Genomic DNA, 111,552 nt, shown 5'->3' on the forward strand with positions numbered 1-111,552 from the left:
GCCCTCCCGCGCACCTGCGGGGGGTGTGGCCCAGGCGGGGGGGGGGGGGGGTGGGGGGGGCCCCCCCCCACCCCCCCCCCCCCGCCGGGTTTTGGGGGGGGGGGGGGGGGGGGGCGCCCCCCCCGGGGCGCTGCCCCGGACCCCGGTCCTCAAACGCCGGACGGGCTTGCTTTTAGGAGGCACGCATGGACTTCCGTACCGAGGCGCGCACCTGGCTGGAGAGCCACCTCGCCCACACCCCCGCCCCCGACCCACGCGTCTGGGAACGCGAGCTCGGACGCGCCGGGTGGATCGGGATCGGCTGGCCCGGCAAGGACGGCGAGCGTTACGGCAACCGCCGGGCCACCCTCGCCGAGCAGGTCGTCTGGGCCGAGGAGTACGCCCGCTCCACAGCCCCCGCCCGGATGGGCCACATCGGGGAGAACCTCCTCGCCCCGACCCTGATCACGTACGGCACCGAGGAGCAGAAGCACCGCCACCTGCCGCCCGTCGCCCGGGGCGAGACCCTGTGGTGCCAGGGGTACAGCGAACCGGGCGCGGGCTCCGACCTCGCCGGGGTGCGGACCGCCGCCGTACCGGACGGGGCCGGCGGATACGCCGTGACCGGGCAGAAGATCTGGACCTCGCTCGCCCTGGACGCCGACTGGTGCTTCGTCCTCGCCCGCACCGACCCCGGATCCACCCGCCACCACGGCCTGTCCTTCCTCCTCGTGGAGATGGACCAGCCGGGCAGGATCGAGGTGCGGCCGATCCGCCAGCTGACCGGGACCAGCGAGTTCAACGAGGTCTTCTTCGACGGGGCGCGGGCCACCGGGACCGTCGGCGGCGAGGGCAACGGCTGGCAGGTCGCCATGGGCCTCCTCGCCCTGGAGCGCGGGGTGTCCACCCTCGCCCAGCAGATCGGGTTCGCCGAGGAGCTGGACAAGGTGGTCGCCGCCGCCGTGGCGAGCGGGGCCGCCGATGACCCGGTCATCAGGGCCCGGCTCGTCACGCAGTGGGCGGAGCTGGACACCATGCGCCGGCACGCCCTGCGCACCCTCGGCTCCACCGGCGACCCGGGCGCGCCCAGCGTGGCGAAGCTGCTGTGGGGCGGCTGGCACCAGCGGCTCGGCGAACTGGCCGTGCAGGTCGCGGGCGAGGCGGGGGCCGTCGGCCCGGGGCCCTGGTCGGCGGAGCATCCCTACCGGCTGGACGACGCGCAGCACCTGTTCCTCTTCAGCCGGGCCGACACCCTCTACGGCGGCTCCGACGAGATCCAGCGGAACATCATCGCCGAGCGGGTGCTCGGCCTACCGAGGGAGCCGAGATGAGAGGCGTCGTCTTCGACGGCACACGGACCGAGGTCGTGGACGACCTGGAGATACGCGAACCGGGCCCCGGGGAGGTGCTGGTGGCGGTCGCCGCCGCCGGACTCTGCCACAGCGATCTGTCGGTGACCGACGGCACGATCCCCTTCCCCGTGCCCGTCGTGCTCGGCCACGAGGGCGCGGGCGTGGTGGAAGCGGTCGGGCCGGGCGTCGGCCACGTACGGCCCGGTGATCATGTCGCGCTGTCGACCCTCGCCAACTGCGGGGCCTGCGCCCAGTGCGACCGGGGGAGGCCGACCATGTGCCGGAAGGCCATCGGGCGTCCGGGGCGGCCGTTCTCGCGGGGCGGGAAGCCGCTGTTCCAGTTCGCCTCCAACTCCGCTTTCGCGGAACGTACGGTGGTGCGCGCCGTCCAGGCCGTCAAGATCCCGGCCGACCTGCCCCTCACCTCGGCCGCCCTGATCGGCTGCGGGGTCCTGACCGGCGTCGGGGCCGTCCTGAACCGGGCGAAGGTCGACCGGGGCGACACCGTCGTGGTCATCGGCACCGGCGGCATCGGCCTCAACGTGCTCCAGGGGGCCCGGCTGGCCGGTGCGCTCACCGTCGTCGCCGTCGACAGCAACCCGGCGAAGGAGGCGGCGGCCCGGCAGTTCGGCGCCACGCACTTCCTGACGAGCACCGGGGCAGTACGCGACATCCTCCCCGACGGGGCCGACCACGCCTTCGAGTGCGTCGGCCGCACCGAGCTCATCCGCCAGGCGATCGACCTGCTGGACCGGCACGGGCAGGCGGTGTTGCTGGGCGTACCGGCGGCGAGCGCCGAGGCGTCGTTCCTGGTCTCCTCGATGTACCTGGACAAGTCGATCCTCGGTTGCCGTTACGGCTCCTCGCGGCCGCAGCGCGACATCGCCCTGTACGCGGACCTCTACCGGGAGGGCCGGCTGCTGCTGGACGAGCTGGTGACGAAGACGTACCCGGTGGAGGACTTCGCCAAGGCGGCAGACGACGCGCACCACGGGCGGGTGGCCCGGGGGGTCCTGGTCTTCTGAACCGGCCGCGGTAGCGGGAGCGGGGCGCGGGGGCGGGCCTTCAGGAAGCGGTGTTCGCCGAGGACCGGAACGTACGCCGGTAGGCCGTCGGCGGCACGCCCAGCGCCGCCTGGAGGTGCTGGCGCAGCGAGGTCGCCGTGCCGAAGCCCGCGTCCCGGGCCACCCGGTCGATCGACAGGTCCGTCGACTCCAGCAGCTGCCGGGCCCGTTCCACCCGCTGCTGGGTGAGCCACTGGCCGGGGCTGATCCCGACCTCCTCGCGGAAGCGGCGCGTGAACGTCCGTACGCTCATCGCCTCCTGCTCCGCCATGTCCCGCAGCAGGATCGGCCGCTCCAGCCGGGTCAGCGCCCAGGCGCGGGCGGCGGTCGTGGACGCGAACTGCGGCTCGGGGACGGGGCGGTGGATGTACTGCGCCTGCCCGCCGTCCCGGTACGGGGGTACGACCGTGCGGCGGGCGATCTCGTTCGCGACGGCCGTCCCGTGGTCGCGCCGCACCAGGTGCAGACAGAGGTCGATCCCGGCGGCGACCCCGGCGGAGGTGAGGACGTCGCCGTCGTCGATGAACAGGACGTCCGGGTCGACGCGGACCCGTGGGAAGGTCCGCTGGAAGTGGTCGGCGGACGACCAGTGCGTGGTGGCGGGGCGGCCGTCGAGATATCCGGCCGCCGCCAGGACGTAACTGCCGGTGCAGATGGAGGCCATCCGGGTACCGGGCCGGACCAGGGCGAGCGCGGCGGCCAGCTCCTCGGTGAGCCGGCCCTCCTCGAAGACGGGGCCCAGCTCGTAGGAGGCGGGGACGACCACCGTGTCGGCGGTGGCGAGCACCTCCGGGCCGTGCTCCACGAGGACGGAGAAGTCCGCGTCGGTCCGGACCGGGCCCGGCGGGCGGACCGAGCAGGTCACCACGTCGTACAGCTTCCTGCCGCTGCCGCTGCCGCTGCCGCCCGTGTCCGTGCCGAGGGCCCGGCCGAAGATCCGCTGCGGAATGCCCAGTTCGAAGGGGAGCAGCCCGTCGAGGGCCAGGACGACGACGCGGTGCGGCACGGCGGCCTCCTCGTTTCGGAGAGCAGAGGAAAATCCTATAGCTGGTATGGACCACGAGTTTGGTGCGGGTGGGCGATGTGAGGGAGAAGCCGACAGGGCGCGTGTTTCTTCCCGACGCCGGGTCGGACGCGTTCTGGCTGGTGACGTGGTCCACGACGGTCCAGACGCAGGTCCCCGCCGGAGGCCCTGAACCGGCCGCGTGCCTACGATGTGGCGGGCTCGCTCCTGATGGCCGCGGCGGGCCGCGCCCTGGCCGGGCCCGGCGGCCGAGCCGGTCGGGGCGTCGGAACCGCTGATGGCGGCGGCCGTGATCCACGTGGGGGTGGTGGCAGTGTTTGTTGGTGGTCCGGCCGATCCGGCAGCCCGAGAGGACCGGGCTCGGACGAGGGCCCCGGCCCGACCCGCGGAGCCCGCCGGCGACTCCACGGTGCGCCCGCTCGCGGTCCGCACGTCCAGGGTTCGCGCGGTCGCGGCGGTGGCGGCCGTCGTCACCGTCGCCGCGGGCCTGGCCGTACGCGCGGGGGCGGACGGCGTCTTCGCCAAGTACGCGGGGAGCGCGCTCTACACGGTGCTGCTCTGCGCCCTCGTCGCCTTCTGCGCACCCCGCGCGCGGCCGGTCGTGGTGGCCTCCACAGCCCTGGCGGTGAGCTGGGCGGTGGAGTTCGCGCAGCTCACCGGCGTACCGGCGGAGCTGTCGGCGCACAGCACGGCCGCCCGGCTGGTGCTCGGCTCGACCTTCAACGCACCGGACCTGCTCTGGTACGCGGTGGGCGCGGCGGCGGCCTGGGCCGCCCACGCGGGGGTCGCTCGGCTCCGCCGCTGACCCACCCGGCCCGCGTGTTGTCGCGGCTCCGCTCGCGGCTCACTTCTTCGCGCCGGCCCGCTCCTCGCTCGCCCGCATCTCCAGTACCTCCAAGACATGGGCGCTGGTGCGCCGCCGGGAGGTGCCGCTGACGATGAGCGCCGCGCCCGCCACGGCCGTGGGGACGGACAGGGCCAGGATGCCGACGAGTTCGGGCCACCCGCGCTCCCCGGCGCACAAGGAAGGGCTGGTGTGCGAACCCCCGTATTCCATCGGGGATTCGCACTCCAGGCTGCGGGTGGGAGAGGACGACGGGACGGTGTACGGGGCCAGCAGCAGGTAGCCGAGCCAGAGCAGCAGCCCGGCCGCCACGGCGGACAGACCCACTCCCCAGGCCACGCGAGCCCCCGCTCGGCGGTCGAACTCCTGGCGGACGGCCCAGTGCATGGCGCTCCTCGTGGTGTGCTCGTACCCGCCGGGCGGCTTCTCTCGCCGGGCGGCTTCCCGCGTACAGGACGCGATCGTACGCAGCGCCTGCGCGGCCCGGCCGGGACGGTGGCGGCCTCCGTGGTCCGCATGGCGGGACCGGGCGTCAGCGTGGCCCGATTCCTGCGAACCGTGTCCTCCGGGCCACTCGTGGCGAAAGGCACAGGCCAAGAAGCTGGTCCACGTGACCGAGACCATCGAAAACGCCGCCCGGGACGACGACCGGCGGCCGCCATGCGAGCCCCGCTCCCGTCCCCGCCCCCGCGTCCACCGGGCGTGGATCGTCGCCGCCGTGACCTTCGTGACGATCATCGGCGGTGCGGCGTTCAACTCCCTGCCCGGACTGCTCATCGACCCGCTCCACACCGAGTTCGGCTGGTCCCGGGGCGAGATCGGGCTCGCGGTGTCCATCAACATGGCGCTGTACGGGCTGACCGCGCCGTTCGCCGCCGCGCTCATGGACCGCTTCGGCATCCGGCGGGTCGTGGCGGTCGCGCTCACCATGGTGGCGGCCGGGGCGGTCGCCAGTGTCTGGATGACCGCCTCCTGGCAGCTGATGATCTACTGGGGGCTGCTGGTCGGCCTCGGTACCGGGTCGATGGCGATGGCGTTCGCCGCGACCGTCACCAACCGCTGGTTCGTGGCCCGTCGGGGCCTGGTCACCGGCGTACTCACCGCGGCGGGGGCCTCCGGGCAGCTCGTGTTCCTCCCGCTCTGCGCGTGGATCATCGACGAACACGGCTGGCGGCCCGCCTCGGTCACCGTCGCGCTGGCATCCCTCGTCGTCGTCCCGTTCGTCTGCCTGCTGATGCGCGACCACCCGGCCGATGTGGGGCTCGCCCCGTACGGCGGTACGTACGTGGCGAAGCCCGCGCCGGCCCGGGGTGCCGCGCGCCGGACGGTGCGGGTGCTGTTCGACGCGGCCCGCACCGGACCGTTCTGGCTGCTCGCGGGCACCTTCGCGATCTGCGGGGCCACCACCAACGGCCTGGTCCGCACCCACTTCGTCCCCTCCGCCCACGACCACGGCATGCCGATCACGGCGGCGGCCTCGCTGCTCGCGGTGATCGGGGTCTTCGACGTCATCGGCACGGTCTTCTCCGGCTGGCTCACCGACCGCTTCGACGCCCGCAGACTGCTTGCCGTCTACTACGCGCTGCGCGGGATCTCGCTGCTGTTCCTGCCGATGCTGATGGCGCCCGAGGTGCAGCCGCCGATGATCTTCTTCATCGTGTTCTACGGTCTTGACTGGGTCGCCACCGTGCCGCCGACGCTGGCGCTCTGCCGCGAGCAGTACGGCGAGGACAGCGCGATCGTCTTCGGCTGGGTGCTGGCCTCGCACCAGGTGGGCGCGGCCGTGGTGGCGTTCCTCGGCGGGGTCGCGCGGGATGTCTTCGGCAGCTACGACGTGGTCTGGTACGCGTCGGGGGCGCTGTGCGCGATGGCGGCGCTGATGTCGCTGGTGATCCGCCGGGCCCGGACCGCCAAGACCGTATCTAGCGGCTGAACCGGCCGAACGCCCCCCGGTGGAAGAGGAGGGGCTCGCCCTCGTCCGTCGCCCCCAGCGCCTCCACCCGGCCGACCACGATGAGATGGTCGCCGCCGGTGTGCACGGCGTGGATACGGCAGTCGATCCAGGCGGGCACGGAGTCCAGCAGTGGCGACCCGGTCGCCGGGGCGTCCTCGTAGGCCACCCCCGCGAACTTGTCGGCCCCGCTCACCGCGAACCCCCGGCACAGCGCGCCCTGTCCGGCCCCCAGGATGTTCACGCAGAACGCCCCGGCGCGGGCGACGCGCGGCCAGGTCGTCGACGTACGGGCGACCATGAAGGACACCAGCGGCGGGTCCAGCGAGAGCGAGGCGAAGGACTGGCAGGCGAAGCCCGCCGGCCCGTCCGCGTCGCGGGCGGTGATCACGGTGACGCCGCTGGCGAAGTGCCCCAGCACGCGCCGGAATTCGTCCGGCGCGACGGGCCGCCGCTCGTCGTCCCGGACGGCTCGGAGGCCCGGCCGGGGCAGTGTCTCGGACGGCGTTCCGGCCGGTGCGCCCGGTGCGGCTGTCGTGGCTGCGCCGACGGACCTGAGGTACCGGACGGCGGTGGCGGCCATGCCTGCGTGTCCCATCACGCCGTCCATTAGAACTGACGGTACGTCAGATGTGAACCCGTGTGAACCCGCGTGAACTTCTGTGAACGCGCGTGAAACCGTCTTGATCCGTATCAACCCGTCTGAACCCGGGCGGACATGGGTGACAGGCCCGGCCGGTTCACGCCCCGGTGTGCCGGGCGTCGCGGCGGCCTCCCCGTTGCGCTGGCCGGAGCCGGCCTTCCACCGCTTCGAGCCGCCGGTGGTGGGTCGATCGCTGTGGGTGTGGGGCGCGGCCCGCTCCTCAGTGCCCCCGGTACTCCGGCGTCCGGCGCTCGACGAAGGACGCCACGCCCTCGTCGGCGTCGCGGGTGGCCATGTTGATCTCCTGGGCGGCGGCCTCGGCGGTGAACGCGGTGGCCCGGTCGCCGTCCAGGGAGGCGTTCACCAACTGCTTGGTCAGGGCGAGGGCCCGGGTGGGGCCCGCCGCCAGCCGGGCGGCCCACTCCTTGGCCAGGGCCTCCAACTCCCCCGCCGGCACCGTGCGGTTGACCAGGCCCAGTCGCTCGGCGTCCGCCGCGGTGAGGGCGTCCCCGAAGAACATCAGCTCCTTGGCGCGCTGCGGGCCCACCAGCCGGGGCAGCAGATACGCGCCGCCGCCGTCCGGGACGAGCCCCCGGCGTACGAAGACCTCGATGAACCTCGCCGTGTCGGCCGCCAGGACCAGATCGCAGGCGAACGCCAGATGCGCGCCGATCCCGGCCGCCGTCCCGTTGACGGCGGCGATCACCGGCTTCTCGCAGTCCAGTACGGCGGCGACGAGCCGCTGCGCGCCGAGCCGGATCGTCCGGGCGACGTCCCCGGGGGCCCGTTCGCGGGTGGGGGCCGGGGCGCCGCGCAGGTCGGCGCCCGCGCAGAAGCCGCGGCCGGTGGCGGTGAGCACGACGGCCCGTACGGCGGGGTCGGCGGAGGCCTCGGCCAGCAGGGCGATGATCCGCTCCCGCTGGTCCCAGGTGACGGCGTTCATGACCTCCGGGCGGTTGAGGGTGATCCAGGAGACACCGCCGTCGAGAGCGTGGAGGACGGTCGGGCCCGCCTCCGCCTCCCCGCTCACCGGCACACCGCCAGCGCGTCCAGGGCCACCGCGCCCTGCCCCCGGCCCAGTACCACCAGCGGGTTGATGTCCAGCTCGGTCAGGTCGTCGCCCAGCTCCAGGGCCATGCGCTGCACCCGCAGCACCACTTCGACGAGCGCGTCCACATCGACGGGGGGCCCGCCGCGCACCCCCTCCAGCAGGGCCCGGCCGCGCAGCTCGCCGAGCATGTCCCGGGCCTGCCGCTCGCCGAACGGCGGCACCCGGACCGCCGCGTCGTGCAGCACCTCCACCAGGACCCCGCCGAGCCCCACCGTGACGGTCGGGCCGAAGAGGGCGTCGTGGGTGACCCCGACCATCATTTCGACGCCCCGGTCGATCATCTGGCAGACCAGGATGCCGTCCAGGTCCACCGACTCGTACCGGGCGATGTCGGTCAGCTCGCGGTAGGCGTCGCGGACCTGGCTGGCCGAGGTGAGGCCGACCTTCACCAGACCCAGCTCCGTCTTGTGGGCGAGCCGGGGGCCGGACGCCTTCATCACCACCGGGTAGCCGACCGGACCCGCCGCCCGGACCGCCGCCGCCGCGCTGGTCACCAACTGCTCGCGCGGCACCCGGATCCCGTACGCGCGCAGGAGCTGCTTCGCCGCGTGCTCGCTGAGCTGCTGTCCCGGCCGCAGCAGGCTCCGGGCCTTGCGGAACGAGGGCGACGGGGTGCGCGGGGCGTCCTCGAAGGGGGAGCGGTAGCGGTCGGTGAAGCGGTGGTGGTCCAGGTAGGCCTTCACCGCGGTGACGCAGTTGCGAGCCGTACGGAAGGTGGCGAGACGGGAGGAGCCCAGCAGGGTGGTGCGGTAGGCGTTCTCGGTGCCGACGGGGGAGCCCCAGATGACGCAGACCAGCTTGTCGGTGGCCTCCGCCGCGTCCGCCAGGTCCTGGGCGAGCCGGTCGCTCATCGGGGGGAAGGGGCCGGTGATCGGGCAGATCAGCACGCCTACGGACGGGTCCGCGAGGATCGCGTCGATGATCTTCCGGCCGCGCCAGTCGCCGACCGGATGGCCGCCGTTGTCGATGGGGTTGGCGACGTTCAGGTAGCCGGGTATCCAGGTGTGCAGTTCGTCCTGCCTGGCGGAGGAGAGGGTGGGCAGCGAGAGCCCCGCCGTCGTCGCCAGATCCGCGAAGTGCGCGCCGGTGCCGCCGGAGATCGAGTACACCGCGACCCCCTCGGCCTGCGGCGGCCGGGCGCGGGCCAGCAGGGCGGCGGTGTCCTGGAGCTCGTCCAGGCCGTTCACCCGGATCACCCCGAACTGCCGCATCGCCGCGTCCACCACCTGGTCCGCCCCGGTCAGCTTGCCGGTGTGCGAGGCGGCGGTCCTGGCCCCGGCCTCGGTGCGGCCCACCTTCACGGCGACGACGGGGACCTTGGCGCGGGCCGCCCGGTCGGCGGCGAGCAGGAAGGAACGGCCGTCCTTGAGCCCCTCGACGTAACAGGCGATGGCCCCGACCTCCGGGAGCTGCGCGAAGTACGCGAGGAAGTCGGCGGTCTCCAGATCGGCCTCGTTGCCCGTGGGGGCCCAGTGCGAGAGGCGGATGCCCAGCTCCTGGAGGGCGTGGAGCGGGCGGCCCTGGTGCCCGGACTGGGTGATCAGGGCGATGGCGGGGCCCTCCAGGTCCTCCCGGAACCTCTCGAAGGCGTTCAGGTTGGTGTTCGGACCCAGCAGTCGCAGTCCCGAGCGCTCCACCGCTGCCGCCAGCCGGGCCTGGGCAGCCGCGCCCGCCTCCCCGGTCTCGGCGAACCCGGAGGCGAAGGCGACGGCGAAGGGCACCTTGGCCTCGCCCAGCTCCTCGATCACCGGCAGCGGGTCCGCGACCAGCAGGACCGCGAGGTCGACCGGCTCGGGAACCTCGGCGACCGAGGGGAAGCAGTCCCGGCCGAACACGGTCCGCCGGGTCGGATGCACCGGGTGCAGCCGGGCCCCGACCCGTTCGGCCCAGGCGATGAGCTGCCGGGTGATGCCGGTGTTGGGGCGGCCCTCGGTGTCCGATGCGCCGACGACGGCCACCGATCGGGGCCGGAAGAAGCGGTCCAGGTCGGGCACGGTCAGGTGCAGCGGTCGCCCGCTGACGTCGAGGCCGCCCGGGGCCGAGGCCGTCGGCAGGCTGACGACGGCGGCGTGCGGCTCCTCGCCGCAGGCCACCACCCGGGCGCGGAAGCCGGTGGTGAGGGTGCCGTGAGTCGATCCAAGCATCGTTCCGCCCACTCCTGCTCGATGGCCCGCCGGTGAACGGGCGGGGCCGGCCGGTTAGCTGACCCCTTGTCAGGTTACTGAACTGACGCTGCGTCAGGAATGGGTGTGCAGGCAAAGGCTCGGGTGAGCGCCGGGCGACCGCGCGGCGGAGCCTCCCGTGGTCACGGAGAGGCATTTCGTGGCGTAGGGTGGTGTTTACCGACGCGGGGTGGAGCAGCTCGGTAGCTCGCTGGGCTCATAACCCAGAGGTCGCAGGTTCAAATCCTGTCCCCGCTACTGAAGAACACGGCCGAGGCCCGGATCCCTGTGGATCCGGGCCTCGGCCGTGTTCCGTCGCGGCACGTCGGCGAGCCGCCGGCGCCGTACGCCCGGACATTCCTTCCGGACGCTGAGTCATGGCGGGGGCGGCCCCACCGGGCGAGGCTGGCGCCATGACCCAGACAGACACGACCTCCCCGCAGGAACCCGTACTCGTGATCGGCGGCACCGGCAAGACCGGCCGCCGGGTAGTGGCCCGGCTCCGTGAGCTGGGCGTGGAGACCCGGGCGGCCTCGCGGTCCGGCGACACCTCGTTCGACTGGGCGGACCCCAGCACCTGGGCGGCCGCCCTGGACGGGGCCACCGCCGTCTACATCACCCCGCTCGACGCCTCGCCCTCCCCGACGCCCGCCTTCGTCGGACAGGCCGTCGCGAGCGGAGTACGGCGGCTGGTGCTGCTCTCGGCCCGAGGCACGGACGAGCCCGGCTATTTCGGCCCCGGTTACGAGGGCGGCGGCCCGCACGGCGAGGGGGAGCGAGCCGTACGCGCCTCCGGGGTGACCTGGACGATCCTGCGGCCCGGCTGGTTCGCCCAGAATTTCAGCGAGGGCGTCTTTCTCGACGGCGTACGCGGTGGCGAACTGGCGCTGCCCACCGGGGACGGGAGGGCCGCGTTCGTCGACGCCGACGACATCGCGGCGGTGGCCGTCGCCGCGCTCACCGAGGACGGCCACGCAGGCCAGGAGTACGGACTCTCGGGTCCGCGCGCTCTCGGCATCGACGACGTCCTGGACGAAATCGCGAAGGAGACCGGGAAACGCGCCGCGTTCGTCCCCGTCGACCCGTCCGCGTACCGCGCCGGGCTCGTCGCGCAGGGCCTCTCGGACGAGGAGGCCGGTCTCTGGACGGACGCGCTGAAGCCGATCACCACGAGCCGGGAGGCGCCCGTCCTGGACGGCGTACGCCGGGCGCTCGGCCGGGAGCCGCGCGACTTCGCCGAGTTCGTCCGGGACGCGGCGGCACGGGGTGTCTGGGGCTGAGCCACCGGCCCCGGCACCGGCCCCGGCACCGGCCCCGGCACCGGCCCCGGCACCGGGGCCGGACGTCGGGGCCGGACGTCGGAACCGGGCCTGGGTCCGGGGCCGGAAGCGAGCCCCGGGCTCCGGGAGAGGCAGCCGCCCCGCGCCCCGGGGGCGGCTCACCCCCTCGCGGGGCCCGTGGGGCGGCTCACCCGGCCGGGGCGGCCGTCTCCACCGGGCCGGCGGTCGCGGCCGCGCGCCGGAACGCGGTCGGGCTCTCGCCGCGCAGCCGCTTGAACGCCGCGCTGAAACCGAACGCGTCCGCGTAGCCGACCCGCCGGGCCACGGCCGCCACCGTCAGCTCCGGGCGGGTCAGCAGGTCGGCCGCGAGCGTCATCCGCCATGCGGTCAGATAGGCCACCGGGCCCTCCCCGACCAGCTCGGTGAACCGCTTCGCCAGGGTCGTCCGGGAGACCCCCACCCGGACCGCCAGCTCCGCCGTCGTCCAGGGATGCGCCGGGTCCGCGTGCATCGCCCGCAGGGCCGGCCCCGCCACCTGGTCGCCGAGCGCCCCGTACCACCCCGGCGGATCCGCCTCCGGCCGGTCGAACCAGTCGCGCAGCGTGCACACCAGCAACCAGTCCAGCAGCCGGTCGAGCACGATCTGTTCGCCCGGCCGCCCGCCGCTGATCTGCCCCTCCAGATAGTCACGCAGTGGCGCGCAGTCCTGCCCCCCGGGCACCACGAGGGCGGGCGGGAGCGCCCGCAGGAGCCGCTGGGGCACCTGCGCCCGTACGTCGTAGGCGGCGGCCAGCAGCACGGTGGGGTCACCGGATCCGGGCCCGGGTGCGGCTTCCGGCGCGAGGGAGGCGCCCGGGACCACGCCCCTGCCCACCTCGCGCACGCCACCGGCCCGGCCCGCCCCCGTACCGTTCGCCGGGGCGTCGGTGAAGACGAACGGGGCCGGGCCGCGGACGATCGCCGCCCCGCCGGCCTCCAGCCGCAGCGGCTCGCCGCCCTCCGGCACGACCCACCCCCCGCCCCGCATCGGCAGACACAGGGTCAGATACGCCCGGTCGGTGAACCGCAGCGACCACGGCGCGCGCAGCACCGATCGGCCGAACACCGCGCCACTGCCCCGCACGCCCCGCAACAGCTCGTCGAACACGTCCATGACGCAACTGTAGGCAGAGCCGCCCGCGCTCCGGACGCTCACCTATGCACGGCGGACGGACGCCCATGGGCCCGGCGGGGCCGACGCGATGGACTGGGCCCATGACGACGAAGAGCACGCACCGCGTTCCGTCCGCGATCCTGGTCCTCGGGGCCACCGGCAAGACCGGCCGCCGGGTCGTGGCCCGGCTGCGCACGACCGGAACCACCACGGTCCGCCCCGCCTCCCGCTCCGGTGAGGTCCGGTTCGACTGGACCCTTCCCGACACCTGGGAGCCCGCCCTCGCCGGGGCCGAGGCGCTCTACCTGGTCGCCCCCGACGACCCCTCCCCCGTCAAGGAGTTCGTGACCCGCGCCGAGGCCTCCGGGGTGCGCCGCTTCGTGGTCCTGTCCGGCCGCGGCATCGAGCACGCGGGAGAAGGCTTCGGCCGGGGCATGGCGGCGGCGGAGGACGCGGCCCGGGAGTCCGGGGCCGAGTGGACCCTCCTGCGCCCCAACAACTTCTTCCAGAACTTCGACGAGGACCTGTGGCGGGCCCCGCTCCGCGAGGGGCGCCTCGGCCTGCCGGTCGGGGACGTCCCCGAGCCCTTCGTCGACGCCGACGACGTGGCGGCGGTCGCGGTGGCCGTCCTCACCGAGGCCGGTCACGCGGGCCGCACGTACGAACTGTCCGGCCCGCGCGCCCTCACCTTCGCCGGGGCCGCGGAGACCATCGCCCGCGTGACCGGCCGCCCCGTCCGGTACGAGGAGCTGACCCCTCAGGCCTACCGCGCCGAACTCCTCGCCCAGGGATGGCCGGAGGCCGCCGCCGACTCCCTCGGCGCGATGTTCGCCCTGCACCGCGCGGGCCACGCGGCCGAGGTGACCGACGGCGTCCGCCAGGTGCTCGGCCGCGAGGCGGCGGACCTGGAACCGTGGGCGCGGCGCATCGCGGCCACGGGGGTCTGGGCGTAGGGCCTCCCGTTGGGACCATGCCGGGCCGGGCCCTCGTTGGGACCATGCCGGGCCGGGCCTCCCGTTGGGGCCATGCCGGGCTGGGCCTCTAGGCGAACTGCCCCACCTGGTAGTCGCCGGCCGGCTGCTGGAGGATGACGCTCAACCGGTTGAAGGTGTTGATCAGAGCGATCAGGGACACCAGGGCGAGGAGCTGTTCCTCGTCGTAGTGCTTGGCGGCGTTCGCCCAGACGCCGTCCGGGACCCCGCCCGCCGCGTCCGCGATGCGGGTGCCCTGCTCCGTCAGCTCCAGCGCGGCGCGTTCGGCGTCGGAGAAGACGGTGGCCTCCCGCCAGGCGGCGATCAGGTTGAGCCGCAGCGAGGTCTCCCCGGCCGCGGCGGCCTCCTTGGTGTGCATGTCCAGGCAGCCGCCGCAGCCGTTGATCTGGCTCGCGCGGATCCTCACCAGCTCCTGCGTCACCGCGGGCAGCGTCGTGTCGTTGACGACCTTGCCCGCCGAGATCAGGTGCTTGACGAGCTTGCCCGTGACCGGGCTGGCGAAGGCGTTGAGTCGGGCGTTCATGGTGTGCTCCCTCTGCTGTCGTCCGTGGCTACACACACAGGACGGAACAGGCCTCCGAGGATGTGACATCCGAAGGAGGAGTGGCGGGTGTCGCCCGAGGAGCGGCGGGCGTTCCCCGAGGAGCGGCGGGCGCGCGGGGGCTCCGGGGCGCGGGGGCTCCGGGGCGCGCGGGGGCTTCGGGGACCTCAGCGCGACGCCCGCGCCACTCTCTTGGCGACCTTCTCGGCGTCCAGGGCCAGTTCGCGGAGCATCCCGCTGATCGGCTTGGTGAATCCGGTGAAGTAGAGCCCCGGGGCTCCCTTCGGCGAGCGGCCGCCGTGGGTGACCGGCTGGCCGTGCCCGTCCAGGACGTCCAGGTGGCCGAGCAGCGGCTCCAGGGCGGGGTCGTAGCCGGTGGCCGTGATGACGGCGTCCGGGGTGAGGCGGGTGCCGTCGGCCAGGATCACGGTGTCCTTGTCGAAGGAGGCGACCGTCGCCACCGGGGTGACCCGGCCGGCCTTCACCGCGGCGATCAGGCCGACGTCCTGGACCGGGGTCGCGCCCTCCTTCATGCGGGAGTACAGGCCCGTCGTGGGGCGGGGGAGGCCCCGGTCGGAGAGGTCGGGGGAGGCGACGCGGCTCAGCAGGCCGCTCGCCCGGTCGACGAGCCACACCGGCAGGCGGCGTATCAGGATGCCCGTGGCCTGCGCGGGCACGCCCGCCGTCGAGCGGCGCACGATGTGCGGGGCGGTGCGCACCGCGATCCGCACCCGCGAGGCCCCGCCCTCCGCCAGGTCCGTCGCGATCTCCGCGCCCGTGTTGCCGATGCCGACGACCAGGACGTCCCGGCCCGCGTACGGGGCCGGGTTGCGGTAACCCGCCGCGTGCAGCAGCTCGCCCGTGAACGTCTCGCTCCCCGGCCACCGGGGGATGCGCGGGGTGTGGTTGGAGCCGGTGGCGACGACGACCGCGCGGCCCCGCAGGACCCGCCCGCCCGTCGCGGTGAGCTGCCAGTCGCCGGAGCCGTCGGGGGCCGGGTCGATCCGTGTCGCCTCGACGCCGGTCACCACTTCCAGCTCGTGGTGCTCGGTGTACTTCTCCAGGTACCGCACCATGTCGTCCCGGCCCACCCAACGCCCGAACCTGCGCGGCATCTTCAGCCCCGGCAGCGCCGACCAGCGGCGGGTGGTGTGCAGGCGCAGCCGGTCGTAGTGGCCGCGCCAGGACGCGCCGACCCGGTCCGACTTCTCCAGGACCACCGCCCGTACGCCCCGGGCGCGCAGCGCGGCGGCGGCGGCGAGGCCTCCGGGGCCGCCGCCGATGACGTAGACGGGACGGTCGTCCGTACGGTCGGTGAAGGCGATGGCGTCGTGGCCGGCTGTGATGGACGGGCTGTTGGGCATGGTTCGGAGCGTAATCGCCCACTCTGTTGATGGGTCTCGGTCAAGAGGGGAAACGATTGCGAATTGATCACGGGCGTCGTTATGCGGTGGCCGGGTGGCCGGGTGGCCGGGTGGCCGGGTGGCCGGGTGGCCGGGTGTTCCGGGTGTTCGGCCGTCGACCCCGCGGCCGCAGCCACGGGAGCGCTCGGCGGCGGCTTGTGCGGCGTGGCTGCCGGTGTGCGGCCGACGGCGCCGAGGTGCGTGCGCGCCCCTTGCGCCGGGCCCCGGGTATCCGATGAACTGACGTACCGTCAGAAACATTTCCCTGGAGGCCCGATGCAGACGATCTGGCTCAGCGGCGCGGAGTGGTTCGCCGTCCTGCGCATAGGCCTCGGCCTGTGGTGGCTGGAGAGCTGGCGGCACAAGGACAAGAAGGGCTGGTTCGAGCGCGGTACGGGCATGGCCTGGGCGGCGGACGTCGCGGGCAGGCACCGTTGGGGCGTCGTGCGCACGGGCTTCCGGCGGATCGTCGCGCCGCACCCGAAGCTGATGGCGTACGTCGTCGTCTACGCCGAACTGGCCCTCGGGCTGGGCCTGGTGGCCGGATTCCTGACTCCGGTCGCCCTGATCGCCGGGCTCCTCCTCAACCTCCTCTATCTGGTCCTGATGATCCACGACTGGGCGGAGCAGGGGCAGAACGCGATGATGGCGCTGATCTCGCTCGTGGCCCTGTTCGCGATGGCCTGGCAGACGTGGTCGCTGGACGCGGTCCTCGGGCTGTTCCTGTGAGCCCGGGGACGACTCCGGGGCGCGCGGCGGCCCCGCGCTTCGACCTTCCGGAGCCGGACGCCTTCACCCGCCCGTACTGGGACGCGGCGGCGGAAGGGCAGTTGCTCCTGCGGCGCTGCGGCGGGTGCGGCCGGGCGCATCACTACCCGCGCGAGTTCTGCCCGTACTGCTGGAGCGAGGACGTCGGGTGGGAGCGCGCGAGCGGGGACGCGATCCTCTACACCTGGTCCGTCGTCCACCGCAACGACCTGCCGCCCTTCGGCTCCCGCGTCCCGTACGTCGCCGCCGTCGTCGACCTCGCGGAGGGGCCCCGGATGATGACGGAGATCGTGGAGTGCGCGCCCGCCGCCCTCCGCGTCGGGATGGGGCTGACGGTCACGTTCCGGGGCGCGGAGGAGGGCGGCGGGGAGGCCGTGGCGGTCTTCCGGCCCTGCGGCTGACGGGCTCCGCGACGCCCGGGGCGGGGCTGGGAAGAGCCCGGGGTCCGGACTCCGTCCGGGATACGTCCTGTCCGCGTTCGCCGCCTGTGGGAGGGTGGCGCCGGGGCCATGATCGGCGGGTACGAGGGGGCGGCGTGCGACGCTCGGGGGATGTCACGGGCTGGGCGTTCCTGGCGGAAGTGGACGGAGTCCGGCACGCCGGGCTGGCGGTGGGGCAGGCAGGGCTCAGCCCGTTCACCGGGGCCGGTGCCGGCGGAAGCCTGTTCACCCGGGCGTACGCGCGGGGGCTGGCCGCGCTCGCCTCGCTGGGCGGACTGCCGTTCGCGGACCCCGTCGACGCGCGGTGGTGCGTCCACCGGGACGCGGCGGGCATCGTCGCCGTCTTCGGACCCGGCGGCCTGGAGCTGGCGTACGACCTCGATCTGGACCTGCCGCCCGGCTGGCTGGAGACGGCTGCCGGTGCCGGATCGCTCGTCCTGGTGGTGTCCCACGTGCTGCCGGCCGCGGGCGACATGGCCGGCGTGCTGACCGAAGAGACACAGCGGGGGATGGTCTGCGCCGGCCGGGTGCGGTTCGGTCCGCCCGGCCACGCGGCGGCCGGTCCGCCCACGGTCACCTACGTCCTCGACCCGGTGTCCGTCCTGCTGGAGCTGGTGCTTCATGTGGGGGACCGGGTGCTGTCGCTCGACACGGCCAAGCTGCGGGCCCGTGAGCTGGAGCGGGCGCGGCGCGGACTGGAGCTGGAGGAAGCGCACGGGCTGACCGCCGAAGCGATGCTGGACGCGCTGACCGGCGAGGCGGCCCGGAGTCAGGGAGCGTCCGCCGATGTCCTCCACCTCTACTGGCGGTTGGCGGCCGAGGTCGCCGATGAGTGCGGGGCGGAGTCCACCTGGCGGGAGGCGGCGCTGCGTACGGTCGAGAGTGCGGCGCCGGTTCTCGCGCAGCGGTGCGACCGCTCGGTGTTCGAGGAGGCCGACGCGGTGGCGGGCCGCCTGATCGCGGAGCTGGAGGGTTCCCCGGGCCTGGCCGCGGCCCTCCTGGCCGCAGCCAGGCTGCGGCTGGCGGTACTGGGGCCGGAGGACCGGGGCGGCGACGTGTACGCCGGTGAGGAGCGGACCGTACGGGCCGCCCAGCTCGCCGCGGACCTGTACCGCTCTGAGCCGTACCGACCTGAGCCGTACCGACCTGAGCCGTACCGACCTGAGCCGTACCGGCCGCGGTCCGGCGGGCGGCGGCCGCTGCGGTTCGACTCGCGGCTGCGTGTGGAGGCACGTCAACTGCTGCTACGGGCGGCCGAGTCGGACGACCGGGAGAGCGGGCCTGGCAGTGCACTGCGCCCGATGATCCTGGCCGCGCTGGCCCAGGTGCTCGCGGAGGACGGAGGCGTGGACCAGGAGACCGCGCGGGCCGCGTTCGCCGCGCTGTACGAGACGTCCGGGGCGTCCGGGGCCGCTCCGCCGGATCTGCTGCTCTTCCTGCTCCGGTCGGTGGCGGGTACGCCCGGTACGCCCGAGGCACCTGGTACGCCCGGTGCACCCGCTACGCCCAACGCACCCGGCGCGCTCGTCGATGCCGTACGCGAGAACGTGTTCGGCTCGGACGTACCCGCCTTCCTCGCCGCGTACGGCGGTGCGGTCGCCGCCCGTACCGTCGACCAGGGCGTCAACCTCGCCCGGGAACGCGCCGACCGGCCGTTGCTCCGTGCGGCACTGGACTGGGCCGACAGGTCCTCCTCCGTCCGGGGCCCGGCGCACCGCCGGCAGCTGACGGAGGCCCGGCTGCACGCACTGCCCGACGACCCCACCGACTGCCCCGGCCCCGGCCCGCTCCCGGAGTCCTTTCCGGCGGCCTGGTCCCCGGCGCAGCGCTCGGCCGCCCTGCTGCACACCGCCGCCCACGCCCGCGACCGGCAGCAGCCCGCGCTGGGTGTCGCCCTCCTGCGGCAGGCGGGCCCGAGCGGCGGCGCGGGGGTGCGACTGCTGACGGCGGACCTGTACCGGCTGGCCGTGGAGCGGGGCGAGCCGGTGGCCGGCGGGGTTCCGTTCCCGTGGGGTCACTCCACGTACGCCGCTCTCTCCTACGCCTCGCTGAACCAGCAGGACCTGGCCCTGGCGTGCCTGCTGCCCGTCCTCCACGACCTGCCGCGACTCCGCGGCGACGACCTCAAGAAGGCCGTGTACGCGATCATCGTGGACATCCCGAACTTCGACACCAGCGGCGCTCCCGCACTCGGCGAGGTGCTGCGCGACCTCGTCCACGCCGCCGTATGGCAACTCACCGTCGAGACCGAGTCGATGCCGGTGGCGTTGATGCTCGGCCTCCACCAGGCCGGCAAGGGGCCGGAAGCGGGCGCGTGGCGCCGGATCGACGGCCCGGTCACCAGGCCCGCGCACATCGAGAACTACGTCGCGAAACTCCGCGCCCTGCAGAGCCCCACGGCCGTCGGCGGCGCTACGGCGAACCTGCTCAACGTGCTGGACGCGGACCACCGCCCCGGCGACGAGAACAACGAGGACAACGAAGACGACGAGGGCAACGAAGACGACGAGGGCAACGAAGACGGCGAGGGCGGCGCAGGCGGAGAAGTCGGCCTAGGCGGTGAGGGCGGCGAAGGCCGTGACGATCGGGAGGAGTTCGCCCGTCACCTGCGGCGGCGCATCTCCTCGTTCATCGACGACGAACTGCGCAGCCGATCGGCGGCGTTCGTGGACGACGAGCACCTGTGGGCGCGGACCGGGGATCTGCTCGACGACCGCACCGTGCTGCTCACCTGGTTCCTGCCCACCGCGACGAACGGCGCGGCCGTCCTGCTCGCCGTCACCCGCGAGGGCAGCGCGATGGTCGTGCAGCTCGGCGAGGCGGCCGAAAGCGGACCACGGGACGCCGAAGCGTACGCCGACCGGCACTCCGTCCCCGACCGGCACTCCGTCCCCGACCGGCACTCCGTCCCCGACCGGCACCCCGTCGCCGACCGGCATCCCGTCGCCGACCTGGTGGAGGCGGTCCGGACGGAGGTCGAACGCGACCCGCTCGTCGGCGACGTGACGCCGGAGGGGCGCCGGTTGCTCACCGGGTACGAACTTCCGCTCGCCACCGCCGACCAGTGGGCCGCGTGGCGCGCCCAGGGCAAGAACCGCCTCCTGCTCTGGCCGCACGGCGCACTGCACTACCTGCCGGTCGCACTCTGCTCCGGCGACGGCCGCGTGATCGCCGACGACTGGACCGTCATCAGCATCGCGGGCCTCGAAGCCCTCGTTCCCGCGGACGTCCCCGTACGCCCCCGCCGTACCGCGGTGCTCGCCTCGGCCGCCGGTGGTGTCCCCTACGGTCTGCCCGCCGAACCCGCGCTGGAGGAGCACGCCCGTGCGGTCGCCGCCGCGGTCGGGGCGACCGCGCTGACGGGCCCGGCCGCCACCCGCGCCGGGCTGCTGGCCGAACTCGCCACGGCGGACGTGGTCCATCTCGCCGTCCACGGCACCATGGACCAGGACGCGCCCTGGTTGCACTGCCTCTACTTCACGCCGGACGATGACGACGACGGCCGGGTCCTCGCCCACGACTTCCTCGAACTCGACCTGAGCGGCGTCCGCCTGGTCACGCTCGCCGCGTGCGAGTCGGCGCTGGGCCGCTTCGACCGGGCGGACAACGTCCGAGGCGTCCCGGCGGCGCTGATCACCGCCGGTGCGCAGGCCGTCGTGGGCTGCCTGTGGGCCGTCCGCCCCGAACCGGCCACGTTCTTCTTCCACCATCTGCACCTGCGGGCCGGACTCGCCGACGACCCTGAACAGGCCTTCCGCGCAGCACAGCTGGCCACCCGGGCCCGGTATCCCCCATACCGTGACTGGGGAGCGTTCACGTATCTACTGGGCCGGAGCAAGGGAGCCGACGCATGACCGAGGTACACCTGCACGAGGTCGCCCTCGTGCCGGAGCGCACGCTCGGCTCTCCGGGCGACGACGCACCGCTGCGCGGCCGGCTCACCTTCGGCTGGGACCTGCTGCCCGCCGACCACGCGAGCGCCTCCGCCGACTGGCTCACCCACGTCCGGACCACGCCCGGCCGGGAGTACCGCCACCTGCTGCTGGTGTGCTCCTTCCGCCCCGAGACCCCGCAGGCGCCGGGCGCGTTCCGGCACGCCTCCCTGGCGGTCGCGCTCACCACCTCCGACCCCGCCCGGCGGCCCGTCGCCCGCCTCATCGACCCGGGCGTACGCACCCGCCCGGCGGCGGCCGGTCCCGGCACCGGACTCAGCTTCACGGTCACCACCGGCATCGTGGACGTGGGCGTCGAGCGGCAGCCGGACGCGGGTCGCCGCCCCGGCCGGGAGGAGTGGATCGTGCGCGGTCACGGGGCGTCCCAGCCGGACCCGCAGTGGGAGTTCCGCCGTCTGCGCCGCCTGCCGCTGGTCGGCGATCATCCGGTGGCCGCCCTGGTGGAGCTTGTTCCCGGCCTGGTGAACAGCACGGATGTGCTGGTCGCCGCCGAACTGGAGCACCGCAGCTGGGGCATCCGCCGCTACCGCGCGCGCCTGGGCCCCGCGAGCCAGGACATCACGCTCAGCCCGTGAGCCATCCTGGCCTGTGAACCAACTCCGCCTGTGAGCCAACTCCGCCCGTGGACCATCCCGGTCTGTGAACCATTTCCACCCGCCCGCCGTCACCTGCCCCGCGCTCGCCTGCGCGCGCTCACCCGCCCTCCTCCTCCGCCGCCGGGGCCAGTTGCGCCAGCACCAGCCCGTGCAGCAGCTCCGGATCCACGAACTCGTCCTCCTCCGGCGCCCCGCACCGCCAGCTCAGCGGGTACGTGTTGCCGTCCGGGGCGGGGATGCCCACCCACTGGTCACGCGAGGCCGGCCCGAAGCACCTCGCGCCCGGCGGCCAGTCGTACCCGTCGCTCGCGCCCGGCGGGATCAGGAAGTACGTCCACCGTGCCCCCGCCATCTCCCGTACCACCGGACCCGGTTCGCCCTCCGTCAGGGTCGCGAGGTGCTGGAGCACGGCCTCGCCCCGTACGCCCCGTAGCCGGATGGCGTCGAAGTGGATACCGGTGAGGTGGAGTTGGTGTCCGGCGGCGGGTACCCATTCGGGGTGTTTCTTGCTCGTCATGGCTACGAGCATTCCGCCGACTGCTTAGCGTGACCAGCAGGACACGGTTCACATCGATGTGATGTGAGGAGGGTGGTGATGGCTGTGGCGAAGAGTGGTGACCCGACGCACGGACGTCGGCTCGTGGGAGAGCTGATCCGTATCCACCGGGTACGGGCCGGGCTCACGCAGAAGGCGGCGGCGGATCAGCTGCTGATCTCGGAGTCCCTGATGGGCGCGGTCGAGAGGGCGGAGCGTATTCCCTCGCGCGAAGTGCTGGTGGACGCGGAGAGGGTGTTCCGGGCGGACGGGGCACTGGAGGCGTGCTGCGAGCTGGTGGACGAGGAGAAGTACCCGCCGAAGATCCTGGACTGGGTACGGCTGGAACGTCTGGCGCGCGTCATCAGTGCGTACGAGACGATGGTGATCCCGGGATTGCTCCAGACGGAAGGATATGCGCGGGCACTGTACGAGGCGCGAGTTCCGGCGTACACGGAGCAGGAGATCGTGCGGCACGTCGAAGCCCGGATGGAGCGAGGCGCGGTGCTGATCCGGAAGACGCCGCCACGCGTGGGGTACGTCATCGAGGAAGCGATCCTGGAACGCCCCCTCGGCGGCGATGGGGTGCTCAAGGAGCAGCTTCGACACCTGCTGGAGTGCATGCGCACGATGAATCACCTGACTCTGCAAGTGATGCCGACCCGCCGCCACACCCATGCCGGTCTGAACGGGCCGATGAAGCTGATGGCCACCGAGGAAGGCCGTCACCTCGTGTATCAGGAAGGGCAAGGGGGCGCTACGTTGATCTCCAAGCCCGAACGGGTCAGCGACCTATTCGACCTTTTCGGCACCCTGCGCGCGCAGGCGCTCAACCCCTGGGAGTCTGCCGAGTTCATCGAGAAGAAGGTGGCAGAACTGTGAAGACAGGGCCCGAACTGTTCTGGTTCAAGTCCAGTTACAGCAACAACGAGGGCGGCGAGTGCATCGAAGTCGCCTACGACTGGCACAAGTCCAGCTACAGCAACAACGAGGGCGAAGCCTGCGTAGAGGTCGCCACCTGCCCCCACACCGTCCACGTCCGCGACTCCAAGGTCACCGACGGGCCCGCCTTCGCCGTCGCCCCGGCCGCCTGGACCGCGTTCCTGGACCACGCGGTCACAAGGGGCTGATCACAGCCCCGGCGCACCCCACACCGGGAACCACCGGGAGAGGTCCTTCTCGACCCGGAGGTCGTCCCCGAGGGCGCCCCGCACCTGGAGCTCCAGCTGGTTGTCCCGCTTCTCGGCACCGCCGGGCAGCGGGGCGAACGGGTAGAACGTGCCGCGCTTGTACAGGTACACGAGCGCCAGCGCCCGCCCCCCGGCGCCCTCCGCGTCCCGGAAGCCGATCAGCGAGCACAGCAGGTGCGGGCCGAAGCCGCCGTCCTGGAGCAGCGTGTTGACCGCGTGGAGGTCGTTGACCAGGGCGGCGGAGTCGTCGGCCGGGTGGCGGGCGAGCAGCCAGGTGTAGCCGTACGCGTCCCGGCTGAACTCCACCGGGATGCCGCCGCGCTCCGTATCCGCGTCCAGCAGTTCGCGTACGTCCTCCTGGAGGCGGGCGAAGCCGCCGCCCTCGACGCCCGCGAAGCAGACCGAGCCCAGGCCGGTCGGGGTGAATCCGGCGGCGGCCTGAAGCGTGAGGGCGGCGGAGGGGACGGCGAAGAGCTGGTCGAGGTCGGGGCGGACCGGTTTGCTCCGGCCGAGGATCGCGTCGAGCAGGCCCACGGGCGTAACTCCTTAGAACGTTGAAACGCTCAGCGGGACAGGTCGGTGGAGATGCGGGACAGCTGGTCCAGGCGCTGTTCCAGCGTCGGGTGGGAGGAGAACAGCCGGCCCAGGCTCTCCTTCGAGGAGAACGCCGGCATGAAGTAGAAGGCGTTGTACGGCTCCGCCTTCCGCAGGTCCTCGGTCGGGATGCGGGCCATCTGCCCGCTGACCTTCGTCAGGGCGGAGGCGAGCGCGGAGGGCCGGCCGGTGAGCAGGGCGGCGGCGCGGTCGGCGGACAGCTCGCGGTAGCGGGAGAGCAGCCGGGTCAGCAGGAAGCTGATCGCGTACACGACGGCGCTGATCAGCGGGATCAGCAGGAGCAGGATGCCCGCCGGGTCGTTGCCCGGCCGGCTGCGGGCGAAGCCGCCCCACAGGGCGATACGGGTGATGATGCCCGCCAGTACACCGAGGAACGAGGCGATCGTCATGACGGCGACGTCCCGGTGCGCGACGTGCGACATCTCGTGGGCGAGGACGCCCTCCAGCTCCTGCGGCTCCAGTCGGCGCAGCAGACCCGTCGTCGCGCAGACCAGGGCCGTCTTCTCGCTGCGGCCGGTGGCGAACGCGTTCGGTACGTCGCTCTCGGCGATGGCCACCCTGGGCTTGGGCATGTCGGCCAGCGCGCAGATGCGGTCGATGGTGCCGTGCAGCTCGGGGGCCTGCTCGGGGGTGACCTCGCGGGCGCCCATGCCGTACGCGGCGATGCGGTCGCTGAACCAGAACTGGGCGATGAACAGACCGCCCGTGATGATCAGGATGATCGGCCAGGAGCCCCGCAGGGCCGCGAGGAGCACGCCGACGAAGACGACGTAGAGCAGGCCGATCAGGAACATGGTGGTGACCATGCGACCGGTCAGGCCCCGGTCGGGGGCGTAGCGCGAACGGGCTCGTGGCATCGGTGCCTCCCAACAGCTCACCTCTCACCTGACTCCCATAGTGCCCCTTTCCGGTGAGAACCGGATAAAAGTGCTGTCTGCACCGGTCAGGGCCAGAGCAGCTCACGCGTCCAGGAACCGGCCCCCGCGCCGGTCTCCGTGCCACCCCCTGCGCCGCTCTCCTCGCCGGTCTCCGCGCCGCCCTCCGGGCGCCGGTAGCGCAGCCGGATGTGGCGGCGGCGGGCGTCGCCCTGGAAGAACTCGACCTCGGCCGGCTCGACGACGTACCGGGTCCAGGTCGGGGCCTCCGTGTCCGGTTCCGCGCGGGCGCGCTCCCAGGCCGCGTCCGCCGCCCGGTGGAGGGCGGCCACCGACTCCACGACCTCGCTCTGTGTCCCGGTCAGGGCGGCGGCCAGGGCTCCGGTGGACCGGGCGTGCAGGTCGGCGTGACTCTCGGCGGGCGTGCAGTGGAGGACCGGGCCCCGGACCCGTACCTGCCGCCCCTGCGCGGGCCAGTAGAAGCCGAGCGCGGCGTACGGGCGGGCCGCGAGCTGGTGGCCCTTGGCGCTGGTGGCGTGGCTCGCGAAGTGGAAGCCGCGCTCGTCGGCGTCGTGGAGGAGCAGGGTGCGTACGTCGGGGAGGCCCTCGGCGTCGGCCGTGGCGAGCGCCATCGCGTGCGGTTCCGGCTGCCCCGCCGCGACGGCCTCGGCGAACCAGGTGTGGAAGAGGGGGACCGGGGCGGGCGGGGCCGACTCCGGGTCGAAGGACGGCAGCGCGGTGTCCCAGACGCGCTGGGCGTGCAGGAGGTCGCGGAAGTGGTGCGGGGAAGGGGAGTCGGCATCGTTCATGGGTCCATTCCATCCGGTCCCGGCCGCGAGGGGGCAGTGGGGTGGGCGGCGCCGCGCTTTACGCGCACCCGTCGACAACAACAGTTCACAAGCCGCCGTATGTTAACTATGGTTGTCGCATGACTGCATTGGGGATCACTCCGGAAGAACAGGTGGAGCTCGACAAGGCGCTCTACGACGCCCTCGACCCCCTCGCGTCGGCCATCCGCTCCCGGCAGTCGGGGCTGCCCGAGGGCCGTAAGTGGGAGGCGGAGCCCGTCGAGGTGGCGTTGTCCGTCCTGGCCGCGTGGAAGGTGGTGGACACGGAGGTCAAGCGGCTGACGGCGACTGCGGCAGGCACGGCCGGGAGCTACGGCGCGAGCTACGAACAGCTGGGGTCCGTATGGGGCATCACCCGGCAGGGCGCCCGGAAGAAGTGGCCCGAAGCCGTCAGCCGCCCGGCGGCCCCGGGGGCGTCGGCGAACCGGACCGTCGAACTGTGCGGCGGAACGGCCGAACTGACTCGGGAGCCCGAGTCCGGCGGCTGGCGGTGGACCGGCGTGGGTGCGGACAGGACACGGGGGGCGGCCGACGTGGATGTCCGGTACGCGACGCCGGAGGAAGCCGCTGCCCACGCGGGCGCCTTCCTGAAGGGGCACGCGCGGGTGGACGGCGCGGCGATGCGCCGTGAGGCGGACGACTTCTTCGGCACGGAGGATCGGGTCGGCGACGAGGGTCCGTGGGGGCGCGGGGGCGATTGAGCGGCGCCCGCTCGCGCCTGCTCACCCCCGCCCCAGCACCACCGTCCCCGACGAGCAGAACCAGCCGCCCGTCCCCGAGGCCACCGCCAGCTCCGGGAGGCGGCCCCCGGCCCGGTGGACCTGGCGGGCTCCGGCCTCGCCGCGCAGTTGCCGTACCGCCTCCACCAGCAGGAACAGCCCGCGCATCCCGGGGTGGCAGGCGGACAGGCCGCCGCCGTCCGTGTTCACCGGCAGCTCGCCGCGCAGCCCGGTGCGGCCCTTCTCGACGAACGCGCCGCCCTCGCCCTTCGCGCAGAAGCCCAGGTCCTCCAGCGTCACCAGCGTCATGTACGTGAACGCGTCATAGATCTCGGCCAGGTCGATGTCGGCGGGCCGTACCCCGGCCCGTTCGAAGGCCAGGCGGCCGGAGACGGCGGCGGGGGAGACCGTGAAGTCCTCCCACTCGGACATCGTGGAGTGCGACACGTGCTCCCCGGTCCCCAGGATCCACACCGGGTCCTTCGCCGTGTCGGGTACGTACTCCTCGGCGGCCAGCAGCACCGCACATCCCCCGTCGCTGCGGATGCAGCAGTGCAGCTTGGTGAACGGGTCCGCGATCACCGGGCCGGAGAGGACGTCGTCGACCGTGATCGGCTCCCGGAACATCGCCTCCGGGTTCGCCGCGGCGTTCGCCCGCGCCGTCACCGCCACCTCGGCGAGCTGCTCCGGCGTCGTGCCGTACTCGTGCATGTGGCGGCGGGCGGCCATCGCGTACTTGGCGATCAGCGAGTGCCCGTATGGCACCTCGAACTGCAGCGGTCCCCGCGCCCCGAACGACAGGTTCGACGTGCGGCGGCCCGCCTTGACGTCGGCTCGGGCCGTCGACCCGTAGACGAGGAGCACCGCCCGCGCGCGGCCCGCCGCGATGGCGTCCGCCGCGTGGGCCGCCATCACCTCCCAGGCGGCGCCGCCCACGGCCGTCGAGTCGACCCAGGTGGGCCGCAGCCCCAGGTACTCGGCGACCTCCACCGGGGCGAGCGTCCCGAGCCCCGCGGAGGCGAAACCGTCGACGACCGAGCGGTCGAGACCGGAGTCGGCGAGTGCGCGGCGGGCGGCCTGGGCGTGCAGGGCGTACGGAGTGGCGTCGTCGACGCGACCGCAGTCCGCGAGCGATACGCCGACGACGGCGACTTTGCGCGGACGACGGGAGGAGGTCGGGGCGGAGGAGGCCGGGGCGGACGAGGCCGGCGCGGAGGAGGCCGGGGGGGAAGCCGCCTTGGGAGAAACGGAGCCGGAGGAAACGGAGCCGGAGGAAGCGGAGTTGGAGGAAGCCGGGGTGAGGGGCATGAATCTGACGGTACATCAGCTACTGGTCACCGCAACCGGTCGTGCGTCACGACCCCCGCCCCCCTCGCGCGCGTGCGGAATCCACGGAACTCTGGGAATTCCCGCCCCTCACGCCTAATATGACGGCTCGTCAGATCAGGGGCGGCCGGCCCCTGGGTGGAAGGAGCCCGCAGATGGACGCCGCCTTCACCGCGGAACAGCACGAGATCCGCCGTACTCTGCGCGAACTGCTCGCCAGGTCCGCCGGACCCGACACGATCCCCGCCGCCGTGTCCACCGCCGAGGGCTACGACCCGGCCCTGTGGCGCAGGCTCGCCGGGGAGCTGGGGCTGCCGGGCCTCGCGCTCGCGGAGGAGTACGGCGGGGCCGGATGCACGGCCACCGAGCTGGCCCTCGCCTGCGAGGAGACCGGGCGCGCGCTGCTGCCCTCGCCGCTGCTCGCCACCGCCGCCCTCGCCGCACCCCTGATCGCCGCCCTCGGCACCCCGGACCAGCGGGCCGCCCTGCTGCCCCGGATCGCCGAGGGGACGCTGACCGCCGCCCTCGCCGTCCCCGGCGGCTCGCTCGCCACCGCTCTCGGCCTCACCGGCGACAACCGCGACGGGACTTGGGCGGGCGGCGGCCGGGCCGGCGGCATCCAGGCCCGCGGGCCGGGGGAGGGCGGCGGCCGGCGGCTGTACGGCGAGGCCGACCGGGTCCTGGACGGGCACAGCGCGGGGCTGCTCCTGGTCGCCGCCCACGCCGGGGGCTACCCGCGCAGCCGTACGCTCCTGTTCCTGGTGGACTCCGACGCGGCGGGGCCGGCGCGCACCCGGCTCACCTCGCTCGACGAGACCCGCCCGCTCGCCCGCGTCGAACTGCGCGACACCCCGGCCGAGCTCCTCGGCGCGGACGACACCGACGACATCGCCGGCGCGCTGGCCGCCGCCGGGCGCACGGCCGCCGCGATCCTCGCCGCCGAGGCGGTCGGGACGGCGGCGGGCGCCCTGGAGCGCACCGTGGCGTATGTGAAGGAGCGCGAACAGTTCGGCAGGGCCGTCGGCTCGTTCCAGGCCGTCAAGCACCGCCTCGCCGACCTGTACGTACGGGTCGAGGCGGCCCGCTCCGCCGCGTACCACGCCGCCCGGGAGCCGGACGCAGGACCGCTGGCGCTCGCCCAGGCGCTGGAGGCGGCCCGGATCACCACCGGTGAGGCCGTCCAGCTGCACGGCGGCATCGGCTTCACCTGGGAGCACGAAGCGCACCGCTACCTCAAGCGGGCGGCGGGCGACGAGCTGCTCTTCGGCCCGGTCCACCGGCTGCGCGACCACGCGGCGCGGCGGGCCGGACTCTTCGGGGCCGCCGAGGCTTCCCCGCCGGAAGGTGTTACGCCGTACGGGCCCGCCGCCGCTTCCTCGCCCAGCGGGTTCACCCGCCCGGCGGGCGTCACGTACGGCGCAGGCGATACGTACGGCGCAGGCGATACGTACAGGACAGGTGTCCGATGACCGATGCCCGTGGTGCGCGCCTGGTCCAGAAGGTCTCCTCGACCCGTGCCTTCGCGCGGATCGCCCCGCATGTGGTCCCCGCCCTGGACCGGGCCGTGCACCGGCTCACCCGGGGAAAGGTGCTGCTCAGCGCCAGAGTGCTGCCGGGGCTCGTCCTCACGGTGCCCGGGGCGCGCACGGGCCGGCCGAGGACCACACCGCTGGCGTGCATGCCGGAGGGGGAGGCGGAGAGCGGCTGGATCCTGGTCGGCAGCAACTTCGGCCGTACGGGGCATCCGGCCTGGACCGCGAACCTCCTGGCCCGCCCGGACGAGGCCGTCGTCAACTGGCGCGGCCGGGACATCCCGGTGCGCGCGATCCTGCTGGAGGGCGAGGAGCGGGCCCGGGTGTGGGAGGCCGCGCTCGCGTTCTGGCCGCCGTACGCGGCGTACCAGCGACGGGTGGAGCGTCAGATCCGGCTGTTCCGGCTGGAGCGGCGGTAGCCGCTCGCCGAGGGCCGATCTGAAGGTCTGGAGGGGCTGAAGGTCTGGAGGGACTGGAGGTCTGAAGGGACTGGAGGGTATGAACGTCTGAAGCCGTGTGGTCCCCCGGTCCTGCGGGAACGCCGACGGCGGACCACCCGCAGGGGTGCGTGGGGTGGTCCGCCGTCGGTGAGACAGGACGTGGGGCGTCCGGGCGAGCGGGTGCCCGCCCGGCGGCCGGGGCCGGTGGGCCTTCTGCGCCCGGCCTACTTCGTCGGCTTCTTGCCGGTGATGCCGAGGTGCACCAACAGGGCGAGGTTGGGCCGCAGTTCGGCCTGTTTGACCCCCCAGGTGGTGAAGCCCTTCTGGTGCGAGGCGACCGCGGCCAGCATCGCCACCAGGGAGCCCGCCATCGCCGCCGGGCTGACGTCCTTGTCGACCTTGCCCTTGCTCTGGAGCTCCTTCACGGAATCCGTGAGGGAGTTGGTGACCGAGTTCAGGATCTTCATGCGGATCTTGTAGAACCGCTTGTCCCCCTCGGCCGCGCCGAGGTCGATCACCCGGAGGATCGCGTCGTTGTGCCGCCAGAAGTCGAGGAATCCCTCGACGAGTTGCTCGGAGGTCGCCCAGCCGGCCTTGCCGACCCAGGAACGTCCGGCGACCAGTTCGGTCAGTCCGGCGCCCTCCTTGGCGACTTCCTCGGCGATTTCGAGGACGGCGCCCTCCACGTCGGGGAAGTACTGGTAGAAAGTCGCGGGTGAAGTCCCGGCCTTCCGGGCGACGTCGATGACTTTGACGTCCCGGTACGGCGAGGAGCTGAGCATCTCGCTGAGGCAGTCGAGCAGCTTCTGCCGCGTCGCCTGGCCGCGTCGGCCGGCCACGCGGCCGTCGACGGTGCGTACTTGTCCTGTCATGCCGTCAGCTTACCGAGGGGTGATGGGAGCGCGATTCGGCCGACTGCAAATGGGGAACGCCGCAGGACTCAAGGGGTGCGCGGGAGCAGGGAGCGGCGGTTTTCGGCCGCGGTGCGCGAGGGCCCCGGGGCCGGGAGTGCCGCCTGTCGTAAATGTTATCAACAGCCTGTGGACAACTTCGGTGGACAACTTTCGTCCACATGGTGGGCGCGCCCTTCATCAATCGGTCAAAGGTTCTCTTTAGGTGCACCCGGGGCGCGCGGGACCGGAGGCGACGTTACGTTGACTGTGACGGGCGTCACTGCTACGGAAGGACCCGGTCCCATGGCCGCATTCGCGCATTCCGCGCCGTGCTGGGCGGACGTGCAGCTCTCCGACCTCGAAGCGGGCAAGCGCTTCTACGGCGGGCTCTTCGGCTGGACCTTCCGGGCGGGCGACGGCATGCCCTTCGCCGACGCGCTCAGCGACGGCCGCCTGGTCGCCGCGCTCGCCGCCAAGAAGGACGGCCGGATGCCCACCGCGTGGGGCGTCTACTTCGCCACCGACGACATCCGGGCCACCGTCGCCGCGATCCGCGAGCACGGCGGCCAGATCATCACCGACCCGGTACGGGCGGGGCGCGCCGGGATCGTGGCGCAGGCGGCCGACCCCGGGGGCGCGGTCTTCGGGCTCTGGCAGCCGGAGGAGCGCGCGGGCTTCGAGAAGCAGAACGCCCCCGCCTCCTTCTGCTGGACCGAGGTCTACACCCGGCAGCCGGACCGGGTGGACCCCTTCTACGAGAAGGTCTTCGGCTTCCACGGCACCGACCTGGAGGAGGCGGGCCACGACGTCTCCAGCGACGCCGAAGCGCTGGTCGACTTCCGGATGTGGTCCCCGAAGGGCACCGAACCGGGCCCGGACACCGCCGTCGGCGGCCGCAGCGTCATCACGGACGCGTTCCCGGCCGAGATGCCGAGCTACTTCCTCGTCTACTTCGCGGTCGCCGACTGCGACGCCGCCGCAGAACTCGCCGTACAGCTCGGCGGCCGGGTCGCCCAGCTGCCCTTCGACATCCCGTCCGGCCGGATGGCCGTCCTGCACGACGACCAGGGGGCCGCCTTCGCCGTACTGCAGCCCAGCGAGCTGCTTCCCTAACCCGCCTTCCGTAACCCCGCCTTCCGTAACCCCGCCTTCCGTAACCCCGCCTTCCGCACCCTCCGTCGCCCTTCCCGTAACCCGGTGTGGGGGGATACCACCCGAAGCGGCATGAGACATCCCCATCCGCACCCGGGTTCGCAACCGACGCCCGGGCCAGGAAGAATCAGGCTGCGTACCGCCAGGTGGTGCCCAGTGGTGAGACCCTGCACGGGGTGCCCGGCGCAGGGCGGGATTCGACCGGGCGGAAATTCGCGGACTTCGTCGCCGAGGTCCGTTACGGGGAGGTGGCAGGCAAGTGGTGGAGCAGCTGACGCAGCACGACCCGAGACGGATCGGCCCGTTCGAGGTGCTGGGACGGCTCGGGGCCGGCGGCATGGGGCTGGTCTATCTCGCGCGCTCGGCGTCCGGCCGGCGGGTGGCGATCAAGACGGTGCGGACCGAGCTCGCCGAGGACCAGCTCTTCCGGGTCCGCTTCACGCGCGAGGTCGAGGCCGCCCGCGCGGTCAGCGGGTTCTACACCGCCGCCGTGGTCGACGCGGACCCGCGCGCCGCCGTGCCCTGGCTCGCTACCGCCTATGTGCCCGCGCCCTCGCTCGAAGAGATAGTGAACGAGTGCGGTCCCATGCCGACCCAGGCGGTGCGCTGGCTGGCCGCGGGCATCGCCGAGGCCCTCCAGTCCATCCACGGCGCGGGCCTCGTCCACCGCGACCTGAAGCCGTCCAACGTGCTCGTCGTCGAGGACGGCCCCCGGGTGATCGACTTCGGCATCGCGTCCGGCGTCTCCAACACCCGGCTGACCATGACGAACGTCGCCGTCGGCACACCCGCGTACATGTCGCCCGAGCAGGCCCGGGACTCCCGCAGCGTCACCGGGGCCAGCGACGTCTTCTCGCTGGGCTCCACGCTCGTCTTCGCCGCCACCGGACACGCCCCCTTCCACGGGGCCAACCCGGTCGAGACGGTGTTCATGCTGCTGCGCGAGGGCCCGGACACCGAAGGTCTCCCCGACGACCTGCGGCCGCTGATCGAGTCGTGCATGCAGATGGACGCCACCCGGCGGCCCAGCCCCGCCGACCTCCAGGCGCAGCTCTCCCCGCACCTCTTCGCCTCCGGCGGCGACGACAGCGGTACGGCCTCGGCCTGGCTGCCGCCCCGGGCCACCGCGATGATCGAGCGGCGCCGGGGCGGCGGGCGCACCGCCCCGCCCGCCCCGGCGGCGCCCCCGCCGCCCCCGCGGCAGCCCCCCAGGGTTCCGGAGCGGGACACCGCCTGGCGCAGCGGGGCCGATCTGCGCTCGACCTCCCCGCTGGCCTCGCCCTCGCCGATGTCCGGCGCGTCCGGCCCGGCCCCTTCGGCGGGCCCCTCCGCCGCTCCCGACAGCGGGCCCGTCCAGCTGCCCGGCGCCAAGGTGCCGATCGGCCCCGGCCCGCGTGCGGGGGAGGGGCGCGGGGCGGCCGCCGCGCACCCGGCCGCCGCGACCGGCTGGGTCCGCCCGCCCGCCGGAGTGAACGGTTCGCCGGCGGCCACGGCCCCCACCGCCCCCGTCCCGCCCCCGGTTCCGGCCCCCGCCCCGGACGGCTCGGCCCCGGCCCCCGACCGCTGGCGGCCCTGGCGTTTTCGCATGTCCAACGACGTGTGGGGGACGCCCGTCGTCTCCGGCGACCTGCTGTACGTGACGTCCTTCGAGGTCCATGCGCTGGACGTGGGCAACGGGCGACGCCAGTTCAAGACCCGGGACGTGGCGTGGGCGATGGCCGTCGAGGGCGGCAGGATCCACGCGTCGGACGGCCCCTCGCTGTACGCGCTGGACGCCACCACCGGCACCGAGCAGTGGCGGCTCCAGACGGACGCCTGGGTGTACGCCCTCAAGGCCGACCGGGGCACGGTCCTGACCGCGACCCGGGGCGGCGGCGTCCAGGGCTGGGAGGCGTCCAACGGCGAGAAGCTGTGGGAAGTCACCGGCGCGCAGAGCGACTTCGAGACGGCGGAGGCCGGCCCGGTCATCCACGACGGCACGGTGTACGTCTGGCAGGACGCCCGGCTGCGCGCGCTGGACGCCCGTACGGGCATCGAGCGCTGGTCGTACCCCATCGGCGACGCGGCCTCCTGCGGCGGCGTCCCGGTCCGGGTCACCCCGGCCTCCGACGGCTACGTCTACATCGCGGCGGGCACCCGGGTGCTGGCGGTGGAGACCGGCTCCGGCCGGGTGCGCTGGCACTTCGAGTCGCCCGCGGTCTTCCTCTCCCCGCCCGCGTTCGCGCCGGGCCCGGCGGTGACCGGCGGCGGGGTGTACCTCGCGGACTACCTCGGCACGGTGTACGCGCTGGACGCGACGACCGGCAAGGACCGCTGGCGGATCGCCACGGAGGCCCGCTCCTCCATCGAACCGGTGCTGGTCGCGGTGGGCAACGTGCATGTCGGCAGCGGCAGCGCGCTGTACACCCTGGACGCGGTCACCGGCACCCCGAAGTGGCGCTTCGCGGCGGGCGGCGACGTGGTGGGCGCTCCCGTGGTGGCGGACGGCCGGGTCCACTTCGGCTCGGCCGACCATGTCCTCTACACGCTGGACGCGGCGGGGGGCCAGCTGCGCTGGAAACTCGCCACGGGCGGCGAGATCACCGGCTCGCCGGTGGCGCAGGCGGGCGTGGTGTACGCCTGCAGCAAGGACCGGTGCGTCTACGCGCTGGACGCGCTGAAGGGCACGGGGACGGGGAACCGGGCGAGGGCCTGAGCCCCTTGGGCGGCCCGTCCGGCGCTTGAGGGCGGACCCCCGACGGGGTGACCGTCACCTCTGCGGAGGCGGAGGCGAAGGCGGAGGCGGAGGCGGAGGCGGAGGCGGAGGCGGCGGAGGGTGCGGCGGATGTACCGGGTCCCGGGGGTCGTCCTCCGGGTGCGGCGCCTGCGGGTAGGACCGCGTACGGGGGTCCCGGGGATCGGGCCCCGTGTACGGGTCCACCTCCGGCTCCGGCCACGGCGACGTCTGCACGGACATCCCCGGCTCCTGCGTCGGCGGCCAGGTGTCCACCTGATCCGCCGCCGGTGCGGCATACGGCTCCACCCGCTCCCGCCGGCCACGCCGGCCCCGTCCGCTCATCAGCAACGCCCCGATCAGCATCAGCAGCCCGCCCGCCAGCGCGTTCGCCACCCCCATCCGCAGCCCTGTTCCGTCCCCGCCCACCGTCAGCGAGCCCGCCGCCTGCCCCTGGCGGACCATCCACAGGATCGTGAAGCCCAGCACCACCAGACCCGCGAGGGCGACCACGAACCGCGAGCGGAGCAGCACGCCCACGACCACCAGCAGCGCCGCGGCCAGGAACGGCAGCAGGATCGAGACCAGCACCCCCGACTCCGTGACGGTGATCCCCTCGAAGAGGTCCCGCACCCGGTAGTCACGCCCGACCCGCCCGCCGTACCACTCGCGGAACGGGCTCAGCACGGCGGAGGCCGCCCCGGCCAGGGCGACGAGGGAGCCGAGGATGTTGCGGATCATCGTCGGCCTCCAGGGCGTCGTCCGGCGCGTACGCGGGCATCCCCCGCAGCCGACGCTACGCCGGGACGATCACCCCCGCCACGCAGACCATGACGGGACCGTGACAGGGTCATGACGTGTATAGGGGGTCGCACACGGCATGCTCGGGGTGACAGCGCACGCCATCGGCGCGACGTAGCGGCAAGGAAACTCAAGGGGGGCTGCATCCATGATGCGGCGACAGACGAAGCTCGCGGCGGTCCTGGTCGTGGTGGTGCTCGCGCTCACCGGATTCTCCACCTCCACCAGCGGCGGCAAGGGCGGCAAGAGCAAGAGCGGCAGGACCGGCAAGAGCAGCAGCAGCTCGGGCGGCGGCTGCTCCAGCCCGAAGAAGAGCAACAACGGCCACCGCGACCGCGACTACGACGACTACCCGTCCTCCGGGTCGTCCGGGTCGTCCGGATCCTCCTACGGAACTGCGACGCCCACCGCGTCCGACGCCCCCGCCGTCCGGGTGGTCCGCTGCGCCCAGCCGCGCAAGGGCAAGCGCAAGGCGGTCACCTCGTCGCTGGTCGAGCTGCGGGCGAACGAGCCGGGCTCGCAGGTGTACGAGATCGAGGTGCGGTTCGTCGACGGCCTGGGCAACACCGTGGACACCGCCGAGACCACCACGACCCTCGACGGCGGCGAGGTCCGCACCCTCACCGTGCGGATGGAGAGCCCCGGCAAGGTGTCCCGGGTCAAGCGCTGCGAAGTGACCGCCGAGGCGCTCTGAGCCGGCCCGCGCGGGGCGGGGGCGTTCCGCGGCCGCTCACCGCACCCGGGACGTCCGGCGGGTGCTCACGGCGCCGGGGCGTTCCGCAGGCGCTCGCACCGGGGCGTTCCGCAGGTGCTCACCGCACCCGGGGCTTCCCGCCCCTGCCCCTGCCCCTGTCCCCGCCCCCGTGCCCGCCCCCGCCCCGCGCCTCGAACAGCTCCGCCTGCCGTTCCGGGGCCAGGTTGCCCAGGGCGATCAGCGCCGGGGCCTGGGCCATCGCCTGGGTCCTGGCCGCCTCCTTCGCCGACCACACCGCCCGGACCGTGCCCTGCACCGCCTCCGTCGGGTATCCCGCGATCACCACCGCCGACCGCAGCGCCGCCGCCACCGCACCGCCCGGCTCCGTCACCTCGCTGACCAGCCCGACCGCGTACGCCCGCTCGGCGCTCACCCGCTCCGCCGTGCCCATCAGGGACATCCGGGCGACCTCGCCGAACGGCATCCGCTGGGCCATCGCGATGGCCTCGTACGCCGAGACCATCCCGTACGTCGTATGCGGGTCGAAGAACGTCGCCTCCCGGGACGCGACGACGAACTCCGCCTCGCCCAGCAGGTAGAACGCCCCGCCGCAGGCCATCCCCTCCACGGCCGCGACCACCGGCTTCCACAGGTCGTTCGCCTTGGGCCCGATCCGCAGGAGGGGATCGTCGACGGCGTACGGGGACGGGGGCTGCGGGACGGTGACGCCCCGGTCGATCCCCGTACAGAAGGCACGCGTACCGGCCCCGGTGAGGACCACGGCCCGCACCGACTCGTCGTACCGCAACCCCCGCCACAGCGCGGCGAGTTCCTCGGCCGTCTCCAGGTCGATCGCGTTGAGCTTCGCCGGCCGGTCCAGAGTGACGAGCGCGACCCCGGTCCGCTCGTCCCGCTCGGTGCGCAGGGCCATCGCTCACCGCTCCAGGAGCCAGCGCACGAGCGTGAAACCGTCGGGCCCCACGGGGCAGAACGCGGCCCGCACCGGAGCCCCGATCCGCAGCCGCTCCGGGTCCACCGAATTCAGCGGCGCGTCGGGGGAGGCGACGACGTTCCCGGCCAGCCGGATCTGCGGGGCGTCCGCCAGTTCCACCAACACCGCGTTGTACGGGGCCTGTTCGGCGTAGGCGGGGAGCAGTGGCGGGTGCGGGATCACGTACGACCAGAGGCGGCCGCGCCCGCTCGTCTCCCGCCACTCGCTCCCGAACGACCCGCAGTGCGGGCAGCAGGGCCGGGGCGGGAAGCGCGGTTCGCCGCAGCCGGGGGAGGCGCAGGCCTGGACGCGCAGTTCGCCGCGTGCGGCGTACTCCCAGAAGGGCGCGCCGTCCTCGTCGACGACGGGAAGCAACAGGGAATCGCCCATGCCCATCTCCTCATCTCCTCAACTCTTCGTTTCTGCGTCTCTTCGCCTCTTCGTCTGCTCAACTTCTCAGCAGTACGGCCGACGTCGGCACACCCTCACCGGCGGTGACCAGGCAGGTGGCGGCGTCGGGAACCTGGGCGGTGGAGGTGCCGCGCAGTTGCTTCACGCCCTCGGTGATGAGGTTGAAGCCGTGGACGTACGCCTCGCTCAGCCCGCCCCCGCCGGTGTTGATGGGCAGCCGTCCGCCGCTCTCCAGTGCCCCGCCCTCGGTGAACGCGCCGCCCTCGCCCCGCCCGCAGAAGCCGTACCCCTCCAGGGAGAGCGGGACGAGCGGGGTGAACGCGTCGTAGATCTGGGCCACATCGACATCGTCAGGGCCGAAGTCGGCCTGTTTCCACAGGTGTCGGGCAGCCGTCCAGGCGGGTCCGGTGAGCGGGTCGTCGTTCCAGTAGTTGACCATCCCGTGGTGCTGGGCGGGCAGCCCCTGGGCGGCGGAGTGGAGGTAGACGGGCTTCTGCCGGCAGTCGCGGGCGCGTTCGGCGGAGACGATGACGCACGCCAGCGCCCCGTCGGTCTCCAGGCAGTTGTCGAAGAGACAGAGGGGTTCGCTGATCCAGCGGGAGTTCATGTACATCTCGCGGGTCAGCGGGCGGTCGTACATGATCGCGGCCGGGTTCTGGTTGGCCCGGTTGCGGCAGGCGAGCGCCACGTTGAAGAGATGGTCCCGGGTGGCCCCGTACTCGTGCAGGTAGCGCCGGGCCAGCATGCCGATCTCGTCGGCGGGCCGCAGCAGCCCGTAGGGCCGGGTCCACTGGGCGGGGGTGGGGAGTTGGGCGGCGGTGTTCTTCCACGGCCGGGGCCCGGAGCCGCGTTTGCGCGAGCGCCAGGCGACGCCGACGCTCGCCTGCCCGGTGGCGACGGCGGCGGCGAGGTGGGCGAGGGTGGCGCAGGAACCGCCGCCGCCGTAACCGACCTTGCTGAAGTGGGTGACGTCCCCGGCGCCGATCGCCTTGGCGATCTCCACCTCGTCGGTCTCCTCCATGGTGTACGAGGCGAAGGCGTCGACTTCCGACGGCGCGATGCCCGCGTCGTCGAGGGCCGCCAGGATCGCCCGGCAGGCGAGGGTCTTCTCCGGTTCGGGGAGCCGTTTCGCGAACGCCGTCTGCCCGATCCCGGCAATCGCCGTCGCGTCCTTGAGCGTTGCCATCCGCTGACCTCCCGCACCGTCGCTCCTGCTGACAGCGGCAGAGGCTACCGCTAATCTGACGGATAGTCAGCTAGTGCGGCGGCAGGAGGGCGCGTGATGCGAGGCGACGAGGAATGGGGCAGCATCCCGGAGCTGGTGCGGACGGCGGCGCGGCGCTACGGCTCCGCGGAGGCGGTGGCGGACGGCCGGACCCGGCTCACGTACGCCGAACTCGGCGACCGGGTGGAGCGTGCGGCGGCCGCGTGCATCGCTTCCGGAGTGGAGCCGGGGGACCGGGTCGCGATCTGGGCCCCGAACACCGTGGGCTGGATCGTCTCCGCGCTCGGGGCGGTGACGGCCGGCGCGGTGCTGGTGCCGCTGAACACCCGCTTCAAGGGCACGGAGGCGGCGTACATCCTGCGGCGCGGCCGGGCCAGGCTGCTGTTCGTCACCGGTACGTTCCTGGGCACCTCGTACGTGGCGTCGCTGCGGCGGGCGGAGGTGAAGCTGCCGGACCTGGAGCAGGTGGTGGTGCTGGCGGACACGGCCCCCGAGGACTACACGAGCTGGCCGGACTTCCTGGCGGCGGGGGAGGGCGTCCCGTCCGCCGCCGTACGGGAACGGGCGGCGGCCGTCGCCCCCTCGGACCCCTCCGACATCATCTACACCTCCGGCACCACGGGCCGCCCGAAGGGTGCGGTGATCACCCATGCGCAGACGCTGCGCGCGTACGCGATCTGGAGCGACCTGGCGGGCCTGCGCGAGGGCGACCGCTACCTCATCGTCAACCCGTTCTTCCACACCTTCGGCTACAAGGCGGGGATCATCGCCTGTCTGATGCGGGGGGCCACGATGGTGCCGCAGCCGGTGTTCGACGTGGACACGGTGCTGGCGAACATCGCGGCGGAACGGATCTCGGTCCTGCCCGGCCCGCCCACGCTCCACCAGTCCCTCCTGGACCACCCGGCCCGCGACGCCCACGACCTCTCGGCCCTCCGCCTGGTGGTGACAGGTGCGGCGGTCGTGCCCCTCCAGCTGGTGGAGCGCCTGCGCAACGAACTCCGCATCGCGACGGTCCTCACGGCGTACGGCCTCTCCGAGGCGAGCGGCATCGTCACCATGTGCCGCCGGGGCGACGCACCGGAGGTCGTGGCCACCACGTCCGGCCGGGCGATCCCGGGCACCGAGATCCGCGTCCTGGCGGAACCGGGCGCTCCGGGCGAGGTCCAGGTCCGCGGCTTCCACGTGATGAGCGGCTACTTCGAGGACCCGGACACGACGGCCGCCACGATGACCGAGGACGGCTGGCTCCGCACCGGCGACGTGGGCGTCCTGGACGCGGCGGGCAACCTGCGGATCACGGACCGGATCAAGGACATGTTCATCGTGGGCGGCTTCAACGCCTACCCGGCCGAGATAGAGCAGCTCCTCGGCCTGCACCCGGACGTGGCCGACGTCGCGGTCATCGGCATCCCGGACCCGAGACTCGGCGAGGTCGGCAAGGCCTACGCGGTCCGCCGCCGGGGCGCGACGCTCACCGCGGACGACCTGATCGCCTGGTCCCGCCGCGAGATGGCGAACTTCAAGGTGCCGAGGGCGGTGGAGTTCGTCCCGGAACTCCCGCGCAACGCGAGCGGCAAGGTGGTGAAGGGGGAGCTGCGGGGGCGGTAGGCCTGGAGTGGGGAACATCTGTTCGGTTTCGCTGGATGGGTGAGCGGGGGAGGGTGTCGGGGTGCTCCCGGCGGTATGGTCGACAGTATGGCAACCAAGAAGTACACGGTCACCCTGCCGGAGGAGCTGGCGGAGGAGATCCGCAGCGAGGTGGGCCCCGGCGCGTTCAGCGCGTATGTCACGCGGGCCATAGAGCGGCAGCGTGAGCATGACCGGCTGGGGGAGCTGGTGGAGCGCCTGGAGAGCGAATACGGCCCCGTCACCGATGCCGACCTGACGGCGGCCGAGGCCGAGCGCCGCGAGATCGAGCAGTGGTTCGCCGACCAGGAAGCGGATGCCCCCGCCCGCCGGGACGCGGCGGCCGCCTGATGCCGGACATCACTTACGTTCTGGACTGCGAGGCCGTTTCGCGGGCAGCCCTCGGCAACCCGGAGCTGAAGAGCCGACTCAAGGACGCCCACCGGGCAGGCATCCGTGTGGTGACCAGCTCGATGACCTTGGTCGAGGCGTACCACAGCAAGATCCGGCGGCCGGTGTGGGACTGGGCGATGTCCGGGATCGTCGTCGAACCCGTCACCAAGGACATCGCCGACGAGGCGATCCGCCTGCTGCGCGAGGCCGGACTGCACGGCCACAAGTACGCCATCGACGCCGCGCTCGCCGCCGTCGCGCATCGGCAGACCGGCCGGACGGCGCTGTTCACGTCCGACCTGGACGACATGGGGAAGCTGTGCCGGCCGAGGGTGCAGCTGCGGGGTCTGTAGGCGCCGGTCCCGGACATGCGGGAGGGGCCCGAGCGTTTCCCCCGTCCCGGGCCCCTCGCACCTTTCCCCGTACCGCGACCGCGGCGGCTCCCCCTCGGTGCCACCGCGGCCGCTCCCCCGTATCCCCGTCGGGATGGTCTAGTTGGCGGGCTCGCCCGTGGCGTGCATGTCGTCGGTCGTCGCCTCGCCGCCGGTGGCGTGCATGTCCTTCGGCTTGAGCGGGCTGCCCGTCGCGTGCATGTCCTGGGTGGTGATCGCCTCGCCGCCGGTGGCGTGCATGTCCTGCGGCTTGATGACCGGGTTGTTCTTCGTCGCGTCAGCCATGATGTCGTTCTCCCGTTGGCAGTGCTCGTGTCAAGTGGTGGGCCCGCCCGGCTGTTCCCCCGTGGACGGCCGGGCGGGCTTCTCAGGGCCGCTCACCTTAGTGCCACGGCCTCGTCGCCAGCCCGTCTGCCCCCCGACGCGACGGATTGACAGACATGAGAGTGGCCGGTCGCGATAAACGAATGATGAACACCCCGCTTGGACGGCTACTGCGGGGAGTCCGAGCCAACCGCTGAGAGCAGTGCGCGGACTTGGTCCGCCTCACGTGAACCGAGCGTGTCGTAGATGGCGAACGCCTCACGCCAGCAGACCTCCGCCCGCTCGGACTGCCCGATTTCGCTGAGGGACCGACCGAGGACGGTGAGGATGTTCCCTCGCCGCCATTCCCCGCCGACGCCCCGCAGCGCAGTGAGGGCCTGCTCCGCTTTCACCGCCGCGTCCGTCGCGTTGCCCGAGGCCAGGTCGACCTCGGAGAGGCGGAACAGAGTCATTCCTTCCCACAGGCGTTGGCGGCTGGCGCGGAAGACTTCCAGCGCCTCCAGGAGTCGCTCCGAGGCCTCGGAGAACCGTCCGCTCTGGGTGAGGGCCATGCCCAGTGCATAGCGGCCGTTGGCGCTCCGGAGGGCGTGGCCCATGCTGTCGTAGACGGCTGTGCCCTCCTCGGCCAACGCCACCGCGCTGGTGATGCGTCCGGTCGCCAGGTGTATGCGCGAAAGGTTGCACAGGGCGCTCGCCTCGCCCGGCCTGTCCTGAATGCCGCGGAAGTTGTTTATGGCCTGGTTGAAGTACCGTTCGCCGTCGTCGTGACGGCTCTGGTAAAGCGCCATGATTCCGAGGGCGTTGGGCGCCCAGCAGCTCGGCATCGGGTCGTGCTCGGGTTCAACCAGGAGTATGACGCTCTCAGCCTCCTGCTCGGCCTGGTCGAACCTGCCCGAGGTGTGGTGCACATCGGCCAGGGTGACCAGGGCGCGGGCTTCCGACCGCTGATCGCCGCTGGTCCGCGCGGCGTTGCGAACAGTGATGGCGGCGGTCTCGTACTGCTTCGCGTTGGCACCCGATTCGCCCAGGTCCAGGGCCGCCCACAGGAGGTCGACACCTCGACGCAGGGTGGTGGGTCCCGAGGACTGCTGGACGCAGGAGAGCAGCGGGCCGGCCTCCGTGTACAGCCAGTCCAGAGCCGCGTGCCGGTCGCCGAAGGTGAGGCCCGCGTGGTCCGTCGGCTCCAGGTGGTCCACCAACCGGTCCCCCGGCCGCTCCAGCGCGTACACCCCCGCCGCCGTGGCCAGATAGAAGTCCAGCAGCCGCGACAGCGCCAGCTCCCGTTCCGCCGGCGACTGTTCGTCCCGCTCCGCGCACGCACGCGCGTAGAGGCGCACCAGGTCGTGGTACCGGTAGCGGCCCGGGGCGGCGGACTCCACCAGGCTCGTGTCGACCAGGGCCTCCAGGAGGTCCTCCGCCGCGTGCGGGTCCAGGTCCAGCAGGGCGGCGGCCGCGGCCAGCGAGATGTCCGGGCCGTCCGCGAGGCCCAGCAGGCGGAAGGCGCGGGCCTGGGCCGGTTCCAGCTGGCCGTAGCCGAGTTCGAACGTGGCCTTCACCGCGAGGTCGCCCGCCTGGAGCTCGTCCAGCCGGCGGCGCTCGTCCGCGAGCTTGGCGGCGAGGACCGACACCGTCCAGGTGCGGCGGGCGGCCAGCCGGGAAGCGGCGATACGGATCGCCAGGGGCAGGAAACCGCACGCGGCCACCACGTCGAGGGCCGCCTCGCGCTCCGCGCCGACCCGCTCCGCCCCGACGATCCGGGTGAAGAGCTGCAGCGCCTCCTCCGGCGACATCACGTCCAGGTCCACCAGATGCGCCCCGGCCAGGTCCACCATCCGCACCCGGCTCGTCACCAGCGCCGCACACCCCGGCGTACCGGGCAGCAGCGGGCGGATCTGGGCCGCGTCATGGGCGTTGTCCAGGAGGATCAGGATGCGGCGGCCGTCCAGCGTCGAGCGGTACAGCGCGGCCCGCTCGTCCAGCGTGTCCGGGATCGCCGAGTCCGCCGTGCCGAGCGCCCGCAGGAACGACCCGAGCACCGTCTCGGGCTCCGCCGCCCGCGCCCCCGCGCCCTGGAGGTCGACGTAGAGCTGCCCGTCCGGGAAGTGCCGGCGCGCCTGGTGGGCCACGTGCACGGCCAGCGTCGTCTTGCCGACGCCACCGATCCCGGCCACCGCGGAGACGGCCATCACCGTGCCCTCGGCGGCGGCGAGCCGGCTTCCCAGCTCGGTCACGAAAGCGGACCGGCCGGTGAAGTCGGGCACCGTCGCCGGAAGCTGCGCGGGGAGCAGCGGGGCGGGCGCGGGGGCCGGTTCGTCCGCCGGGCGGGCCAGCTCCTCGTCGGCGCGCAGGATCCGCTGCTGGAGCTGGGCCAGTTCGGGGCGGGGGTCGACGCCCAGCTCCTCCGCGAGGAGCCGGCGGGTGTCCGCGTACACCGCGAGGGCCTCGGCCTGCCGGCCGCTGCGGTACAGCGCCACCATCAGCAGCTCGCGCAGCCGCTCGCGCAGCGGGTGCGCGGCGGTGAGCGCGGTCAGCTCGGAGACCGCCTCCGCGTGGCAGCCGACCTCCAGGTCCAGGTCGAGCCGGTTCTCGGTGAGCTGGAGCCGCCACTCCTCCAGCCTGGTGCGCTGGTTGTCCGCGTACGGCCCGGGGACGGAGGCCAGCGCCTCGCCGTCCCACAGGCCCAGCACCTTGTTGATCAGGGTGCGCGCCTGGCAGCGGTCCCCGGCCGCGCGGGCCTTTTCGGCCTCGGCCGCCAGGTCCTGCGCCAGCGTCAGATCGAGCGCGGCCCGGTCCGTCCGTATCGCGTACCCGCCGGACTCGCTCACCAGTGTGTCCTGGCCCAGGATCTTGCGCAGCCGGGAGGCGTACGTCCGGATCGTGGCCAGCGCCTGCGAGGGCGGGTCCTCCCCCCAGAACGCGTCGATCAGCTCGCCCGCGGTGGCCGTCCGGCCCTCGCGCAGCAGCAGCGCGGCGAGCAGGGCACGCTGCTGGGGCGAGCCGGAGGAGAGCAGCTCCGGACCCCGCCAGGCCCGTACGGGGCCGAGCACGGTGAACCTGAGAGCGTCCGCCGTGCCCGGTTTCTCCGGAGCACGCTGCTCCGGTACGCGCACGCGTGGCCCGCTGTCACGGTCCATTGATGCCCCCTGTCCTGCTCGCCTGCCGGTCCCGCTCGTCTGCGGATCCTGCCGGTGGTGCCCGCGCCCGATGGTCCGCCCGTGCGTCGATGTGCGGTAGGCGTCCGGATGGCGCGGTACCGCTGGTATCGCGCTCAACAGTCTGCCTTGTCCCGGGCGGACTCGTCAGCAATGGGTGACCCTCTGCACAAGCCCTCGACAACGATTCGGGAACCGTGCCCCGGGGTCAATGCGCGCACGATAGCTGACGGTTCGTCAGATCGGCGCTACCGTGGGACGCATGGAGACCTTCCCGAAGATCATCTCGGTGGACGACCACACGGTGGAGCCCGCTCATGTCTGGCGGGACCGGCTCCCGTCCAGGTACGCGGACTCCGGGCCGCGCGTCGTCCGCGCGCCGCTGAAGGAAATGACCTTCATGGGCGGCAGGTTCGCGCCCGTGATGGGCGCGAAGGGCGACGAAGGGCCGGTCGGCGACTGGTGGGTGTACGAGGATCTGCACCGCCCCCTCACCCGCCTCGACACCGCCGTCGGCTACGCCAGGGACGAGATCAAGCTGGAGATCATCACCTACGAGCAGATGCGGCCGGGCTCCTTCTCGGTCCCGGACCGGCTCGCCGACATGGACGTCAACCACGTCCAGTCCGCCCTCTGCTTCCCGACCTTCCCGCGCTTCTGCGGGCAGACGTTCACCGAAGCGAAGGACCGCGAGCTGGGGCTGCTCGGGGTGCGCGCCTACAACGACTGGATGGTGGAGGAGTGGTGCGGCCCCGAGGCGCACGGCCGCCTCATCCCGCTCACCCTCGTCCCGCTGTGGGACGCGGAGCTGGCCGCCGCCGAGGTCCGGCGCAACGCCGCGCGGGGCGTGCGCGCGGTCGCGTTCTCCGAGATACCTCCGCGCCTCGGGCTTCCGTCCATACACACGGACGACTGGGATCCGTTCCTCGCGGCCTGCGACGAGACGGGCACCGTGATCGCCATGCACATCGGCTCCTCCTCGAAGATGCCGTCCACCTCCGCCGACGCCCCGCCCGCCGTCGGCTCCACCATCACCTTCGCCAACTGCTGCTTCTCGATGGTCGACTGGCTGATGAGCGGCAAGCTGGAACGCTTCCCGAACCTGAAGATCATGTACGCGGAGGGGCAGATCGGCTGGATCCCGTACATCCTGGAACGCGCCGACGTGGTCTGGGAGGAGAACCGGGCCTGGGGCGGCGTCGCGGAGAAGGTCCACCGGCCGCCGTCCGAGCTGTTCGCCGAGCATGTGTACGGCTGCTTCTTCGACGACGCCTTCGGGCTGAAGAACCTCGACGCGATCGGCGTCGGCAACGTCCTGTACGAGACGGACTACCCGCACTCCGACTCCACCTGGCCCCGCTCCCGCGAGGTCGGCGAGGAGCAGATGGGCCACCTGGCCCCGGACGTCGTCGACCGGATCGTCCGGGGCAACGCGATCGACCTGCTGGGGCTCACGCGGGACGGGCTCTGGGCGGGCGCGCAGGGCGCGTAGGGGCTGTCCCGTCATCCCTGGCGGGCGTACGGGGGAGGGGCGGGGCCCCCTCGCGGCCGCCGCCCTTCCGTGTTGTCACCGGATCGGGCCTTCGTCACCGGGTCAGGCCTTCGCCACGGGTCAGGCCTTCACCACCGGATCAGGCCTTCGCCACCGGTTCCTGGAGTTCCGTCACCCACTGGCTCCGGTCCGCCGGGCACTCCAGGCTGACCTCACGGGTGTAGCCGGTGGAGCGGTAGCCGTTGGCGTCAATCCAGCGGGCCAGCGTGTGGGCCGTCGGCAGTACGTCGTCCATCGCGCCCCGGTGCACGATCGTCGCCGCCTCGAACGGCGGCAGCTCCACCACCCGCACCTCCGTGTCCCCGACCGCGCCCACCGGGGCCGACACCGTCACCCCGGCGTGCACGACGATCGCGCCGTCGCTCCCGGGGCCGTCCTCGTACCGCGCGATCCCGGGACCGGTGGGCCGGACGCCGGCGCCCTCCAGGAGCGGGAAGAGCTTCTCGTACAGCGGGCCGATCACCGGCCCGATGTCCTGCGGCTGGTAGCTCGCGGCCGTCCCGGTCAGCTCGGCCACCCGGACGGCCGGAACGGCTCTGATCACAACGTCGTCGGCAGGCATGTGCCCCTCGCTCTCGATCGACCGGAGCCTCGCCTCGACCCGGGCCAGCCGCGCCGCAGCGGCCGCCACCGCCTCCGCCAGCTCGGCCCGGCGCAGCCGCAGCATCCCGCGCAGCTCCTCCGGGCCCACCTGCTCGTCCAGGACGGCCCCCACCTGCTGGAGCGTGAAGCCGAGGTCCTTGAGGGCGATGATCCGGTTGAGCCGGGCGAGCTGGGCCGCGCCGTAGAAGCGGTAGCCGGTGGCGGGGTCGGTACGGTCCGGGCGCAGCAGCCCGATGGCGTCGTAGTGGCGCAGCATCCGGGGCGACACCCGTCCGTACCTGGCGAAGTCTCCGATGGTGAACATGATGGCTCCCACTGCATGCCTTCACACGGTGTCAAGGTCAAGCGCCGCCGGGGCGTCTCGCCTGTGCCGCCGTGGCCGGACAGATCCGGTCGTACACAGGCAGGAGCCCCGCTCCTCCGCCGAAGCGGGGGAGCGGGGCTCCTTGGGTACTGCTTGTACGGCCGCGATCGACCGACCCGGGCAACTAGGCCGGGGTGACGTTCTCAGCCTGCGGACCCTTGGGTCCCTGAGTGACGTCGAAGTTCACGACCTGGTTCTCCTCGAGGGAGCGGAACCCGGACGCGTTGATCGCGGAGTAGTGAACGAAGACATCCGGGCCGCCGCCGTCCTGGGCGATGAAGCCGAAGCCCTTTTCAGCGTTGAACCACTTGACGGTTCCGGTAGCCATAAGCCCTCCTTGGGCCAAAGGGTTGCCCTGCTCCAGAACCTGCAAACAAGTCTGAAAACTACAAAAGCCTGCGGGTTACATGCTCCGCAGGCTCTGTACTGCAAGGGAAACCAAACTGCAACTTGCGGGCGAGCCTAGCATGCAGTCTCCGGCGAGCGGTAGAGGGAAAGATCACTTCACCCGAATGTTTGACTGCCCTCGTAGGCGTTCGGCGGGAGGTCCCCGGAAGGGGGCGCGGGCCGGAGTGCGGAAGGGGCGCGAGCCGGGGGCGCGCGGGCCCCGGTGGTGCTCGCCGCCGGATGCGGGTCTAGCCTCGCGATGTGGACAATTCAACCGTCTCCCCCCGTGAAGGCGACGACGACCGTCGCAGCCGGCCCCGCGTCGGCCACATCCAGTTCCTGAACTGTCTCCCGCTGTACTGGGGCCTGGCACGCACGGGGACCCTGCTCGACCTGGAGCTCTCCAAGGACACCCCGGAGCGGCTCAGCGAGCAGCTGATCAGGGGGGACCTGGACATCGGCCCGGTCACCCTGGTGGAGTACCTGCGCAACGCCGACGACCTGGTGGCCTTCCCCGACATCGCGGTCGGCTGCGACGGGCCCGTCATGTCCTGCGTGATCGTCTCCCAGCTCCCGCTGGAGCAGCTCGACCGGGCCCGGGTGGCGCTCGGCTCGACCTCCCGCACCTCGGTGCGGCTGGCGCAGCTGCTGCTGGCCGAGCGCTACGGGGTCCGGCCCGACTACTACACCTGCCCGCCCGACCTGGGCCTGATGATGCAGGAGGCGGACGCCGCCGTGCTGATCGGCGACGCCGCGCTGCGCGCCAACCTGCACGACGCCCCCCGGCTCGGACTCCAGGTCCACGACCTGGGCCAGATGTGGAAGGAGTGGACGGGGCTGCCGTTCGTCTTCGCCGTCTGGGCGGCCCGCAAGGACTTCCTCGCCGCCCACCCCGAACAGGCGGCCCAGGTCCACGAGGCGTTCCTGGCCTCCCGGGACCTCTCCCTGGAGGAGGTCACCAAGGTCGCGGAGCAGGCGGCCCGCTGGGAGGCCTTCGACGCGGAGGTGCTGGAGCAGTACTTCACGACGCTCGACTTCCGCTTCGGCCCGGACCAGCTGGCGGGCGTCCGCGAGTTCGCCCGCCGGACGGGCCGGGACACCGGTTACCCGGCCGACGTCCAGGTGGAGCTGCTCGGCGGCTGAGCCGGGGAATGGGGGGAATTCCCTTTCCGCTCCCGGACGGAGCCCCTGGACAGGGCTCCTGGATAGAGCCCCCCGGGATGGAGCCTCTGGATAGGGCACCGGATAGAGCCCCTGGACGGAACTCCCGGATAGCTCCCGGATAGAGCCCCCGGATATAGGCCCCCGGATAGGGAATGAGAGCGACGGAACAACACATTCGCGCCTTTCCCCGGGGTTAAATGATCCCCTCCTGACCGGAGAAGGGGGAATGGTCCGGCCGTTTCCCGGCGACCGCGCCGGTGGCGCCCCCTAGGCTTCGGTCCGGGTCCGGACCGTCCACAGGGATGACCGTCCACGGGTTTCACCGTCCGCAGGGTTCACAGGGGGAGTCCATATGCAGCCGCTGGAAGCGGGCGAACCGCACACCATCGGTGCCTACCGGCTGCTCGGCAGGCTCGGCGCGGGCGGTATGGGCCGGGTCTATCTCGGGCGCAGCGCGGGCGGGCGCACGGTCGCGGTCAAGGTCGTCCACCCCCACTTCGCCCTCGACGAGCAGTTCCGCGCCCGGTTCCGGCGCGAGGTGGAGTCCGCCCGGCGGATCGGCGCCCAGTGGACTGCCCCGGTCCTGGACGCCGACCCGGACGCCCCGATTCCGTGGGTGGCGACCGGGTACGTCGCCGGGCCGCCGCTCTCCCAGGCGATCACCGAGCACGGCCCGCTGCCCGAACACGCGGTACGTACCCTGGGCGCGGGTCTCGCCGAGGCCCTCGCGGTCGTCCACGGCCAGGGCATCGTCCACCGCGATGTGAAGCCGTCCAATGTGCTGCTCGCCCTCGACGGCCCCCGCCTCATCGACTTCGGCATCGCCCGCGCCCTCGGCGCGACCGTCTCGCTCACCTCCACCGGGGTCTCCGTCGGCTCGCCCGGCTACATGGCGCCCGAGCAGATCCGGGGCCGGGACGTCTCCGGCGCGGCCGACGTCTTCTCGCTGGGCGCGGTCCTCGCGTACGCGGCGACGGGCGCGGCTCCCTTCCCGGGCGACTCCTCCGCCGTACTCCTCTACAAGGTGGTCCACGAGGAACCCGAACTGGGCGACCTGGAGGGCGAGCTGCGCGAGGTGGTCGCGGGCTGCCTCGCCAAGGACCCGGCGGCTCGCCCCGCCCCGGCAAGCCTCGCCCGTGCGCTCGCTCCCGACGGGGCGGCGGCGATGGTGGCGGGCGGCTGGCTGCCGGGCCGGCTGGTGCGCGAGGTCAGCCGGTCGGCGGTGGCGCTCCTGGACCTGGAACCGCAGGACGCGCCGGTGCAGTCGGGCCCGGTGCCGTTCAGCAGCGCGTCGCTGAGGGCGGGACAGGGGCCCGGTCCCCGGCCGGGGGAGGCCGCACCGGGCCGGGGCGGTGAATCCGGCCCGCCCGCCCCGAGCCCGCAGGACGCACCGTACGGGGCACCGCGTCCGCAGGAAGCGCCGGGAGACGCACCGTACGGGGTACCGCGTCCGCAGGAAGTTTCGGGGGACGCGGGGTACGGGGTACCGCGTCCGCAGGAAGCGCCGCAGGACGTGCCGTACAGGACGCCGCATCCTCAGGACGACGCGTACGGGACACCTCATCCTCAGGACGACGCGTACGGGATGCCGCCCCCGCCCCCGCCACCTACGCTTCCGCGCGCGAAGCACGCCCCCACCGCGCCCCCGCCCCCCACACATGCCGGGACCTACCGGCAGGGCGGCGACGGCGGGCACGGCGGGCATGGCGGGCGCGCCGCCAGTGGTCTGCCGGGGCAGCGCGACGGCGACCCCCGCGTCTCCCTGACCGTCAGCGCCGAGAACCGGCAGACCTCCGGGGGGCGCCGCAGCCGCCGGGTCAGCTGCACCCTCGCCCTGGCCGTGGCGGGCGCGCTCGCCGCCGTCACCCTCGGCACGGGACTGCTCGACGGCTTCCTCCCGGGCGGTGACGCCGACCGGCGTGAGGGAAGCGACAGCGCGGCCAACCGGCCCTCCTCCGCCGCCTCCACGCCCGCCTCCGCGAAGCCGACGCCCGCCGAATCCGCCGACCGGAGCGAGGCCCCGGCCGACGCGCTGCCGAAGGCGTACGTGGGCACCTGGAAGGGGCCGGTCACCGAGGAGACGACCGGTCAGCCGCACGGCACCCTCACCGCCGTCTTCACCGAGGGGAAACGCGGCGAGCAGGTCGTCCGGCTGAGCACGACGATCTCCCAGCTCGGCATCACCGTCACCTGCAACAGCGTCGGCACCCTCGCCTCCGGCACCGCGAAGCAGCTGAACATCCGCGAGGCCACCGACCCGGACCGCCCCAGCACGCCCGGCCTGTGCACCACCACGGAAGCCGACCTGGTCTTCCGCCTCGCCGAGGACGGCACCCTGGACTACCGCTCGAAGGAACGCGCCGCCGGTCTCCCGTACGGGAAGCTCACCAGGTCCGGCGGCTGAGGGCGCACAGGGCTGGCGTACGCTGGATCGGTCCGAGGATCGTCAAAAATACCGCCGAAAGGTGACAGCCCGGTGACCGAGAAGGCCGACCTTCAGCCCGTCCTCGACCGAGCCGCCGAAGGCGGTCGGATCACCCCGGAGGAGGCGCTCGGCCTCTACCGGTCCGCGCCGCTGCACGCGCTGGGCGCCGCCGCCGACGCCGTACGCCGACGCCGCTACGCCGGTACGGAACACATCGCGACGTACATCATCGAGCGCAACATCAACTACACCAACGTGTGCGTGACGGCCTGCAAGTTCTGCGCCTTCTACGCCCCGCCCAAGGCCACCGACAAGGGCTGGACCCGCGACCTCGACGACATCCTGCGCCGCTGCGCGGAGACCGTGGAGCTGGGCGGCACCCAGATCATGTTCCAGGGCGGCCACCACCCGGACTTCGGCGTGGAGTACTACGAGGAGCACTTCTCCGCGATCAAGAAGGCGTTCCCGCAGCTGGTCATCCACTCCCTGGGCGCCTCCGAGATCGAGCACATGGCCCGGATCTCGAAGGTCTCCGCCGAGGAGGCCATCAGCCGGATCCACGCCGCCGGGCTCGACTCCTTCGCCGGCGCGGGCGCCGAGCTGCTGCCCGCCCGGCCGCGCACCGCCATCGCCCCGCTCAAGGAGTCCGGCGAGCGGTGGCTGGAGATCATGGAGATCGCGCACGGGCTCGGCGTCGAGTCCACCTCCACCATGCTGATGGGCACCGGCGAGACCAACGCCGAGCGCATCGAGCACCTGAAGATGATCCGGGACGTCCAGGACCGTACGGGCGGCTTCCGCGCCTTCATCCCGTACACCTACCAGCCGGAGAACAACAAGCTGAAGGGCCAGACGCAGGCCACGCTCTTCGAGTACCTGCGGATGATCGCCATCGCCCGGCTCTTCCTCGACAACGTCGCCCACATCCAGGGCTCCTGGCTGACCACCGGCAAGGAGGTCGGCCAGCTGTCGCTGCACTACGGCGCGGACGACCTCGGCTCGATCATGCTGGAGGAGAACGTCGTCTCCTCGGCCGGCGCCAAGCACCGCTCCAACCGGCTGGAGATCATCGACCTGATCCGCAAGGCGGACCGCGTCCCCGCCCAGCGCGCCACGACGTACGAGCACCTCGTCGTGCACGACGACCCGGCGATGGACCCGGTCGACGAGCGCGTGGTCTCGCACATCTCCTCCACCGCGATCGAGGGCGGCACCGCGCACCCGGAGCTGAAGCTCCTCAACGCCAACTAGGGCCTCCTGTGCTGACGATCCATGCCGCGCCGCTGGTCCTGCCGGTCGGCGCGGCGGCCGTCGCGGACGGTGCGGTCGCGGTGGACGGCGACCGGATCGCGGCCCTCGGCCCGTACGAGGAGGTCGCCGCCGCGTACCCGGCGGCCCGGGTCCGCCGCTGGCCCGGCCTCCTCACGCCCGGACTGCGCCAGGACCGGGCCCGGGAGCTGCTCACCCGCTGCTACCACCCCGACCCGCGCGAGGCCGGTGAGCTGGGCGAACTCCCGCTGTGGGGCGAGGAGGCCGAGCGGCTCGCGGCGACGATGGACGCGACCCGGCGGGCCGGCAGCGTCCGGCGCGGGCTCCAGCGGATGCTGCGGCACGGCACCACGCACGTGGCGGGCCCCTTCGACGCGGACGACCCGGCGCTGTGCACGGCGCTCTCCCGGTCGGGTCTGGTCCTGGTCCCGCCCCCGCCGGTACGCGATGGCCCGCCGGACCTGGACCCCTTCGCGGCGGGCGGCGATCTGGCCGCCACGGTCCACGGCCCGCTGACCGTGGGCGGGCGCGCGGACTTCGCGGTCTTCGACGTGCCCGACGAGGCAGCGCTGCGCGCGGGCGGAGCGGGCGCCTGCGTGGCGACGGTGCTCGGGGGCCGACTGGTGCACCGCGCCCGCTGAAGGGGGCTCAGGCTCCGGCCGAGGCTTCGGCCCAGGCCGAGGCTCCGACCCCGGCTTCGGCCTTGGCCCTGGCCGCCGCCCGGCCCCGGCTCGGGCCCCGGCTCCCTCCGCCCAGGCTCCGGCTCGGGGCCAGCCCTGGCTCCGACCCCGCCCCAGGCCCAGGCTCCGACCCCGACCCCGGCTCCGTACGTTCCCTACGCTCCGTGGCGTAGGTCAGGGCACCGACGGGCCGCCCAGGTAGCGTCCCTTCGCGTCGTACGGCCAGGCGTTGGCGACACAGCCCTTCAGCCCCTTGATCTGCTGCATCATCGCGGGCGCGGGGCGGCCCTTCCCCGGGCAGGTCTCGTGGCCGCGCCCCAGCCAGTGGCCCACCTCGTGGTTGACGATCAGCGCCCGGTACTCCGAGACGGGCCCGTCGAACTGAGGCGAACCGAGCTGCCAGCGCTTCAGGTTGACCATCACCTTCTCGCCGCCCCGGCAGTTGACCTCGCCGCGCGTGTTCAGGCCGTACGAGCCGCAGATCCGGTCCGTGGTGGCCGGGGTGGCGATCCGGATCACCAGTCCCGCCGGACCGTCGGCTACCTGGCGGAACGAGCGCTCGCCGTCGTGGCCCCAGCCGCGCGGATCGGCCAGGACGGCGGCGATGTCCGCGGCGGCCCGGTCGGGGTCGACACCGATGCCGTCCTCCACCTCGACCCGGTAGGCGCTGCCCTTGCCCTTCGCCGTGACGCCCGCACGGGCCACGGCGAACGTGCCTGGCCCCGAGGCGGGGATGTCCTCGGCCCGGATGGTGTCCGTCCCGGCCGAGGCGGAGGCGGTCGGGGTCGGGGACGGGGTCGGGGACGGCGGGGGAGTGGGCGGAGGAGAGTCCTCCGGCTGCTCCGACGCGTTGTCCGGTCCGCCCGCCGGAGCCGTACGGGACGGGGCCGGCGCCGCGTCCGCCGGGCCGCCCCCGTCCTGCCAGGGGCGGCCGACGAGGAGCGCAGCACCCGCCACGACCGTGAGGGCCAGCACGGCCAGACCGACCGCACGGCGCCGGTTCCGCTGCCGACGCCGCACCGCGGACCGGGAACGGGGAGCGGACCGGGAAGGGGAAGCGGACCGGGAACGGCGGGCGGACCGGGAGCGGGGAGCGGAACCGGAACGGGAACGGCGGGCGGACCGGGGACCGGGCCGGGGAGGCGGCATGCGCAGCCGGAACGTGTCCTCGTCGCGGTCCGGTTCCCCGTATGCGGGCGGCAGGGTGCCCGTGGGGCGGCGGCGCGTCACGAGGCGGCCCCGCTCCGCGGCACGGGCTTCTCGTCGGCGTACGCGATCAGCTCCCGGAACCGCGGGCTCTGGGCGACCCGGACCAGGTCCCCGGCGGTGACGGGGGTGCCGCCCGACCCGGAGGGCGCGGGCGGGACGGACAGCGCCACCGTGCTGCGGCCGGACCGGTACCGGGAGACCTCCGTTCCCGTCCGGCGCACGACGGGCGTGCCGTCGTCCAGGGTGAGGCCCTCGCAGGCAGGCCCCTTCTGTGGGAGGCCGGGGCAGGCGGGCGCCGCGCTCCCCGGACGCGGGCGTACCGGCAGGCGGACGGAGTGCACGATGCCGCCGCGCCGCCCCTGATAGCTCTGGGCGTCGTCGTCGCCGGCCGGCCGGACGGTCCCGATCGACGTGGACAGCAGGGCGTCCAGCGCCCTGGCCGCCCGCTTCCGGAAGTCCTCCAGATGCGTGGACTCCCCGGGGCCGGGACCGGGACCGGACGGGGCCGACCGGAACGGCGTCGAGGTGGGGGGTGTCGTCGGCCCGGCCTCGGGCCTCTTCGACTCGGGGGTGGACGTGGGGCTCGGCATGTCGGGGCGTGGCTCCGTACGCTGGGGAGAGGGGACAGGGGCGGGCGAGGAGAGGGACGGTCCGGCGGGACCCACGTCCGGCCCCGACAGCAGCCAGGGGCCGAGGACGGCGAGGCCCAGGGTCACGGCGGTGACCGCGACGAAGGCGCCCGCGACCGCGAGCGCCCGGGACCTGGCCCGCCGCCGGTGGCCCTCCCGTACCGCGCCGGGGACCAGGTCGGGCTGGAGGGACAGCGGGCATGCGGCCCGGTGCAGGGCGTCCCGGAACAGCTCAGCGAGAGCAGCGTGACCCGGAGGTCGGCGCCCGGCGCGGGATTGGGGTGCGGGCGGGGCGCGTTGCGGTTGTGGGCGAGCAGATCGCGTACCGTGCGGCGGCGTTCGGCCACGAAGGTGCGGACGAGCACGGTCTTGGCGTAGGCGTCGAGGTTGTCCGCCCGGCTCGCCCTGTGCCAGTGCTGGAACAGCTTGGCGAGCGTCGTCTGCGTCAGGTCCCGCGCGCCCTCGACGTCTCCGCACAGCAGGTAGGCCGTCCGGTACAGCCGGCGCTGCCCGGTCCGGGCGTACGCCTCGAACGCGGCGCCCTCGCCGTCCGCCATGGCGGGCTCCGCCCCTGCCGGCATCCGCCCTCCCCTCCCTTCTCCTCGCGCTTCCGTGCTCCCTCGAGAGCCACCCCCCCCGTGCGGACTTCCACCCCTTACAGAGGACCTGCGTGCCGAAAAGGTTGAAGAGAAGTGAATACCAGTTCGAGACGGTGGGTGCGGGCGGGGGCCTCGAAGGAGCAGCGGCCGTGCCACGGGCCGGTCCGGGGCGTGGCACTCCCCGGCGGAGCCCGGTGCCCGCTCGGAGGGTGGTCGGAGAGGGCGGTGCCGGTACGTGTCGCTGTCGCGCGGGCGGTGCCGGGAGGCGTCGCCACCCGCGAGGTCGGTGCCCGGACGCGTCGCCGTCGCGGGAGACCGCCCTCGCCGATCCGTACGGCCGGGCTGCTTGAATGGAAGGGTGACCCGAGCCTCCCTGGAAAAGCAGCCGCACGAAGTCGCCTCGATGTTCGACGGTGTGGCGGCCAACTACGACCTGACCAACGACGTGATCTCGCTCGGCCAGGCCCGGCTGTGGCGCAAGGCGGTCGCCCAGGCGGTCGACGCCCGTCCCGCGCAGAAGATCCTGGACCTGGCGGCCGGTACGGCGACCTCCTCACAGCCCTTCGTGAAGGCGGGCGCCTACGTCGTGCCGTGCGACTTCTCGCTCGGCATGCTCAAGGTCGGCAAGGAACGCCACCCCTGGATGCCGTTCACCGCGGGCGACGGCATGAGGCTGCCGTTCAAGGACGAGACGTTCGACACCGTCACGATCTCCTTCGGGCTGCGCAACATCCAGGACACCGATGTCGCGCTGCGCGAGCTGTACCGGGTGACGAAGCCCGGCGGGCGGGTCGTGATCTGCGAGTTCTCGCAGCCGACCTGGACCCCGTTCCGCACGGTCTACACGGAGTACCTGATGCGGGCGATCCCGCCGGCCGCCCGCGCGGTGTCCTCCAACCCGGACGCGTACGTCTATCTCGCCGAGTCGATCCGGGACTGGCCCGACCAGCCCGCCCTCGCCGCACTGCTCCAGAAGGCCGGCTGGTCGAAGGTCGCCTGGCGCAACCTGACCGGCGGCGTGGTGGCCCTGCACCGGGCCACCCGCGCCTGACCCACGTCCGGGGCGGCTCAGAGCTCCAGCCGGAAGCAGTACGCCTCCTGCCCGCGCGGAGTGGCGTACGACTCGGCCCGCCGCATCCCGATCCGTTCCGCGACCGCCGCCGACCGGGCGTTGCGTGAGTGGACCATCGCGACCACCTCGCCCACCCCCGCCGCCCGCAGCCGCTCCAGGGTGGTGCGGGCGGCGGCGGTGGCGTACCCGCGTCCCCACGCCTCACGTCCCAGCCGCCAGCCGATCTCGGTCGCGCCCACCGGCCCGTAATGCGTGTGCGGCCACGGCTGCGCCCCGGTGAAGCCGAGGACGGCGTCCTCCTCGTCCGTGACGGTCCACAGGCAGTAGCCCAGCTCCGCGTCGTGCCGCCGCTGGCGCGCGGTGAGCTCCTCGTACACCGAGAACTCCGCGCTCCGACCGCCGAAGAACTCCATCACCTGCGGGTCGTCGAAGACCCGGTGCCAGGTCAGGGCGTCCTCGTCGGTCGGAACTCGCAGGCGTACGGCAGGGACCGGAGCAGGGGGCGTGGCAGGCGCTGTCGACATGAGGGAGCCCTTCGGAGGGTTGGTCTGCAGGCCCCCATAGACTGCACGGGACATGTGCCGCGCGGCACGCGAATTCGAGTCTTCGGGAGATCCGACCGTGACCGAGCCCCTCTCCGAGCACAGCGCGGACGTGATCGTCGTCGGAGCGGGCCCAGCCGGCTCCACGACCGCGTACTACCTCGCCAAGGCCGGACTCGACGTCCTGCTCCTGGAGAAGACCGCCTTCCCCCGGGAGAAGGTCTGCGGCGACGGACTCACGCCCCGCGCCACCAAGCAGCTCGTCGCCATGGGGATCGACATCTCCGAGGAGGCGGGCTGGCTGCGCAACAAGGGCCTGCGCATCATCGGCGGCGGCGTACGGCTCCAGCTGGACTGGCCGGACCTCGCCTCCTACCCGGACTACGGTCTGGTCCGCAAACGCGACGACTTCGACGAGCAGCTGGCCCGGCAGGCGCAGAAGGCCGGCGCCCGGCTGTACGAGCGCTGCAACGTGGGCGCGCCGATCAGGGACGAGCGCACCGGCCGTATCACCGGCGTCGAGGCGAGGATCGGCGAGGAGAAGACCCCGGTCACCTTCCACGCCCCGCTCGTTGTCGCCGCCGACGGCAACTCCACCCGGCTCTCGCTGGCGATGGGCCTGCACCGCCGCGAGGACCGCCCGATGGGCGTCGCCGTGCGGACCTACTTCACCTCGCCCCGCCACGACGACGACTACCTGGAGTCCTGGCTGGAGCTGTGGGACAAGCGCGGCGCCGAGGACCGGCTGCTGCCCGGCTACGGCTGGATCTTCGGCATGGGCGACGGCACCTCCAACGTGGGCCTCGGCATCCTCAACTCCTCCTCCGCCTTCAAGGAGCTGGACTGGCGCGAGGTCCTCAAGGCCTGGTGCGCCTCGATGCCGGAGGACTGGGGCTACACCCCGGAGAACATGACGATGCCGATCCGGGGCGCGGCCCTCCCGATGGCCTTCAACCGCCAGCCGCACTACACCAAGGGCCTCCTCCTCGTCGGCGACGCGGGCGGCATGGTCAACCCGTTCAACGGCGAGGGCATCGCGTACGCCATGGAGTCGGGCCAGATCGCGGCCGACGTCATCGTCCAGGCGCACGCCCGCGCCACCCCCGCCCAGCGCGAACTGGCCCTGAACAACTACCCGAAGGTGCTCAAGGAGACCTACGGCGGCTACTACACGATGGGCCGCGCCTTCGTGAAGCTGATCGGCAACCCGAAGATCATGAAGATCGCCACCCAACGCGGCCTGACCCACCCGCTGCTGATGAAGTTCACCCTGAAGATGCTGGCCAACCTGACCGACCCGCAGGGCGGCGACGCGATGGACCGCATCATCAACGGCCTGTCGAAGGTGGCCCCCCGAGCTTGACCCTTCAGGTCCGGGCCGCTCGTTGGGCAGTCGAGCGGCCCGGCTCGTGGCGGTTGGCCGTCAAACGTTGACGATCTTCACCCTCGGTGAGCCGGGAAGCTCCTCGACTTCCTTGATCAACGACTGGGCGGGCGACGCGGATCTCTTGCCGGCCCGCTCGACGGCCTGGGGCGCGCGTGGCCTCTCTCCCTGTTCACCCATGTCATCCCTGCCGTTCCCGCCCGGCGCGGACCGGCCCTGGCCCACGGGCCGGCGGCCCGTCCTGGTCCGGTGCGCCCGGACGGCTCCGCTCCGCCCACCGCACCGCCGGTCCCATGCCGAGGCCCGCCGCGAGGAACAGCGCTCCGAGCAGCAGCCAGCCGGGGACGCCCCAGGAGATGATCAGCGCGGTCAGCAGCAGGGGCCCGAGCATTCTCGCGACGGGAACCCCTGCCCCGAAGAGGCCCTGGTACTGCCCCTGCCGCCCCGCCGGGGCCAGATCGAAGCTGATCTGCCACGCTCCCGCCGACTGCCGCATCTCGCCCCACACCTGGAGTCCGGCGGCGAACAGCAGGATCGCGAACAGTGCCCACAGCGGCGCGTCGAGCGCGGTGCAGGCGAAGGCCGCACAGGACGCCAGCATCAGGACCCCGCCGCTCCGCACGGTGCGTACGGCGCTCGGCAGATCACGTACGGCGGACGCCGTACGGACCTGGAAGAGCATCACGGCCCCCGTATTGAGCACCAGGAGCGCCGAAACGGTCCAGCCGGGTGCGGCGGTGCGTTCGGCGATCCAGAGCGGGATGGCCAGGCTGATCAGCGGCATCCGGAGCAGCATGATCATGTTGAGCAGGGCGACGAGCGCGTACGGCCGGTCCCGCAGGACGGTCGGGTCCGCGCCGCGTCCGGGTACGGACTTGTCGGCGCGGGCCGGCTCCGGCAGCCGCGCGAGCAGCAGCGCACACCCCGCGAACGCGACGGCGTCCAGGGCCAGGGCGGCGAGATAGGCGTCGGCCGTACCGATGTGCAGGGCCACCCCGCCGAGGGCCGCCCCCAGCGCCAGGCCCGCGTTGAGGGCCGACTGGAGATGGGCGAGTACGCCGGTCCGCCCGTCCCGGTCCACGATCCCGGCCAGCAGCGACTGGCGGGCGGCGGCGAACCCGCACTGCGCGGTCGCGTAGGCGCAGGCCGCGAGGACGAACGACGGATACGACCGCACCACGAGGAAGGCGGCCACGCAGACCGCCGTGGCGAGGGCCAGCCCGACGGCCGTCCTGCGCGGGCCGAGGCGGTCGGCGAGGTGCCCGAGCGGCACCCCCGCTACCGCGCCCACCCCCCACGCGAGCGTCAGTCCGAGTCCGATCTCCGCCGCCGAGAGGCCGACCACCTGCGAGAAGTACAGCGCGGAGCAGACGTAATAGGCGCCGTCCCCCAGCGAATTGACCAACTGGGCCACAGCCAGACCGCGCGCCGGGCCGGCGGCGGGAATCCATCGCGCACGCACGTCCATTCCGTCCCGTCCCATCCCGTCGATTCCGCCCGTCTCATCCCACCCCGTCCCATGTCATCCCGGTCTGTACCGGACGGGTCAGGGGCAGTCGTGTGCGCCGGATTCGAATCTAGGGGAGCGAATGGACCCGGCCGTGGGCCACTTGGAGGCGATGCGCTTGGGCCAATGAGGGCGCAGGGCCGGGCGCGGCGGGTGGCAGGCCCGCAGCTCCTCGCGCTGCGGCCCGCTCAGGTGGCCGACGGCATCGCGCGCCAGGGCCGCGACCAGCCGTATGCGCGGGTCCTCCTCGGCCGGCAGGAGCCCGGCCGTGGGCGGCCCTTCGGCGGGCCGGCGCAGTCGGGGGCGCCCGGACGCGGAGACCCTGGCCCGGACCGGCGTCACGCTCACCGCACTGCCCGACGACGACGTCCCCGCGCTGATCGCCTTCCACCGGCCGCCCGTCGAACAGGGGGCCCCTCCGGCTCCACCACTCGCTGCCGGACGCAGGGATGCCCAGAAGCCCGAGCGGCCGGCCGCCCCGCTCGCCGCCGGGTCGTCGCCGTCCTCGCGGGGCACGCACGCACAGGCCGGGCACGCCCGCACGCACGGCCGCCGCCCCGGGCTTCGGAGGCCGCCCCCCTGTTGGTCGGCCCCGCCGTCACCTGGCCCCTGCGCATGCCCGGGGAGGGCGACCGGCCGGCGGACCGGGACCAGCCGCCGGGCCCGGCGTTTCACGTCCCGGGAGGCGATCGGCGGCTGACCGCGTACTTCCGCGTCGCCCTCCGACGCTCCCGGATCCTGGTACTCCGCCTCACGTCAGGAGATATTTCTCAACTCCCCAGGTGATCGTGTGCGATGATTTGCGCGCCCCCCGGTCGTCGGCAGTCCGGACCGGCCGGCACCCGCCCCCGCCCGTAGCGGTGGCACGCGGTGCGTACCACTCTTCTTGACGCACGCTCACATCGCACGCAGGCCGGCGGGGTACGGAACAAGCCGATACAGCGCTGCTCGACCCCAAGGACAGACAGCCATGACCACCGCCTCCCTGCCCCGGAATTCCGCACGTCCGGATTCGGCCGCCGCCACGCCCCAGCACCACGGACTCTTCCTGGAGCCCCGCTTCGCCGTGGACCTGACCGCGACGGACGACGACGAGGACTTCGACGCCCCGTACGACGCGCCGCCCGCGCCCACCACCTCGGCCAAGGAGCCGGACCGGCCCAACCGCCGCCCCCGCCGCCGCTGATCCGGACGACGGCCTTCTGGCCAGGCCTTCCGGCCTCCAGTCCTCCGGTCCGGCCCGGCCTTCCGGCCTTCCGGCCTCCGGTTCTCCGGCCTTCCCGTGCTCGGGTCAGCCTCCCGGTCCTCCGGCCGGGAAAATCGCTGGAGGCCCCGCCGCCCGGCCGGTAGCCTCTCGCTTCATGGCCAGCCCTGAGTCCGACAGACTCCGGCCACCGGTGTGCCGGTGGCCGTGTTCGTGCTGAGCGTCGCCGACTGACCCCTCGGGCCACCGGCCCCCTTCGTCACGGTTCCACGTCCCCCGGCTCACCGCGGGTACGGGCCGTTCCCCCTCGCGTACGCGCCGAAGCACCGCCGTACGCGGGTTCCGTGCCGCCGGCGAGCACCGCCGGGCACCCTCCGCGCCGCTCCGCCGGACCTCCGGCGGACGTCCGCGCGGCCCGTATCCCCGCATTCCGGTCTGTCTGTCCACCCGACGGTTCCGTCCAAGGGGCTACTCACCCATGCCATTCGCCGTCTACGTCCTCGGGCTCGCGGTCTTCGCCCAGGGCACCTCCGAGTTCATGCTGTCCGGGCTTCTCTCGGGCATCGCCGCCGACCTCGACGTCTCCCTTTCCGCGGCCGGCCTCCTCACCTCCGTCTTCGCCGTCGGGATGGTCGTCGGCGCACCCCTGATGGCGCTCTCCAGCCGCACCTGGCCCCGCCGCCGCGCTCTGTTCCTCTTCCTCGCGGTGTTCGTCGCCGTTCATGTCGTCGGCGCTCTCACCCCGAGTTACGGCGTGCTCCTGGCAACCCGCTTCGTCGGCGCCCTCGCCAACGCGGGCTTCTGGGCGGTGGCCCTGACGACAGCCGTCGCGATGGTCCCCGACCGGCTCAAGGGCCGGGCCGCCGCCGTCGTGGTCGGCGGAGTGACGATCGCCTGCGTGGTGGGCGTACCGGGCGGCGCGGTGCTGGGGGAGCGTTGGGGGTGGCGGTCGGCCTTCTGGGCGGTCGCGGTTGTCTCGCTGCCCGCCGTCCTCGCGGTCCTGCGCTCCATCCCGGGCGGCCGGGGTACGGACACGGGCTCCGCTCCCGTACCCGTACGGGACGAACTGCGCGCGCTGACCGGCCCCCGGCTGCGGCCGGTCCTGCTCACGATGGCCCTGGTGCAGGGGGCGACCTTCTGCACGTTCTCCTACCTGGAGCCGCTCCTCACCCGGGAGACGGGCCTGGGCGCGGGATGGGTGCCGGTGTCCCTGGCGCTCTTCGGGGCGGGCTCGTTCGCCGGGGTGACCGTGGCGGGCCGGTTCGCCGACGCCCGCCCGGTCGCCGTCGTCGCCACGGGCATGGCCGCTCTCACCCTCGGCTGGGCGGCGCTCGCCCTGACGGCGGGTCACCCGGTGCTCGCCCTGGTGCTGATCCCGCTCCTCGGCCTGCTCGCCTTCGGTACGGGCACCGCCCTGATCACCCGGGTCCTGGGCCTCGCCCCCGGGGCCCCGACCCTGGCCGGCGCCTTCTCGACGACCGCGTTCAACCTGGGGGCGACGGTGGGGCCGTGGGCGGGCGGCCTGGTGTTGGACGGTGGGCTCGGCTACCGGGCGCCGGTCTGGGTGAGCGCCCTGCTGATGGTCCTGGCCCTGCTCGTCGCCGCTACGACGGCGAAGGGCCACCGCCCCCGAGCGGGGGAGCGGCGGCCCTCAGCCGTGCACCGGAGCGCCCGCGGGCGCTTGTGAATCAGAGAACGCGGACCGCGCCGGTCGGCCGGTCGTAGTCCATGGAGCGCTGCACCGTGCCGGTGCTGGAGTTCTGCGCGCCGACGAACTGGCCGCCGCCGACGTAGATCGCGACGTGGTACGCGCTGCCCGCGCCGCCCCAGTACAGGATGTCGCCGGGCTGGAGGTTGTTCAGGGAGACCTGGGTGCCGGCGGTCGACTGGGACTGCGAGACACGCGGGAGGTCGATGCCCACCGAGCGGTACGCGGCCTGGACCAGGCCGGAACAGTCCCACGCGTTGGGGCCGGTGCCGCCGGACACGTACGCGTCGCCGACCTGGGCCTTGGCGAACGCGACGACGGCCGCGGCGGAACCGCTCACGCTCGACGAGGAGGAGGAGGGGGCGGTGGCGGAGCTGCCCGGGGAGTCCGAGGAGCGCGAGGAACCGGTGGAGGCGCTGAGCGTCGTGCGCTCGGCGGTCCGGGAGGCGCGCTCGGCACGCTCCTCGGCCTCGGCTTCCGCCTTGGCCTTCGCGGCGGCTTCGGCCTTCTTCTTGGCCTCGGCCTTGCGGACGGCCTCGGCGTGGGCCTTCTTGGCCGTCTTCGCGGCCTTCTCGGCCGCGGCGTCCTCGTGGGCCTGCGTCTCCAGGTCGAGGGCGACCTGCTGGGTGGCCTGAGCGGAGGCGGCCACAGCGGTGGAGAGGCCGGACGTGATGGTGGGCATCTCGATCGTCTGGGTCACCGGCTCGGCCTGGGCCGGACCGGCGGCACCCGCGACCGCGATGGTGCTGAGGACGCCACCGGCAACTCCGGCTCGCAGTGCCGACTTCGAGGCGCGCTGGCGGGGCTTCCGGTGGCTGGGTATGTGAGCGGTGTGGGACATGGGTACTAGCGCTATCAGGGCGGTAGGGGTCCCATCAAGAAACGTGTGTTGCGACACAGTTACGTCCGGAATCTGTGAATCCGCTTTCTGAGGGCCTTTATTGACGCCGTAACGGGCAAAACGGGCGACTGTGATCAGGCCCGTGATCACTGCCTTTCGGTAATACGCCCGAATTGCCCGTCGCTTACCATCCGTTCACACCGGTGGCCAAGCCCGGCTTTTCGGGGCGTCGGGTCACGTGGCGCAGGTCACAGTGTGAGTCCACCGGGACGGGTAACCCTCGCGGCCGCGATCCGCGTGGGCGCCCGTGGCCACCTGCGGTCGCGCGGGCCGGCGGAGGCGCTCCGTCCGCGCGACTCCGTCCTCGCGACTCCACCCGCGCGCCGAGTCGCGCGGACGGGGCGCCTCCGGTGTGGCGGAGGGGGCGACTCGGGCCGGAGTGCGGGAAGTCCCCGGTGCTCGATCCGGAAGTTCGTGAATGCGTGCACATGTCCTCATCGATCCCCGTCGCCCCTCGTCCGGGTGAGCTTCGAGGCCGGCCGGATCCCTTATCACTCCAGAGCGGTCCATCGCCAATTTGCTTGTACAGGACGTCGATTGATAGCGCCGCACGCCTTTGACCAGCGGTAACACCATCGAATGTCACGTCTCGTGATCACTCGGCCGCTTCGCGTATGAAGATCACTGCTCATGCGACTTCATGATCCTTCGTCAGGTGGTGAAGATCACAAAGCCGTTGTCGTACCCCGTGTCGCAGATCACAGGGGGGCGGGCATAGGATGCGGGGCAGTCGGGCTTGTGAACTGCCTCACATGTGCACGATCTTGGTGAGGTGGCGAGCCGGTCGCCCGATGCGGTCCAAAGGTCAAGGACGACTGGAAGGAGCGAGGAGCGTGAATGCCTACGCGCCCATCCTCGTGCTCGGCGCCCTCGGGGCAGGGTTTGCGATCTTCTCCGTGGTCATGGCCACGCTTATCGGCCCCAAGCGCTACAACCGGGCAAAGCTCGAAGCGTACGAGTGCGGTATCGAACCCACCCCGACTCCGGCCGGAGGCGGCCGCTTTCCCATCAAGTACTACCTGACGGCGATGCTTTTCATCGTCTTCGACATCGAGATCGTCTTCCTCTATCCCTGGGCGGTCTCCTTCGACGCCCTGGGGATCTTCGGGCTCGTGGAGATGCTGCTCTTCGTGCTCACCGTCTTCGTCGCCTATGCGTATGTGTGGCGTCGCGGCGGCCTGGAATGGGACTGAGGGGCTGAGGGGCACACCATGGGACTCGAAGAGAAACTGCCGAGCGGCTTCGTTCTGACCACGGTCGAGCAGGCCGCGGGCTGGGTGCGGAAGTCCTCCGTCTTCCCGGCCACGTTCGGACTCGCCTGCTGCGCCATCGAGATGATGACGACCGGCGCGGGCCGCTACGACCTGGCCCGGTTCGGGATGGAGGTCTTCCGCGGATCGCCGCGACAGGCGGACCTGATGATCGTCGCGGGACGGGTGAGCCAGAAGATGGCGCCCGTCCTGCGGCAGGTCTACGACCAGATGCCCAATCCCAAGTGGGTCATTTCCATGGGGGTTTGTGCGTCATCGGGCGGAATGTTCAATAATTACGCCATTGTGCAGGGTGTTGATCACATTGTCCCGGTCGATATTTATCTGCCGGGTTGTCCTCCTCGCCCCGAGATGCTGCTGGACGCCATCCTCAAGCTCCACCAGAAGATCCAGGACGGCAAACTCGGGGTCAACGCGGAGGAGGCCGCCCGCGAGGCGGAGGAAGCGGCCCTCAAGGCACTGCCCCTGATCGAGATGAAGGGGCTGCTCCGGTGACCGAGAACCCCAACGCGAACGGCGACGAGCACAACGGCAACGCCGTACCCACCCCGCGCGGCGCCGGCGGCGAGGTCATCCGCGTCCGCAAGGGCATGTTCGGCGCGGACAACGGCGGCGACACCTCCGGCTACGGGGGCCTCGTCCGTACCATCGCCCTGCCGGGAGCCGCCTCCCGGCCGTACGGCGGCTGGTTCGACGAGGTGGCCGACGAGCTCGAAGGGGCCCTGGAGGAACAGGACCTGCTTCCCGAGAACGCCATCGAGAAGACGGTCGTCGACCGCGACGAGCTGACCTTCCACATCGCCCGCGAGCACCTGGTCCAGGTCGCCCGCACCCTGCGCGACGACCCCGCCCTGCGCTTCGAACTCTGTACGGGCGTGAGCGGCGTCCACTTCCTGGGCGACAAGGGCCGCGAGCTGCACGCCGTCTACCACCTGCGCTCCCTCACCCACGGCCGGCTGATCCGGCTGGAGGTGTCCGCCCCGGACAGCGACCCGCACATCCCGTCGCTCGTCGCGCTCTACCCGACCAACGACTGGCACGAGCGCGAGGCGTACGACTTCTTCGGGATCGTCTTCGACGGGCACCCGGCCCTGACCCGGATCATGATGCCGGACGACTGGCAGGGCTTCCCGCAGCGCAAGGACTACCCGCTCGGCGGCATCGCCGTCGAGTACAAGGGCGCCCAGATCCCGGCTCCGGACCAGCGGAGGTCGTACTCCTGATGACTACTCCCCCTTCCCACCCGTCGCCCGGCCACCACGCCTCGTCGAGTCCCTCCGGGACGCCCCTCTCGGATCCCCGTGCCACGACCGAGGGGACTGTGTATACAGTCACCGGCGGCGACTGGGACGAGGTCGTCGAATCCGCGGTGAAGTCCGACGACGAGCGCATCATCGTCAACATGGGGCCCCAGCACCCGTCCACGCACGGCGTGCTGCGCCTCATCCTGGAGATCGACGGCGAGACCGTCACCGAGGCCCGCTGCGGCATCGGCTACCTCCACACCGGCATCGAGAAGAACCTCGAATTCCGCAACTGGACGCAGGGCACCACCTTCGTCACGCGGATGGACTACCTGACGCCGTTCTTCAACGAGACGGCGTACTGCCTGGGCGTCGAGAAGCTCCTCGGCATCGAGGACCAGATCCCCGACCGTGCCACCGTCCTGCGCGTGCTGCTGATGGAGCTCAACCGGCTCGCCTCGCACCTGGTGTGCATCGCCACCGGCGGCATGGAACTCGGCGCGACCACGATCATGATCTACGGCTTCCGCGATCGTGAACTGGTTCTCGACCTCTTCGAGCTCTTCACCGGCCTCCGGATGAACCACGCGTTCGTCCGCCCCGGCGGCCTCGCCCAGGACCTGCCCCCGGGCGCGGTCGACCAGCTGCGCGAGTTCATCAAGACCATGAAGAAGAACCTGCCGGAGTACGACAAGCTCGCCACCGGCAACCCCATCTTCAAGGCCCGTATGAAGGACGTCGGCTACCTCGACCTCACCGGCTGCATGGCGCTCGGCGCCACCGGCCCGGTGCTGCGCTCCGCCGGACTCCCGCACGACCTGCGCAAGAGCGACCCGTACTGCGGCTACGAGACCTACGACTTCGAGGTCCCGACCGCGGACTCCTGCGACTCCTACGGACGCTTCCTCATCCGCCTGGAGGAGATGCACCAGTCGCTGCGCATCATCGAGCAGTGCATCGACCGCCTGGAGCCGGGACCGGTCATGGTCGCCGACAAGAAGATCGCCTGGCCCGCCCAGCTCGCCCTGGGCCCCGACGGTCTCGGCAACTCGCTCGACCACATCAGGAACATCATGGGCACCTCCATGGAAGCCCTGATCCACCACTTCAAGCTGGTGACCGAGGGCTTCCGGGTCCCCGCCGGACAGACGTACACCGCCGTCGAGTCCCCCAAGGGCGAACTCGGCGTGCACGTCGTCTCCGACGGCGGCACCCGTCCCTACCGGGTCCACTTCCGCGACCCGTCCTTCACCAACCTGCAGGCCATGGCGGCGATGTGCGAAGGCGGCCAGGTCGCCGACGTCATCGTCGCCGTCGCGTCCATCGACCCCGTGATGGGAGGCGTCGACCGGTGACCACATCACGCCAAGACGTCAGTCTGGGGATGCCGCAGCTCCCCGCCACCCCCTACCCGGCCGAGGTGCGCGCCCGGCTCGACGCGGACGCGAAGGAGGTGATCGCCCGCTATCCCGGCAGCCGCTCCGCCCTCCTGCCGCTGCTGCACCTCGTGCAGTCGGAGGAGGGATACGTCTCCCGTACGGGCATGGCCTTCTGCGCCGAGACGCTCGACCTCACCACCGCCGAGGTCACCGCCGTCGCGACCTTCTACTCCATGTACCGGCGCAGGGCCGGCGGCGACTACCAGGTCGGCGTCTGCACCAACACCCTGTGCGCGGTCATGGGCGGCGACGCCATCTTCGACACGCTCAAGGATCACCTCGGCGTCGGCAACAACGAGACCACCGAGGACGGCAAGGTCACTCTCGAACACATCGAGTGCAACGCCGCCTGCGACTTCGCGCCCGTCGTGATGGTCAACTGGGAGTTCTTCGACAACCAGACGCCCCGGAGCGCCACGCAGCTCGTCGACGACCTGATCGCCGGCCGGACCGTCGAGCCCACCCGGGGCGCGCCGATCTGCTCGTACAAGGAGACCGCCCGCATCCTCGCCGGCTTCCCCGACGAGCGTCCCGGCGCCGTCGAGGCGACCGGCGGCGCGGGCCCCGCCTCCCTCGTCGGGCTGAGGCTCGCCAAGGGCGAGGCGCTCCCGACGGCACGCGTGGTCTCCCCGCGCGCCGGGCAGCCCCAGGACGCGCGGCCCCAGGGCGCGCAGCCACACGACCCTTCGCCGTCCGAGCACCTCAGCTCGCACGCCCACCCGTCACCCGACCACCGCCCCTCAACGAGCCCCTCCGGGACGCCGAATACCTCGCAGCAGACCTCGGCCTCCGACCCGGAGCACCCGGCCGGGCCCACCGCCGAGGAGGGGGAGTGATGACCTTGGCCGCCGAGATCGACCACAACGGGACGAGCCCCGAGAAGCTGCTCGCGCCCGTCCTCTCCGCCTTCTGGGACCAGCCCGAATCCTGGACCCTGGACACCTACCGTCGCCACGAGGGCTACGAAGGGCTGCGCAAGGCACTCGCCATGGCACCCGACGACCTCATCGCGTACGTCAAGGACTCCGGTCTGCGCGGACGTGGTGGCGCGGGCTTCCCCACCGGGATGAAGTGGCAGTTCATCCCGCAGGGGGACGGCAAACCGCACTATCTAGTTGTCAACGCCGACGAGTCGGAGCCGGGGACCTGCAAGGACATCCCGCTCCTCTTCGCGAACCCGCACAGCCTCATCGAGGGCATGGTGATCGCCTGTTACGCGATCCGTTCGTCGCACGCGTTCATCTATCTGCGCGGTGAGGTCGTCCCCGTGCTGCGACGACTGCACGAGGCCGTACGAGAGGCGTACGAGGCGGGTTATCTGGGGACGAACATCCTGGGTTCAGGACTCGATCTGGAACTCACAGTGCACGCGGGCGCCGGTGCGTACATCTGTGGTGAGGAAACCGCGCTGCTCGACTCTCTCGAAGGACGGCGTGGCCAGCCCCGGCTGCGACCCCCCTTCCCTGCGGTCGCCGGTCTGTACGCCTGCCCCACTGTGGTGAACAACGTCGAGTCCATCGCCTCGGTTCCCGCGATCCTGAACAAGGGCAAGGACTGGTTCAAGTCGATGGGCAGCGAGAAGTCCCCGGGCTTCACGCTCTACTCCCTCAGCGGCCATGTCACCAGCCCCGGCCAGTACGAGGCCCCACTCGGCATCACGCTGCGCCAGCTCCTCGACATGAGCGGCGGTATCCGGGCCGGTCACCGGCTGAAGTTCTGGACGCCGGGCGGCTCCTCCACCCCGATGTTCACCGAGGAGCACCTCGACGTCCCCCTCGACTACGAGGGCGTCGGCGCCGCCGGGTCCATGCTCGGCACCAAGGCGCTCCAGTGCTTCGACGAGACGACCTGCGTCGTTCGGGCCGTCACCCGCTGGACCGAGTTCTACGCCCACGAGTCCTGCGGCAAGTGCACACCCTGCCGCGAAGGGACGTACTGGCTGGTCCAGTTGCTCCGCGACATCGAGGCCGGCCAGGGCGAGATGGCCGACCTCGACAAGCTCAACGACATCGCCGACAACATCAACGGCAAGTCGTTCTGCGCGCTCGGCGACGGCGCGGCCTCGCCGATCTTCTCCTCGCTCAAGTACTTCCGCGAGGAGTACGAGCAGCACATCACCGGCAAGGGCTGCCCCTTCGATCCCGCCCGGTCCACGGCCTGGGCCGACGACAAGAACACCGACGGCAAGAACGCTCACCGGGGGGTGAACGCATGACAGTCACCACGAGTGCGCCCTCCGGGGGCGGCGAGGCGGCCATCCCGCCCGAGGACCTGGTCACGCTGACCATCGACGGCATCGAGATCAGCGTCCCCAAGGGGACCCTGGTCATCCGGGCCGCCGAACTCCTCGGCATCGAGATCCCGCGCTTCTGCGACCACCCGCTCCTCGACCCCGCCGGCGCCTGCCGCCAGTGCATCGTCGAGGTCGAGGGCCAGCGCAAGCCGATGGCTTCCTGCACCATCACCTGCACCGACGGCATGGTCGTCAAGTCGCAGATCACCTCTCCGGTCGCCGAGAAGGCGCAGAAGGGCGTGATGGAGCTGCTGCTGATCAACCATCCGCTGGACTGCCCCGTCTGCGACAAGGGCGGCGAGTGCCCCCTCCAGAACCAGGCGATGTCGCACGGCGCCGCCGACTCCCGGTTCGAGGGCAGGAAGCGGACCTTCGAGAAGCCCGTCCCGATCTCCACCCAGGTGCTGCTGGACCGCGAGCGGTGCGTGCTCTGCGCGCGCTGCACCCGGTTCTCCAACCAGGTGGCGGGCGACCCGATGATCGAGCTGATCGAGCGCGGTGCGCTCCAGCAGGTCGGCACCGGGGTGGGCGACCCGTTCGAGTCGTACTTCTCCGGCAACACCATCCAGATCTGCCCGGTCGGCGCGCTGACCTCGGCGGCGTACCGATTCCGCTCCCGCCCCTTCGACCTGGTCTCCACCCCCTCGGTGTGTGAGCAGTGCTCGGGCGGCTGCTCGACGCGGACCGACCACCGGCGCGGCAAGGTCATGCGCCGCCTCGCGGCCAACGAGCCCGAGGTCAACGAGGAGTGGCTCTGCGACAAGGGGAGGTTCGGCTTCCGTTACGCCCAGCAGCGTGACCGGCTCACCACCCCGCTGGTCCGCAACGCCGAAGGCGTCCTGGAACCGGCGAGCTGGCCCGAGGCGCTGGAGGCCGCCGCCGCCGGTCTCCTCGCCGCCCGCGGCCGTACCGGCGTCCTGACCGGCGGCCGGCTGACCGTCGAGGACGCCTACGCGTACAGCAAGTTCGCCCGGGTCGCCCTCGACACCAACGACATCGACTTCCGCTCCCGGGTCCACAGCGCCGAGGAGGCCGACTTCCTGGCCGCCCGGGTCGCCGGACGCGGCCGGGACCTGGACGGCGACGGGGTCACGTACACCGCGCTGGAGAAGGCGCCCGCGGTCCTGCTCGTCGGGTTCGAGTCCGAGGAGGAGGCGCCCGGCGTCTTCCTGCGGCTGCGCAAGGCTCACCGCAAGAGCGGCCAGCGGACCTACGCGCTCGCCTCGCACGCCACCCGGGGCCTGGCGAAGGCGGGCGGCACCCTGCTGCCCGCCGCCCCCGGCACCGAGACCGAATGGCTGGACGCCCTCGCGGGCGGCACCGGCCTGGAGGCCGAAGGAGCGGCCGCCGCCGAGGCGCTCCGCGCCGAGCACTCCCTGATCATCGTCGGCGAGCGGCTCGCCGGAGTGCCCGGCGCACTGAGCGCCGTCCTCCGCACCGCCACCGCCACCGGCGCACGCCTGGTGTGGATCCCGCGCCGGGCCGGCGACCGGGGCGCGGTGGAGGCGGGCGCGCTCCCCTCCCTGCTGCCGGGAGGCCGCCCGGCCACCGACCCGAGGGCCCGCGACGAGGTCGCGGAGCTGTGGCGGGTGGCCGAACTGCCCACCCGCTACGGCCGCGACACCGGCCAGATCGTCGAGGCCGCGGCCACCGGCGAACTGGGTGCGCTGCTCGTCGCCGGGGTCGGCGTCGAGGACCTGCCCGACCCGAACCGTGCCCTTCAGGCGCTGAACGAGGTGGGCTTCCTGGTCTCGCTGGAGCTGCGGCCGAGCGCGGTCACCGCTCGGGCGGACGTGGTCTTCCCGGTCGCCGCCGTCGCGGAGAAATCCGGCACCTTCCTCAACTGGGAGGGCCGGGTCCGGATGTTCCAGGCGGCGCTGAAGCCCGAGCAGATGTCCCGGACGCTCGCACCGGCCGACTCCCGCGTGCTGCACATGCTGGCCGACGCCATGGACGTGCACTTCGCCCTGCCGGACCTGCCCGCCGCCCGCCGCGAACTGGACCGGCTCGGCGGCTGGGAGGGCGGCCACGCGGACGACCCGCGTGAGAGCGCGCAGCCGCTGCCCCGGCCCGGCGACGGCGAGGCGGTCCTCGCGGGCCACCGGATGCTGCTCGACCTCGGCCGGCTCCAGGAGGGCGACACCGCGCTCGCCGGGACCCGGCACGCGGCCGTCGCCCGGCTCTCGGCGGTCACCGCCGCCGAGTCCGGCGTCAAGGACGGCGACCTGCTCGCCGTGACCGGACCCGCGGGCACCGTCGAACTGCCCCTCGCGGTCACCGACATGCCGGACCGGGTGGTCTGGGTGCCGCTGAACTCGGTGGGGCGCGGTATCCCCGCCGACACCGGCGTGAACCCCGGCGGCCTGGTACGGATCGGCCCCGCCGCCGCACCGGGTGCTCCCGTCGAACCATCGGAGGTACGAGCGTGACTGGCCTCGCCGCACTCACGGCGCCCGAGGGCGTCGTCCTCGCCGCCGAGGATCTCTCGATGTTCGGCACCGACCCCTGGTGGCTCGTCGTCATCAAGGCGGTCTTCTGCTTCGCGTTCCTGATGTTGATCGTGCTGTTCTCCATCGTGTGGGAGCGCAAGGTCGTCGCCTGGATGCAGCTGCGCATCGGCCCCAACCGGCACGGCCCCTGGGGGCTGCTCCAGTCGCTCGCCGACGGCGTCAAGCTGATGCTGAAGGAAGACGTGATCGTCAAGCGCGCGGACAAGGCGGTCTACGTCCTCGCGCCGATCCTCGCCGCGATCCCCGCCTTCATGGCGATCGCGGTGATCCCCTTCGGCCCGGCGGGCAACGAGGTCTCCATCTTCGGGCAGCGCACCACGATGCAGCTGACGGACCTCCCGATCGCCGCGCTCTACATCCTCGCCGTCGGCGCGATCGGGGTGTACGGCTTCGTCCTCGGCGGCTGGTCCTCGGGCTCGACGTACCCCCTGCTCGGCGGAATCCGTTCGTCCGCCCAGATGATCTCGTACGAGATCGCCATGGGCGCGGCCTTCGCCTCGGTCTTCCTCTACTCCGGGTCGATGTCCACCTCGACGATCGTGGAGGCGCAGGCGGACCGCTGGTACATCCTGCTGCTGCCGGTCTCCTTCATCATCTACATGATCACCATGGTCGGTGAGGCCAGCCGGGCGCCGTTCGACATGCCGGAGTCCGAGGGCGACCTGGTCGGCGGGTTCAACACCGAGTACAGCTCCATCAAGTTCGCGATGTTCATGCTCGCCGAGTACATCCACATGGTGACGGTGTCGATGATCGCGGTGACGCTGTTCCTCGGCGGCTGGCGGGCCCCCTACCCGGTCTCCGCCTTCTGGGAGGGCGCGAACCACGGCTGGTGGCCGATGCTCTGGTTCTTCCTGAAGCTCCAGGTGCTGATCTTCTTCTTCATCTGGCTGCGCGGCACTCTTCCCCGCGTGCGCTACGACCAGTTGATGAAGCTGGGCTGGAAGGTCCTCATCCCGGTCTCGGTGGTCTGGCTGATGCTCGTCGCCACGGTCCGGGCCCTGCGGAACGAGGGGTACGACTTCTCGCGGATCGTGCTGTACGTGGGCGCGGCCGTGCTCGCGATCCTGCTGATCTCCTTCGTCGTCGACATGTTCCGCGACCGCAGGTCCCGGGCCGAGGAGGAGGCTGCCGGGCCCGAGCCCGCCTTCGACCCGATGGCGGGCGGGTTCCCGGTGCCCCCGCTGCCCGGACAGACGCTCCCGCCCGTGCCCAGGCGCAGGCCACGACGGGACCGGGAGCTCGTTGTCAGTGGTGGGGCGGATACTCAGAGTGACGAAAGTGCGAGTGACGGAAAGGAGGCCGGCGGTGTCTGAGAAACCAGAGCTCACGGGCTCATCGGGATCCGCTGGGTCCTCGGGGCAGGCGGGGGAGCCGGGGGACAAGTTCCAGAACCCGGTGGCCGGCTTCGGCGTGACCTTCAAGGCCATGTTCAAGAAGCGGCTCACCGAGCAGTATCCGGAGACGCCGAAGGTGACGGCGCCCCGCTTCCACGGCCGCCACCAGCTCAACCGCCACCCGGACGGACTGGAGAAGTGCGTCGGCTGCGAGCTGTGCGCCTGGGCGTGTCCGGCGGACGCCATCTATGTGGAGGGCGCGGACAACACCGAGGAGGAGCGCTACTCCCCGGGGGAGCGCTACGGCCGCGTCTACCAGATCAACTACGCGCGCTGCATCCTGTGCGGACTCTGCATCGAGGCGTGCCCCACCCGGGCACTGACCATGACGAACGAGTTCGAGCTCGCCAACACCACCCGCGAAAGCCTCATCTACACCAAGGACGAGCTGCTCGCGGGCCTGGAGGAAGGCATGGTCGACAGCCCGCACGCGATCTTCCCCGGCATGGACGAGCAGGACTACTACCGGGGAGTGGTCACCGAGGCCGCCCCCGGCACGGTCCGTCAGACGGCCGTGTCCAAGGGCGAGAGCGACCAGCAGGACGAGGACCCCATCGAGTCCACCCGGGCCGCCGACGCCCGGCAGGACAAGGGGGTGGAGGCGTGAACTCCCTGGCCGCAGCCACCGCCACCTCGACCGGCGAGGCCGTCCAGTTCTGGATCCTGGGCACCGTCGCGGTGATCGGCGCGCTCTCCACGGTGCTGATGAAGAAGTCCGTGCACAGCGCCCTCTCGCTCGCCGGGACCATGATCGTCCTCGCGGTCTTCTACCTCGCCAACGGCGCGTATTTCCTCGGCATCGTCCAGATCATCGTCTACACCGGCGCGATCATGATGCTGTTCCTCTTCGTCGTCATGCTCGTCGGCGTCACCGCGGCGGACTCCCTCAAGGAGACCCTCAAGGGGCAGCGCTGGCTTGCCCTCGGGTGTGCCTTCGGGTTCGCCGTGCTGCTGATCGCGGGCATCGGCAACGCCTCCCTGAGCACCTTCAACGGGCTCGGCGTGGCCAACGCCCGGCACGGCGGCAACGTCGAGGGAATCGCCAACCTCATCTTCACCAAGTACGTCTTCGCCTTCGAGATCACCGGCGCCCTGCTGATCACCGCGACCGTCGGCGCGATGGTGCTCACCCACCGCGAGCGCACCGAACGGGCCAGGACCCAGCGGGAGATGTCCGAGGAGCGCGTGCGCGGCAAGCACCTCCCGCCGCTGCCCGCCCCCGGCGTCTACGCCCGGCACAACGCGGTGGACATCCCCGGTCTGCTCCCCGACGGCACGCCGTCCGAGCTCACCGTCATGCAGACCCTGCGCGAGCGCGGTCAGATCCGCGACGTCTCGCAGCAGTCCCTCGCCGATCTCAAGGCCCTGGAGCAGCGCTCCGGGGAGCGGCTCGGACGTGAGGACGCGGACGCCCTGGCGCGCGGGGCCCGTCCCGCATCCGCGGCGGAGAATTCGGAGGCCGCCCAGTGAACCCGGTCAACTACCTCTACCTCGCGGCCCTGCTGTTCGCGATCGGCGCCTCCGGGGTGCTGATCAGGCGGAACACGATCGTGCTGTTCATGTGCGTCGAGCTGATGCTCAACGCCTGCAATCTGGCGCTCGTCACGTTCTCCCGGATGCACGGCAACCTCGACGGGCAGATCGTCGCGTTCTTCACGATGGTCGTCGCCGCCGCGGAAGTCGTCGTCGGACTCGCGATCATCGTGTCGCTGTTCCGCTCCCGCCACTCGGCCTCGGTCGACGACGCCAGCCTGATGAAGCTGTAAGGGGTCGGAAACGTGGAGAACCTGATTGCGCTGCTCGTCGCGGCGCCCCTGCTCGGAGCGGCGGTCCTGCTCTGCGGCGGACGCCGACTGGACCGGACCGGCCACTGGCTCGGCACCCTCCTCGCCGGCGCCTCGTTCGTCGTCGGTCTCATTCTGTTCACCGACATGCTGGGGAAGGGCGCCGAGGACCGGGCCCTGCACCAGCACCTGTTCAGCTGGATCCCGGTGGAGGGCTTCCAGGCCGACATCGCCTTCCAGCTCGACCAGTTGTCGATGACGTTCGTCCTGCTCATCACCGGTGTGGGCACGCTGATCCACATCTACTCCATCGGCTACATGGAGCACGACGAGCGCAGGCGCCGCTTCTTCGGCTATCTCAACCTGTTCCTCGCGGCGATGCTCATCCTGGTCATCGCCGACAACTACCTGCTGCTGTACGTCGGGTGGGAGGGCGTCGGTCTGGCGTCGTTCCTGCTCATCGGCTTCTGGCAGCACAAGCCCACCGCGGCCACCGCCGCGAAGAAGGCCTTCCTGGTCAACCGGGTCGGCGACATGGGCCTGTCGATCGCCATCATGCTGATGTTCACCACCTTCGGCACCTTCGCCTTCGGGCCGGTGCTGGAGTCGGCGGGCGAGACGAGCCAGGGCAAGCTGACCGCCATCGGGCTGATGCTGCTGCTGGCCGCCTGCGGCAAGTCGGCCCAGGTTCCGCTGCAGTCCTGGCTCGGCGACGCGATGGAGGGCCCGACCCCGGTCTCCGCCCTCATCCACGCCGCGACCATGGTCACCGCCGGTGTCTATCTCATCGTCCGCTCCGGCGCGATCTTCAACGCCGCCCCGGACGCCCAGACGGTCGTCGTCATCGTCGGCGCGGTCACGCTGATCTTCGGTGCGATCGTCGGTTGTGCGAAGGACGACATCAAGAAGGCACTCGCCGGGTCCACGATGTCGCAGATCGGCTACATGATCCTGGCCGCGGGCCTCGGCCCCATCGGCTACATCTTCGCGATCATGCACCTGGTGACGCACGGCTTCTTCAAGGCCGGGCTGTTCCTCGGCGCGGGCTCCGTCATGCACGGCATGAACGACGAGGTCGACATGCGCAAGTACGGCGGCCTGCGGAAGTACATGCCGGTCACCTTCGTCACGTTCGGCCTCGGCTATCTGGCCATCATCGGCTTCCCGGGCCTGTCCGGCTTCTTCTCCAAGGACAAGATCATCGAGGCGGCCTTCGCCAAGGGCGGCACCGAGGGCTGGATCCTCGGCTCCGTGGCCCTGCTGGGCGCCGCGATCACCGCGTTCTACATGACCCGCGTGATGCTGATGACCTTCTTCGGCGAGAAGCGCTGGCAGCCGGACGCCGAGGGCCACGAACCGCACCCGCACGAGTCCCCGAAGTCGATGACGATCCCGATGATCGTGCTGGCCTTCGGCTCGGTGTTCGCCGGCGGGTTCTTCGCGATCGGCGACCGGTTCATCAACTGGCTGGAGCCGGTGACCGGTTACGACCACGGGCACGCCCCGCTGAGCGCGGCCACGGTGACCGGAGCCACCGTGGTGGCCCTGGTCATCGGTGTGGGGATCGCCTGGGCGATGTACGGGCGCAAGCCGGTCCCGGTTCTCGCCCCGCGCGGCTCGGTCCTCACCCGGGCCGCCCGCCGCGATCTCCTCCAGGACGACTTCAACCACGTGGTCCTGGTCCGCGGCGGCGAGCACCTCACCCGCTCGCTGGTCTACGTGGACCACTCCCTGGTCGACGGCGTCGTCAACGGCACGGCCGCCTCGGTCGGCGGGCTCTCCGGCCGGCTGCGCAAGCTGCAGAACGGCTACGCCCGCACCTACGCGGTCTCGATGTTCGGCGGTACGGCGGTCGTCATCGCCGCGACCCTGCTGATGAGGGCGGTCTGATCACATGTCCTTTCCCCTCCTGACCGCGACGGCGGCGCTCCCGGCGATCGGCGCCATCGCCACCGCCGCCGTCCCCGCCGCGCGGCGCACCGCGGCCAAATGGCTCGCGCTGCTCTTCTCGCTCGGCACGCTCGTCCTGGCGGCCGTCGTCTTCCTCCGCTTCGAACCGGGCGGCGACCGCTACCAGCTCACCGAGTCCCGGGCCTGGATCGCCGACTTCGGCGTCCGCTACGAACTGGGCGTGGACGGCATCGGGGTGGCGCTCCTCGGCCTCACCGCGCTGCTGATCCCGTTCGTCATCGCGGCCGGCTGGCACGACGCCGATCCCGTGGAAACGAAGTCCTCGCGCTGGCGTCCGACGCAGGGCTTCTTCGCCCTGATCCTCATGGTCGAGGCCATGGTGATCCTGTCGTTCGTCGCCACCGACGTCTTCCTCTTCTACATCCTGTTCGAAGCCATGCTCATCCCGATGTACTTCCTCATCGGCGGCTTCGGCGACCGGGCCCACGCGGGCAGCGACGAGAACGCCGCGACCCAGCGGTCCTACGCGGCGGTCAAGTTCCTCCTCTACAACCTGGCCGGCGGCCTGATCATGCTGGCCGCCGTCATCGGGCTGTACGTGGTCGCGGGCAGCTTCTCGCTCTCCGAGATCGCCGAGGCACGCGCCAACGGCTCCCTGGAGATGGCGACCAGCACCGAGCGCTGGCTGTTCCTCGGGTTCTTCCTCGCCTTCGCGATCAAGGCCCCGCTGTGGCCGCTGCACACCTGGCTGCCCAACGCGATGGGTGAGGCGACCGCCCCGGTCGCCGTGCTGATCACCGCGATCGTTGACAAGGTCGGCACCTTCGCGATGCTCCGCTTCTGCCTCGGGCTCTTCCCGGAGGCCAGCAAGTGGGCGACGCCGGTGGTGATCGCCCTGGCGCTGGTCTCCATCGTGTACGGGGCGCTGCTCGCGGTCGGCCAGCGCGACATCAAGCGGCTCATCGCCTATGCCTCGATCTCGCACTTCGGGTTCATCATCCTGGGCATCTTCGCGATGACGAGCCAGGGCCAGTCGGGCGCCACGCTCTACATGGTCAACCACGGGATCTCCACGGCCGCACTCCTGCTGGTCGCCGGATTCCTCATCACCCGGCGCGGATCACGGCTCATCGCGGACTACGGCGGAGTGCAGAAGGTCGCACCCGTGCTGGCCGGGACGTTCCTCATCGGCGGGCTCGCCACCCTGTCGCTGCCCGGACTCGCCCCGTTCGTCAGTGAGTTCCTGGTCCTGGTCGGCACGTTCAGCGTGTATCCGGTGGCTGGCATCATCGCCACCTCCGGCATCGTGCTCGCCGCGCTCTACGTCCTGGTCCTCTACCAGCGCACGATGACCGGCCCGGTGAAGGAATCGGTCCGGTCCATGCCGGACCTCAAGGCCCGGGAGCTGGCGGTCGCGCTTCCGCTGATCGCCGTGCTGATCTTCCTGGGCGTCTTCCCGAAGCCGCTCACCGAGGTCGTCAACCCGGCGGTGGAGCACACCATGTCCGACGTACAGAAGAAGGACCCCCAGCCCGAGGTGGAGGCCGCCAAGTGAGCGCAACAGCTGTCCACAGTCTGTGGACGACGGCGAGCGGGGTGACATCGGCGGCACCGGGCGACTCGTTCACGGCGCCGAAGATCGAGTACACCCAGCTGATGCCGGTCCTGATCATCGTGGGCGCCGCCGTCCTGGGCATCCTGGTGGAGGCCTTCGTGCCGCGCCGGGCCCGCTACCACGCCCAGCTCTTCCTGGCCGTGGTGGCGGTCGCCGCCGCGTTCGCCGCGATCGTCGGCCTCGCCGCCGGGGGATACGGCACCACGGACGCCCAGATCGTGGCCATGGGCGCCATCGCGATCGACGGCCCCACCCTGTTCCTCCAGGGCACCATTCTCCTGGTCGCCATGGTGGCGGTGTTCACCTTCGCCGAGCGCCGGCTGGACCCCACCGCCCACGGCAACCGGGTCGACTCCTTCGCCGCCCAGGCCGGAGCCGTACCCGGCGGCGAAGGCGAGAAGGCCGCCGTCCGGGCCGGCTTCGCCACCACCGAGGTCTTCCCGCTCCTCCTCTTCTCGGTGGCGGGGCTGCTGGTCTTCCCGGCCGCCAACGACCTGCTGACCCTGTTCATCGCGCTGGAGGTCTTCTCCCTCCCGCTCTACCTCCTGTGCGCCGTGGCCCGCCGCAAGCGGCTGCTGTCGCAGGAAGCCGCCGTGAAGTACTTCCTGCTCGGCGCGTTCTCCTCGGCGTTCTTCCTCTTCGGGATCGCCCTCCTCTACGGCTACGCGGGCTCCCTCTCGTACGCCGACATCGCCAACGTCGTCGACGGCTCGGTCCTGGAGATCGACCCGGCCCTCGCCGACACCATGGGCAACGACGCGCTGCTGCTCATCGGTGGCGCGATGATCCTGGTCGGCCTGCTCTTCAAGGTCGGTGCGATCCCGTTCCACATGTGGACCCCGGACGTCTACCAGGGCGCCCCGACCCCGGTGACCGGTTTCATGGCCGCCGCCACGAAGGTCGCCGCGTTCGGCGCGATGCTGCGCCTGCTGTACGTGGCCCTGCCGGGCCTCACCTGGGACCTGCGGCCGGTGATGTGGTCGGTGGCCATCATCACGATGCTGGGCGGCGCGATCGTCGCGATCACCCAGACCGACATCAAGCGGCTGCTGGCCTACTCCTCGATCGCACACGCGGGCTTCATCCTCGCGGGCGTCATCGCGGCCAGCCCGGAGGGCATCTCCTCGGTCCTCTTCTACCTGCTGGCCTACTCCTTCGTGACGGTCGGCGCGTTCGCCGTCGTCACGCTGGTGCGGGACGCGGGCGGCGAGGCCACCCACCTGTCGAAGTGGGCCGGGCTCGGCCGCCGCTCGCCGCTGGTCGCGGCGGTCTTCGCGGTGTTCCTGCTGGCCTTCGCCGGCATTCCGCTGACCTCCGGGTTCTCCGGGAAGTTCGCGGTGTTCAAGGCCGCTGCCGAGGGCGGCGCGGGCGGACTGGTCGTCGTCGGTGTGCTCTCCTCGGCCGTCGCGGCGTTCTTCTACGTCCGTGTGATCGTCCTGATGTTCTTCAGCGAGCCGAAGGCGGACGGCCCCACGGTCGCCGTCCCGTCCCCGCTGACCATGACGACGATCGCGGTCGGCGTCGCCGTCACCCTGGTGCTGGGCCTGGCCCCGCAGTACTTCCTGGACCTGGCGAGCCAGGCGGGAGTCTTCGTGCGGTAGCCCGCGCGGAGCCCCGCAGTATGAACGACAGCAGCGCCGGACGGTCCGTTATCCACAGGACCGTCCGGCGTTGTCGTAGGAGCCGCCTATCGTGGTCGGGGACGGGACGGACAGGACAGGGCCGGGACGCGCGGACCTCGGGGGACAGAGCATTGGGTGTGACCATGGATGTGACCGGGACGGTGACCGACACCGACACGGGCAGCGAGAGCGAGGCGCGGCGGACGCTGCACCGCGTCTTCGGGTACGAGTCGTTCCGCGGCGAGCAGGGCGCGGTCATCGAGCACGTGGTGGCGGGCGGCGACGCGGTCGTGCTCATGCCCACCGGCGGCGGAAAGTCCCTCTGCTACCAGATCCCGTCCCTGGTCAGGCGGGGGACCGGCGTCGTCGTCTCGCCGCTGATCGCCCTCATGCAGGACCAGGTCGACGCGCTGCGGGCGCTCGGCGTCCGGGCCGGCTTCATGAACTCCACGCAGGACTTCGACGAGCGCCGCTCGATGGAGGCGCAGTTCCTCGCGGGCGAGCTGGACGTGCTCTATCTGGCGCCCGAGCGGCTTCGGCTGGACTCCACCCTCTCGCTGCTGGCCCGGGGCGAGATCTCCGTCTTCGCGATCGACGAGGCGCACTGCGTCGCCCAGTGGGGCCACGACTTCCGCCCCGACTATCTGGCCCTGTCCGTGCTCGGCGAGCGCTGGCCGGACGTTCCGCGCATCGCCCTGACGGCGACCGCGACCCATGCCACGCACGAGGAGATCACCCGCCGCCTCGGCATGCCGGACGCGAAGCACTTCGTCGCGAGCTTCGACCGGCCGAACATCCAGTACCGGATCGTGGGGAAGTCCGAGCCCAAGAAGCAGCTGCTCTCCTTCCTCAAGGAGGAGCACGCCGGGGACGCGGGCATCGTCTACTGCCTCTCGCGCAACTCCACCGAGAAGATCGCCGAGTACCTCTGCCGCAACGGCGTCGAGGCCGTTCCCTACCACGCGGGCCTGGACGCCGCCACGCGCGCCACCCACCAGGCGCGCTTCCTCCGCGAGGAGGGGCTCGTCGTCGTCGCGACGATCGCGTTCGGCATGGGCATCGACAAGCCGGACGTCCGCTTCGTCGCCCACGTCGACCTCCCCAAGTCCGTCGAGGGCTATTACCAGGAGACCGGCCGCGCCGGCCGTGACGGGGAGCCGTCGACGGCCTGGATGGCGTACGGACTCCAGGACGTCGTCCAGCAGCGCAAGCTCATCCAGGGCAGCGAGGGCGACGAGGCGTTCCGCCGCCGGGCCGCCTCCCATCTGGACTCGATGCTGGCCCTGTGCGAGACGGTCCAGTGCCGCCGGGCCCAGCTGCTGACCTACTTCGGCCAGGAGCCCACGGCCCCCGCCTGCGGCAACTGCGACACCTGCCTCACCCCGCCGGAGACCTGGGACGGCACGGTCGTCTCGCAGAAGCTGCTCTCCACGGTGGTGCGGCTGAAGCGCGAGCGGAACCAGAAGTTCGGCGCGGGCCAGATCATCGACATCCTGCTGGGCCGCAAGACCGCCAAGGTCATCCAGTTCGACCACGACCAGCTCTCCGTCTTCGGCATCGGCGAGGAGCTGGCCGAGGCGGAGTGGCGCGGTGTGGTGCGCCAGCTGCTGGCCCAGGGGCTGCTCGCGGTCGAGGGGGAGTACGGCACGCTGGTCCTGACCGACGAGAGCGCGACGGTGCTCGGCCGGGAGCGGGACGTACTGCTCCGCAAGGAGCCCAAGAAGCCCACGACCCGCTCGTCGTCCTCGGCGGGCGGCGGCAAGGGCGCCAAGGGCAAGGCGGCCGCCGCCGACCTCCCCGAGTCCGCCGTCCCGGTCTTCGAGGCCCTGCGCGCCTGGCGCGGGGCGACGGCGAAGGAGCAGGGCGTCCCGGCGTACGTCATCTTCCACGACGCGACGCTGAGGGAGATCGCGACCCTGCATCCGGCCTCGCTCGCGGAGCTGGGCGGCGTCAGCGGCCTGGGCGAGAAGAAGCTCGCGACGTACGGGGAAGGCGTGCTGGAGGTCCTGGCCCGGACACCGGCAGGCGCGACAGCGACGTCCCAGGAGACCCCGGCCCCGGCGGCTCCCGCTGCCCCCGCCGCCGCTCCCGCGACCCCCGTGCCCGCGTCACGTCCGGCGGCCGCGCCCCCTGCCCCGGCTCGTACCAAGGCCCCGGTCACCCCGGCCCCGCAGCACAGCGACCCGGAGTTCGGCTGGGACGAGGAACCGCCCGAGTACGAGTGAGGCGCGTACCGGGCGGTGAGGAGGAGGGCGGCCGGACCTATCCCAGGTCCGCCGCCCGGCGGCGGGGCCTGATCGCCGTGAGGTCCAGGTCGACGGGGAACGGCACCGACACCTTCATCCGGTCGTGGAAGATCCCCGTCGAGGTGTACGCGCCGGTGGCCGGTTCCCGCTCGAAGACATACACCACGGCACGCCCGTCGTGGTTCTCCACCCGCCAGTAGTGGGGGATCGCCGCACGGGCGTACTTCACGGGTTTGGTCTCCCGGTCGCGGGTCAGCGAATCCTCGGAGACCACCTCGACGACCAGCAGCACGGCATCGCCGGGCAGCCGTGTCTGGTCCATGTCCCGGATGACTTCTTCGGGCACGACGATCACATCGGGTTCGGGACGGTTGAGTTGGTCGATGTCGATGGTGAAGCGGCTGATCGTGTCGGTTTCGGAAGGGGCGGCGTCCCGCAGACGCTCCTCGAAGAAGCTGATGGCGCACGCGTGGAAGTGCGTCTGAGGGCAGGGGAACACAAGGCTCCCGTCGATCAGCTCCGTGTGCGGAGGCAGATTCGGGAGTGTGTCCAGGTCATCGGCGGTCCAGCCGCCCTCGGGCGGGACCGCCCACCGCGGCTCCGAGGCCTCGGGTTCGATGCTCATCATTGCACCCATGGTCAGGAGTCTCGCGGGCCCGACCAGCGTATCCGCCGGGAACCGGATGAGGCTCCCCCGAACGCGTGAACGCCTCACGCACCGCTGACCGGCCCCTATCCCGGCCCCTCTCGCTAGTCCCCGCCGCCCCCGCCCCCGCTGTCGCCGCTCCATCCGCCGCCGGACTCGTTCTGCTGCACGTTGTAGTGGACGGCCGTGGCGGTCCACTCGGAGCGGCGCATGACCTTCATCACCGTCCGGCCCGTGCGGCCGAGGCGGGTCAGTTCACCGGCGAGGCCGATCGCCGAGACCAGGGCGGCCAGTACCCGGTCGCGGTGGTCGGGGTACCCAGCGGCTTCGGCCGCCGCGAACCGGTTCAGGACGCCCGGCGCGAGGTCCGGCACGCCCGGGAAGTGGCGGTGGTACGGGAACACGCCGAGGAAGCGGCGGGTCTCCCGGGACAGGAAGGAGCGCTCGACCAGGGAGTCCAGGTACTTCTCCTGTACGTACCGGTCGTATTCGCCCACCCAGCGCCGGGCGCGGATCCCCGAGCCGCGGCGGCCCTTGACCGGTGGGTCCAGGGTCCGGAGCAGGGCGGCGAGGAGCGGGTCGGCCGGGTCCAGCGGGTTCACCACCTGGACCCGGCCGCGCTCCTCCCGTATCCGCCCCTGGATCTCCAGCTCCGCGAGGACGGCGCCGGCGGTCCCGTACGCCAGATTGCGGGCCGCGCACGTCGGCTTGCCCCGATCCGGGTCCAGGGCGAGCAGGATCAGTTCCTCGGGCAGCGTCAGCGCGGGGGCTTCGTGCGTCATGGTGCGGTGACGATCCTTCCGGTCACGTCGCCGAGGCCCACGCGGGTGCCGTGCGGGCCCGGGGCCCAGGCGGTCAGCGTGACCGTGTCGCCGTCCTCCAGGAACGTCCGCTTTCCCGTGGGGAGTTCGAGCGCGTCGCGGCCGTTCCAGGTGAGCTCCAGCAGCGAGCCGCGCTGGGCGGGCTCGGGGCCGCTGACCGTGCCGGAGCCGTACAGGTCGCCGGTGCGCAGCGACGCGCCGTTCACCGTCATGTGGGCGAGCTGCTGGGCGGCCGTCCAGTACATCGAGGCGAACGGCGGCTCGGCGACCACCTGGCCGTTGATCTCCACGGTGATCCGGATGTCGAAGCCGCCCGGCTCCTCGTCCTCCGCGTCGTCGAGGTAGGGCAGGAGCGGGAAGTCGCGGGCCGGCGGCGCGGTGCGGGCGGCGTCCAGGGCCTCCAGCGGGGTGACCCAGGCGGAGACGGAGGTGGCGAAGGACTTGCCGAGGAACGGGCCGAGCGGCACGTACTCCCAGGCCTGGAGGTCGCGCGCGGACCAGTCGTTGAGGAGCGAGAGCCCGAAGACGTGCTCGCGGAAGTCGGCCAGCGGCACCGGGGCGCCGTGGGCGGAGGGGACGCCGACGACGAAGCCGACCTCGGCCTCGATGTCCAGCTTCACCGAGGGCCCGAAGACGGGCGCCGGGTCGGCCGGAGCCTTGCGCTGGCCGCTGGGGCGCACCACGTCCGTGCCGGAGACCACGACGGTGCCGGAGCGGCCGTGGTAACCGATCGGCAGGTGCTTCCAGTTGGGGGTGAGCGCGTCGCCGTCCGGCCGGAAGATCTGCCCGACGTTGGTGGCGTGGTGCTCGCTGGCGTAGAAGTCGACGTAGTCCGCGACCTCGTACGGCAGGTGCAGGGTCACCGCGTCCACCGGGTGCAGCAGCGGCTCGATGTCCGGGCGGTGGGCGGGGACCGTCAGCCAGGCGGTGAGCGCGCGGCGCACGTCCCGCCAGGCGGTGCGGCCCGCCGCGAGCAGCGGCGTCAGGCTCGGCTGGGCCAGCAGCCCCGCGTACGGGGAGCCCAGCGCGTGGGCGGCTGCCCCGGCGTCCAGGACGTGGTTGCCGATGCGGACGCCGACCCGGCGGTCGTCAGGGGGGCCGGGGGTGGAGAACACACCGTACGGAAGGTTGTGCGGGCCGAAGGGGTCGCCCTCGGCCAGATCGAGCGGGCTGCTCTGCTCGGGCATGTGGTGCTGCCTCGCTTTCCAGGGTCGCGTGGAGGACACGTTACGTCGGTGCTCCTACCCAGCGGCAGTGCCCCGACTATCCCCGACTATCCCCAACTGTGCGTATTGCCCGGAAAGTTCGATGGGTCCCCCGGAAATGCGGGGGACCCGACGGCGGGGCAGGGCGGCCGCTCAGCCGGCCGTGCGCGGGATGCGCTTCTCCCAGGTGCGGTGGAAGACGACCTCTTCGCCGTCCTTGCAGATCACCTCGTTGGAGGTGATGAAGTCCTGGTCGTCGGCGGCGATCTCGGAACGGGTCTCGATCTCCACGTTCCAGGCCATCTCCGGGCGGTGCAGCCGGATCCGCCAGTCGGAGCGGGTCCGCGCGGAGAGCGGGTCGTCCTGCTGGACCGTGTACGTCTCCAGGGCGTCCTCGGTGAATTCGAGGCCGTCGGGGTAGACCCGCGTACCGCCGTAGCGGGGGTCGACCTCCAGGCGCCATTCGCCCCTGGCGACATCGCGGACGACGAGGCGTTCGGGGCGCGGCTCCTCCAGGGTGACCGGGTGGACGACGCCGAGCGGTTCGGACTGTTCCGGTTCGCCGAAGGTGATCGCCGGGTCCTCGGTGCGGCGGCGCACCGGGAGTTCGACGAAGCTGCCGTCGGCGTCCAGGGTGAAGCCCGCCGAGCCGGCCTGCGGCCAGATCCAGGGCCAGTACGAGGAGGAGACGGCGAGCCGGATGCGGTGGCCGGGCGGGAAGGCGTGCCCGATGCCGTTGAGGTCGAAGACGACGTCCTCGGTCTCGCCCGGGGTCCAGTCGTCGGTGCGGTCGCGGCCGTGCCGGGCGGCGAGATTGAGGACGCCCCGGGTGACCAGGGTGGAGGAGCCGTCCGGTGCTACGTCGCAGAGCCGGGCGACGGCCTGGCCGCGCGGTACGTCCATCCGGATGCGGAGCTTCACCCGGGGACGGCCGAGGATCTCGATCGGCGCGTCCTCGACGGGGAATTCGAAAGACACCGACTTGGCGTCCTCGTCCCGCTGGTCCGGCGGCAGGTCGGCGTCGTTGCCGAACGGGAAGAAGCGGCCCGCGTCCATGCCGGTCTGCTGCGGCGAGGCGACGATCCGCTCGCCGCCCTGGAGGGCGTACGCCACCGGGGTCACGTTCTCCGAGGGCCAGGAGGCGTCCCCGACCCAGCGGCCCGGCAGCGTCTCGTACACCGTGGCGGGCGGGTGCGAGCCGCTGATCCAGGACCGCAGCAGCGGCTCCCGCAGCACGCCCGTCTCCTTGCCCTTGAGGTGCTGGTCCCACCAGCGCAGCGTCTCCTGGAGGAAGCCGATCGCGGGCCCCGGCGGCAGCCCCCGGTCGGGGTACTGGTGCGACCAGGGGCCGATCAGCCCCCGCACCCGCTCCGGGTCCAGGTGCTCGACGAGCCGCAGGACGGTGTCCCGGTACGGGTCGTGCCAGCCGCCGACGGCGAGGACCTTCGCCTTGATCGCGCCGTAGTCCTCGCAGACGCTGCCGTGTCTCCAGTAGGCGTCGCGGCTCTGGTGGGCCAGCCAGGTGTGGATGAAGGGGTCGACGGCCTCCAGCCGCTTCAGCCACATCTCCTTCCAGTCGTCTCCGGCCTGCGCCGGGTCCGGTGGGCGGCAGACGAAGGCGAGCATGGTGGCGGCCCAGGCGTGCATGTCCACGGCGAGGACGGAGCCGCCCATGTAGTGGACGTCGTTGTCGTAGCGGTCGTCGGCCGAGCAGACCGTGACGATCGCCTTCAGCGGCTCCGGGGCGAGCGCGGCGATCTGGAGCGAGTTGAAACCGCCCCAGGAGATGCCGAACATCCCGACCCGGCCGGAGCACCACTCCTGCTGGGCCAGCCAGTGGATGACGGCGACCCCGTCCTCCAGCTCTTGCGCGTCGTACTCGTCGCCCGGCAGCCCCTCGCTGTTGCCGTGGCCCCGGACGTCGACCCGTACGGAGGCGTAGCCGTGGCCCGCGTACCAGGGGTGGCGCTGCCAGTCGCGGGGCGCGGTCCAGTCGCCGAGCCGGTAGGGCAGGTACTCCAGCAGGGCCGGGACCGGTTCGTCGGTCAGCGGCCGCCAGATCCGGGCGTAGAGCCGGGTGCCGTCGGGCAGCGGGATGTACACGTCCTCGCGGGTGGTCTCGTACGGGAAGTCGGTCGTGATGTTCATGGGTCACCTCGATGTACGACGACGGGTGCGAAAGGCGCGTGCTGTACGACGACGGGTGCGGAGGGACGCGTTCAGGGGGACGACGGACGCGCTCAGTGGACGGGGTGCATCGTGCGCTTCAGCCAGGGGGCGGCGATGATCATCGCCACGCCGGCCGCCACCGCGATGGCCCCGTTGACGCCGAAGTAGGCGGGGTTGGAGACCTGGCCGTACAGCTTCACGATCTGGGACTGGATGCCGTTGGCCAGGGCGAGGGAGAGGAACCACAGGGCCATCGTCTGGCTGGCGAACGCCTTCGGGGCGAGCTTGGTGGTGGCCGACATGCCGGAGGTCTCCAGCAGGATGTCGCCGAGCCCGAGCAGCAGGTAGGAGCCGACGATCCACCAGGCGGCCATGCGGTACACGTTGTCGGCGTGCCCGGAGGTCGGCAGGACCATCAGCAGGAAGGAGAGCCCGCCGAGGATCACCCCGAACGCGATCTTGTTGGAGGCGTGCGGCTGGCGGGGGCCCATTCTCACCCAGACCGCGGCGACGACCGGGGCGAGCGCGACCTCGAAGGCGCCGAGCGCGGAGGCGTACCAGCCGGCCGGGAAGGTGAAGCCGAGGATCTCGGTCCGGGCGTTCGTCGACGCGAGCAGGATCATCGTCGAGTACGCCTGGAAGAGGATGAAGTTGAAGACGACGGATCCGAGGAACAGCACGACGTACGGGCGGAGCCTGCCGCGCTCCTCGGCGGTGACCCGGGGGGAGCGGAACATCACCACGAAGTAGACGATCGGCGCGATCACCGAGATGACGGTGAGCACGTCGACGAACCGGTCCATCGTCAGCCGGCCGGCCAGGGCCAGCGCGGTGGCCAGGACGGCGACGACCACGGCCCCGCCGATGATCAGCCGGACCGCGCGGCGCATCGGGGCGGGGGCCAGCGCGAATTCGGCGGCGTGCTTACGCCCGGCCAGGTGACGGCGGCCCGCGACGTACTGGACCAGACCGAGGGTCATACCGATCGCGGCGGCCGAGAAGCCCCAGTGCCAGCCGGCGTGGTCGCCCAGCCAGCCGGTGATCAGCGGGCCGGCGAAGGCGCCGATGTTGATGCCCATGTAGTAGAGGGCGAAGCCGGCGTCGCGCCGCTCGTCCTCGGTGCGGTAGAGCTTGCCGACCATCGAGGCCACGTTGGGCTTGAGCAGGCCCGTTCCGGCGCTGATCAGGCCGAGGCCGACCCAGGTCATGGTGTCGGTGGGCACGGCCATGCAGTAGTGGCCGCACGCGATGAGGACGCCGCCGTACAGCACGGCCCGGTACGAGCCGAGGATCCGGTCGGCCAGCCAGCCGCCCGCCACGGAGACCAGATAGACCAGCGTCCCGTAGGCGGCGGCGACGGAGGCGGCGGTGCCGGGGTCCATGTCCATGCCGTCGTTCGCCACCGTGTCGGCGAAGAACAGCACCAGGATGGCCTGCATGCCCAGGAACGAGAACCGCTCCCAGACCTCCAGGCCGGACAGCGTCATCAGGCCCCGTGGCTGCCCGAAAAAGGCGTGGTCGTCCTCGGGCGGGGGCTGGGCCGGCTCGGTGTCGGCAGCGCTGTTGGACAAAACGGGTACTCCTGATCGTATGAGCTGATCTCGAACATACCGGCGGCGGCGGGAAGCCGCCCACGGTGATCCAAAGGGGACCGGATACGCTGAGTTGAGTGAAGACAGCGACACATCGACATTGCGTGTGATCGTCAGCAGACAGGAGATGCCCTCGTGACCGTCGTCGGGCCGTTCGGACTGCACGTGCGGGACCAGGCTCTTGAGGCCGATGTCCAGTCGGGCCTGGCCGCTGTCGAAGCGGGGCTGCTCGAAGCCACGAAGAGCGACGTGCCGTTCATCACGGAGGCCGCCCAGCACCTCGTGCGTGCGGGGGGCAAGCGGTTCCGCCCCCTGCTGGTCATGCTCGCGTCACAGTTTGGTGATCCCGACGCGCCGGGAGTCGTTCCCTCGGCCGTGGTCGTCGAGCTGACCCACCTGGCCACGCTGTACCACGACGACGTGATGGACGAGGCCGACGTGCGGCGCGGGGTGCCCAGCGCCAACACCCGCTGGGGCAACTCCGTCGCCGTCCTCACCGGAGACTTCCTCTTCGCCCGCGCCTCCCACATCCTGGCCGACATCGGCCCCGAGGCCGTCCGCATCCAGGCGGAGGCCTTCGAGCGGCTCGTCACCGGCCAGATCCTGGAGACCGCGGGCCCGCGCGACGGCCGCGACCCGGTCGACCACTACCTGGACGTGCTCAGCGGCAAGACCGGCTCGCTGGTCGCCGTGTCCGGCCGGTTCGGCGCGATGATGTCCGGGGCCGACGAGCGGACCGTGGACGTCCTCACCCAGTACGGGGAGCGGCTCGGCATCGCCTTCCAGCTCGCCGACGACGTCCTCGACATCGCCTCCGACTCCCACGAGTCCGGCAAGACCCCCGGCACCGACCTGCGCGAGGGCATCCCGACGCTCCCGGTCCTGCTGCTGCGCGCCCAGGCGGCGGAGGACGGCAAGCCCGACGACCTGGAGCTCGTCGAGCTGCTCGACTCCGACCTGAGCAGCGACGACGCGCTGGCCGAGGTGCTGCGCCGGCTGCGCGCCCACCCGGCGCTGGAGCAGGCCCGCCAGGACACCGTGCGGTACGCCCAGGAGGCGCGCGCCACGCTCGCGCCGCTGCCCGAGGGGTACGCGAAGTCCGCGCTGGAAGAGCTGTGCGACGCCGTGGTGCACCGCGCGGGCTGAGGTCGGGCCTGAGCCCGCGCGGTGCTGCGCGGGTTGACGTGACGTCATCCGGTGGCCGTACCCCTACTGGTTGGCGTAGCCGCCCCGTCCGGTTGTCATACCGGAGCAGTAGGCGGAGTTGATCCCCCGGGCTGACGCTTCAGGCCGTCCGTTTTGGTCAGATGGATACCAACGGAAGCGCCGACCACGGAGGTAGGGCACACATGGCACCGAACGACAGCGCAGAGACCACCGGCGAGGCCACGGGCACTGTCGTGGGCCGCCGGAAGGCGGCGCGCTACATCGTCCCCGTCGCGGTCGCGGGGGTGGCGGCCGCGACGATCGGGCTCGTCCCGGCGCTCGCGAACTCCGGCGACCCGGACCTGCCGAAGATCAGCGCACAGGAACTCATCGAGAAGATCGCCGCTTCCGACGAGGAGCAGCTCTCCGGCACGTTCAAGATCAGCACCGACCTGGGCCTGCCCCTCGACGGCCTCGCGGGCTCGCTCGTACCGGGCGGCGAGGGCAGGGGCGGGGACAAGGACGGCGGCGCGGCGGCCCCGCAGGACAAGCTCATGGAGCTGACGTCCGGCACGCACACGCTGCGGGTGGCCGCCGACGGCCCGGAGCGGCAGAAACTCTCCATCCTCGGGGACGCGTCCGAGTACAGCGTCATCCACAACCAGGGTGAGGTCTGGGCGTACGACAGCAAGTCCGACGAGGTCTACCACGCCGAGGTGCCCGAGGGCCGGGACGGCGGCGACGGCCACGGCGACGGCAGCGACGGTGCCAAGAAGGCTCCGAAGCTTCCCGAGGGCGCTCCGGCCACCCCGAAGGACTTCGCCGAGCAGGCGCTCGCGGCGGCCGGGGACACCACCTCGGTCACCGTGGACGGCACGGCGCAGGTCGCCGGGCGGGACGCGTACCAGCTGCTGATCAAGCCGAAGCAGTCCGGTTCGACGATCGGCTCGGTCCGTATCGCCGTGGACGCCGAGAACGGCGTACCGCTGAAGTTCACCCTGTCCGCGGCGAGCGGCGGCAAGGCCGTGGTCGACGCCGGGTTCACCAAGGTCGACTTCTCCCGGCCCGCCGCGTCCACGTTCGCCTTCACGCCGCCCAAGGGCGCCAAGGTGACCGAGGCCGACGAGCTGGAGACCGGCAAGGACGAGCGCGGCGCGGCGCAGAAGGCGCTCCCCGGGCAGCTGGCCGAGCTGGACGGCTTCGAGGGCCTCAACGTCATCGGCGAGGGCTGGACCTCGATCGCCGAGATCAAGGCCCCCGGTGGCAAGGGCCTCCCCGAGCCGGGGGCGGCCGACATGCCGGCCGAGGCGCAGGGCTTTCTCGACGCGCTCGGCGACAAGGTCACCGGGAAGTTCGGTTCGGGCACGGTCTTCAAGACGCGCCTGGTCAACGCCCTGCTGACGGACGACGGCTCGGTGTACGTCGGAGCGGTGACGAAGGACGCGCTGGTGCGCGCCGCCGACGCCGCCGCCAAGTAGGACACGCCCGCCGCCCGCTGTGCCGGGCGTCCGGCGCCGGACACCCGCCCCGTCGCACACTGTGCGGCGGGGCGGCGACGCCGCAGGGGTGGTGCTGCCAGGGCTTGTCGTCAAGCCCTGGCCGCGCGGACGGGAGAGGTGCGACCGGGATGACGACGGGGATGCCTGGGGCTATGGGGACGCCTGGGATGCCGGGACGACCAGGTCAGGTGTGGCGGGCGTGGCGGGCGTGGCGGGCGTGGCGGGCGTGGCGGGCATGGTGGACGTGCAGGACGTGCAGGACGTGCAGGACGTGCAGGACGTGGTGGATGTGACGGACGTGGTGGACATGACGGGCGTGACGGGCGCGGAAGGCCCGGACGGCGCGTCGGAAGGGGCTCCAGCGGGCGCGGAGGGCGCGGTAGGCCCGGACGGCGCGGGGAGCGCAGAGGGCCCGGAAGGCCCGGAGGGCGCCGGTCCGGTCATTCGCACCCGTGGTCTGACCAAGCGTTACCGGGGCGGCCAGCTCGCCGTGGACGGCCTCGACCTGACCGTGCCCGCCGGCAGCGTCTTCGGATTCCTCGGCCCCAACGGCTCCGGGAAGACCACCACGATCCGGATGCTGATGGGCCTCATCGACCCGACGTCCGGCACCGCCGAGGTGCTCGGCCGCCCGATGCCCGGGGCCTCCCGTACGGTGCTGCCGGAGGTCGGCGCGCTGATCGAGGGGCCCGCGCTGTACGGCTTCCTGAACGGCCGGGACAACCTCCTGCGGTACGACCGGGCCGACCCCACCGCCGACCCGCGCACCCGCCGGGCCCGCGTCGACGACGCCCTGGCGCGGGTCGGGCTCGCCGCCGCCTCCGGGAAGAAGGCCAAGGCGTACTCGCTCGGCATGAAGCAGCGCCTGGGGCTGGCCGCCGCCCTGCTCCGCCCACGCCGGCTGCTGGTCCTGGACGAGCCGACCAACGGCCTCGACCCGCAGGGTATGCGCGAGATCCGTTCCCTGGTCCGGGAGCTGGCGGCCGAGGGCACCACCGTGTTCCTCTCCTCCCATCTCCTGGACGAGATCGAGCAGCTCTGCACGCACGCCGCGGTGATGGCCCGGGGCCGGCTCGTCGTCCAGGGCCCGGTCGCCGACCTCGCCGCGGGCGCCCGGGGCCGGCTCGCCGTCACCACCCCCGACCCCGGGGACGCGGCCCGCGTCCTCCGGGAGCACGGGCTCACCGGTCTGAGCGCCGACGGCGACCGGCTGACCGCCGACGCCCCGCCCGCCGCCGTGGACCTCGCCGACCTCAACGCGGCGCTGGTGGCCGCCGGGGTGCGCGTGCGGTTCTTCGGCGTCGAGCGGGGTTCGCTGGAGGACGCCTTCGTCGCACTCACGGGAGAGGGATTCGATGTCGCAGGCTGAGAAGGCGCCGCGGGCCGAGAGGGGGGTGCCGAAGGCCGAGGAGGCACCGAAGGCAGAGAGGGTGCCGCAGGCCGAGACGGCGCGTCCCCGCGATCCGGTGTGTCCCCGCGATCCGGCGCGCTCCCGTGATCCGGTGCGTCCCCGCAATCCCTTGTGGACGCTGGGCCTCCTCCGGTCGGAGACCACCACGCTGCTCCTCCGCCACCGGACCTTCGCCCTGCTCGGCGTCCTCGCCGCCGTACCCGTACTCATCGGGATCGCGGTCCGGATCGAGACGGGCGGCGGCGGTGGCGGGCCGGGCGGTCCGGACGGCGGGGCGGGCCCGGCGTTCCTCGCGCAGGTCACCAACAACGGCCTCTTCCTCGTCTTCGCCGCCCTGGCCGCGACGTTGCCGGTCTTCCTGCCGATGGCCGTCGGCGTCGTCGCGGGCGACGCGATCGCGGGCGAGGCGAGCAGCGGCACCCTGCGCTATCTGCTGGTCGCCCCGGCGGGCCGGACCCGGCTGCTGCTCGTGAAGTACGCCTCCGTCCTCGCCTTCTGCCTGGTCGCGACCCTGGTCGTGGCGGCGTCGGCGCTGGCGGCGGGGGCGCTGCTGTTCCCTGTGGGGGAAGTCACCACGATCTCCGGGACCCGGATCAGCGTCGGCGAGGGGCTGGTACGGGCGGCACTGACGGCGCTGGTCGTCGCGGTCTCCCTGACCGGGTTCGCCGCGCTCGGGCTGTTCGTCTCGACGCTGACCGGCAGCGGGATCGGGGCGATGGCGGCCACGGTCGGGCTGCTGATCACGGTGCAGATCCTGGACAGCATTCCGCAGCTGAGCGGCGTGCACCCGTATCTGTTCACGCACTACTGGATGTCCTTCGCGGACGTCCTGCGCGAACCCGTCCACTGGGACGACCTGAACAAGAACTTCCAGTTGCAGGGGCTGTACGTCGCGGTGTTCGGCTCGGCGGCCTGGGCCCGCTTCACGGCCAAGGACATCACAGCCTGAGCGGGCGGTCCGGCAGGAGCGGGTCTCCTGGCTGGATCAGATCGTCGGGGGGTCGTCCGCGCCGTCGGCCGGGCGAGCCGTCCCCCGATCGGCTCGTCGCGGCACGAACGGCACGAACGTTGCGAACAACGGGAACGACACGACACGGTACGTTCCGTTTCCGCCTGGGTATTGTTCGGCCTTTGGCGACGAGCTGTCAACAAGAGATTGGCTGGAACCCCTCTATGGTCACCGAATGATCACCTCGCCGAGCAGCGTGCGCCGCAGCGAACGGTCACGCCGCGCGATCCTGCGGTCCGCTCTCGACCTCTGTACGGAGCGGGGGTACGGGCACGTGACGATAGAGGCCATCGCGGCCGGCGCGGGGGTCAGCAAGAAGACGATCTACCGCTGGTGGCCGTCAAAGGGCGCGGTGCTGCTGGAGGCGTTCACGGACGCCCTGATCGACGCGACCCCGTTCGTGGACACCGGCGATATCGGCGCCGACCTGCGCGCCCACGTCGCCGGCGCGGTGAAACTGCTCACGGTCCCGCCGTTCGGCCCGGCCTACGCGGGCATCCTCTCCGAGCTGCACCACGACGACCTCCTGGCCCAGCGGCTGCGGGAGGAGCTGGTCGACCCGCGCGTCGAGGAAGCGATCGGCCGGCTGCGCAGCGCCCAGGAGCAGGGCCAGATCCCGCCCGGCGCGAACCTCCCGCTCGCCGTGGAGATGCTGTACGGCCCGCTCTACTACCGCCATGTGCTGCGCAAGCCCGTCCAGGACGGGGAGACGATCGCCGCCCTGGTGGATCACGTGCTGCGCTCGCTGCGCGCGCCGGGGTACTGAGGGCTGTCCCGTAGGCGGCAACAAGGAGTTTCTGGGAGTGCTCGGTGTCTGTCCGGCTCCCCCGGGCCCGCCGCCTACCCGAAGCACTCCAGGGCCGACGGCAGGTCCTCCAGCCACTCCTGGAGGTGGGCCCGCTTGCGGGCGGCAAGAAGGCACGGGTAGGCCGGGCCGTGGCGCAGATAGACGACGACCTGGAGATGCTTGGGGCCTGCGGCCCAGTACGTCACGGTGCCGATCTCGGCCCAGGTGTAGTGCACTTCCGCGTTCGCCGGGCCCAGGGTGACGCCCGTCTCGTCGACCAGCAGGGAACTTCCCGGGCCGACCGCCACGAACGTGAGGTCGGCAAGGCCGGCGTCGGCCGGTGCGCCGCCCGCCTGGGCGGGTCCGGTCGGGTGCTGGTACGGCAGGAAGGCATGGGGCGGGGCCTGGTACGGCAGGAAGGCGTTGGACGGGGCGTGGGCCGGCGGCGGCGGGACCACCGCCACGGTGGGGGCGTACGCCGCGGCGGGCGACTGCGCCGGGGCGTGCGGTACGAACAGGTCCAACAGGCCAGCCGGCGTGGGCCGCCGGCCCGGTTCCTTGGCCAGGCACGCCGCCAGGACCGGCCGCAGGCCCTCCGGAACGGCCGCCAGGTCCGGCGGCTCGTGCACCGACCGGTACATCATGCCCATCGGCGTGCCCGCCCCGAACGCGCTGCCGCCCGCCGCCGCGACGAGCACCGCGCCCAGCGCGAACACGTCGGCGGCACCGCCGACCTCCTGCCCCTGTGCCTGCTCGGGCGCCAGGAACCCCGGCGTGCCGAACGCCATGCCGGTGGCCGTCAGACGGGTCGACTCCAGGGCCCGCGCGATGCCGAAGTCCAGCACCCGCGGCCCGTCCGACGCCATGATGATGTTGCCGGGCTTCAGGTCGCGGTGCACCAGCCCGCAGCCGTGGATCGCCGCCAGCGCCTCGGCCAGCGCCGCGCCGAGCCGCCGCAGCCGGATCTCGTCCATCGGCCCCTGGGCCTCCAGCAGCGCGGAGAGCGTGGGCCCGGGAACGTACGCCGTGGCCAGCCAGGGCGCTGCCGCCTCCGGGTCCGCGTCCACCACGGGAGCCGTGTGGAAGCCGCCCACGCTGCGCGCGGCCGCGACCTCGGCGCGGAACCGCTCCCGGAAGTGCGGGTCGCTCGCGAGCTCGGGGCGGGCCACCTTCACCGCGACCGCCCGCCCGCCGCGCGAACGCGCCAGATAGACGGTGCCCATCCCGCCGGCGCCCAACTCCCGCTCCACGGCGTACCCGCCGATACGCTCCGGCAGGCTCGCGCCGACCGGCTCCGGCGGACTCGCGCCGATGCGTTCCGGCAGGCTCGCGCCGATCTGTTCCGGCAGGTCTCGGCTGCCGTCCGCCCCGTGCTCCATGCGCTGCACGCCCCCCTGTGCTCAGGCGGCTCAGTATGCCGCAGGCCCCCGGTGGACCCGGGCGGCACCTGCTGGTCCCGGGCCGACCCCGGTGGCCACCGGGGCTCCCGTGGCCCCGGCGAAAGTCTTTGCCGAACGGTCGACCAAGTGCTCCCCCGGCCCGGATAGCGTCCTCGCATCCCTTCCCAACTGAGGTGCGGGCCCCGACGGCATGTCCGGAGGAGCCCGCCGAGAGGTGTGTGCGATGAACGTGGTCAAGGTGTCGGAAGCGGCGTCCGCCCTGCCCCGGGCGTGGAGTTCGGCGGTGCTCGGCCGGGTGGGGACGGCCGCGGTGAAGGTCGTGCGCATGGACGGGCTGCCGGTCGAGGAGGAGTGGCACACCGAGCCCGAGGCGCTGCTCGTGCTCGACGGCCACCTCGAACTGTCCGTGGACGGGACCGCGGTGACGGTGGGGCCGGGTGAGATGTACGTGGTGGGCGCGGGCGTCGCCCACGCGGTGCGGCCCGGCAGCCGGGGGACGCTGATCATCGTGGACTGTAGCTCCGGCACGCTTGACGCATGACGGTGGACTGTTGCTCCGGCACGCTCGACGCGTGAAGATCGCCGCAGCTCGGTTCACGCGTGTGTGTCCCGGCGGAGATCCCCGCAGACGTGGGGCGGTTCGCCGCTCTCGCCGGGCAGGAACATGCGCAGGGGGCCGAGTTGTCCGTGTTCCCGCCGGATGATTCCGCCCCGTACGGCCATGTCGATCGCGCCGATCGTGGCGATCGCACAGAGTGGTCCGTATGACGACATCCGCAGAGCTGCTTCGCGACTTCGCCCGCACCCGCGCCTCCCTCGACGGCGAGGAGGTCACGTACTGGTGGTCCGGAGACGTGTACTCCTGGGCCCCCGACGAGCCCTACCAGCGGGTCTTCGGCTTCGAGGGCCTCAACGTGTCCCGCCTGGTCCAGGACGAGGACGCCGGGCCGGACGCGTACCAACTGCTCACCCGGGAGGCCGCGTTCTATCTGGATCCCGTCAGCCGCGAGATCCTGGAGACCTGGCAGGACCAGCCGGTGGTGCACGTCTGGAACGACCCGGCGAACCAGAAGTGGCGTCCCTTCCCGATCCCGACGACCGACCTCGGGGATCAGGTCTGCTTCAGCCTGGAGATCCCGCTCGCCTACCCGTCGCCGTTGCCGGTGGCCCAGTATCCGGTCCACTCGGCCGGGGACACGTACAAGGCCCTGGAGCTCTTCCAGTTCTTCGCCGACCGCGCCGACCTGGCAGGACCGGCGCCCGGCGTCCCGGCCACCATGTCGTGGAGCCGGATGTCCCCGTGGCTCCCCTGGATGGCCCGGGGGCAGCGGCCTGGCGGCCTCACCTTCCACTGCCGGGGCCGCAAGCTCGGCGCGTACGCCGAGGTCCCCGAGCGCACCCGTGCCCATATCGCCGCCCACCACCCGGAGTTCGCCCACGCCCCGGAGGAGTGGAGTGAGCCGAACGAGGCCAGCTGGACGTACTTCCGCAAGCTCAACCCGCCCCGGGGGTAGGGGGTTTCGTTGGTTGACCGGGTGGTTCGGGTCCAGGTCATCTAGTGCCCGGGTGCGGCTTCCGTGTCGTGACCGGGTGTGGCCCAGGTGTCGCCGAACAGCCGCTCCAGGACCACGGCGACCCCGTCCTCCGCGTTCGACAGGGTCACCTCGTCGGCCGCCGCGCGCAGCTCCGGATGCGCATGGCCCATGGCCACCCGGTGGCCCGAACCGGCGAACATCGGCAGGTCGTTGGGCATGTCCCCGAACGCGATCGTCCGCTCGGCCCCGATCCCCAGCAGTTCGGCGGCCAGGGTGAGCCCGGTGCCCTTGTCGACCCCGTGCGGGGCCAGCTCCACCGTGCCGGGCCCCGCCATGGTCACCGTCGCCAGATCACCCACGGCCCCCCGCGCGGCAGCGGCCAGCGCGTCGTCGCCCAGCTCCGGGTGGCACACCAGCACCTTGATCACCGGGCGCTCCCACAACGCGGCGCGGGAGTCGACGCGTTGGGCGGGAAGCGTCGGGTTCGGCATCCGGTATCCGGCCTCGATCAGGGTCGCCCCGTCCACGCCGTCCTGGTCCACCGCGGCGAACACCGCCCCGACTTCCGCCTCGATCTTGCCGAGCGCGGTGTCGGCGGCCTCGCGGTCCAGCGCGACGGACCGCAGCAGCCGCCCGCCGCCCGGTCCTGCCTCGTAGAGCTGGGCGCCCTGCCCGCAGACGACGAGCCCGGCGTACGCCAGGTCCGTGAGCAGCGCCCGTATCCCGGGGACGGGCCGCCCGGTGACGATCAGGTGCCGGGCGCCCGCGGAGGCGGCGAGGGCGAGCGCGGCGCGGGACCGGGCGCTCACGGTGCCGTCCGGGCGCAGCAGGGTGCCGTCCAGGTCCGTGGCGACGAGGGTGTACGCGGGTGGCGTGGGTGTGGGCATGGGCATGGGCATGAAGGGCCCGAACGGCCGCTTGCCCGCCAGGGGTGCACCGGATAGAGGGGACGCTGTCAGGCGGCCGTCCCGCCGTCCCGCCGTCGAGTTCGGCGTCGGTGGGCTGCTGATCCGGCATGACGTGTTCGCCCTCGGTGATGCGGTCGGGGCTTGTGCGGCCGGAGCCTGTGCGGCCGGAGCCTGTGCGGTCGCGCGGGCGACGGGGGCCTTGCGGGCCGCGCGGCGGACGCTGGACCTCAAGCGCGTGCGGGCAAGGGGAGGTTCGCCAGGGCGAAGCCCCACCGCACGGTCGCGGTGGGGCCGTTTCCCCGGGCCGGCTCAGACGCTGCCGAAGTCTCCGTCCCGGACGCCCGCGACGAAGGTGGTGAACGCGGGGGCGGGGACGTTGAGGACCGGGCCGGTCACGTTCTTGGAGTCGCGGACGGGGACGACGCCGTGCGGGGTGGCGAGGTTGGTGGCGACCTCGACGCACGCGCCGCCGTTGTCGCTGTAGGAGGACGTGAACCAACGGGGGGTCTCGGTTGTCACGGGGTGCCCTTCCGTAGTTACGGGTGCTGCAAGTCTCCTGACTTGATACCCGTGACGAAGTCGGTGAATGCGCCGGCCTGGACGTTCAGGCTCGGGCCGGTCACGTTCTTGGAGTCGCGGACGGGGACGACGCCGTGCGGGGTGGCGAGGTTGGTGGCGACCTCGACGCACTGGCCGCCGTTGTCGCTGTAGGAGGACGTGAACCAACGGGGGGTCTCGGTTGTCACGGGGTGCCCTTTCGCAACTGCCTGAACATGTCTGCGGACGCCGCCTGGGAGGGCGCTACCGCCTGCATCTGATGGTAGGCCGTCAGATGCGGAAGCACCGAGCCACTTTCACGTTCCAAGTAGCCCTGCTGCGCGGACTCGGCGTACGACATGAGCGAGCGGTCGGGCATGGTCAGGATGGTGACCGGCAGGTTGAACGGGCGGAGTTCGCCCATATCGAACGTGGCCACCTGGATCACGGTGTTGGGCTGCTCGGCGAACTCGATGAGGCGGTCCATCTGCGCCTTCATCACCTCCGGTCCGCCGACCGGCCTGCGGATGCAGCTTTCGTCCAGCATCGCGAAGACCAGCGGCGGCTTCTCCCGGACGAGGGCCGCCTGACGCTCCGCGACCAGCGAGATGCGTTCCTGGGCCTGGTCCGCAGTGATCGCTCCTCGCCTGACGGCGCTGTCGGCCAGGACCGCGGCGTACTCCGAGGTCTGGAGCAGGCCCGGCATCACGCCGACCTCGTACAGCCGGATCTCCGCCGCCCGGCCCTCGTAACCGAGGAACTCCGGGAAGCCCTCCAGCAGGCTGCCGTGCTTGATCATGCCCAGCTCGCGCTCGAACGAAGCCTCGGTCGCGGTGAGCCCCAGTGCCCGGTCCGTACTGCGCGAAAGGCGCAAGGTAGCAAGTTTACGGCCGGTTTCCACCGATGAGATGTGCGTGCTGGAGTAGCCGATCCGCCCGCCCAGCTCCTCCTGCGTCCAGCCCCGCTGCTGCCGCAGGTCGCGCAGACGTGCGCCGTAGGCTGCCTTCGCGGAGCTTTCCGGGTTTAACTCCTTGATGTTCAAGGGCCTCGCACCCAATCTTCCGTGCCGAACGGGCAAGTTGAATGACTTCCCACGGTAGGTCACGCTGAATCGCCCCGGTAGTCATATGGCTACAGAGAGGAGCGATAGGTGTACGGCGAGAACGTTTGTCCGAATGAGAACGAACCTCCCGACCCGCCGATCCCCGGCGCGCTCGTGGTGGACACCGCTCGGGGTGACCGTGTGGGCGAGTTCCGTGGAGTCGCCGGCCCCTACTGGTCGTTGCGGCCCGTGGGTGGCGGGGCCGAGTGGGAGGCCGAGCCGCGCCGGGTCCGTCCCGCGCTCCTGATAGAGCAGCTCCGGGCCAGGACCGCGCGCCTCAACGCCCGCAGTCGGGGCGAGGTGCTGTGAACACGGGTCAGGCACCGGTGCGTTGGTACGTTGCCGAGAGCCACGGCGGTGATGCGGGGCGGTCCGTCCGGTTCGGCGGGATCGTCTCCCCGACGCGGCGGCTGGCCCTGCGCTGGCTGCGGCGGCAGGCCGAGCGCTTCGCGGACGCGCTCGACCCGGATCCGTACGCGCCCTGGGTTCCGGCCCGTGCGCTGTATCCGGTCGCCGGGGGTAGCCGGGGCGACGTGCCGGCCGAGCTCCGTTTCTGGGCGGCGGGTTTCCGTGAGCACGACTACGCGCTGGGGCGGCTCGCGGACGGGCTGCCGTACGAGTTCGTGGCCCGGGACGCCACGTCCTGGTACGGGTTCGTCGTGCGCCCCCTGGCCGCTGCTGCCCGTACCCCTTCCACCTCTTCCACCTCTTCCATCCCTCCCGCTCTTTCCACTCCTCCCACTCCTCCCACTCCTCACCGGCAAGGATGAGCGTCATGTTGCAGTGCACCGCCTTCACCGAACTCCCCGAGATGGGCGCGCGGGTGGCGCTCATGGGCCTGGCGGACGGGCCCGGCCAGGCGTCGGACGCGCCCGATCTGGACGACTTCCTGCTCTGTGAACTCGGCGAGCACGATGAGGGCACCGAGCATGCGGCCCAGCTCTGGTCGGCCTCGGCTCCGGCCGGGCGGGATCTGTGGATGTTCTGGACCGACGGTGGCGGGCGCAGGAAGTTCCGCTTCACGGAGCTGCTGCCGTGCCCGGCCGTCATTCACCGGCTGTCCGTCAAGGAGGGGGAGGCCTGCGTGCTGTACGACCGGCACCCGGTCGCGCACTCCTGGGACGTGACGGATCCGCTGGCCGACCTGATGGCGGAGCGGATCCGGGAGGACGTGCGACGCGACCGGGACGGCGGTGGCGGGGAGGGGGTCTGAGCTTCTCCCTCGGCCGTACGTCGTCTTCACCGGTGGTCCGCTGTGGCCGCCGCGACCCGTCTGTTGCGCGGGGCGCCGCCCGGACCGGACGACCTCGCCACCCTCAACGAAGCGGCGGCGCACCCGCCCCTGACGGCCCGGCTGACCGCGGGCGGCGAACGGGCGTGGGTTCCGGGGGGCACCGGAACCGGGCTGCTGTCCACCGTCGCCCGCGATGCGGTCGACCTGTTCACCGGGGCGTACGCCCACCGGATCCGCACGTGCGGATCCGACGACTGCCGCCTGCTGTTCGTCGACACCTCCCGCCCCGGCAGGCGCCGCTGGTGCTCGATGGAGCGCTGCGGCAACCGCCACAAGGTCCGGGCCCACCGCGCCCGGCTCACCGCCGCCGACGAGTGACGCGACGAGTGACGCGACGAGTGGCGCCTCCTACCCCTCGCGGGGGAGGCAGGCGGGGCAGGTGTGCCGGTCGATCGCGGCCAGCAGGCGCGTGGCCGCCGCGCGTACGGCCTGCGCCGGGGAAGGGCCCCCGGTCTCGGATGTGCCGGGCGCGTCGGGTGCGTCGGGCGTGGCGGCCAGGCGGCCGGCCGTGGCGCGCCCCGCCGCCACCGCGTCGTGCGCGGCGCGGGTCCACGCCGGGTGCTCGGTGTTTCCGGCGGTCAGGATCGTGGCGAGCAGGTCGAGCACGCCCGCCCGGTCCCGGACCGTTTCCGTCGCCGCCAGCTCCCAGAGGAACGGCACCGTCGCCGCCGTCGAGTCGAAGACGGGCGGGGTGCCGATCCACCGCTCCAGATCGTGCAGGGCCTCCTCCGAGGTCGGCGCGTCCCCCCAGGCGATCCGCGACAGCACGCCGGGAACCTGGGACGCGGAGCCGTACGCGTGCTGCAGCTCGTGCCACCGCACGTTCCTCATGGCCCCCAGCACAGTCCCCATCCGGGCACTCAATCAGCCTTTACCGCACGGCGTCCACCATGCCGGGTGACGGTTCCGTGGACCGGCCCGCCCCGTGGAGCCGGCGCAGATACGCCCGTACGGAGCGGACGTCGTCCGCCGGGACGGACACGCCCACGTGGTGGTCGGGGCGGACGACCACCACGGTGCCCGTGCCCGTACGGCCGGAGGTTCCCGTTCCGTACGCGGCGGCCGCGTGGCCCGCGTCGTCGACCACCGCTCCGGGCTCCGCCCCGGCCCGGTCCTCGTGCGCCCCGTACACCCGGCAGGTCCGCACTCCGGCCTCGCCGTACGAGGCCGCCGCCTCGCGCAGGACCGCCGCGCTCCCGGGGCCGAAGCCGAGGACCGTGGTGCGGGGTCCCGCGAAGACGCGGTGCAGCCGGGTACGAACTCCGGTCACGGCGTCGACACAGGGGGCGTCCGGCGCCCGGTCCCCGGCGGCGGGAGCGCCGGGCAGGCTGTTTACGGTCTGCGGGTCGGCGGCGGCGGGGGTGCGGGCCTGCGGGGTGGCCAGGGAGCTCCAGCGGTAGCCGACGGACAGGCCGGAGGTGTCCGAGGTGATCGCCGCGTCCAGGCCGCCGCCGGGCCGGCGGATCGCCTCCAGGGTGGCCCGCAACCGCTCCGACGTGAGTTCCAGGGTGCGGGCGGCCACGGGAAGCCGCTCCTCCTCGTAGGTGTCCAGCAGCTCCGCGTCCGCGTGACCGGCGAGCACCAGGCCCAGCTTCCAGCCCAGGTTGAACGCGTCCTGGATGCCGGTGTTCATGCCGAGGCCGCCCGCGACGGCGTGCACGTGCGCCGCGTCGCCCGCGAGGAAGACCCGCCCCGCACGGAACCGGTCCGCCATCCGTACGTTGACCCGGTACGTCGACAGCAGCTCGGCCCGCGTCAGGTCGTCGCCGGACAGTGCGGTGTGACGGGCGAGCAGCCGCCGGAACCCGTCGGCGGTCGGCGCGAGCGGCCGCCCCCGCCCGTCCCGCTCCGGCCCGGCCTGGAACCACCAGTCCGTGCGCGTACCGGGGATCGGGCAGAGCATGACCGCGCCGTCCTCGTCGAACCACTGGTGCCAGCGGGTACGGTCCAGGGCTCCCTCGGCCAGGCCGACATTGCCGCAGACCATCACCTGGTCCTCGTCGGTGGTCCCCTCGAACCCGATCCCGAGCAGCTTCCGTACGGAGCTGTGGGCGCCGTCGCAGCCGACGACGTACCGCGCCCGCCCGGCCGGACCCTCGGCGAACGTGACGTCGACATGACCACCGTCGCGCCCGTCCCGCCCCTGCGCCAGCCCCACGACCTCGCGGCCCAGCCCGACGTGGACGCCGTACCCGGCCAGCCGGTCGCGGAGGATCCCCTCCAGCCGCCACTGGGCGATCAGGCATCCCCGGTCGTAGGGAACGCCCGGGGACGGCGCGGACTCCGCCCACGGATCCGCCTCCGCGACCGGGAGGCGGCCGCGGTACTTGAGCATCGGCAGCGGGGCCGAACCGGCGGCGAGCACCTCCTCGGCCACCCCGAGATCGTCCAGGATCTCCAACGACCTGGGGTTGGGGCCCTTGGCGCGCGAGGTGCGCGGCGGGGCGGGGGACCGGTCCACGATCCGCACGGCGACGCCGCGCCGGGCCAGATCGCAGGCCAGCACCAGCCCGGTGGGCCCCGCCCCCACGATAAGTACGTCGGTCATGCCCATGCCTCTCCTTCGGTCACCCACTCCGGCCGTCCATCCAGAACCAGAGAAGCGTAACCAAGTAAGAAAAGCAACTAGGTAATCTTTTGTCGTGCGGAGTCCGGGACCGTGGGTGCGAGCTCCGGTGCGGCGGCCACCGGTGCGGCGGCCGCTGTCGCCAGCAGCTTCTGCGCCAGCGCCCGGTTGCGCCGAGCGGTCCGCAGCGCGTCCCAGGTCAGCAGCGACAGTGCCAGCCAGACCAGGGCGAACCCGGCCCACCGCTCGGGCGGCATCGACTCGTGGAAGTAGAGGACGCCCAGCCCGAACTGGAAGACCGGGGCCAGATACTGGAGCAGCCCCAGCGTGGACAGCGGCACCCGGACCGCCGCCGCGCCGAAGCAGATCAACGGGACCGCCGTGACGATGCCCGTCGCCGCGAGCAGGAACCCGTGCCCCGCGCTCCCGGCCGTGAACGTCGACTTTCCGGTGGCGGCCAGCCAGAGCAGGAAGCCGAGCGCGGGCACGAACAGCACGGCGGTCTCGGCGGCCAGGGACTCCAGGCCGCCCATGTTCACCTTCTTCTTCACCAGGCCGTACGTGGCGAAGGAGAACGCCAGCACCAGCGAGACCCAGGGCGGCTTGCCGTAACCGATCGCCAGGACGAGGACGGCGACCAGGCCCGTGGCGACCGCGGCCCACTGCACCGGGCGCAACCGTTCGCCCAGCAGCAGGACGCCCATGGCGATGGTGACCAGCGGATTGATGAAGTAGCCGAGCGAGGCCTCGACGACCTGGCCGTTGTTCACGGCCCAGATGTAGAGGCCCCAGTTGACGGTGATGGTCGCCGCCGCGACCGATATGAGGCCCAGCTTGCGCGGATCGCGTACCAGTTCGCCGATCCAGGCCCAGCGGCGTACGACCAGCAGGGCGACGGCGACGACGCCGAGCGACCAGACCATCCGGTGGGCGAGGATCTCGATCGCCCCGGACGGCTTCAGCAGCGGCCAGAAGAGGGGGACGACGCCCCACATCCCGTATGCGCCGATTCCGTACAGCAGGCCTGCCCGCTGTTCGTTCTTCCTCTCCACGTGCCCTCCCGGCCCGCCCGCGCCGGCGGATCCGCCGACGGCACGACGGTAGCGCCGGAAGGGGCCCGTGTCATAGCCGTTTCACGGAGACACTCATGACAGTGCCGGGTGCGGCCGAACAGCTGGGGGCGCGTCGAAGGTCAGGCGGCGGACAGGGCGGCGCGAACGGTCTCGGCGAGGGGCGTCGTCGGGCGGCCGATGAGCAGGGCGAGGTCGCCGCTCGTCCCCGCGAGCCGCCCGCGCCCGATCGCCTCGTCCACGTCGACGAGGATCGCCGCGAAGCCCTCGGGCAGTCCCGCGCCGACCAGGATCTCCTGGTGCGCGGCGGCCGGGACGTTCTTGTACGTGATCTCCTCGCCGGTCACCTCGGACAGCAGGCGTGCGTACTCGGCGAGCGACCAGGCGATGTCGCCGCTCAGCTCGTAGGCGGTGTTCAGGTGGCCGTCGCCGGTCAGTACGGCGGCCGCGGCGGCGGCGTAGTCGGCTCGGGCGGCGGAGGCGACGCGGCCCTCGCCCGCGTTGGCGACGACCACGCGGTGCTCCAGGACCGGGGCCAGGTTGGCGGTGTAGTTCTCCGTGTACCAGCCGTTGCGCAGGAAGGTGTACGGCAGCCCGGAGTCCAGGATCAGCTGCTCGGTGGCCCGGTGCTCGTCGGCCAGCGTGAAGTCGGCGTCCGGACCGCCGAGGATGCCGGTGTACGCGAGCTGGGCGACGCCCGCCGCCTTCGCCGCATCGATGACCGCGGTGTGCTGCGGTACCCGCTTGCCCACCTCGCTGCCGGAGATCAGCAGCACCCGGTCGCCGGACCGGAAGGCTCCGGCGAGGGACTCGGGCCGGTCGTAGTCCGCGATGCGCAGCTCCACGCCCCGGGCGGCGAGCACGGCGGCCTTCTCCTTGTCGCGCACGACCGCGACGACCTCGCCGGCCGGGACCGTGCTCAGCAGGGCGTCGACGACGAGGCGGCCGAGTGCGCCAGTGGCTCCGGTGACAACGATGCTCATGGGGTTCTCCGATTTCGGTGGTTTCGGTGGTTTCGGTGGTTTCGGTGGTTTTAGTGGTTCGGTCCGCTTCTGTGCTCCGGTTACGACCCTACGGGTCGCGCTAACTATAGGAAAGTACCCACTTTGAAGTAAGGTACTGATATGGGAGTAAGTGCGAAGGACTCACACGGCGCGAAGGACTCGCGGAGGGAGAAGGAAGCACGGGGAGTGAAGGGTCCACGAGGAGTGAGCGGACCGGGTCCGGAGCGGGCCGCGGACGTCAACCAGCCCATGTGCCCGTCCCGGCTGATCCTTGAGCATGTGACGAGCCGCTGGGGCGTCCTCGTCCTGGCGGCGCTGCTGGAGCGTTCGTACCGCTTCAGCGAACTGCGCCGCTCGGTGGGCGGGGTCAGCGAGAAGATGCTGGCCCAGACCCTCCAGACGCTGGAGCGCGACGGCTTCGTCCACCGGGACGCGAAGCCGGTGATCCCGCCGAGAGTGGACTACTGGCTCACCCCGCTCGGCATCGAGGCGGCCGAACAGGTGTGGGCGCTCGCCCGCTGGACCGAACGCCAGGTGGACGCGGTGCAGGCGGCACGCGAGACATACGACGGGGCCCGAGCCTGATCCCGTCGAGGATCGGCCCCGGGCCCCGGGCGATGCATGTGGCACCGCGTGTGCGGTGCGTGTGCGCGGTGCGCTGCCTGTGGTGGCGCGTGTGCGGCGCGCTCGGTCTCAGCCGACGACCGTCCAGGTGTCGTTGCCGGCGAGGAGTGAGCCGAGGTCGCCCTTGCCGTCACGCTCGACGGCGGCGTCCAGCTGGTCCGACATCAGGGTGTCGTAGACGGGCCGCTCGACGCTGCGCAGCACGCCGATCGGGGTGTGGTGCAGGGTGTCCGCGTCGGCGATCCGGGACAGCGCGAACGCCGTGGTGGGGGAGTCGGCGTGGGCGTCGTGGACGAGGACCTGCGAGCGGTTCTCCTCCGTGACGGCCACGACCTTGAGATCACCGGTGGCCGGATCGCGCACGACGCCCTTGGACTCCTGGGAGCCGAAGAGGATCGGCTGCCCGTGTTCGAGGCGGATGACGGCCTCGGCGGCCTGCTCCTTGTCCTTGAGGACCTCGAAAGCGCCGTCGTTGAAGATGTTGCAGTTCTGGTAGATCTCCACCAGTGCGGTGCCCGAGTGCTCGGCGGCCGCGCGCAGCACGCTCGTGAGGTGCTTGCGGTCGGAGTCGACCGTGCGCGCCACGAACGTGGCCTCCGCACCGATGGCGAGGGACACCGGGTTGAAGGGCGCGTCGAGCGATCCCATCGGCGTCGACTTGGTGATCTTCCCGATCTCGGAGGTGGGGCTGTACTGGCCCTTCGTCAGCCCGTAGATCCGGTTGTTGAACAGCAGGATCTTGAGGTTGACGTTGCGGCGCAGGGCGTGGATCAGGTGGTTGCCGCCGATGGAGAGCGCGTCGCCGTCACCGGTGACGACCCAGACGGACAGGTCGCGGCGGGAGGTGGCGAGCCCGGTGGCGATGGACGGGGCGCGGCCGTGGATGGAGTGCATCCCGTAGGTGTTCATGTAGTACGGGAAGCGGGAGGAGCAGCCGATGCCGGAGACGAAGGTGATGTTCTCCTTCGCGAGGCCCAGCTCCGGCATGAAGCCCTGGACGGCGGCGAGGACCGCGTAGTCGCCGCAGCCGGGGCACCAGCGCACTTCCTGGTCGGACTTGAAGTCCTTCATGGACTGCTTCGCCTCGGCCTTGGGCACCAGCTGCAGCAGTTCGTTGTGCCGCAGTTCGTCGGTGTCAGGCATCGATGGCCTCCTTGAGGGCCGTGGCGAGCTGCTCGGCCTTGAACGGCATTCCGTTGACCTGGTTGTAGCTGTGGGCGTCCACCAGATACTTCGCCCTCAGCAGCATCGCGAGCTGGCCGAGGTTCATCTCCGGCACGACGACCTTGTCGTAGCGCTTCAGCACCTCGCCGAGATTCTTCGGGAAGGGGTTGAGGTGCCGCAGGTGGGCCTGGGCGATGGGCTCCCCGGCGGCGCGCAGCCGGCGTACGGCGGCGGTGATCGGCCCGTACGTCGACCCCCAGCCGAGCACCAGCGTCGCTGCCCCGGCCGGGTCGTCGACCTGGAGGTCGGGGACCTCGATGCCGTCGATCTTCGCCTGGCGGGTGCGGACCATGAGGTCGTGGTTGGCCGGGTCGTAGGAGATGTTGCCGGTGCCGTCCTGCTTCTCGATCCCGCCGATGCGGTGTTCGAGGCCGGGCGTGCCGGGGACCGCCCAGGGGCGGGCCAGCGTCTGCGGGTCGCGCTTGTAGGGCCAGAAGACCTCGGTGCCGTCGGCCAGGGTGTGGTTCGGGCCGGAGGCGAAGGGAGTCTTCAGATCGGGCAGGGCCGCTGTCTCCGGGATGCGCCAGGGCTCGGAGCCGTTGGCGAGGTAGCCGTCGGAGAGCAGGAAGACCGGCGTCCGGTACGTCAGGGCGATCCGGGCCGCGTCGATCGCGGCGTCGAAGCAGTCGGCCGGGGTCTGCGGGGCCACGATCGGGACCGGGGCCTCGCCGTTGCGCCCGAACATCGCCTGGAGCAGATCGGCCTGCTCGGTCTTGGTCGGCAGGCCGGTGGACGGTCCGCCGCGCTGGATGTCGATGATCAGCAGCGGCAGCTCCAGGGAGACCGCGAGACCGATCGTCTCCGACTTCAGCGCCACCCCGGGACCGGACGTCGTCGTGACGCCCAGCGCCCCGCCGAACGCCGCGCCGAGCGCCGCACCGATCCCGGCGATCTCGTCCTCGGCCTGGAAGGTCCGCACCCCGAAGTTCTTGTGCCGGGACAGCTCGTGCAGGATGTCCGAGGCCGGGGTGATCGGATACGACCCCAGGTAGAGCGGCAGGTCCGCCAGCTGCCCGGCGGCGATCAGGCCGTAGGACAGGGCGAGGTTCCCCGAGATGTTGCGGTAGGTGCCGGTGGGGAAGGCATGGGATGCCGGGGCGACCTCGTAGGAGACCGCGAAGTCCTCGGTCGTCTCGCCGAAATTCCACCCGGCCCGGAAGGCGGCCACGTTCGCCTCGGCGATCTGCGGCTTCTTCGCGAACTTCTGCCGCAGGAACGTCTCCGTCCCTTCGGTCGGCCGGTGGTACATCCACGACAGCAGACCCAGCGCGAACATGTTCTTGGACCGCTCGGCCTCCTTGCGGGGGAGCCCGAACTCCTTCAGCGCCTCCAGCGTCAGCGTCGTCAGCGGCACCGGATGGACGTTGTAGGCCTCCAGCGAACCGTCCTCCAGCGGACTGGTCGCGTACCCCACCTTCGCCATCGGCCGCTTGGTGAACTCATCGGTGTTCACAATGATCTCGGCGCCGCGCGGTACGTCGTCGATGTTCGCCTTCAGAGCGGCGGGGTTCATCGCGACCAGGACGTTGGGGGCATCGCCGGGGGTGAGGATGTCATGATCGGCAAAGTGGAGCTGGAAGGAAGAAACCCCTGGCAGAGTGCCTGCGGGGGCCCTGATCTCGGCCGGGAAGTTCGGCAGGGTGGAGAGATCGTTGCCGAAGGAAGCGGTCTCCGAGGTGAACCGGTCACCCGTGAGCTGCATACCGTCACCCGAGTCGCCCGCGAAACGGATGATCACCCGGTCCAGGCGACGGATCTCCTTCCCGTCGCCGCCCGTGGTTCCCGTCGTACCTGACAGGGGGGCTCGCTGACCCCCGAGGACGGCGTCATTGGCCTCATCGGCCTTCTCTGCCGCGCTACTGACCTGGCTCGTCACTGAACTGGACCTCCCTTGGGGCGGCGGTTCGGAACCGTCCGGCCAGCCGGCGATCCCAGAGGCCACCCTACGTCCGCGTAGGTGGCCCTCCAGGGACCGATCATATGGTGGACGCTGTTTTGAGACACCCTTTTAGTAAGGTTTGTCACCTTTCGTAAGCCCCCCGATCGCGGGATGGAAACGGCCGTGCGCTGGGTCTTTGGTCCTAGGCCCCCTTTGCCCCTCCCCTCGACTCTCCCCTGGTCACCCCTGTTCTCTCCTTGGCTCCGCCTTGACTCTCCCTTGATCAGGGATGCCCGTCCGGCGGCCGCCGGACACCACGGACCCGCGCGATGCTTCCGGAGCACTCCCCGAGCACTCCCCGAGCACTCCCCGAGCACTTCTGGGGCACTCCCGGAGCGATTCCGGCGTGCGGTCGCTCGGGCCCGCGCTTCGCCTCCGGCTTCGCAAGTATCTGACAGGGTGTCAGATTGCTAGGAATTCAGGTAGGTCAGCACGGCGAGGACGCGCCGGTGGTCTCCGTCGCTGGGTGAGAGCCCCAGCTTCAGGAAGATGTTGCTGACATGCTTCTCGACCGCACCGTCGCTCACTACGAGCTGCCGCGCGACGGCGGAGTTGGTCCGGCCCTCGGCCATCAGACCGAGGACCTCCCGCTCGCGCGGCGTCAGTCCGGCCAGCACGTCCTGCTTGCGGCTGCGGCCCAGCAACTGTGCCACCACTTCCGGGTCCAGCGCCGTCCCGCCCTGCGCCACCCGGACGACGGCGTCCACGAACTCGCGGACCTCGGCCACCCGGTCCTTCAGCAGATACCCCACCCCGCGGCTGCTGCCCGCCAGCAGCTCGGTGGCGTACTGCTCCTCCACGTACTGGGAGAGGACCAGCACCCCGATGTCCGGGTAGTCCTTCCGCAGCCGCACCGCCGCGCGTACTCCCTCGTCGGTGTGCGTCGGCGGCATCCGCACATCGGCGACCACCACATCGGGAAGCGCCTGCTGGGCGTCGAGATCCGCCACGGTCTTGAGCAGCGCCTCCGCGTCCCCGACCCCCGCGACCACGTCGTGCCCGAGGTCGGTGAGCAGGCGGGTCAGCCCCTCCCGGAGCAGGACCGAATCCTCGGCGATGACCACGCGCACCCTGTTCTCCACGTTCTCCACGACTGCGAGTCCCCCACTGTTCTGAATATGCCGCGTTCCCCGCGACCCCGCACGCGCCACGCCCGACCACTGCGCACCGCGCCCCGACCGCTCAAGCATCCCAGGACCCGGACACGGACGGGGGCCCTGTGGATAACCCACGAGGACGGGGCGAAGGGCCGTGCGAGGACCCGTGGCACACGCTGGCCGCCCGCCAGGACTCACAGCCGCACGCCGTGCACGCGCTCACAGCCGCCCGTCCCGGAAACCCCGGACGGCCGTACACCCCGTCGCCGGACCGAGGGGGCCGAGAGGACCCGGGCGACGGGGCGCGTACGTACGCGGAGAGGGGGAGAG

Annotated in this window: 104 protein-coding genes, 1 tRNA gene and 1 pseudogene; 58 read left to right on the forward strand and 48 right to left on the reverse strand. The window is 72.2% G+C overall.

What is annotated here, in order from left to right; all coding sequences use genetic code 11:
• Positions 1-185: 185 nt before the first annotated feature.
• Both ACGF2Y_RS13945 and ACGF2Y_RS13950 read left to right on the forward strand, forming a co-directional pair.
• Complete coding sequence (locus ACGF2Y_RS13945; protein ID WP_392946224.1) at positions 186-1,310, forward strand: acyl-CoA dehydrogenase family protein; 1,125 nt, start codon at positions 186-188, stop codon at positions 1,308-1,310.
• Complete coding sequence (locus tag ACGF2Y_RS13950; RefSeq protein WP_392946227.1) at positions 1,307-2,356, forward strand: Zn-dependent alcohol dehydrogenase; 1,050 nt, start codon at positions 1,307-1,309, stop codon at positions 2,354-2,356. Before ACGF2Y_RS13945 ends, ACGF2Y_RS13950 begins: the two co-directional genes overlap by 4 nt.
• Positions 2,357-2,396: 40 nt before the next feature.
• On the opposite strand, the gene ACGF2Y_RS13955 is transcribed toward ACGF2Y_RS13950, so the two are convergent.
• Complete coding sequence (locus tag ACGF2Y_RS13955) at positions 2,397-3,401, reverse strand: GlxA family transcriptional regulator (protein ID WP_392946230.1); 1,005 nt, start codon at positions 3,399-3,401, stop codon at positions 2,397-2,399.
• Positions 3,402-3,828: 427 nt separating this feature from the next.
• Between ACGF2Y_RS13955 and ACGF2Y_RS13960 the strand changes: the two genes are divergently transcribed.
• Positions 3,829-4,224 (forward strand): DUF2809 domain-containing protein, encoded by a 396-nt coding sequence (locus ACGF2Y_RS13960; RefSeq protein ID WP_392946232.1) that lies wholly within the window; start codon positions 3,829-3,831, stop codon positions 4,222-4,224.
• 39 nt (positions 4,225-4,263) lie between these two features.
• Here ACGF2Y_RS13960 and ACGF2Y_RS13965 read toward each other — a convergent pair whose 3' ends face one another.
• A complete protein-coding gene (locus ACGF2Y_RS13965) occupies positions 4,264-4,650 on the reverse strand; it encodes a hypothetical protein (protein ID WP_392946234.1) in 387 nt (128 codons plus the stop codon).
• A gap of 223 nt (positions 4,651-4,873) precedes the next feature.
• On the opposite strand from ACGF2Y_RS13965, the gene ACGF2Y_RS13970 reads away from it, so the two are divergent.
• Positions 4,874-6,196 (forward strand): MFS transporter, encoded by a 1,323-nt coding sequence (locus ACGF2Y_RS13970; RefSeq protein ID WP_392946236.1) that lies wholly within the window; start codon positions 4,874-4,876, stop codon positions 6,194-6,196.
• Here the strand turns inward: ACGF2Y_RS13970 and ACGF2Y_RS13975 are convergent.
• The 3 genes from ACGF2Y_RS13975 to ACGF2Y_RS13985 form a co-directional block, all read right to left on the reverse strand.
• Complete coding sequence (locus ACGF2Y_RS13975) at positions 6,186-6,797, reverse strand: flavin reductase family protein (protein ID WP_392946759.1); 612 nt, start codon at positions 6,795-6,797, stop codon at positions 6,186-6,188. The two genes, ACGF2Y_RS13970 and ACGF2Y_RS13975, sit on opposite strands and share 11 nt — an antisense overlap.
• A 280-nt stretch (positions 6,798-7,077) precedes the next feature.
• The gene (locus ACGF2Y_RS13980) at positions 7,078-7,893 is read right to left on the reverse strand and encodes an enoyl-CoA hydratase/isomerase family protein (protein ID WP_392946238.1); all 816 of its coding nucleotides are present in this window, start codon (positions 7,891-7,893) and stop codon (positions 7,078-7,080) included.
• Positions 7,884-10,112, reverse strand: a complete 2,229-nt coding sequence (locus ACGF2Y_RS13985; RefSeq protein WP_392946240.1) for an acetate--CoA ligase family protein — start codon at positions 10,110-10,112, stop codon at positions 7,884-7,886. The genes ACGF2Y_RS13980 and ACGF2Y_RS13985 overlap by 10 nt, the downstream gene beginning before the upstream one ends.
• Positions 10,113-10,314: 202 nt before the next feature.
• Here ACGF2Y_RS13985 and ACGF2Y_RS13990 point away from each other — a divergent pair.
• Together ACGF2Y_RS13990 and ACGF2Y_RS13995 are read left to right on the forward strand one after the other, a co-directional pair.
• Positions 10,315-10,388, forward strand: a tRNA-Met gene (locus ACGF2Y_RS13990).
• A 155-nt stretch (positions 10,389-10,543) separates the two neighbouring features.
• Entirely contained in the window at positions 10,544-11,410 is an 867-nt protein-coding gene (locus tag ACGF2Y_RS13995; protein WP_392946243.1) for an NAD(P)H-binding protein, read from the forward strand.
• Between the two features lie 187 nt (positions 11,411-11,597).
• Here the strand turns inward: ACGF2Y_RS13995 and ACGF2Y_RS14000 are convergent, their stop codons facing one another.
• Positions 11,598-12,563, reverse strand: a complete 966-nt coding sequence (locus tag ACGF2Y_RS14000) for an AraC family transcriptional regulator (protein ID WP_392946246.1) — start codon at positions 12,561-12,563, stop codon at positions 11,598-11,600.
• A 101-nt stretch (positions 12,564-12,664) separates the two neighbouring features.
• On the opposite strand from ACGF2Y_RS14000, the gene ACGF2Y_RS14005 reads away from it, so the two are divergent.
• Positions 12,665-13,516, forward strand: coding sequence for an NAD(P)H-binding protein (locus ACGF2Y_RS14005; protein WP_392946249.1), 852 nt, complete (start codon positions 12,665-12,667; stop codon positions 13,514-13,516).
• Positions 13,517-13,604: 88 nt separating this feature from the next.
• Here the strand turns inward: ACGF2Y_RS14005 and ACGF2Y_RS14010 are convergent, their stop codons facing one another.
• On the reverse strand, positions 13,605-14,078 hold the full coding sequence (locus ACGF2Y_RS14010; RefSeq protein WP_392946252.1) for a carboxymuconolactone decarboxylase family protein: 474 nt from the start codon (positions 14,076-14,078) through the stop codon (positions 13,605-13,607).
• Between the two features lie 185 nt (positions 14,079-14,263).
• Positions 14,264-15,460: a flavin-containing monooxygenase gene (locus tag ACGF2Y_RS14015; RefSeq protein WP_392946255.1), complete on the reverse strand. Its 1,197-nt coding sequence runs from the start codon at positions 15,458-15,460 to the stop codon at positions 14,264-14,266.
• Positions 15,461-15,775: 315 nt separating this feature from the next.
• Between ACGF2Y_RS14015 and ACGF2Y_RS14020 the strand changes: the two genes are divergently transcribed.
• From ACGF2Y_RS14020 to ACGF2Y_RS14035, 4 genes are all read left to right on the forward strand, one after another.
• Positions 15,776-16,228 carry a DoxX family protein gene (locus ACGF2Y_RS14020; RefSeq protein ID WP_392946257.1) on the forward strand — a complete coding sequence of 151 codons (453 nt, stop codon included), beginning with the start codon at positions 15,776-15,778 and terminating at the stop codon, positions 16,226-16,228.
• Positions 16,225-16,668 (forward strand): Zn-ribbon domain-containing OB-fold protein, encoded by a 444-nt coding sequence (locus tag ACGF2Y_RS14025; RefSeq protein WP_392946260.1) that lies wholly within the window; start codon positions 16,225-16,227, stop codon positions 16,666-16,668. Before ACGF2Y_RS14020 ends, ACGF2Y_RS14025 begins: the two co-directional genes overlap by 4 nt.
• A 134-nt stretch (positions 16,669-16,802) precedes the next feature.
• Entirely contained in the window at positions 16,803-20,561 is a 3,759-nt protein-coding gene (locus ACGF2Y_RS14030) for a CHAT domain-containing protein (protein WP_392946263.1), read from the forward strand.
• Positions 20,558-21,235 (forward strand): hypothetical protein, encoded by a 678-nt coding sequence (locus tag ACGF2Y_RS14035; RefSeq protein WP_392946266.1) that lies wholly within the window; start codon positions 20,558-20,560, stop codon positions 21,233-21,235. Before ACGF2Y_RS14030 ends, ACGF2Y_RS14035 begins: the two co-directional genes overlap by 4 nt.
• A gap of 118 nt (positions 21,236-21,353) precedes the next feature.
• Here the strand turns inward: ACGF2Y_RS14035 and ACGF2Y_RS14040 are convergent, their stop codons facing one another.
• The gene (locus tag ACGF2Y_RS14040) at positions 21,354-21,773 is read right to left on the reverse strand and encodes a hypothetical protein (protein WP_392946269.1); all 420 of its coding nucleotides are present in this window, start codon (positions 21,771-21,773) and stop codon (positions 21,354-21,356) included.
• A gap of 123 nt (positions 21,774-21,896) precedes the next feature.
• Between ACGF2Y_RS14040 and ACGF2Y_RS14045 the strand changes: the two genes are divergently transcribed.
• Positions 21,897-22,673: a Scr1 family TA system antitoxin-like transcriptional regulator gene (locus ACGF2Y_RS14045; RefSeq protein ID WP_392946272.1), complete on the forward strand. Its 777-nt coding sequence runs from the start codon at positions 21,897-21,899 to the stop codon at positions 22,671-22,673.
• On the forward strand, positions 22,670-22,921 hold the full coding sequence (locus tag ACGF2Y_RS14050; RefSeq protein ID WP_392946275.1) for a DUF397 domain-containing protein: 252 nt from the start codon (positions 22,670-22,672) through the stop codon (positions 22,919-22,921). The genes ACGF2Y_RS14045 and ACGF2Y_RS14050 overlap by 4 nt, the downstream gene beginning before the upstream one ends.
• Here ACGF2Y_RS14050 and ACGF2Y_RS14055 read toward each other — a convergent pair whose 3' ends face one another.
• The 3 genes from ACGF2Y_RS14055 to ACGF2Y_RS14065 all read right to left on the reverse strand — a co-directional run bounded on the left by ACGF2Y_RS14055 (position 22,922) and on the right by ACGF2Y_RS14065 (position 25,280).
• On the reverse strand, positions 22,922-23,515 hold the full coding sequence (locus ACGF2Y_RS14055; RefSeq protein WP_392946277.1) for a hypothetical protein: 594 nt from the start codon (positions 23,513-23,515) through the stop codon (positions 22,922-22,924).
• Between the two features lie 29 nt (positions 23,516-23,544).
• Entirely contained in the window at positions 23,545-24,453 is a 909-nt protein-coding gene (htpX, locus tag ACGF2Y_RS14060) for a zinc metalloprotease HtpX (RefSeq protein WP_392946280.1), read from the reverse strand.
• An 86-nt stretch (positions 24,454-24,539) separates the two neighbouring features.
• On the reverse strand, positions 24,540-25,280 hold the full coding sequence (locus ACGF2Y_RS14065; protein WP_392946283.1) for a pyridoxal 5'-phosphate synthase: 741 nt from the start codon (positions 25,278-25,280) through the stop codon (positions 24,540-24,542).
• Between the two features lie 119 nt (positions 25,281-25,399).
• On the opposite strand from ACGF2Y_RS14065, the gene ACGF2Y_RS14070 reads away from it, so the two are divergent.
• The gene (locus ACGF2Y_RS14070; protein ID WP_392946286.1) at positions 25,400-26,020 is read left to right on the forward strand and encodes a hypothetical protein; all 621 of its coding nucleotides are present in this window, start codon (positions 25,400-25,402) and stop codon (positions 26,018-26,020) included.
• Positions 26,021-26,041: 21 nt separating this feature from the next.
• On the opposite strand, the gene ACGF2Y_RS14075 is transcribed toward ACGF2Y_RS14070, so the two are convergent.
• Entirely contained in the window at positions 26,042-27,346 is a 1,305-nt protein-coding gene (locus ACGF2Y_RS14075) for an acetyl-CoA acetyltransferase (RefSeq protein ID WP_392946289.1), read from the reverse strand.
• A 173-nt stretch (positions 27,347-27,519) separates the two neighbouring features.
• On the opposite strand from ACGF2Y_RS14075, the gene ACGF2Y_RS14080 reads away from it, so the two are divergent.
• Both ACGF2Y_RS14080 and ACGF2Y_RS14085 read left to right on the forward strand, forming a co-directional pair.
• Entirely contained in the window at positions 27,520-28,833 is a 1,314-nt protein-coding gene (locus ACGF2Y_RS14080) for an acyl-CoA dehydrogenase family protein (protein ID WP_392946292.1), read from the forward strand.
• On the forward strand, positions 28,830-29,315 hold the full coding sequence (locus tag ACGF2Y_RS14085) for a nitroreductase/quinone reductase family protein (RefSeq protein WP_392946295.1): 486 nt from the start codon (positions 28,830-28,832) through the stop codon (positions 29,313-29,315). Before ACGF2Y_RS14080 ends, ACGF2Y_RS14085 begins: the two co-directional genes overlap by 4 nt.
• Before the next feature lie 245 nt (positions 29,316-29,560).
• Here the strand turns inward: ACGF2Y_RS14085 and ACGF2Y_RS14090 are convergent, their stop codons facing one another.
• Complete coding sequence (locus ACGF2Y_RS14090) at positions 29,561-30,208, reverse strand: TetR family transcriptional regulator (RefSeq protein ID WP_030579228.1); 648 nt, start codon at positions 30,206-30,208, stop codon at positions 29,561-29,563.
• A 324-nt stretch (positions 30,209-30,532) separates the two neighbouring features.
• Here ACGF2Y_RS14090 and ACGF2Y_RS14095 point away from each other — a divergent pair, with 324 nt between their 5' ends.
• A complete protein-coding gene (locus tag ACGF2Y_RS14095) occupies positions 30,533-31,342 on the forward strand; it encodes a VOC family protein (protein WP_392946297.1) in 810 nt (269 codons plus the stop codon).
• A gap of 298 nt (positions 31,343-31,640) precedes the next feature.
• The gene (locus ACGF2Y_RS14100) at positions 31,641-34,076 is read left to right on the forward strand and encodes a PQQ-binding-like beta-propeller repeat protein (RefSeq protein WP_392946300.1); all 2,436 of its coding nucleotides are present in this window, start codon (positions 31,641-31,643) and stop codon (positions 34,074-34,076) included.
• A 54-nt stretch (positions 34,077-34,130) separates the two neighbouring features.
• On the opposite strand, the gene ACGF2Y_RS14105 is transcribed toward ACGF2Y_RS14100, so the two are convergent.
• Positions 34,131-34,835 (reverse strand): hypothetical protein, encoded by a 705-nt coding sequence (locus tag ACGF2Y_RS14105; protein ID WP_392946303.1) that lies wholly within the window; start codon positions 34,833-34,835, stop codon positions 34,131-34,133.
• A 208-nt stretch (positions 34,836-35,043) separates the two neighbouring features.
• Between ACGF2Y_RS14105 and ACGF2Y_RS14110 the strand changes: the two genes are divergently transcribed.
• The gene (locus ACGF2Y_RS14110) at positions 35,044-35,589 is read left to right on the forward strand and encodes a hypothetical protein (RefSeq protein WP_392946306.1); all 546 of its coding nucleotides are present in this window, start codon (positions 35,044-35,046) and stop codon (positions 35,587-35,589) included.
• A 118-nt stretch (positions 35,590-35,707) separates the two neighbouring features.
• On the opposite strand, the gene ACGF2Y_RS14115 is transcribed toward ACGF2Y_RS14110, so the two are convergent.
• From ACGF2Y_RS14115 to ACGF2Y_RS14125, 3 genes are read right to left on the reverse strand one after another with little or no spacing between them, the layout of a single operon-like run.
• The gene (locus ACGF2Y_RS14115; RefSeq protein ID WP_392946309.1) at positions 35,708-36,520 is read right to left on the reverse strand and encodes an enoyl-CoA hydratase/isomerase family protein; all 813 of its coding nucleotides are present in this window, start codon (positions 36,518-36,520) and stop codon (positions 35,708-35,710) included.
• Between the two features lie 3 nt (positions 36,521-36,523).
• The gene (locus tag ACGF2Y_RS14120) at positions 36,524-36,976 is read right to left on the reverse strand and encodes a Zn-ribbon domain-containing OB-fold protein (protein ID WP_392946311.1); all 453 of its coding nucleotides are present in this window, start codon (positions 36,974-36,976) and stop codon (positions 36,524-36,526) included.
• Between the two features lie 52 nt (positions 36,977-37,028).
• Positions 37,029-38,177 carry a lipid-transfer protein gene (locus ACGF2Y_RS14125; protein ID WP_392946314.1) on the reverse strand — a complete coding sequence of 383 codons (1,149 nt, stop codon included), beginning with the start codon at positions 38,175-38,177 and terminating at the stop codon, positions 37,029-37,031.
• 96 nt (positions 38,178-38,273) lie between these two features.
• On the opposite strand from ACGF2Y_RS14125, the gene ACGF2Y_RS14130 reads away from it, so the two are divergent.
• From ACGF2Y_RS14130 to ACGF2Y_RS14140, 3 genes are all read left to right on the forward strand, one after another.
• Positions 38,274-39,827 (forward strand): FadD3 family acyl-CoA ligase, encoded by a 1,554-nt coding sequence (locus ACGF2Y_RS14130; protein WP_392946316.1) that lies wholly within the window; start codon positions 38,274-38,276, stop codon positions 39,825-39,827.
• An 87-nt stretch (positions 39,828-39,914) separates the two neighbouring features.
• Entirely contained in the window at positions 39,915-40,196 is a 282-nt protein-coding gene (locus tag ACGF2Y_RS14135) for a hypothetical protein (protein ID WP_392946319.1), read from the forward strand.
• Entirely contained in the window at positions 40,196-40,591 is a 396-nt protein-coding gene (locus ACGF2Y_RS14140) for a PIN domain-containing protein (protein WP_392946322.1), read from the forward strand. The genes ACGF2Y_RS14135 and ACGF2Y_RS14140 overlap by 1 nt, the downstream gene beginning before the upstream one ends.
• A gap of 138 nt (positions 40,592-40,729) precedes the next feature.
• On the opposite strand, the gene ACGF2Y_RS14145 is transcribed toward ACGF2Y_RS14140, so the two are convergent.
• A complete protein-coding gene (locus ACGF2Y_RS14145) occupies positions 40,730-40,915 on the reverse strand; it encodes a hypothetical protein (RefSeq protein ID WP_392946325.1) in 186 nt (61 codons plus the stop codon).
• 206 nt (positions 40,916-41,121) lie between these two features.
• Positions 41,122-44,088, reverse strand: a complete 2,967-nt coding sequence (locus ACGF2Y_RS14150; RefSeq protein WP_392946328.1) for a BTAD domain-containing putative transcriptional regulator — start codon at positions 44,086-44,088, stop codon at positions 41,122-41,124.
• A gap of 280 nt (positions 44,089-44,368) precedes the next feature.
• On the opposite strand from ACGF2Y_RS14150, the gene ACGF2Y_RS14155 reads away from it, so the two are divergent.
• Positions 44,369-45,598, forward strand: coding sequence for an amidohydrolase family protein (locus ACGF2Y_RS14155; RefSeq protein WP_392946331.1), 1,230 nt, complete (start codon positions 44,369-44,371; stop codon positions 45,596-45,598).
• Positions 45,599-45,737: 139 nt separating this feature from the next.
• On the opposite strand, the gene ACGF2Y_RS14160 is transcribed toward ACGF2Y_RS14155, so the two are convergent.
• A complete protein-coding gene (locus ACGF2Y_RS14160) occupies positions 45,738-46,565 on the reverse strand; it encodes a MerR family transcriptional regulator (RefSeq protein WP_392946334.1) in 828 nt (275 codons plus the stop codon).
• Between the two features lie 184 nt (positions 46,566-46,749).
• Complete coding sequence (locus ACGF2Y_RS14165) at positions 46,750-46,953, reverse strand: cold-shock protein (protein ID WP_003967102.1); 204 nt, start codon at positions 46,951-46,953, stop codon at positions 46,750-46,752.
• A gap of 320 nt (positions 46,954-47,273) precedes the next feature.
• On the opposite strand from ACGF2Y_RS14165, the gene ACGF2Y_RS14170 reads away from it, so the two are divergent.
• The 4 genes from ACGF2Y_RS14170 to ACGF2Y_RS14185 all read left to right on the forward strand — a co-directional run bounded on the left by ACGF2Y_RS14170 (position 47,274) and on the right by ACGF2Y_RS14185 (position 52,511).
• Positions 47,274-48,155 carry a menaquinone biosynthetic enzyme MqnA/MqnD family protein gene (locus ACGF2Y_RS14170; RefSeq protein ID WP_392946337.1) on the forward strand — a complete coding sequence of 294 codons (882 nt, stop codon included), beginning with the start codon at positions 47,274-47,276 and terminating at the stop codon, positions 48,153-48,155.
• Positions 48,156-48,528: 373 nt separating this feature from the next.
• A complete protein-coding gene (locus ACGF2Y_RS14175) occupies positions 48,529-50,580 on the forward strand; it encodes a protein kinase (RefSeq protein WP_392946340.1) in 2,052 nt (683 codons plus the stop codon).
• Positions 50,581-50,652: 72 nt separating this feature from the next.
• Complete coding sequence (mqnC, locus tag ACGF2Y_RS14180; RefSeq protein WP_392946343.1) at positions 50,653-51,852, forward strand: cyclic dehypoxanthinyl futalosine synthase; 1,200 nt, start codon at positions 50,653-50,655, stop codon at positions 51,850-51,852.
• Between the two features lie 8 nt (positions 51,853-51,860).
• On the forward strand, positions 51,861-52,511 hold the full coding sequence (locus ACGF2Y_RS14185; protein ID WP_392946346.1) for a hypothetical protein: 651 nt from the start codon (positions 51,861-51,863) through the stop codon (positions 52,509-52,511).
• Between the two features lie 213 nt (positions 52,512-52,724).
• Here ACGF2Y_RS14185 and ACGF2Y_RS14190 read toward each other — a convergent pair whose 3' ends face one another.
• The 3 genes from ACGF2Y_RS14190 to ACGF2Y_RS14200 form a co-directional block, all read right to left on the reverse strand.
• A complete protein-coding gene (locus ACGF2Y_RS14190) occupies positions 52,725-53,780 on the reverse strand; it encodes a DUF3152 domain-containing protein (protein ID WP_392946348.1) in 1,056 nt (351 codons plus the stop codon).
• Entirely contained in the window at positions 53,777-54,349 is a 573-nt protein-coding gene (locus ACGF2Y_RS14195) for a hypothetical protein (RefSeq protein WP_392946350.1), read from the reverse strand. Before ACGF2Y_RS14195 ends, ACGF2Y_RS14190 begins: the two co-directional genes overlap by 4 nt.
• Positions 54,350-54,471: 122 nt before the next feature.
• Entirely contained in the window at positions 54,472-54,945 is a 474-nt protein-coding gene (locus ACGF2Y_RS14200; protein ID WP_392946762.1) for a sigma factor, read from the reverse strand.
• 400 nt (positions 54,946-55,345) lie between these two features.
• On the opposite strand from ACGF2Y_RS14200, the gene ACGF2Y_RS14205 reads away from it, so the two are divergent.
• The gene (locus ACGF2Y_RS14205; protein WP_164611572.1) at positions 55,346-56,038 is read left to right on the forward strand and encodes a demethylmenaquinone methyltransferase; all 693 of its coding nucleotides are present in this window, start codon (positions 55,346-55,348) and stop codon (positions 56,036-56,038) included.
• Between the two features lie 17 nt (positions 56,039-56,055).
• Here the strand turns inward: ACGF2Y_RS14205 and ACGF2Y_RS14210 are convergent, their stop codons facing one another.
• Entirely contained in the window at positions 56,056-56,583 is a 528-nt protein-coding gene (locus ACGF2Y_RS14210; RefSeq protein WP_392946353.1) for a GNAT family N-acetyltransferase, read from the reverse strand.
• A gap of 97 nt (positions 56,584-56,680) precedes the next feature.
• Between ACGF2Y_RS14210 and ACGF2Y_RS14215 the strand changes: the two genes are divergently transcribed.
• Complete coding sequence (locus ACGF2Y_RS14215; RefSeq protein WP_392946356.1) at positions 56,681-57,964, forward strand: geranylgeranyl reductase family protein; 1,284 nt, start codon at positions 56,681-56,683, stop codon at positions 57,962-57,964.
• A gap of 60 nt (positions 57,965-58,024) precedes the next feature.
• On the opposite strand, the gene ACGF2Y_RS14220 is transcribed toward ACGF2Y_RS14215, so the two are convergent.
• From ACGF2Y_RS14220 to ACGF2Y_RS14230, 3 genes are all read right to left on the reverse strand, one after another.
• The gene (locus tag ACGF2Y_RS14220; protein ID WP_392946359.1) at positions 58,025-58,165 is read right to left on the reverse strand and encodes a hypothetical protein; all 141 of its coding nucleotides are present in this window, start codon (positions 58,163-58,165) and stop codon (positions 58,025-58,027) included.
• Position 58,166: 1 nt separating this feature from the next.
• Positions 58,167-59,447, reverse strand: a complete 1,281-nt coding sequence (locus ACGF2Y_RS14225) for an MFS transporter (protein WP_392946361.1) — start codon at positions 59,445-59,447, stop codon at positions 58,167-58,169.
• 84 nt (positions 59,448-59,531) lie between these two features.
• The gene (locus ACGF2Y_RS14230; RefSeq protein ID WP_392946364.1) at positions 59,532-59,840 is read right to left on the reverse strand and encodes a hypothetical protein; all 309 of its coding nucleotides are present in this window, start codon (positions 59,838-59,840) and stop codon (positions 59,532-59,534) included.
• A 622-nt stretch (positions 59,841-60,462) separates the two neighbouring features.
• Between ACGF2Y_RS14230 and ACGF2Y_RS14235 the strand changes: the two genes are divergently transcribed.
• A complete protein-coding gene (locus ACGF2Y_RS14235; protein WP_392946366.1) occupies positions 60,463-60,678 on the forward strand; it encodes a hypothetical protein in 216 nt (71 codons plus the stop codon).
• Between the two features lie 496 nt (positions 60,679-61,174).
• Positions 61,175-62,383: a Cmx/CmrA family chloramphenicol efflux MFS transporter gene (locus tag ACGF2Y_RS14240; RefSeq protein WP_392946369.1), complete on the forward strand. Its 1,209-nt coding sequence runs from the start codon at positions 61,175-61,177 to the stop codon at positions 62,381-62,383.
• A gap of 1 nt (position 62,384) precedes the next feature.
• Here the strand turns inward: ACGF2Y_RS14240 and ACGF2Y_RS14245 are convergent, their stop codons facing one another.
• Complete coding sequence (locus ACGF2Y_RS14245; RefSeq protein WP_392946372.1) at positions 62,385-63,245, reverse strand: C40 family peptidase; 861 nt, start codon at positions 63,243-63,245, stop codon at positions 62,385-62,387.
• Between the two features lie 893 nt (positions 63,246-64,138).
• Between ACGF2Y_RS14245 and ACGF2Y_RS14250 the strand changes: the two genes are divergently transcribed.
• The 15 genes from ACGF2Y_RS14250 to recQ all read left to right on the forward strand — a co-directional run bounded on the left by ACGF2Y_RS14250 (position 64,139) and on the right by recQ (position 82,616).
• Positions 64,139-64,498 carry an NADH-quinone oxidoreductase subunit A gene (locus tag ACGF2Y_RS14250; RefSeq protein WP_003967084.1) on the forward strand — a complete coding sequence of 120 codons (360 nt, stop codon included), beginning with the start codon at positions 64,139-64,141 and terminating at the stop codon, positions 64,496-64,498.
• An 18-nt stretch (positions 64,499-64,516) separates the two neighbouring features.
• Positions 64,517-65,071, forward strand: coding sequence for an NADH-quinone oxidoreductase subunit B family protein (locus tag ACGF2Y_RS14255; RefSeq protein ID WP_018490715.1), 555 nt, complete (start codon positions 64,517-64,519; stop codon positions 65,069-65,071).
• Positions 65,068-65,799 carry an NADH-quinone oxidoreductase subunit C gene (locus ACGF2Y_RS14260; RefSeq protein WP_392946375.1) on the forward strand — a complete coding sequence of 244 codons (732 nt, stop codon included), beginning with the start codon at positions 65,068-65,070 and terminating at the stop codon, positions 65,797-65,799. Before ACGF2Y_RS14255 ends, ACGF2Y_RS14260 begins: the two co-directional genes overlap by 4 nt.
• Positions 65,799-67,175, forward strand: coding sequence for an NADH-quinone oxidoreductase subunit D (locus ACGF2Y_RS14265; RefSeq protein WP_392946378.1), 1,377 nt, complete (start codon positions 65,799-65,801; stop codon positions 67,173-67,175). Before ACGF2Y_RS14260 ends, ACGF2Y_RS14265 begins: the two co-directional genes overlap by 1 nt.
• 29 nt (positions 67,176-67,204) lie before the next feature.
• Entirely contained in the window at positions 67,205-68,095 is an 891-nt protein-coding gene (gene nuoE / locus ACGF2Y_RS14270; RefSeq protein WP_392946765.1) for an NADH-quinone oxidoreductase subunit NuoE, read from the forward strand.
• Positions 68,092-69,474 carry an NADH-quinone oxidoreductase subunit NuoF gene (gene nuoF, locus ACGF2Y_RS14275; protein WP_392946380.1) on the forward strand — a complete coding sequence of 461 codons (1,383 nt, stop codon included), beginning with the start codon at positions 68,092-68,094 and terminating at the stop codon, positions 69,472-69,474. Before nuoE ends, nuoF begins: the two co-directional genes overlap by 4 nt.
• Entirely contained in the window at positions 69,471-71,981 is a 2,511-nt protein-coding gene (locus ACGF2Y_RS14280; protein ID WP_392946383.1) for an NADH-quinone oxidoreductase subunit G, read from the forward strand. The genes nuoF and ACGF2Y_RS14280 overlap by 4 nt, the downstream gene beginning before the upstream one ends.
• A complete protein-coding gene (gene nuoH, locus ACGF2Y_RS14285) occupies positions 71,978-73,378 on the forward strand; it encodes an NADH-quinone oxidoreductase subunit NuoH (protein ID WP_392946386.1) in 1,401 nt (466 codons plus the stop codon). The genes ACGF2Y_RS14280 and nuoH overlap by 4 nt, the downstream gene beginning before the upstream one ends.
• On the forward strand, positions 73,371-74,066 hold the full coding sequence (gene nuoI, locus ACGF2Y_RS14290) for an NADH-quinone oxidoreductase subunit NuoI (RefSeq protein WP_392946389.1): 696 nt from the start codon (positions 73,371-73,373) through the stop codon (positions 74,064-74,066). Before nuoH ends, nuoI begins: the two co-directional genes overlap by 8 nt.
• Entirely contained in the window at positions 74,063-74,929 is an 867-nt protein-coding gene (locus ACGF2Y_RS14295) for an NADH-quinone oxidoreductase subunit J (RefSeq protein WP_392946392.1), read from the forward strand. Before nuoI ends, ACGF2Y_RS14295 begins: the two co-directional genes overlap by 4 nt.
• Complete coding sequence (gene nuoK, locus ACGF2Y_RS14300; RefSeq protein ID WP_018960446.1) at positions 74,926-75,225, forward strand: NADH-quinone oxidoreductase subunit NuoK; 300 nt, start codon at positions 74,926-74,928, stop codon at positions 75,223-75,225. The genes ACGF2Y_RS14295 and nuoK overlap by 4 nt, the downstream gene beginning before the upstream one ends.
• A 12-nt stretch (positions 75,226-75,237) precedes the next feature.
• The gene (gene nuoL / locus ACGF2Y_RS14305; RefSeq protein WP_392946396.1) at positions 75,238-77,133 is read left to right on the forward strand and encodes an NADH-quinone oxidoreductase subunit L; all 1,896 of its coding nucleotides are present in this window, start codon (positions 75,238-75,240) and stop codon (positions 77,131-77,133) included.
• 4 nt (positions 77,134-77,137) lie between these two features.
• Positions 77,138-78,709, forward strand: coding sequence for an NADH-quinone oxidoreductase subunit M (locus ACGF2Y_RS14310; RefSeq protein ID WP_392946398.1), 1,572 nt, complete (start codon positions 77,138-77,140; stop codon positions 78,707-78,709).
• Positions 78,706-80,370, forward strand: coding sequence for an NADH-quinone oxidoreductase subunit NuoN (gene nuoN / locus ACGF2Y_RS14315; protein WP_392946401.1), 1,665 nt, complete (start codon positions 78,706-78,708; stop codon positions 80,368-80,370). Before ACGF2Y_RS14310 ends, nuoN begins: the two co-directional genes overlap by 4 nt.
• A gap of 164 nt (positions 80,371-80,534) precedes the next feature.
• On the forward strand, positions 80,535-82,616 hold the full coding sequence (gene recQ, locus ACGF2Y_RS14320; protein ID WP_392946768.1) for a DNA helicase RecQ: 2,082 nt from the start codon (positions 80,535-80,537) through the stop codon (positions 82,614-82,616).
• A 37-nt stretch (positions 82,617-82,653) separates the two neighbouring features.
• On the opposite strand, the gene ACGF2Y_RS14325 is transcribed toward recQ, so the two are convergent.
• From ACGF2Y_RS14325 to ACGF2Y_RS14345, 5 genes are all read right to left on the reverse strand, one after another.
• The gene (locus ACGF2Y_RS14325; RefSeq protein ID WP_392946771.1) at positions 82,654-83,262 is read right to left on the reverse strand and encodes a Uma2 family endonuclease; all 609 of its coding nucleotides are present in this window, start codon (positions 83,260-83,262) and stop codon (positions 82,654-82,656) included.
• Positions 83,263-83,387: 125 nt separating this feature from the next.
• A complete protein-coding gene (locus ACGF2Y_RS14330) occupies positions 83,388-84,065 on the reverse strand; it encodes a GPP34 family phosphoprotein (RefSeq protein WP_392946404.1) in 678 nt (225 codons plus the stop codon).
• Positions 84,062-85,291, reverse strand: a complete 1,230-nt coding sequence (gene fahA / locus ACGF2Y_RS14335) for a fumarylacetoacetase (RefSeq protein ID WP_392946407.1) — start codon at positions 85,289-85,291, stop codon at positions 84,062-84,064. Before fahA ends, ACGF2Y_RS14330 begins: the two co-directional genes overlap by 4 nt.
• 171 nt (positions 85,292-85,462) lie before the next feature.
• On the reverse strand, positions 85,463-87,457 hold the full coding sequence (locus ACGF2Y_RS14340) for a CocE/NonD family hydrolase (RefSeq protein ID WP_392946410.1): 1,995 nt from the start codon (positions 87,455-87,457) through the stop codon (positions 85,463-85,465).
• A gap of 92 nt (positions 87,458-87,549) precedes the next feature.
• The gene (locus ACGF2Y_RS14345) at positions 87,550-89,049 is read right to left on the reverse strand and encodes a peptide MFS transporter (protein WP_392946413.1); all 1,500 of its coding nucleotides are present in this window, start codon (positions 89,047-89,049) and stop codon (positions 87,550-87,552) included.
• Positions 89,050-89,205: 156 nt separating this feature from the next.
• Here ACGF2Y_RS14345 and ACGF2Y_RS14350 point away from each other — a divergent pair, with 156 nt between their 5' ends.
• The 5 genes from ACGF2Y_RS14350 to ACGF2Y_RS14370 all read left to right on the forward strand — a co-directional run bounded on the left by ACGF2Y_RS14350 (position 89,206) and on the right by ACGF2Y_RS14370 (position 94,901).
• Positions 89,206-90,216, forward strand: a complete 1,011-nt coding sequence (locus ACGF2Y_RS14350; RefSeq protein WP_392946415.1) for a polyprenyl synthetase family protein — start codon at positions 89,206-89,208, stop codon at positions 90,214-90,216.
• Positions 90,217-90,419: 203 nt separating this feature from the next.
• On the forward strand, positions 90,420-91,694 hold the full coding sequence (locus ACGF2Y_RS14355) for an outer membrane lipoprotein carrier protein LolA (RefSeq protein WP_392946418.1): 1,275 nt from the start codon (positions 90,420-90,422) through the stop codon (positions 91,692-91,694).
• Positions 91,695-92,022: 328 nt separating this feature from the next.
• Positions 92,023-93,084, forward strand: coding sequence for an ABC transporter ATP-binding protein (locus ACGF2Y_RS14360; RefSeq protein ID WP_392946773.1), 1,062 nt, complete (start codon positions 92,023-92,025; stop codon positions 93,082-93,084).
• A gap of 61 nt (positions 93,085-93,145) precedes the next feature.
• Positions 93,146-94,075, forward strand: coding sequence for an ABC transporter permease (locus ACGF2Y_RS14365; RefSeq protein ID WP_392946775.1), 930 nt, complete (start codon positions 93,146-93,148; stop codon positions 94,073-94,075).
• A 235-nt stretch (positions 94,076-94,310) separates the two neighbouring features.
• A complete protein-coding gene (locus ACGF2Y_RS14370) occupies positions 94,311-94,901 on the forward strand; it encodes a TetR/AcrR family transcriptional regulator (protein WP_392946421.1) in 591 nt (196 codons plus the stop codon).
• A gap of 74 nt (positions 94,902-94,975) precedes the next feature.
• Here ACGF2Y_RS14370 and ACGF2Y_RS14375 read toward each other — a convergent pair whose 3' ends face one another.
• Positions 94,976-96,301, reverse strand: coding sequence for a serine/threonine-protein kinase (locus ACGF2Y_RS14375; RefSeq protein ID WP_392946424.1), 1,326 nt, complete (start codon positions 96,299-96,301; stop codon positions 94,976-94,978).
• 244 nt (positions 96,302-96,545) lie between these two features.
• Between ACGF2Y_RS14375 and ACGF2Y_RS14380 the strand changes: the two genes are divergently transcribed.
• A complete protein-coding gene (locus ACGF2Y_RS14380; protein WP_392946426.1) occupies positions 96,546-96,863 on the forward strand; it encodes a cupin domain-containing protein in 318 nt (105 codons plus the stop codon).
• 53 nt (positions 96,864-96,916) lie between these two features.
• Here the strand turns inward: ACGF2Y_RS14380 and ACGF2Y_RS14385 are convergent, their stop codons facing one another.
• Positions 96,917-97,096 carry a hypothetical protein gene (locus ACGF2Y_RS14385; RefSeq protein WP_392946429.1) on the reverse strand — a complete coding sequence of 60 codons (180 nt, stop codon included), beginning with the start codon at positions 97,094-97,096 and terminating at the stop codon, positions 96,917-96,919.
• On the opposite strand from ACGF2Y_RS14385, the gene ACGF2Y_RS14390 reads away from it, so the two are divergent.
• Positions 97,087-97,836 carry a DUF1838 family protein gene (locus ACGF2Y_RS14390; protein WP_392946432.1) on the forward strand — a complete coding sequence of 250 codons (750 nt, stop codon included), beginning with the start codon at positions 97,087-97,089 and terminating at the stop codon, positions 97,834-97,836. The two genes, ACGF2Y_RS14385 and ACGF2Y_RS14390, sit on opposite strands and share 10 nt — an antisense overlap.
• Before the next feature lie 41 nt (positions 97,837-97,877).
• Here ACGF2Y_RS14390 and ACGF2Y_RS14395 read toward each other — a convergent pair whose 3' ends face one another.
• From ACGF2Y_RS14395 to ACGF2Y_RS14410, 4 genes are all read right to left on the reverse strand, one after another.
• Complete coding sequence (locus tag ACGF2Y_RS14395) at positions 97,878-98,744, reverse strand: HAD family hydrolase (protein WP_392946435.1); 867 nt, start codon at positions 98,742-98,744, stop codon at positions 97,878-97,880.
• Positions 98,745-99,074: 330 nt separating this feature from the next.
• On the reverse strand, positions 99,075-99,284 hold the full coding sequence (locus ACGF2Y_RS14400) for a DUF397 domain-containing protein (protein WP_392946438.1): 210 nt from the start codon (positions 99,282-99,284) through the stop codon (positions 99,075-99,077).
• Between the two features lie 17 nt (positions 99,285-99,301).
• Positions 99,302-99,511, reverse strand: a complete 210-nt coding sequence (locus ACGF2Y_RS14405) for a DUF397 domain-containing protein (RefSeq protein ID WP_392946440.1) — start codon at positions 99,509-99,511, stop codon at positions 99,302-99,304.
• Positions 99,508-100,344, reverse strand: coding sequence for a Scr1 family TA system antitoxin-like transcriptional regulator (locus ACGF2Y_RS14410; protein WP_392946442.1), 837 nt, complete (start codon positions 100,342-100,344; stop codon positions 99,508-99,510). Before ACGF2Y_RS14410 ends, ACGF2Y_RS14405 begins: the two co-directional genes overlap by 4 nt.
• 108 nt (positions 100,345-100,452) lie before the next feature.
• On the opposite strand from ACGF2Y_RS14410, the gene ACGF2Y_RS14415 reads away from it, so the two are divergent.
• The 4 genes and pseudogenes from ACGF2Y_RS14415 to ACGF2Y_RS14430 all read left to right on the forward strand — a co-directional run.
• Positions 100,453-100,713 (forward strand): hypothetical protein, encoded by a 261-nt coding sequence (locus ACGF2Y_RS14415; protein ID WP_392946445.1) that lies wholly within the window; start codon positions 100,453-100,455, stop codon positions 100,711-100,713.
• Positions 100,710-101,174, forward strand: a complete 465-nt coding sequence (locus tag ACGF2Y_RS14420; protein ID WP_392946448.1) for a hypothetical protein — start codon at positions 100,710-100,712, stop codon at positions 101,172-101,174. The genes ACGF2Y_RS14415 and ACGF2Y_RS14420 overlap by 4 nt, the downstream gene beginning before the upstream one ends.
• A gap of 5 nt (positions 101,175-101,179) precedes the next feature.
• Positions 101,180-101,617 (forward strand): hypothetical protein, encoded by a 438-nt coding sequence (locus tag ACGF2Y_RS14425; protein WP_392946450.1) that lies wholly within the window; start codon positions 101,180-101,182, stop codon positions 101,615-101,617.
• Positions 101,618-102,016 (forward strand): annotated as a pseudogene (locus ACGF2Y_RS14430) (CGNR zinc finger domain-containing protein); the annotation flags it as partial.
• 30 nt (positions 102,017-102,046) lie between these two features.
• Here the strand turns inward: ACGF2Y_RS14430 and ACGF2Y_RS14435 are convergent.
• The 4 genes from ACGF2Y_RS14435 to ACGF2Y_RS14450 all read right to left on the reverse strand — a co-directional run bounded on the left by ACGF2Y_RS14435 (position 102,047) and on the right by ACGF2Y_RS14450 (position 106,317).
• Positions 102,047-102,550 (reverse strand): hypothetical protein, encoded by a 504-nt coding sequence (locus ACGF2Y_RS14435; RefSeq protein WP_392946453.1) that lies wholly within the window; start codon positions 102,548-102,550, stop codon positions 102,047-102,049.
• Between the two features lie 19 nt (positions 102,551-102,569).
• Positions 102,570-104,252, reverse strand: coding sequence for an FAD-dependent monooxygenase (locus ACGF2Y_RS14440; RefSeq protein ID WP_392946456.1), 1,683 nt, complete (start codon positions 104,250-104,252; stop codon positions 102,570-102,572).
• 71 nt (positions 104,253-104,323) lie between these two features.
• Positions 104,324-105,316, reverse strand: coding sequence for an EamA family transporter RarD (gene rarD, locus ACGF2Y_RS14445; RefSeq protein WP_392946458.1), 993 nt, complete (start codon positions 105,314-105,316; stop codon positions 104,324-104,326).
• Positions 105,317-105,456: 140 nt separating this feature from the next.
• Entirely contained in the window at positions 105,457-106,317 is an 861-nt protein-coding gene (locus tag ACGF2Y_RS14450; protein WP_392946461.1) for an SDR family oxidoreductase, read from the reverse strand.
• A 270-nt stretch (positions 106,318-106,587) separates the two neighbouring features.
• Between ACGF2Y_RS14450 and ACGF2Y_RS14455 the strand changes: the two genes are divergently transcribed.
• A complete protein-coding gene (locus ACGF2Y_RS14455) occupies positions 106,588-106,923 on the forward strand; it encodes a winged helix-turn-helix transcriptional regulator (protein WP_392946778.1) in 336 nt (111 codons plus the stop codon).
• Between the two features lie 108 nt (positions 106,924-107,031).
• On the opposite strand, the gene ACGF2Y_RS14460 is transcribed toward ACGF2Y_RS14455, so the two are convergent.
• From ACGF2Y_RS14460 to ACGF2Y_RS14470, 3 genes are all read right to left on the reverse strand, one after another.
• Positions 107,032-108,105, reverse strand: a complete 1,074-nt coding sequence (locus tag ACGF2Y_RS14460) for a 2-oxoacid:ferredoxin oxidoreductase subunit beta (RefSeq protein WP_392946463.1) — start codon at positions 108,103-108,105, stop codon at positions 107,032-107,034.
• Positions 108,098-110,062 carry a 2-oxoacid:acceptor oxidoreductase subunit alpha gene (locus ACGF2Y_RS14465; protein WP_392946466.1) on the reverse strand — a complete coding sequence of 655 codons (1,965 nt, stop codon included), beginning with the start codon at positions 110,060-110,062 and terminating at the stop codon, positions 108,098-108,100. Before ACGF2Y_RS14465 ends, ACGF2Y_RS14460 begins: the two co-directional genes overlap by 8 nt.
• 473 nt (positions 110,063-110,535) lie before the next feature.
• Positions 110,536-111,195 carry a response regulator transcription factor gene (locus ACGF2Y_RS14470; RefSeq protein ID WP_032791991.1) on the reverse strand — a complete coding sequence of 220 codons (660 nt, stop codon included), beginning with the start codon at positions 111,193-111,195 and terminating at the stop codon, positions 110,536-110,538.
• Positions 111,196-111,552 lie beyond the last annotated feature (357 nt).

The sequence above is a fragment of the Streptomyces sp. NPDC048142 genome, from assembly GCF_043202835.1.
In the GTDB taxonomy this organism is placed as follows: Bacteria; Actinomycetota; Actinomycetes; order Streptomycetales; family Streptomycetaceae; genus Streptomyces.

Excerpts from the sequence above, each read along its gene's own strand:
- ACGF2Y_RS13950 (WP_392946227.1), top strand. The coding sequence starts at position 1,307 with ATGAGAGGCGTCGTCTTCGACGGCACACGGACCGAGGTCGTGGACGAC.
- ACGF2Y_RS13985 (WP_392946240.1), bottom strand. The coding sequence starts at position 10,112 with ATGCTTGGATCGACTCACGGCACCCTCACCACCGGCTTCCGCGCCCGG.
- ACGF2Y_RS14000 (WP_392946246.1), bottom strand. The coding sequence starts at position 12,563 with ATGGACGTGTTCGACGAGCTGTTGCGGGGCGTGCGGGGCAGTGGCGCG.
- ACGF2Y_RS14310 (WP_392946398.1), top strand. The coding sequence starts at position 77,138 with ATGTCCTTTCCCCTCCTGACCGCGACGGCGGCGCTCCCGGCGATCGGC.
- ACGF2Y_RS14110 (WP_392946306.1), top strand. The coding sequence starts at position 35,044 with ATGATGCGGCGACAGACGAAGCTCGCGGCGGTCCTGGTCGTGGTGGTG.
- ACGF2Y_RS14120 (WP_392946311.1), bottom strand. The coding sequence starts at position 36,976 with ATGGGCATGGGCGATTCCCTGTTGCTTCCCGTCGTCGACGAGGACGGC.
- ACGF2Y_RS14200 (WP_392946762.1), bottom strand. The coding sequence starts at position 54,945 with ATGGCGGACGGCGAGGGCGCCGCGTTCGAGGCGTACGCCCGGACCGGG.
- ACGF2Y_RS14385 (WP_392946429.1), bottom strand. The coding sequence starts at position 97,096 with ATGTCGTCATACGGACCACTCTGTGCGATCGCCACGATCGGCGCGATC.
- ACGF2Y_RS14010 (WP_392946252.1), bottom strand. The coding sequence starts at position 14,078 with ATGAACGCCCGACTCAACGCCTTCGCCAGCCCGGTCACGGGCAAGCTC.
- ACGF2Y_RS14440 (WP_392946456.1), bottom strand. The coding sequence starts at position 104,252 with ATGGGCATGACCGACGTACTTATCGTGGGGGCGGGGCCCACCGGGCTG.
- ACGF2Y_RS14395 (WP_392946435.1), bottom strand. The coding sequence starts at position 98,744 with ATGCCCACACCCACGCCACCCGCGTACACCCTCGTCGCCACGGACCTG.
- ACGF2Y_RS14040 (WP_392946269.1), bottom strand. The coding sequence starts at position 21,773 with ATGACGAGCAAGAAACACCCCGAATGGGTACCCGCCGCCGGACACCAA.
- ACGF2Y_RS14135 (WP_392946319.1), top strand. The coding sequence starts at position 39,915 with ATGGCAACCAAGAAGTACACGGTCACCCTGCCGGAGGAGCTGGCGGAG.
- ACGF2Y_RS14150 (WP_392946328.1), bottom strand. The coding sequence starts at position 44,088 with ATGGACCGTGACAGCGGGCCACGCGTGCGCGTACCGGAGCAGCGTGCT.
- ACGF2Y_RS14005 (WP_392946249.1), top strand. The coding sequence starts at position 12,665 with ATGACGACGAAGAGCACGCACCGCGTTCCGTCCGCGATCCTGGTCCTC.
- ACGF2Y_RS14210 (WP_392946353.1), bottom strand. The coding sequence starts at position 56,583 with ATGTCGACAGCGCCTGCCACGCCCCCTGCTCCGGTCCCTGCCGTACGC.
- ACGF2Y_RS14265 (WP_392946378.1), top strand. The coding sequence starts at position 65,799 with ATGACTACTCCCCCTTCCCACCCGTCGCCCGGCCACCACGCCTCGTCG.
- ACGF2Y_RS14105 (WP_392946303.1), bottom strand. The coding sequence starts at position 34,835 with ATGATCCGCAACATCCTCGGCTCCCTCGTCGCCCTGGCCGGGGCGGCC.
- ACGF2Y_RS14245 (WP_392946372.1), bottom strand. The coding sequence starts at position 63,245 with ATGTCCCACACCGCTCACATACCCAGCCACCGGAAGCCCCGCCAGCGC.
- ACGF2Y_RS14070 (WP_392946286.1), top strand. The coding sequence starts at position 25,400 with ATGACTGCATTGGGGATCACTCCGGAAGAACAGGTGGAGCTCGACAAG.
- ACGF2Y_RS14085 (WP_392946295.1), top strand. The coding sequence starts at position 28,830 with ATGACCGATGCCCGTGGTGCGCGCCTGGTCCAGAAGGTCTCCTCGACC.
- ACGF2Y_RS13965 (WP_392946234.1), bottom strand. The coding sequence starts at position 4,650 with ATGCACTGGGCCGTCCGCCAGGAGTTCGACCGCCGAGCGGGGGCTCGC.
- ACGF2Y_RS14435 (WP_392946453.1), bottom strand. The coding sequence starts at position 102,550 with ATGGGGACTGTGCTGGGGGCCATGAGGAACGTGCGGTGGCACGAGCTG.
- ACGF2Y_RS14165 (WP_003967102.1), bottom strand. The coding sequence starts at position 46,953 with ATGGCTACCGGAACCGTCAAGTGGTTCAACGCTGAAAAGGGCTTCGGC.
- ACGF2Y_RS14125 (WP_392946314.1), bottom strand. The coding sequence starts at position 38,177 with ATGGCAACGCTCAAGGACGCGACGGCGATTGCCGGGATCGGGCAGACG.
- ACGF2Y_RS14340 (WP_392946410.1), bottom strand. The coding sequence starts at position 87,457 with ATGAACATCACGACCGACTTCCCGTACGAGACCACCCGCGAGGACGTG.
- ACGF2Y_RS14115 (WP_392946309.1), bottom strand. The coding sequence starts at position 36,520 with ATGGCCCTGCGCACCGAGCGGGACGAGCGGACCGGGGTCGCGCTCGTC.
- ACGF2Y_RS14160 (WP_392946334.1), bottom strand. The coding sequence starts at position 46,565 with ATGTTCACCATCGGAGACTTCGCCAGGTACGGACGGGTGTCGCCCCGG.
- ACGF2Y_RS14035 (WP_392946266.1), top strand. The coding sequence starts at position 20,558 with ATGACCGAGGTACACCTGCACGAGGTCGCCCTCGTGCCGGAGCGCACG.
- ACGF2Y_RS14255 (WP_018490715.1), top strand. The coding sequence starts at position 64,517 with ATGGGACTCGAAGAGAAACTGCCGAGCGGCTTCGTTCTGACCACGGTC.
- ACGF2Y_RS14325 (WP_392946771.1), bottom strand. The coding sequence starts at position 83,262 with ATGAGCATCGAACCCGAGGCCTCGGAGCCGCGGTGGGCGGTCCCGCCC.
- ACGF2Y_RS14095 (WP_392946297.1), top strand. The coding sequence starts at position 30,533 with ATGGCCGCATTCGCGCATTCCGCGCCGTGCTGGGCGGACGTGCAGCTC.
- nuoE (WP_392946765.1), top strand. The coding sequence starts at position 67,205 with ATGCCGCAGCTCCCCGCCACCCCCTACCCGGCCGAGGTGCGCGCCCGG.
- ACGF2Y_RS14390 (WP_392946432.1), top strand. The coding sequence starts at position 97,087 with ATGACGACATCCGCAGAGCTGCTTCGCGACTTCGCCCGCACCCGCGCC.
- ACGF2Y_RS14380 (WP_392946426.1), top strand. The coding sequence starts at position 96,546 with ATGAACGTGGTCAAGGTGTCGGAAGCGGCGTCCGCCCTGCCCCGGGCG.
- ACGF2Y_RS14280 (WP_392946383.1), top strand. The coding sequence starts at position 69,471 with ATGACAGTCACCACGAGTGCGCCCTCCGGGGGCGGCGAGGCGGCCATC.
- ACGF2Y_RS14015 (WP_392946255.1), bottom strand. The coding sequence starts at position 15,460 with ATGCCCAACAGCCCGTCCATCACAGCCGGCCACGACGCCATCGCCTTC.
- ACGF2Y_RS14455 (WP_392946778.1), top strand. The coding sequence starts at position 106,588 with ATGTGCCCGTCCCGGCTGATCCTTGAGCATGTGACGAGCCGCTGGGGC.
- ACGF2Y_RS14460 (WP_392946463.1), bottom strand. The coding sequence starts at position 108,105 with ATGCCTGACACCGACGAACTGCGGCACAACGAACTGCTGCAGCTGGTG.
- ACGF2Y_RS14090 (WP_030579228.1), bottom strand. The coding sequence starts at position 30,208 with ATGACAGGACAAGTACGCACCGTCGACGGCCGCGTGGCCGGCCGACGC.
- ACGF2Y_RS14355 (WP_392946418.1), top strand. The coding sequence starts at position 90,420 with ATGGCACCGAACGACAGCGCAGAGACCACCGGCGAGGCCACGGGCACT.
- htpX (WP_392946280.1), bottom strand. The coding sequence starts at position 24,453 with ATGCCACGAGCCCGTTCGCGCTACGCCCCCGACCGGGGCCTGACCGGT.
- ACGF2Y_RS14065 (WP_392946283.1), bottom strand. The coding sequence starts at position 25,280 with ATGAACGATGCCGACTCCCCTTCCCCGCACCACTTCCGCGACCTCCTG.
- fahA (WP_392946407.1), bottom strand. The coding sequence starts at position 85,291 with ATGCCCGAGCAGAGCAGCCCGCTCGATCTGGCCGAGGGCGACCCCTTC.
- ACGF2Y_RS14375 (WP_392946424.1), bottom strand. The coding sequence starts at position 96,301 with ATGGAGCACGGGGCGGACGGCAGCCGAGACCTGCCGGAACAGATCGGC.
- ACGF2Y_RS14360 (WP_392946773.1), top strand. The coding sequence starts at position 92,023 with ATGACGGGCGTGACGGGCGCGGAAGGCCCGGACGGCGCGTCGGAAGGG.
- ACGF2Y_RS14020 (WP_392946257.1), top strand. The coding sequence starts at position 15,776 with ATGCAGACGATCTGGCTCAGCGGCGCGGAGTGGTTCGCCGTCCTGCGC.
- ACGF2Y_RS14425 (WP_392946450.1), top strand. The coding sequence starts at position 101,180 with ATGTTGCAGTGCACCGCCTTCACCGAACTCCCCGAGATGGGCGCGCGG.
- ACGF2Y_RS13995 (WP_392946243.1), top strand. The coding sequence starts at position 10,544 with ATGACCCAGACAGACACGACCTCCCCGCAGGAACCCGTACTCGTGATC.
- ACGF2Y_RS14450 (WP_392946461.1), bottom strand. The coding sequence starts at position 106,317 with ATGAGCATCGTTGTCACCGGAGCCACTGGCGCACTCGGCCGCCTCGTC.
- ACGF2Y_RS14370 (WP_392946421.1), top strand. The coding sequence starts at position 94,311 with ATGATCACCTCGCCGAGCAGCGTGCGCCGCAGCGAACGGTCACGCCGC.
- ACGF2Y_RS13945 (WP_392946224.1), top strand. The coding sequence starts at position 186 with ATGGACTTCCGTACCGAGGCGCGCACCTGGCTGGAGAGCCACCTCGCC.
- recQ (WP_392946768.1), top strand. The coding sequence starts at position 80,535 with ATGGATGTGACCGGGACGGTGACCGACACCGACACGGGCAGCGAGAGC.
- ACGF2Y_RS13975 (WP_392946759.1), bottom strand. The coding sequence starts at position 6,797 with ATGGCCGCCACCGCCGTCCGGTACCTCAGGTCCGTCGGCGCAGCCACG.
- ACGF2Y_RS14220 (WP_392946359.1), bottom strand. The coding sequence starts at position 58,165 with ATGGGTGAACAGGGAGAGAGGCCACGCGCGCCCCAGGCCGTCGAGCGG.
- ACGF2Y_RS14330 (WP_392946404.1), bottom strand. The coding sequence starts at position 84,065 with ATGACGCACGAAGCCCCCGCGCTGACGCTGCCCGAGGAACTGATCCTG.
- ACGF2Y_RS14075 (WP_392946289.1), bottom strand. The coding sequence starts at position 27,346 with ATGCCCCTCACCCCGGCTTCCTCCAACTCCGCTTCCTCCGGCTCCGTT.
- ACGF2Y_RS14240 (WP_392946369.1), top strand. The coding sequence starts at position 61,175 with ATGCCATTCGCCGTCTACGTCCTCGGGCTCGCGGTCTTCGCCCAGGGC.
- ACGF2Y_RS14235 (WP_392946366.1), top strand. The coding sequence starts at position 60,463 with ATGACCACCGCCTCCCTGCCCCGGAATTCCGCACGTCCGGATTCGGCC.
- ACGF2Y_RS14155 (WP_392946331.1), top strand. The coding sequence starts at position 44,369 with ATGGAGACCTTCCCGAAGATCATCTCGGTGGACGACCACACGGTGGAG.
- ACGF2Y_RS14130 (WP_392946316.1), top strand. The coding sequence starts at position 38,274 with ATGCGAGGCGACGAGGAATGGGGCAGCATCCCGGAGCTGGTGCGGACG.
- ACGF2Y_RS14080 (WP_392946292.1), top strand. The coding sequence starts at position 27,520 with ATGGACGCCGCCTTCACCGCGGAACAGCACGAGATCCGCCGTACTCTG.
- ACGF2Y_RS14175 (WP_392946340.1), top strand. The coding sequence starts at position 48,529 with ATGCAGCCGCTGGAAGCGGGCGAACCGCACACCATCGGTGCCTACCGG.
- ACGF2Y_RS14195 (WP_392946350.1), bottom strand. The coding sequence starts at position 54,349 with ATGCCGAGCCCCACGTCCACCCCCGAGTCGAAGAGGCCCGAGGCCGGG.
- ACGF2Y_RS14140 (WP_392946322.1), top strand. The coding sequence starts at position 40,196 with ATGCCGGACATCACTTACGTTCTGGACTGCGAGGCCGTTTCGCGGGCA.
- ACGF2Y_RS14145 (WP_392946325.1), bottom strand. The coding sequence starts at position 40,915 with ATGGCTGACGCGACGAAGAACAACCCGGTCATCAAGCCGCAGGACATG.